Raw genomic sequence first — 113305 nt, 5'->3', positions numbered from 1 at the left:
CCAGATCAGCGGGTTGGTCAGCACGGCGAGCACGCCGTCGCCGGTGGTGCTCGGCTTGCTGGCGGCATCGGCGTCCAGGTCGGCGGCGATCAGCTGACGTTCGGCCGGGCTCAGCCAGGCGGCTTTCTGGTAGCCGTCACTGAGCAGGAACACCGCCAGTACACCCAAGGCAACGGTCGGCAGGCCCTGGATCAGGAACATCCATTGCCAGCCGGCCAGGCCGTGCTGGCCCGCGGCGAAATGTTGGAGGATCCAGCCGGAGAACGGCCCGCCGAGCAGGCCCGATACCGGGATCGCCGACATGAACAGCGCCATGATGCGGCCGCGGCGGGCCGCCGGGAACCAGCGCGAAAGGTACAGCACCACGCCCGGGAAGAAGCCGGCTTCGGCGGCGCCGGTCAACAGGCGCAAGGCATAGAACTCGGTGGGCGTGGTGACGAACAGCAGGCAGGTGGAGAGGCTGCCCCAGGCGATCATCATCAGCGCGATCCAGCGCCGCGGGCCGAAGCGGTTGAGCGCCAGGTTGCTCGGCAGGCCGCAGAGCACATAGCCGATGAAGAAGATGCCGGCACCAAGGCCGTACACCGTTTCGCTGAACTTCAGGGCGTCGAGCATCTGCAGCTTGGCAAAGCCGACGTTGACGCGGTCCAGGTAGTTGAACAGGTAGCAGATGAAAATGAACGGAATCAGCCGCAGGGTGATGCGCCGGTACAGCGCGTTGCGGGTGGTGTCCGTGCCTTGGTCAGGGGCGGGGCTGTATGCCATGATCGGGTTCTCTGTTGTTATGGTTGTCGCCGCGTCGCCTGTTCCGGCGCTCGCCCTGACGAGTCTCGGGGACTGCGGCGTGCCTGTCTTTGTGCTTTTGCACAGCACTTGCACCGGGCTGCTGTGCCCGAGCCCAAATCCCTGACACCCAAAGGACCGCTCAATGTTCGAACTCGACCATGACCTGGCGCAGGATATCGTTGACCGCGCGATGGCCATTCTGCCATGCAACGTCAATGTCATGGACAGCCAGGGGTTGATCCTCGGCAGTGGCGAACCTGAGCGTATCAACACCCGCCACGAGGGTGCGCAACTGGTGCTGGCCAACGGCCGCATCGTCGAACTGGATACGGACGCTGCCAAGTGCCTCAAGGGCGTGCAGCCTGGGGTGAACCTGCCGCTGATGCTGGATGGCCGATTGATGGGCGTACTCGGCTTGACCGGTGACCCGCAACAAGTGCGCACCTATGGCGAGCTGGTGCGCATGACCGCCGAAATGCTGCTGGCCCAGCGCCATTTGCAGGCCGACCAGCAATGGCGACGGCAGCGCTGTGACGATTTGCTGGCCCTGCTGCTGGGCGGCAGCGGCGATTCCCCCCGGTTGCTCGACGAGGCCCGGCAACTGGGCCTCAAGCCCCAGCTGCCGCGGGTACCGTGCCTGTTCGAGCTGGCCTCGGGGCCAGCCGCCGAAACCCTGGCGGCATGGTTGATGAGCCGCTACCCGGACAGTTGGTGCGTAAGCCCGGCCCGCCAGTCGTTGTTGTGGTGTCGCCCGGCAGGTGTGGCGCTGGACGAACCTCGCCTGCTGGAACGCCTGCAGCGCCATGGCTGGGACGTGGAGCGGCTGGCCCTGGGCAGTGTCGCGCAAAGCCTGGAGCAACTGCGCCGGGGTTATCGCCGGGTGCGCGATCTGTTGGCCTATGGGCGCGAGGTACTGCCCGGCGAGCGCTTGCTCAGCCTGCAGCGCTACCGGTTGCCGGCATTGTTGTGGCGGCATCGCAACGATGATGCGCTGGATGAATTGCTGGAGCCGTTGCAACGTATTCGCAGCAAGGACAGCAGCGGGCAATTGCTCACCACCCTGCGCGCCTGGTGTGCCCATGACGGCCAGAGCCAGGCCTGTGCCGATGCCCTGGGCATCCACCGCAACAGCTTGCGCTACCGCCTGGAGCGGATTGCCGAGCTGGGCGAGGTCGACCCGCTGCGCATGGAAGGGATGCTTAGCCTGTACCTGGGGTTGCAGCTGCTGCCTGCCGACTGAAGGGCCGCCTGCCCCGGCCCTATCGCCGGCAAGCCAGCTCCCACTGGATGCATGCTGCTCTCAGGCCTGTGTTGAACCTGTGGGAGCTGGCTTGCCGGCGATAGGGCCGGGGCAGGTGAAAGGCATCTGCCCAAACAACCCGCCCGGCATTTTGTGCATTTGACCGAGGCCACCTTTGCAGCCACCTGTCAGCATGCCGCTCATCAGGACAGGAGAAACCCCATGAAGATCGTCATTGCCCCCGACTCGTTCAAGGACAGCCTCGACGCCGCCGGTGTCGCTCGCGCCATCGCGGCGGGCCTGGCCGAGGCCTGGCCGGAGGCCGAGCTGGTCGAGTGCCCGATGGCCGACGGTGGCGAAGGCACCATGGATGCGATTCTTGCCGCCAGCCACGGCGAGCTGCGTCGTCAGACGGTACGCGGGCCGTTGGGGCAAAGCGTGGAGGCGGGCTGGGGCTGGCTGCCGCAAAGCCGCACGGCGATCATCGAAATGGCCCAGGCCAGTGGCCTGCAACTGGTGCCCACTGGCCGCCGCGATGCCTGCCGCAGCAGCACCTGGGGTACCGGCGAGCTGATTGCCGCCGCCCTGGCCGCGGGCGCGCAAAGGGTAGTGCTGGCTATCGGTGGCAGTGCCACCAACGACGCGGGTAGCGGCATGTTGCGGGCGCTGGGCCTGCGCCTGCTGGACGCCGACGGGCAAGCACTGGAACAGGGCGGCCTGGCCTTGGCCAAGCTGGCCCGCATCGATGCCAGCGGCCTCGACCCGCGCCTGGCCGAGGTGCAGTTCGAAGTCGCGGCAGACGTCGACAACCCGCTGTGTGGCGCCAACGGCGCATCGGCAATCTTCGGCCCGCAGAAGGGCGCCAACCCACAGCAGGTGCAGGCGCTGGACCAGGCCCTGGGGCATTTTGCCGACCATTGTGCGCAACTGCTGGGTGAGGATGTGCGGGACTACCCAGGCTGTGGCGCTGCTGGTGGCATGGGGTTCGCAGCCCGGGCCTTCATGGGCGCGCAGTTCCGCCCTGGGGTGGAAGTGGTGGCCGAACTGGCCGGCCTGGATGCCATGGTGCAAGGTGCAGACCTGGTAGTGACCGGCGAAGGGCGCTTCGACGCCCAGACCTTGCGTGGCAAGACGCCGATGGGGGTGGCTCGGGTTGCCAAGCGCCATGGGGTGCCGGTGGTGGTGCTGGCCGGCACCTTGGGTGAAGGCTACCAGCAGCTGTATGCCCATGGCGTCGACGCTGCCTTTGCCTTGGCCAGCGGGCCGATGAGCCTGGAGCAGGCTTGTGCCAATGCTGCTGAGCTGCTGCGGGCGCGGGCTTGTGATATCGGGCGGCTGTGGCGCTGCGCAACGCGAACTTGATCGACCGCTGCAGTCTGCCGAACCCCGCGCTTGGTCATTGATTTTTTTGTTGTTATCGTAGAAAGGAGAATCGAAGGTAGCCAGCAAATGCCCGTCACAGAGCCTTTCCACGATAACGTTGCGGTCTTTACCGATGCCGCACAGGGCCTGGGACTGGCCTGTTCCATGACGCTGGCGGAGGTGGGCGAGTTGCGCAACCGCCTCAAGGCATGCCGCTACGTGCCAGTCAACGTCGCCAGCACCCGCGCCGACCTGGGCGAAAGCCTGGTCTGGGATGAAGGCAGCGGCGCGTTGTACTTTGTCGATATCTCCGGCGGGCGAATCAACCGCCTGACGCCTGATGGCCAGGCCGAGTGCCTGTACGAATCCGCGGCACGCATTGGTGCGCTGGCGCTGACCGACCAGGGCAACCTGATTTTCACCGAAGACGCCAGCGTGGCCATCTTCGACGTGTCGCTGCGCAAGGTGCGCCGGCATTCGGTGTCGGTTCACCCGCGGTCGACCTACCGTTTCAACGACGGCGCCTGCGACCCGCAGGGCCGATTCGTGACCGGGCTGATGGACGATGCCCTGAGCGGCAACACCGGGGCACTGTTCCGCTTTGACGGGCAGTTGAATGATCAGGTGATCCACGACGACATGGCGTTGCCCACCGGCCTGGCCTGGTCGCGGGACGGCCATACGGTGTACTTCGTGGACTCGGCGGCGCGCTCGATCTACCGCGCCAGTTACCTGGCCGAAGGCCGGCTTGGCGCGGTCACTCTGTTTGCCGAAACCCCTGCCGAACTGGGGCGGCCGGACGGCCTTGCGCTGGACCGTGACGGCGGCCTGTGGGTGTGCCAGTACCATGGCAGTTGCCTGTTACGCTATGACCGCCATGGCCACCTCACCGACCAGGTGCTGATGCCAGTGCCGTGCCCCACCAGTTGCTGCTTCGGTGGGGAGGGGATGAATACCTTGTTCATCAGCACCGCGCGCTTGGGCATGAGTGCTGAAGACTTGCACCATTACCCCGACGCTGGTGACCTGTATGCCATCAACCCGGAAATTGGCGGCATCGCCCGTCACACCTTCAAGGAATAAGCTTTTGCGCCTGGCTGGCCGGTAGCACGGCCAGTTCGCCAAAGCGCTGCGCCGCGTCGATGTAGCGCAACGCCGACTTCGCGTCTTTCCAGCCCACATAGCTCATCAGCGCCTTCAGCTCCCAACCGTTGGCCGTGGCCCAGGTGGCAAAACCTCGGCGCAGCGAGTGCCCGGTATACAGCGCCGCCGGTACCCCGGCGCGCTCCAGCATGCGCCGCAGCAGGCCGACCAGGCTGTTGCTGTTGAGCGCGGTGTCGCCGAGGTTGCCCCAGCGGTCGAGCTTGCGGAACACCGGCCCATGGGCGATGCCGGCGACTTCCAGCCATTGCAGGTAGGCCGTGACCGGGCACAAGGCCTTGAGGGCCGGGGTGCGATGCTGTACGCCCAGGGCTTCGCGGTCGCCCTTGCTGCGTGGCAGGAACAGGGTGATACCGACGCCGGCCTCGGCCTGGATGTGCTCCACGCGCAGGCGAGCCAGTTCATCACCCCGAAAACCGCGCCAGAAGCCCAGCAATAGCAGCGCAGCGTCGCGACGCGCCCGGCGCAGGGAGGCCAGGTCATGCTGTTCGCGGGCCTGACGGGCTTCTTCTTCGAAGCATTGCACTGCGCTTTGCAGGTGCTGCAGCAACAGCGGCGCCGCCTGCCTGGGCGGTGTCGGGTGCAAGGTGCGGATGCCGCGCAGCACCTGGCGCACCAGCGGCGCCTTGGTCGGGTCGGGGAAACCTTGGGCGACGTGCCATTGGCTGAGCGCCGCCAGGCGCTGGCGCAGGGTGCTGACGGCATGTTGGTCGGCGTGGTCGGCCAGGTAGCGGGCGATGCTCTCGGCCGTGGCCGGGAGAAAACCGCCCCAGTGGGTTTCGAAATGCTCGATGGCGGCCTGGTAGCTGCGCCGGGTGTTGTCACGGGTGGCGGCGCGGAGGTAGCGCTCGATGTCGGTCATGGTGCGGGTGCAAGTGGATGATGGGCACACGATAAACCGAAATGGGTTCCTAATACATGCTCGGTCCCTGTAGGAGCGGCCTTGTGTCGCGATCGGGCCGTGAAGCGGCCCCTCTGATTTTAGTGTTTACGCGAATACTGCTGGGGCCGCTTTGCGGCCCGATCGCGACACAAGGCCGCTCCTACAGACGTGGCGCGTCAGGTATGATCGATTCATCCTGGCGGATTCGCCAGGGCCTCCATTACACGCAGGCCTTGTCCTCGACACCGTTGAAGAGCGGGTAGTCACGCAGCTGCGCCGGTGACAGCGGCCGGCTGAAGTGGTAGCCCTGGGCGATATCGCAGCCGGCAAGCTTCAGGCACACCACTTGTTCGCGGGTTTCCACGCCTTCGGCCACCACTTCCAGGCCCAGGCGTTTGGCAAGGATGATGGTGGACGATACGATCGGGCTGTCGTCGTGGCTGTTGGACAGAGGCGCAATCAGCGAGCGGTCGATCTTCAGCTTGCTCAGTGGCAGCGAATGCAGGTGGGCAAAACCGGCGTAGCCGCGGCCGAAATCGTCCAGGCTGATGCCCAGCCCGGCGTCGCGCAGGGTGTGCAGGTGCGCCACCGCCGTGCCTTCGGGGTCGAGGATGGTGGTTTCGGTGATTTCCAGCTCCAGCCGCTGCGGGGCGATGGCGTACTGCTGCAGTTCGCTCAGTAGCCGTGCAGCGAAGTCTGCCTGGCGTAGCTGCAGCGCAGATACATTGACCGCCAGCCGCGTCTTCCGGCCTTGGGCGTCCCAACCCGACAGGGCCTCGCAGGCCAGGCGCAACACCTCCCAGCCCAGCTCGACAATGAAGCCGCTGCGTTCGGCCAGGTCAATGAACCGGTCAGGGTACAGCAGGCCGAACTCGGGGTGGTCCCAACGCACCAGCGCTTCGTAGCCCAGCACCTGCTGGGTGTCGAGGCGGATCTGTGGCTGGTAGTGCAGCACGAACTGGCGCTCGGCCAGGGCGCTGCCGAAGGCCTGTTCGAGGGTGAAGGCGTGGATGTCGGCCAGGTTCAGCGACGGGTCGAAGAAACGGTACTGCGCGCGCCCGGCCTGCTTGGCCGAGTACATTGCGGCATCGGCACTGCGGATCAGGCTGTCGATGTCCTGGCCGTCGCGCGGGCAGATACTCACGCCCACGCTGGGGCTGGTGTTGACCTCCTGGCCGTCCAGCGCATAGGTGGCCGACAGCTTCTGCACCAGTACGCGGACCCAGGCATTGATCTGCTCCTCGCTGCGCTCGCCGGCCAGCAGCACCACGAACTCGTCGCCACCAAAGCGCGAAGCCTCGTCGCCGGGCTCCAGCAGGCGCTGGATACGCCCGGCAACGGCCTGCAGCAGCAGGTCGCCGATCTTGTGCCCGAGCGAGTCGTTGATCGACTTGAAGCGGTCCATGTCGATGAACAGGATCGCCATCAGCCGGCGCTTGCCGCGTTGCCGGGTCAGCACCTGGCCAGCCACCTCGACGAACTGGCGGCGGTTGTGCAGGCCGCTGAGGTGGTCGGTGGCCGCGGCATGGCTGCTGCGCCGGTGTTCGTCCTCGAGGCGGTCGATCAACTGCTGGTTGACCTGCTGTGCCTGTTCCAGCGCGCTGAAGGCCTCCTGGCGCTTGCGCAACAGGCGCAAGGTCCACAGCAGGCTGGCGAGGATCATCAGGGTCATGCTCAGGTTCAACCAGAACTGCCGGGAATAGGCAAGCGTCGAGGGCGCGAGGATTTCGTCCTGGCGCTGGCTGACCACCACGCTGAAACCCCGCTCGGGCAGGCGCCGGTACAGGCTCTGGTAGGGGGCGCCGGCCGCGTACTGGGTCAGCATGCCTGCTTCACTGCCGCTGTCCGGCAGCCCGGGCAGCAGTGCGTCACCGGCCACCACGCCGCTGCTATCGATGCGCACCCGCTCCAGGCCGTCATCCTGCAGCAGGCGCACCAGCCCGCTGCCGCCCAGGTCGATGTGCTGCAGCAGCACCGCCAGGTAGCCGATGTCCAGCTGCACCACCAGGATATTGTCGATTTCGCGACCCGGCAGGTTGGTCAGCGGTAGCAGGAAGGGCAGGTGCCGGTTGGGCACGGTGGTCGCTTGCCCGGGGGGCTGCACGCTGGGCAGGAACGGTTTGAAACCGTAGCGGGCAACGTGCCGCTGCAGCTGGCGCAGCCAGTCTTCGGGTAGCTCGGCGGCCTCGTCGGCATGGCTGGCCGACAACAGCCGGCCTTGCCGGTCGTACAGGCTCATGCGCTTGAATACCGGGTCTTCGGCAAGCATGCGCGCCAGGCTGACGCTGCCCTGGCTCAGCATCTTCATGTCGTCCTGGGCGACCCGGCCCACGGCCTGGGCGCGATCCACCAACTGGCGCAGGCTTTCGCCAACGATACTGGCCAGGTTCAGGTGCTCGGCGGCCTTGGCCGACAGCGCGTCCTGGCGGGCGGCAACCTTCTGCGAAACATGCAGTCCCCAGACAAAGGCCAGGGTGGCTGCACAGAGCATCAGGATCAGCAGCCGCAGAAGGCTGGCGGATGAAAGCGAACGGCGAATCACTGCTGATAGTTCCCGACCCTGGGTGATGGTCGAAAAATACGACAGTAAGATGACAGCCTAATGACTGGTGGCCAATTGCCTTTAAGGATTTCCCTTATCGGCCAGCGGCGTCTGCAGGCGCGCAGTTTCTTCCTCCATGTAACTCATCAGCGCGCTGACTTCGGTATCGCCCAGGCGCATGTTGGGCATGGCCACGCGGTTGTATTGTTCGTACAGCAGCATGGCCAGGGGGTCTTTCTGGGCCAGCATCTGGTCGGGCTCCTTCAGCCAGCGGGTCAGCCAGTTGGCATCACGCTGGCGGGTCACGCCGAGCAGGTCGGGGCCGATGCCGGGTTGTCCTGGCTCGGCATTGCCCAGGGTGTGGCAGGACGAGCAGCGGGTACGGAAGAGTTGCTCGCCACTGCTGGGTGCGCGCACCTCGGGAGCCTGGGCGTAGTCATTGGCCATGGCACTGGCCTGTTTCCAGTTGTGCAGGCTGTTGCCCAGGCGGTCGGCGAGAATGTACGGGTTTTCGAAGGGCGAGGCCTTCATCCAGCGGCCGGTGGCCTGGTTGCCGATGATCAGGCTCAGGTTGTGGTCCTTGGAGCGGCCGTTTTCCAGGCCATCGATGTACAGACCCAGGCTGCGGCGCAATTGTTCGATATCGGCCGGCTCGCCGGTGAGCAGCGTCCAGCCGGGGCCGATACCAAACTTTTCGGCGTAGCGCTTGAGTGTGGCGGGGGTGTCGTTGTAGGGGTCGATGCTGATGGAGTAGAGGAAGATGTCCTTGCCGACCCGGTCACTGAGGATTTTCTGCACCTGGCGCAGGCGCGCGGTTTCCACCGGACAGGAGTCGGAGCAGCCGGTGAAGATGAAGTTGATGGCGACCACCTTGTCCTTGATCAGGTCGTCGAAGAAATGCACTTTCTCACCGTCCTGGGTGAGCAGCGGGATGTTGGGGAAGTAATCGGCGCCCCAGGGAGTTTCAGCTTCCTCGGCCACGGGTTGCTGTGGTTGCAACGGCCAGAACGGGATACTGGCGGCGAACAGCGAGAGCACCAGCAGGAAACGCCATGAACCGGACATGATGCGGTCCTCGTCGATAACGGTATTGGGGCTGCCCTGCAGCCCTATCGCCGGCAAGCCAGCTCCCACAGGTACTGCACAAGGCTTGGAGCCGACGCGGTCGAGGTGGGAGCTGGCTTGCCAGCGATGGGCCGCACAGCGGCCCCCGCTTTTCGATTACCTGATGCTGACTGGCGCCGTCACGCTCTGCCCCAGCGCCGATTTCACGGTCACGGTCGCCGGTGTGGCCGGGCCGCTGCCGGTGGTTGTGGTTGACAAGCGCCAACGGGCGCCGCTGGTAGTGGTACTCAGCGTGGCCGTACCCAGCAGCAGCGGGCCACTGGTGGTTGCCGCAGTCACGGTGATGCTGTTGCCGGTGGCCACCGTGGTGGTGCCCGAAATATCCCAGGTAAAGCGGTTGCCGCTGCGCACCTGCACCGTGGCACTGGTGACCTGGATCTGGTCGACCGCCGCTGCCGGGCTCACCGCAATGCTGACCGTGGCCGGGGCCACCGATTCGGCGCCCTTGGCGTCACGAGCCGTGTAGTTGAAGCTGGCGGTGAACGCTGTGGTTACCGTGGCCGGTGGGACGTAGGTGACCGTGCTGCCGTCGGTACTGGTAGTGCCCTGGCCGGAGTCCGGCTGGCTGAGGCCGACTACGGTCAACGGCAGGTTGTTTTCCGGGTCGGTGTCGTTGGCCAGCACGTTCAAGGTGATCTGCTTGCCGGCCGTGGTAGCCGCGCTGTCGTTGGCCGCAACCGGCGGTTTGTTGGTCGGGTCGTCGTTATCATGGTCTTCGGTGCGGAAGGTCGGCAGCCCAACCGAAGCCACGTACTCCACGCCATCCCAACCCGGTAGTGGGGTCGGCATCACCTGGAACTGGCCTGGGTGTTCCAGGTCCCAGCGCAGCAGCATCGACGAGTCTTCATGCTGGGTGTTGTGGCAATGTTCCATGTAGGTACCGGCGAATTCGCGGAAGCGGATGGCCATTTCCACCTCTTTGGACGAGTCGGTATCCGGCCCTATGCGATACACGTCCTTGCGCGCCCATTTTTCCCATTCTGGCGGGGCCTTGCCGTCGCGACTGAGGATCACGCCTTCCTCGAAGTGCACATGCACCGGGTGGCTCCAGCCATTGCCGCCATTGATGATCTTCCACACTTCCAATGTGCCGTCGCCGCTGAAACCGCCGTCGGTAGACTGCTGGGCCAACTGTGGCGCCGCGTTGATGCGACGTGGGTCCATGGAGTAGCCAAAGCTGCCATCTGTCTTGATGGTCCAGGGCTGGGTGTCGGTACCGTCCGAGCGGCCGAAGATAAACTCGCGATGGCGGGCATCCTTGAGCTTGGCCTGGTCGGTGGCCGAATTACGGTCTATCGGCAGCGGCAGCATTTTCAGGCCTTCGGCCTTGCCCGGTTTGGCCGGCTCATAGGCAACCGGGTCCATGCTCAGGTCCTGGCCGCTGTAGGGCTGAACCACGAACTGCATGAACTTGCCGATCGCCGGGTCGCCGTTGTCCCACTCAGGCCCATTGCTGGTCTGCTTGATTACCGCCTTGTATTTTTCCGACAGCACATCGGCCAGGGCAATGGTACCCTCCGGGCCCTTGCCGCTCTGATGTTCCTCCAGGTTGACCAGGTACAGCTTGTCGCCGACCTTGATGCCGTGTTTGGCGAAGTTGATGATGATGTCGTAGCGTTCGGCGATACCCTGCAGCGGCAGGACGCCGTTGTTGTCCTGCAGGTTGCCGTCACCGTTGAGGTCCATGGTGCCGTCGAACGGCACGGTGTGTTCCATGATGTTGCCGTCGTTGGCGATCATGTGGAACGGTACCCGCGCGTATGAAAGGTTGGAGCCGGTAGGGCCTTTGAACTCGCCGCTGTTGCCGGCGATCTCCCGCACGACGGCAAGCTTCAGGTAGCGCGACACCGAGCCATTGAGGATACGGAAGCGGTAGCTGCGCGCGCGTACCTTGAGCGTTGGCCGGTACTGCCAGTTGACCAGGATCTGGTCGCCGAGGAAGCCATCGGTGTTGAACGGGTTGAACCACAGCTGGCCGTTGGCATCCCAGGCCTTGTCGGCGATCACCAGGTTGACGTCGTAGTCGCGGTTACCCCACGGCATGCCCGAGCCACTGGGGAAACGCAGGTTGACGCCATCCTGCAGGGCCTCGTTGCCGCGGTCCAGGGCGCTGTAGTAGTTCATCATCACGGCGTTGCCCTTGTAGACGTTCTGCGCCGTGAAATCCATCATGTGGTCGTGGAACCAGTGGGTGCTCATGGTTTCGCGCCAGTCACCACGAATCTTGATGCTGCCGTTCTGGCAGGTTTTCAGGCCGGGGTTGGCATCGTTGACGAACAAGGTTTCGCCCGCCGAGCAAGGGAACGCAGCGCGTGGGTCTTCGGCACGGGTGTTGATGGTGTCATACCCAGCCAGTTGCAGCGGCCAGCGGTAATCGTAGTACTGCCCCGGGAAGAAGTAGGCGTTTGCATAGCCATCGCTCTCGGCCGGGGAGTGGCCGTTGTGCTCATGGGTCGAAAGGGTGTGCAGGCCAAACCCGGCGTTGGCCGAGGGGTCGATCGGCAACGCGTTGTAATGGCGCATCAGGATCGGTTGGCCATAGCGCACCATCAGCAGCTTGGGCGGAAAGGTGCCGTCGAAGGTCCATAGCGACTTGTGGTTTTGCAGCGGCATCTTCGGGTGGAAGCGGGTGTCGATGCCCTTGGTGGTGCCCAGTGTGTTCGGGATATCGGAAGTCTGGTAGTACAGGCCGCCCGGGGCGAACTCGCCAACTGCATAGTTGTGCAGCTGCTTGCGGTCACGCAGGCCGAGGTTGATGCGCGCACCGGCCTGGGCGGTCTTGAACCCCGCCTGCGGGTAGAACTCGTTCCAGCGCTGGTGCGACCAGCCTTTTCCTGGTGGCCGGCCTTCCGCAGGCGAACCGACCGGTTGGCGGTTGAGGAACATCTCGATCTGCGCCTTCCATGGGTTGCGGTCGAGCACGTTGGAATACTGGGTCGGGAAGGGGTACAGGCCCGGCTGTTTGAGGAAGGCTTCCAGGGCTGTACCGCTGGGGCCGCTGCGGGCCACCACGTTGGGGTCCTGCGCTGGTGCCGCGCCCAGGGTCGGCACCGGGAAGGTCAGAGTGGGCGGCGGCAGCGTGGGGTCGAGCCTTTCCGTGCCGAATTCCTCGAACAGCAGTAACTGCTGGGTAAACGGCAACGCGCCGAACAGCGGGCTTGGCTTGCCATTGGTGGGGTATTTTTCCCCGGTTTGCAGGGCCGGTGGCAACACGTTGTTTGCGCTTACCGTGTTGCGGTCACCGTAAACGCCATCGGTCAGTTCGAGTGAGCCTTGATTCGCCTCTGGCATGCTATAGAGGTCCAGCAAGGGCTGGGTCGGGTCAGTCGGCTGGTCAGTGTAGGCCGACGGGTCGGTCGGCGGGGGCATGCTGTTGTCGTCCATGGGCGCCGCTGTCGCCGTGACCAGCCCAAAGCCGAGCATCAGCGTAGCGACGGTGGACAGCTGGAATGCATGCCTTGCAGGGTGGATAACGGCAGGTGTTTTCATAGCCTTGCGCCTCGTTTGCGCCGTCATGGCTTTTTGCCCGTTTCTGGGGCTGGAGCAATGGGTGTGCCAACCCAAATACGAGGAATATGTTTCTAAACAAATCCTTGTGGCGCCTGATGCGCGCTAAATGCCACGGCGTCAAAAATGGGTGAGAGCCCCATTAGTGGGTCACCCATTGCCCACAGATTGGGTGGTGACAGCCGCGGCGCCCTGGGGTATACCTGAGCGCCACCAAGGGGAGCCCGGCAACGGGCTGAGAAACCGCTGGATGCTGTAGCGCGGTGACCCTTCGAACCTGATCCGGATCATGCCGGCGAAGGGATGGGACTTTGAAACCTGCCTTTTTGCCGGCCTCACTGCGAGGCCCGTCCATGCCAATCACCGCGGTCTCGCTGTCACCCCCATCAAGGACAGCAACATGACCGAACGCTTCAGCCAGTCCCTGCGCCGCCGCAGCGAGCCGACCTGGTCGGCGGCCGTTGGCCACCGCTTCGTCACCCAATTGTGCGACGGCAGCCTGCCGGACCCGATCATGGTCGACTACCTGGTGCAGGACCACCGCTTCCTTGACAGCTTCCTGACCCTGCTGGGCGCGGCCATCGCCACCGCCGACACCTTCGAGGCGCGCCTGCGCTTCGGGCGCTTTGCCGGGATGATCTCCAGTGACGAGAACACTTACTTCCTGCGCGCCTTCGAGGCCTTGGGGGTAAGCGCCGCACAACGCAGCGAACCAGCCGACACCGTCCCGACCGCAGGCTTCAAGGCGATCATGCGCGAAGCGGCGGCCACCCGGTCCTATGCGGCCGCGCTGGCGGTGCTCAACGTCGCCGAAGGCCTGTACCTGGACTGGGCGTTGAAGGCGCCAAAGCCGATGCCGGACAACTTCGTCCACGCTGAATGGATCACCCTGCACGACAACCCGGCATTCCAGGACTTCGTTGCCTTCCTGCAAGCCGAACTCGACCGCGTCGGCCCGCAGGACGCCGTGCTGGCGGGTGACTTCTACCAGCGCACCGTGGCGCTGGAGCTGGCCTTCTTCGATGCTGTCTACCCGGAGGATAAATGAGCATGGATATCTTCGACCGCCTCAAGGCTGCCGCCACGCCGCAGTGGAACAGCTACGTCGACCACGAATTCGTGCGCCAGATGGGCGAGGGTACGTTGAGCGAAGCCGCCTTCCGCACCTACCTGGTACAGGATTACCTGTTCCTCATCCAGTTCGCCCGCGCCTGGGCACTGGCTGCCTACAAGAGCCGTCGACCGGCCGACATCCGCGCCGCGCAGGCCGGGCTGGCGGCGATTCTGGATGAAACCGAGCTGCACTTGCGCCTGTGCGCGCGCTGGGGCCTGACCCAGGCTGATATCGAGGCCGCGCCCGAACACCAGGCCACGGTTGCCTATACCCGCTATGTGCTGGACTGCGGTGCCGCGGGTGACCTGCTGGAGTTGCATGTGGCGCTGGCGCCTTGCGTGATCGGTTATGCCGAGATTGGCCGGGCGTTGTCCGAGCGGATTGGCGATCTGAGCAATCACCCGTACCGCGAGTGGATCGCCGAGTATGCCGGCGAGGGCTACCAGGGTGTCGCCACAGCGGCGCGCAAGCATCTGGACGAGCTGGCAGCGCGGAGCATGACCGAGCAACGGTTTGCCGAGCTGGCGGGAATTTTCGGCCAGGCGTCCAGCCTGGAGGCGGACTTCTGGCAGATGGGGTTGGACGGAGCCTGATTTGCTGCCTGCGCCGGCCCTATCGCCGGCAAGCCAGCTCCCACAGGTACTGCACAGACTTCAGGGCTGTGGTTTACCTGTGGGAGCTGGCTTGCCGGCGATTGGGCCAGTAGCAAATACCACAAGGCTTGGGCCACTATGCTGGTAGGGCCACCCGCAAAGCCCAGGGAGAAGCATCATGAACATCATCAACGCACGCCTGCGCGGCAAGCCTGGCCTGTTCCGCATCGAACTCAGCGGCGAACGCATCGCCGCCATCGTGCCCCAGGCCGAAGGGGTGGCGGCGCGCGCTGCCGATGACCTGGATGCCGGGCAGAACCTGGTGGTGGCGCCCTTTATCGAACCGCACATCCACCTGGACGCCACGCTGACCGCCGGCGAGCCGCAGTGGAACATGAGCGGGACCCTGTTCGAAGGCATCGAGCGCTGGGCCGAGCGCAAGGCAATCACCACCCACGACGACATCAAGAACCGCGCAAAGAAGACCATCGGCATGCTGGTGGATCATGGCATCCAGCATGTGCGTACCCATGTCGATGTCACCGACCCCACCCTGACTGCGCTAAAGGCCATGGTCGAAGTGCGTGACGAAGTGCGCCACCTGCTCGACCTGCAGATCGTCGCCTTCCCCCAGGAGGGTATCGAGTCGTACGCCAACGGCCGGGCGCTGATGACCGAAGCGGTGGCCATCGGTGCCGACGTGGTCGGCGGCATTCCACACTTCGAGAACACCCGCGACCAGGGCGTGTCTTCGGTCAAGTTCCTGATGGACCTGGCCGAACGTACCGGCTGCCTGGTGGATGTGCATTGCGACGAGACCGACGACCCGCAGTCGCGCTTTCTCGAAGTGCTGGCCGAGGAGGCGCGGGTGCGCGACATGGGCGCCCGGGTGACAGCCAGCCATACCGTGGCCATGGGCTCGTACGACAATGCCTACTGCTACAAGCTGTTCCGCCTGCTCAAGCAGTCGGGTATCAATTTCGTATCTTGCCCGACCGAGAGCATTCACCTGCAAGGGCGTTTCGACAACTACCCGAAACGCCGCGGCGTCACCCGCGTGGCCGAACTCGACCGGGCCGGGATGAACGTGTGCTTTGGCCAGGATTCCATCGTCGACCCTTGGTACCCGCTGGGCAATGGCAACATCCTGCGTATTCTCGAGGCCGGCCTGCACATCTGCCACATGCTTGGCTACGAAGACCTGCAGCGCTGCCTGGACCTGATCACCGACAACAGCGCCCGCACCCTGAACCTGGGCGAGCGTTACGGCATCGAAGTGGGGCGGCCGGCCAACCTGTTGCTGCTGTCTGCGCCGGACGATTACGAAATGGTGCGCAGCCAGGGGCATGCGCTGGTGTCGGTACGCAACGGCAAGGTGCTCATGCGTAGAACACCTGCCAGGGTTGAACACTACAGCTGACGCTCCCTGCTTCAGCATTCTGCAGCGCCCCGCCGGCTTGAAGCCGAGCGGGGCGCTTTGCTGTCTGGCGTACTGGTTTATCCCCGCGCACAGCTCCCAGGAACCATTAACATGCGATAAGCCGTGATTATTCCACCATAGGAAATGTTTGCACGGGCAACTGCTTGTATTCATAATCGGTATGTAATTACATGGTACATAACACGGTACAAAATCGTAGGAGCAAGCATGGCCCGGGGCGGTATAAACAAGGTTGTAGTGCAGCAGGCACGTCAGGCGCTGATTGCCCGGGGCGAGAACCCCAGCATCGATGCGATACGTATCGAGCTGGGCAACACCGGCTCCAAGACCACGATTCACCGCTACCTGAAAGAGTTGAACGGCCAGCAACCCGTGGCTTCCGAGGGCGGCATTGCGCTGAGTGACGTGCTGAGCCGAATGGTCGGGCAACTGGCAACCCAGCTGCAGGACGAGGCCGACCTGAAGATCGAGCAGGCCGAAAGCGCCTTCACTCGACAGCGCGAACAGCTGGAGGCACAACTGGCCATTGCCCAACAGGCACTGGCTGCGGCGCACCAACAGCAACAGATCGATGTGGCCGCACTGGCCGCCGAATCGGAAAAACTGCTTTCCACCCAAAGCACCCTGCAGGCCGAACAGCTGCGCAGTGCCAGCCTCAACCAGTCGCTGGGCGAGCTGCAGGTGCGCCTGGCCGACAAGGAGGAGCAGGTAAAATCACTGGAAGACAAGCACCGTCATGCACGCGATGCGCTGGAACACTATCGCAACGCCAGCCGCGAACAGCGTGAACAGGAGCAGCGCCGCCACGAAGCGCAGCTGCAACAGTTGCAGGTGGAGTTGCGACAACTGCAGCAAGGCATGATCGTCAAGCAGGACGAGCTGACCCGCCTGCACCGCGACAACGAGCGCTTGCTGGGTGAGCATCGCCAGGCCGCCAGCGCCTGCAGGGCGCAGGACGAATTGCTGGAGCAGCGTGATGCGCAGATCCAGGGCTTGCGCACGATCCTGGCCCAGGCGCAGGGTGCAAGCGAGGAAATGCGTCGGCAGCTGGATGTGCAGGCACAGAACCTGGAGGCCAGGCGCGACTTGTGCACGGAACAGGCTCGCCAGTTGCGGCAGCTTGAAGAGCAACTCAAGGCACGAGACGAAGCGCTGCACCAGTGTCAGTCGCAGTTGTCTGCCGCCAACGCGGCGCAGTAACTGCGAAAAGGCCCTGTGGGAGCGGGCGTTTCGAGGCGTCGAACCGCCGCGAACACCGGCGGAGCCGGTGCCTACAACGCGTTGGGCCCTTCGCGGGCACGCCCGCTCCCACAGGGAATGTGACACGCTTTCGAACCTTGTTCCCTGTGCGACAAGGTTGGGCGGGAGGGCGCGCTCAGCCTTCGGCTTGTCTGGCTGCCTCCACACCTGCCGCCGATAGCTTGATGGGGTAGTTCACGCTGATCTGGTGGTCGCTGCTCACCGCCACGCTGCCATCCTGGATCAAACCGGCCTCCTGCAGCGTCTTGAGCATGCCGGCCACGGCTTTCTCGCCCCGGTAGTTGTCCAGCACTTCCTTGCCCAGCCCTTGGGGGTGAGCGTGCAACAGGCGAGTCAGCACTTCGGCTTTCAATGCATCGTTACTCATGGCGGGCCTCACTTGCCGTGTTTGGCCTGAAGCGCCTTGGCATGCTCCAGATGCTGTTCGAGCTTGGGCAGGGTTTCGCTGGCAAAGGCCTTCAATTCAGCCTTGTCGGAAGATGCGGCTTCCTTCTTGAACAACTCCACCGCCTTTTCGTGAGCGTCGACCTGGTTGTTGACGTAAGACTTGTCAAACGACTCCTCTCGCCATTCCAGGATCATTTTCTTGACCTTGTCGGTTATTGCCGCCTCATCGGGTACGGAGATGTCGAGCTTGCGAGCGATGTCGCCGAGTTTCTGATTGGCCTTGGTGTGGTCGCTGACCATCTGCTGGGCAAAGGTCTTGATTTCGGCATTCTGAGTTTTTTCCAGAGCCAGCTTGCCGGTGACCACTTCGGCAATACCGGCCTCGGTGGCCGCTTCGACGAAGTCATCGGAACTCGCCGCCATTGCCTGCACCGATGCCAAGCCCAACACCATGGAAAAACCGACACGCTTGATGAAGAGACTGCTCATGCTTCACTCCTTAAACCGTGGCGCGACCTCAGTGTCGCGTACGGTTGAGGGTGAATGGGGAGCAAAGGTTTAATCTTTTTCCTGGTTGGCTGCGCCCAGGTGATGCTGAACTATAGTGAAACGCGGCGAACGCGGTAAGGCTAGGGATTTCAATGTGCGCAGCCAGGAAACAGGATGAGGACGGGCTCTTCGCGATAACCGGCGAGGGCCGGGCCGTGGCGCTGTTCCGCCTGGTACTCGCGTTCATGCTGGTGGTGATGCTCGCCTTCGTCGTGGTGGAAGGTTGGCGCATCTGGCGCGACTACCGGCACGCCTTCACCAATGCCGAGAACATGGTCTCCAACCTGGCCCGGGCCACGGCGCAGCATGCCGAAGATGCCATCCGCCAGGTCGACGCAATTACCGCGGCGCTGGCCGAGCGCCTGGAAGGCGACGGCTTCGAGCACATCGACCGGCCGCGCCTGCATACCTTGCTGGTCCAGCAGAAAAGCATCATGCCGCAGTTGCACGGGTTGTTCGTGTATGGCCCGGATGGCAGCTGGATCGTTACCGACCAGGCGGTAGTCCCGCCCAATGCCAACAATGCCGACCGCGACTACTTCATCTACCACCGCGAGCATCCCGACCGCGGGGTTCACATTGGCTCGGTGGTGCGCAGCCGTTCTACTGGCGACCTGATCATCCCCATTTCACGGCGCCTGCAATACGCCGATGGCAGCTTCGCCGGGGTGTTGCTGGGCACCATCAAGGTGGACTGGTTCGTACGCTACTACGGCGACTTCAAGATCGACGAACGCGGTGCGCTGGTACTGGCCAAGCGCGACGGCACTATCCTGGTACGGCGGCCGTTCGTCGAACAGGTGATTGGCCGCAGCCTTAGCAGCAGCGAGATCTTCCGCAAGCACCTGCCGCATGCAAGCGAAGGGGTGGCCGAGGCGGTCGCCGTGGTGGACGGTACGCCACGGCTGTATGGCTATCGCGCGTTGGCCAGCTACCCGTTGGTGGTGGAGGCCGGCTTGTCGCGGGAATCGATCGTCGCGCCCTGGCGGCACGATGCGATCAAGTCGGTGGCAGTGTTGCTGCTGTTGCTGGTGGGGCTGGCAGCGTTTGGTGGTGTGGTGTTGCGCCAGTTACGCGAGCGCATTGTCATCGAGCGGGCGCTGCACCAGGCACACCAGACCCTCAAGGCCCTGGCACTGACCGACAGCCTGACCGGCCTGGGTAACCGCAGGCGGCTGGACGCAGTGTTCGAGCCGGAGCTGCGTCGGGCACGACGCCAGGGCTACTCGCTGGCGCTGGTGATGCTCGACCTGGATTACTTCAAGGCCTACAACGACCGTTACGGGCACCCAACAGGCGACCAGTGCCTGCGGCGCTTTGCCGAGGTGCTGCAGCAGGCACTGAAGCGGCCGGCCGACCTGGCTGTGCGCTATGGGGGCGAGGAGTTCACACTGCTGCTCCCCGATACCGATGCCCGCGGGGCGGAGCTGCTGGTGCAGGAAGTGCAACAGCTGTTGCGGCGTCAGATGCTGGAGCATGCAGGTAGCCCACTGGGCCGGGTGTCGTGCAGTGCGGGGATTGCCGTGGGTGACCTGGCGCGGGAGGGGTGTACGGCCGAGCGCCTGATGGCGGCAGCGGATGCGGCGCTGTACCAGGCCAAGCGCCGGGGGCGGGACGGGTATTGCCTGGCAGAACGTGCAGTGGTGGGCGTAGATGAATAAACGCCCTTGGTTGCCTGTACCGGCCTCATCGCCGGCAAGCCAGCTCCCACGGGAACAGCGTTGATCTCTAGGCTGTCGCTGTACCTGTGGGAGCTGGCTTGCCGGCGATGGGCTGCAAAGCAGCCCCGGGGTCTAGTTATCCACGCCAAGGCGCATCGCACAGCGGCCCTCAAGCCCATGGGCAAGCTCATCGGCCAGAATCTGCTGCAAGCGTGCATCCAGCAGCCCCTCACCGATCACCTCGAACCCCAACTGCGCATAGAACGGCGCATTCCATGGCACATCGGCAAAGGTGGTCAAGGTCAGCTCCCGCGCGCCCGCATGGCGCGCCGCAACGACCACCTGCTGCAGCAGCTTGCGCCCGACACCTTGCCCCTGGGCCTCCCGGCGCACCGAAATTTCATGAAGATGCAGCGCCTGATCCTCGAGCCGGGCACAGGCAAACCCCAGAATGCGCCCATCCGGCCCCTCGGCCACCCAGCTCCCGCCAGCTTTGACAAATGCCTGATGGGCGCCGCAGTCCATCACATCTCCTTGCGCCAGCCATGCCAGCGCCGGCCGGGCGGCAAAAGCCTGGGCCGCCGAGCGCTCGACGTCCGGGAGCCATTGAATATCGCGCTCAAGGGTAGGGCGGATGCGCATCAATCAGTCCTTTTCAAGTTGTACGTCCTGGTCTGCCGCCAGCACCTGCGGCTGCAATGGCAGCGCACCGAGCTTACACCTTTCGTCAACCGGTCACGCCTGCATGGAAAAAAACGCGGCCAATCGGTACCCTTGCGCCTTCCCTTGCCATCCCCCGGACCGTTCCATGCTGTTCAATCTCGCCGTACTGTTCGGCACCCTGGTGGCCATGGAGGGCGTTGGCACGCTGGCTCACAAGTACATCATGCATGGCTGGGGCTGGTGGCTGCACCGCTCGCACCATGAGCCGCAACTGGGCATGCTCGAAACCAATGACCTGTACCTGGTGGCCCTGGGGCTGATCGCCACGCTGCTGGTGGCCCTGGGCAAGGGTGGTTTTGCGCCCTTGCAGTGGGTGGGTGGCGGCGTGGCGGGGTACGGCGTGCTGTATGTCGTGGCCCACGACGGGTTCTTTCATCGGCATTGGCCACGCAAGCCACGGCCGGTCAACCGCTACCTCAAGCGCCTGCACCGCGCACACCGGTTGCATCATGCGGTGAAGGGGAGAACGGGGAGTGTGTCGTTCGGGTTCTTCTATGCACCGCCGTTGAAGGTGTTGAAGCAGCAGTTGCGGCACAAGCGCAGCCAGTTGTGACAGGGACTGGCGCCCGCTCCCACAGGGAACTTGCCTCAGTTCACTGTTTCACCCTTGGGCTGCGCCGCCACATGCCCGCGGCTCACCCACCAGCCAAACGCCGCCGCGGTGAAGAACATGATCAGGCTGTACAGCGCCGCCGGCACTGCCATGGTGGCGTTGTTCAGCAGCGAAGGGCTCAATGCCAGGGCAATCGCCAAGGTGCCGTTATGGATGCCGATCTCCATGCCGATCGCAATCGCCTGGCGCTTGGGAATGTTCAGCAGGCGCGGTACCCAGTAGCCCACGCCCAGGCTCAGCAGGTTGAACAGCAGCGCGGCCAGGCCCACCACCGGTGCGTAGGCAACCACGGTCTGCCAGTCCTTGGCCAGCGCCAGGACGATGGTGAACGCCAGGAACAACGCAGCCACCAGCTTCATCGGCTTCTCCATGCGCGCGGCGAAGGCGGGTGCAAAGCGGCGAACCAGCATGCCCAGCGCCACCGGCAGCAGGACGATGGCAAACACCTGCATCACCTTGGCAAACTGCAGCGGTATGGCCTGGTCCGATGCCATGAACCAGCTCAGCGACAGGTTCACCAGCAGTGGCATGGTCAGGATCGCGATCAGCGAGTTGACTGCCGTCAGGGTGATATTCAATGCCACATCGCCATGGGCCAGGTGGCTGAACAGGTTGGCCGTGGTGCCGCCCGGCGAGGCGGCCAGCAGCATCAGCCCCACCGCCAGCGCCGACTCCAGGCCAAACCCGCTGGCGATCAGGAAGCACACCAGCGGCAGCAGCAGGATCTGGCAAACCAGGCCTACCACCACCGGCTTGGGGTACTTCACTACGCGGGCAAAGTCGGCCAGCGTCAGCGATAACCCGAGACCGAGCATGATGATGCCCAGGGCCAGCGGTAGAAAAGCGGTGAGCAAAGGTGAGGCGGTCATGGGCGGTCTCTCGGGCGAAGGACCCGGTGGAGTGTAGGTCGGCCCTGATTGATAGCTAATCGCAAAACGCCAGCCCTTGGTAACCGTTTGTTGCCGAGCGCAGCGCCCAGCGAGGCTGTATGCCGCGTTGCAGCAGGCCTGCAGGCGCAGTAGCATTCCTGTTTTTACCGAGGATTAGCCTGTCATGCCGTTCCAGCAAGGTCTGCTTGCCACCCCGGTGCCGGCCCACGCCCGTCACCTGTTCTTCTCCCTGCAGTCGCCCGAGGCCCTGCCTGCCGCCCTGGATGCCTTGCTGCCGCAGGTCGATGGCGAACAGTTGATCCTGGGTGTCGGCGCCCCGCTGGCCAAGGCCCTGGGCCGTGACGTACCTGGCTTGCGCGCCTTCCCTCAGCTGGATGCTGCCGTGGAGAACCCCAGCACCCAACACGCCCTGTGGCTGTGGCTGCGTGGCGACGAGCGCGGTGACCTGCTGCTGCGGGCCCAGGCCCTTGAGCTGGCATTGGCTCCGGCCCTGCGCCTGGCCGACAGCGTCGATGGCTTCCTGCACCGTGGCGGCCATGACCTGACCGGCTATGAGGACGGCACCGAAAACCCGGTGGACGAAGAGGCCGTGCAGGCGGCAATTGGCGCCGATGGCTCCAGCTTTGCCGCGTTCCAGCTGTGGAAGCACGACCTGGAATACTTCAAGTCGCTGCCCCAGGCTGACCAGGACAACATCATCGGCCGGCGCCTTAGCGACAACGAAGAGCTCGACGACGCCCCCGAGTCCGCCCACGTCAAGCGCACGGCCCAGGAAAGTTTCGAACCAGAAGCGTTCATGGTCCGTCGTTCGGTGGCCTGGGCAGACCAACGGGGCGCTGGCCTGGCCTTCGTGGCCCTGGGCCACAGCTTCGATGCGTTCGAGGTGCAGCTGCGGCGCATGAGCGGCCTGGAGGACGGCATCATCGACGGCCTGTACCGCTTCAGCCGGCCACTGACCGGTGGATACTACTGGTGCCCGCCCATGAGCGAGACCGGTGTCGACCTGAGCCTGTTGCTGCAAGCCTGATCGCTAAACATCCAGATACAGAAACACCGGACACAGCCGGGGGCAGCGGCTAGCCTTGAAAGTTTCCGCTTCATGACGGGAGCTTTTCCATGTACGCACGTCGTGATGTCCTACGTGCGGGTGCTACCTTGGGCTTGCTGGCCGCCAGCCCCTGGTTGTACGCCGCTGCCCCGGCGGGCTTGCTGACCCGCAACGTGCCGAGCACCGGTGAAGCGCTGCCGGTGATCGGCGCCGGTACCTCCGGCAGTTTCGAAGTGCAAGCCGGTTCCGCCCAGTACCAGCAGCTGAAAGTTGTACTGCAGGCGTTCTTCGAAGGCGGTGGCCGGGTTATCGACACCTCGCCAAACTACGGCGGCGCCGACAGCATTCTCGGCCAGCTGCTGGAAGAGGGCGGCTGGCACCGGCAATGCTTCATTGCCACCAAGATCGCCGCCGACAGCCGGGCAGACGCCGAAGCGCAATGGGCCGGCAGCCTCGAGAGCCTGCGCACCGACAAGGTCGACTTGCTGCAGATCCACAACCTGCGCGACTGGCAGACCCAGCTGCCTTATGCCCGCGAATTGAAGCAGCAGGGCAAGACCCGCTATGTCGGCATCACCCATTACCTGAACAGTGGCCAGGACGAGGTCGCCCGCATCGTGCGCAGCGAGCCGCTGGATTTCATCCAGATCAACTACTCGGTCAATGCCCCCGACGCCGCCCGCGAACTGCTGCCGCTGTGCCAGGACAAGGGCGTCGCCGTGCTGGTCAACCGGGCGTTCGACGATGGCCGCCTGTTCGCCCGGGTGAAGGACCAGGCCTTGCCCGGCTGGGCCGCAGAGGCGGGTGTCGGCAGCTGGGCGCAGCTGTTTCTCAAGTTCGCCATCAGTCACCCGGCGGTGACCACGGTCATCCCCGCGACGAGCCGGCCCGAGCGCCAACTTGACCAGCTCAAGGCCGGGCACGGGCCGTTGCTGACCCAGGCGCAGCAACAGGCGCTGATCAAGCAGTTTGCCTGACACCATGACAGCCTGGCGGCGGCGCCTGGACCAGGGGCTGAACATCCAGCCCGGCGAAGGGCCAGCGGTGATCGCCGGTTTGCTGCTGTTCTACCTGTTGTTCACTGGCTATTTCATGTCGCGCCCGGTGCGCGAAACCATGGGCGTCGCCGGTGGCGTGGACAACCTGCAATGGCTGTTCACCGGCACTTTCATCGCCACCCTGGCGTGCCTGCCGCTGTTTGGCTGGCTGGCCTCCCAGGTGCAGCGCCGACACATCCTGCCCTGGACCTACGGCTTTTTCGCCAGCAACCTGCTGCTGTTCGCCGTGCTGTTCGCCCGCAATCCGGAAGCTTCATGGGCGGCGCGGGCCTTTTACATCTGGCTGTCGGTGTTCAACCTGCTGAGCATATCGCTGGCCTGGAGCGTGCTCGCCGACCTGTTTTCCACCGCACAAGGCAAGCGCCTGTTCGGCCTGCTGGCGGCCGGGGCCAGCCTGGGTGGGCTCAGCGGCCCCATCCTGGGCACGCTGCTGGTAGCGCCGCTGGGCCATGCCGGCTTGCTGGTGTTGGCCGCAGCGCTTCTTCTGGGCAGCATTGGCGCTACGTTGTACCTGCAACGCTGGCGAAAGCTCAACCCTCTACCGGCGCAAGCCGAGCGGGCGGATTCCCGGCCACTGGGCGGCAACCCGTTTGCCGGTGCCACTGCCGTACTGCGCTCGCCCTACCTGTTGGGCATTGCCCTGTTCGTGGTGTTGCTCGCCAGTGTCAGCACCTTCCTGTATTTCGAGCAGGCACGCATCGTCAGCCAAACCTTCACCGACCGTACCCGGCAAACCCAGGTGTTCGGCGTGATCGACAGCGTGGTACAGGCCCTGGCCATCCTCACCCAAGTGTTCCTCACCGGTCGCCTGGCCCGCCGGCTGGGGGTGGGCGTGCTGCTGGTGGCGGTGCCGCTGGTGATGGCTGCGGGCTTCCTGTGGCTGGCACTGGCCCCGGTGTTCGCCGTGTTCGTGGTGGTGATGGTGGTGCGTCGGGCCGGTGAGTACGCGCTGGTGCGACCGGGGCGGGAGATGCTGTTTACCGTGCTGCCCGTCGAGGACAAGTACAAGGCCAAGAACTTCATCGACACCGTGGTTTACCGCGGCGGTGATGCGTTGAGTGGTTGGCTCAAACGCGCGCTGGACGTGATGGGCGAGTATCCGCAACTGGCGATGTTGATCGGTACGTTGATTGCCTTGGGTTGGGCGCTGACCGGCGGGGTGCTGGGAAGGCGACAGGCACGCCTGGAAAGCGCATCGCGCGACTGACAAGCGCGCCAAATATGCGGGTGCCGCTTATTTAATGCCGCTGGTCAGAACGCTTCGCATTAAACCGAATCCACCGAAATGACCGAACTCCCAACAGGTGTACGGCGGGTAATGCCGTGCATTCCGAAGTCATACGAGGTTTAAGACCATGGCCAACAAAGAGAACAGCCGCACCGGCAACCAGCAAGGCAGCCAGGGTGGCAACAAGAACCCGGGCAACTTTGCCAATGACCGCGAAAAAGCCTCCGAAGCTGGGCGCAAGGGCGGCCAGCAATCCGGTGGTGGCCGTACCAGCGAATCGGGCCGCAAGGGCGGCCGTTCGTAAGTGAGCCTACGCAGTGCCCGGGTGATCGGGCACTGCATGAGGAGAACCCCATGCGATTGATCCCTCTGATAGCACTTGTGGGCACGCTTGGCTTGCTGGGTGGCTGTTTCGACCGGGACAACGACCACCCGGCAAAGGATGCCGACCAAAGCAAACCTTCGCTGCAGATGCAGCAATCCGGCGACAAACCCGCTACCCAACCGGCGCCGGACCCTGAACCGATGCCCGGGCAGAAACCCAGCCAATAAAACGCGGACAAGGACTACGGCATGACGGTAATGACCCGCAAGACCGGCGCGGTGATACCGGCTTCGGCAACTGGGCCAAGCCTGAAGGAGCGTTACCACAAGCTGCTCGTGAGCCAAGACACCACGAGCAAAGCCTGGCTGAGCGACCAATTGGCACGCGCGCAGCGTTTGCCGGATGACCTGCCTGCCGATCCTGCCCAGCTGGAAGCCTGGAGCGCTGGCCATGCAAGCCAGGTGGCCGAAGCCTATGCCAGTTACCTCGAACAACGCCGCCAAGGCGCACCTCGGCGCTACTTTGCCAACCGCGCCCAGGCGTTGTGGTTCCTGCAACAAGTGGCGCCAACCAAGGCAGTGGACGGGGCATGGCTGCACAGCACCTTGCGCCACTGGGGCGATCCGCGCTATCACGGCCTGATTCGCACCTACCTGGAAGAACTGGGTGGCGGTGATCCGCGCTGCAACCATGTGCTGATCTACCAACGGCTGTTGAGCCGGCTGGGTTGCCTGGGCCTGACTGAACTGGACGACCAGCGTTACCTGCAAGGTGCCTTGCAGTTGGCATTGGGGCGCCATGGCGATGATTTTCTTCCCGAGCTGATCGGCTACAACCTGGGCTATGAACAACCACCGTTGCATTTGCTGATTACCACTTACGAACTGGCGGAAGTGGGCATCGATGGCCATTATTTCCAGCTTCATGTGACCATCGACAACGCGGCCAGCGGGCATGCGCATCTGTCCATCCAGGCGCTACGCCAATTCTGCCCGGTCGACGACGCTGGCCAGTTTTACCAGCGGGTGCGCAGCGGGTACCGCTTGAATGACCTGGGGCTTGATACACCCAGCCTGATCAGCAGCTTCTTTCTTGAATCCGAGCTGCTTTCGGCACTGGAGCGCAAGCGCAATTTTGGCCAGTTCATGCATTCCGACCATTGCCGCTTGCAAAAACGCACCGTCAACCAATGGCTGGCCGAGCCCGGTGCCATGCCCGCGTTTCTGCAAGCCTTGCAGGCACAGGGCTGGATCCGCCGTGGTGAAGCACCCGCCAACAGCCGCTGGTGGGGACTCATCGATGGCCCCTCGGCACCGATGTATGGCGTGTTCACGGCGTATGAAAAACAGCTATGGCACGACTGGATCGCTGCAGGCTTGCAAGCCCGCGGGCGTCGCGTGCTGCCCGGCAGCTGGGAGGTGCAGGTGGAATCGGATGATACGCTCGCGACTCCTGCCCCGGACGCCGATATCCAGACGTTGATCGACACGATGTCCGGTAACCGTCATGCGACACCGGAAGGGTTGCTGGCCACCCGGCGCTACTTGCGTGCTACCGGCCTGAATCAGGAGGTAACCCGCTGATGCTGCTCGATCCACAACAAATCCAGGCTGACCAGGCAATGCTGCAATTGGGCAGGCGCCTGCGCGCCGACGGCTACCGCTTCACCTGCGTCACCCCGGCAACCCATGCTCGCGTGAATGCGCGCCCGGAGGCTGGGCAAGCCAGGACAGTGCGCGATGTGTTCGGCTGGAGCCGCCCATTCCGTTCATCATTGGTTTCTGCCGATGAACTGGACCAGATGCGTCGGGCTCAGGTGCTCAAGCAGCACGGAGAACTGCTGATCAGCACCGTGCGCTGGTCCACGATCGACGACCTGCTGCTGCTGCACTCTGCTTACCCCACCGAGGAAACCGACGCAGTGTTTCTCGGCCCCGACAGCTACCGTTTCGCCCAAGTGATTCACGATCACCTGCAACGCACCCCCAAGCGTGTCGAGCATGCCGTGGATATCGGGTGCGGCACGGGTGTCGGCGCCTTGCTGATCGCCCGCGCGGCGCCCCATGCCCATGTCAGCGCCGTGGATATCAACCCGCTCGCGCTGCGTTACACCGCGATCAACGCGGCATTGGCGGGCTTGAGCAATGTTTCCGTGGAACCCAGTGACGTGCTCGACGGCATTACCGGGCTGTTCGACCTTATCGTTGCCAACCCGCCGTACATGCTGGATGCCTGCCAACGTACCTATCGGCATGGCGGTGGTTCGCTCGGCGCGCAGCTTTCGCTGCGTATCGTCGAGCAAGCTTGCGAGCGGCTCGGCTCAGGGGGCTCGCTACTGTTGTATACCGGAGTGGCGATAAGCGAAGGCCGTGATGCCTTGCTCGAAGCCATTCGCCTGCGCCTGGCGGGCCCGGAATGGTCCTGGGTATATCGGGAAATCGACCCGGACGTGTTTGGCGAGCAACTGAACGAACCCGGTTACGAGCAGGTCGAGCGCATCGCTGCGGTGGTGCTCACAGTCACCCGCAACAGCTGAGGCAGCATGGCCCGACCCTGCACGTTCGGCATCGAGGAAGAATACCTGCTGGTGAACCTGGACACGGGGCAGGTGCCAGCCACACCTTCGCCAGCCGTGCTCGGGCGTTGTCGCAAGGCGCTGGGCCAGCATTTTGCCCAGGAAATGTTCCGCAGCCAGATCGAGGTGGCCTCGCCGGTGTTCGCCAACCTGTTAGAGGCACGCGAGTTCTTCCAGCACAGCCGCCAGCGGCTGAACACAGCGCTGGCCGAAGAGGGCATGGGCCTGTACGGCGCGGCAAGCCACCCCAATGCCGCCTGGCTGCGTCAGAAACCTGCAACCCCTGCGCATTACCAGCAACTGTTCGCTGACTACCGGCATGTGGCGCGGCGCAGCCTGCTCAACGGCCTGCATGTTCACGTGGGCGTACCGCCAGGTTGCGACCGCATCCAATTGATCAACCGTGTACTGGGCTGGCTGCCTCTGTTGCTGGTGCTGAGCACGTCATCCCCGCTGTGGGCAGGCCAGTGCACCGGCTACATGAGCTACCGGCGGGTAATTTGCGGGGAGTGGCCGCACATGGGTTTGCCCGAGCCGTTGCCGGACTGGGCTGCCTACGAGCGCTACCGTGCATTGCTGCAACGCACAGGGTCGCTGGCCGCGGATGGCGACTTCTGGTGGGCGATCCGGCCTTCACGGCGCTTCCCGACGGTCGAACTGCGCATCTGCGATGGCTGCCCGCGGCTGGAGGACGCGCTGTGCATCGCCGCGCTATTTCGTCACCTGGTCGAGCACAGCATCGTGTACCGGCACGACTCGTCCGCCTGCAACCGCGAGCAGCGCTGGATCACCCAGGAAAACTACTGGCGCGCCATGCGCCATGGGCGCCAGGGCGAGTTCATTGGCCTGCATGAGCAGCAGCCGGTCACGGCCGCAGGTTGGTTGGCCCAGTTGCAGGAACAGTTGCCGATCGACACTGTAGACGCCGAACGCGCCTTCCTGCATGCACAACGCCTGCTGCGCGATGGCACCCATGCCGACCAGCAGCTGCAATGCCTGGCCCAGGCCAGCGCTGCAGGCTTGGGCAGGGCGCAGGCATTGCGAGCCGTGGTGGCCGCCGGGGCTTGCAATTAGCCGGGGTTGACCGAAAATGGCCGCGCCTTTCGCAGCCACCCGGAACCACCTGCGCCATGATGCTGATCAAGCAATTCCCCGACATTTCCCTGGACGACACGTTGTTTGTCTTCGCCCTCGAAGCCGAGGCCGGCGATGTATTCGCTGACGTCAATACCGTGTTTACCGGCATCGGCAAGGTCAATGCCGCCATCGCCCTGACCAAGGCCATTGCCGCGCGCCGGCCCAGGCTGATCGTCAACCTCGGCTCGGCCGGCAGCCAGCGCCATGGCAAGGGCGAGGTGGTGTGCTGCACCCGCTTCGTGCAGCGCGACATGGATGTGACCCCACTGGGCTTCGCCCGTTACCAGACACCTTTGTCGGACATCCCGGTGGTGCTGGAGCATGGGGCGCAAATCCCCGGCCTGGCCCTGGAAACCTGCGGCAGTGGCGACAGCTTCGAGATCAACCATGGCGATGCACCCTATGACGTGGTCGACATGGAAGCCTACGTGCTGGCGCTGATCGCACGCAGCGAAGGCATCCCGTTCGTGTGCCTGAAGTACATTTCCGATGATGCCGGCAGTGATGCGGCGCAGGACTGGGCGGTACAGGTGCACCTGGCTGCCGAGGCCTTCAGGCGGGTGCTGTTTAGCCCGGTGTGACCGCTGGTCGGTGTTTGGGCCAGTCGAAAAAAACCATCGATGAAGGCTCTCCTCGAAAACGGTAGGACGGCCTTCGCGGGCAAGCCCGCGAATGGGCCAACACCGGTACACCAGAGGAGAGGCCCCCATGCCTAACAAACCCCACGACCAGTTCAGCATGCAGAACCCGCTGACCCAGTACCCGCATCCACCATTCCCGGCCCAAGGCCAACCAGCACCGGGGCTGGATGCCAACATGCAGCCCGAGCCAGACCACGGCGAAACCACCTACAAGGGTTTTGGCCGCCTGGCAGGGCGCAAGGCGCTGATCACCGGTGCGGATTCGGGCATCGGCCGTGCAGTGGCCATCGCCTTTGCCCGTGAGGGTGCCGACATTGCCCTCAACTACATGCCCATCGAGCAACCCGATGCCCGCGAAGTCATCAAGCTGATTGAAGCCGAAGGCCGCAAGGTGGTGGCAATTGCCGGTGACCTGAAGGATGAGCAGTTCTGCAAGGAGCTGGTCGACCAGGCCCATGAGCAACTTGGCGGGCTGGACATCCTGGTCAACGTCGCCGGCAAGCAGGAAGCGCGCAAGGACATCAGCCAGATCAGCCACGAGCAGTTCGACCACACCCTGAAAACCAACGTCTACGCGCTGTTCTGGCTGTGCCAGGCGGCCGTGCCGCTGATGCCGGCGGGGGCGACCATCATCAACACCGCCTCGATCCAGTCCTACCAGCCTTCGGCCACCTTGCTCGACTATGCCACCACCAAGGCCGCGATCGTCGCCTTCACCAAGGCCTTGGCCAAGCAGGTGATCGAGCGCGGCATCAGGGTCAATGCCGTGGCCCCGGGGCCCATCTGGACCGTGTTGCAGCCCAGTGGCGGCCAACCGCCGGAGAAAATCCCCGAGTTCGGCGCACAAACGCCGATGAAGCGACCGGGGCAACCCGCCGAGTGTGCGCCGGTGTATGTGTTGCTGGCCAGCCAGGAGTCCAGCTACATCACCGGCGAGGTGTTCGGCGTGACCGGCGGCAACCCGCTGCCGTAGGGCGGGGCGGCTAAACCTTCGCCGCCGGTTGCAGTCGATTCAGGTATTGGCAGGCAACCCTGGGAGCACCTTCAATGGCTAGGGCAATCTGGAAAGGCGCCATCAGTTTCGGTCTCGTGCATATCCCCGTGGCCCTCAATACCGCGGTGCGCACCGAGCGGGTCGATTTCGACTGGCTCGACAAGCGCAGCATGGAGCCGGTCGGCTACAAGCGGGTGAACAAGGTCACTGGCAAGGAAATCGACAAGGACAACATCGTCAAGGGCGTCGAGTTCGAGAAGGGCCGCTATGTGGTGATCAGCGAGGAGGAAATCCGCAAGGCCCGGCCCGAGGCGACCCAGACGATCGATATCTTCTCCTTCGTGGAGGCTGGCGAGATCCCGCTGCAGCACTTCGACACGCCGTATTACCTTACCCCCGACCGCCGTGGCGGCAAGGTATACGCCTTGCTGCGCGAAACCCTGGCGAAGACCGGCAAGGTGGCGCTGGCCACGGTAGTGCTGCACACCCGCCAGCACCTGGCGTTGTTGCGGCCGCTGGATGATGCGCTGGTGATGATCACCTTGCGCTGGCCCGAAGAAGTGCGCGGGCTGGAAACGCTGGAGCTGGACAGCAGCGTCACCGAGGCCAAGGTGGACAAGCGCGAACTGGACATGGCCAAGCGGTTGGTCGAAGACATGAGCGGGCAGTGGAAGCCTGCGGATTACCACGATGCCTTCCGCCAGACCATCATGGACCTGGTGGAAGAAAAGGCCAGCAAGGGCAAGATCGAGACTGTGGAGAAGGGCGAGGCGACGGAAGCAGGGAAAGGCGCGGACATCCTCGACCTCACCGAACTGCTCAAGCGCAGCCTCGGTGGCAAGAAGCCGGCGAAGAAGACACGCAAGGCGTCGTGATTCCGTTGCGCTTGCACTGGGTGGGAAATTGCCCAGCCCTTTGGGGCCGCGCTGTCGCGCGGAGAACAAATATCGCTCGTTTGAAGCGTCCTTTGTAGGAGCAGCCTTGTGCTGCGAAGAGGCCGGTACAAGCAATAGACAGGCTTTGTCAGTACCGGCCTCTTCGCAGCACAAGGCTGCTCCTACAGAAACTGCTGAACCAGGAGTCAAACACAAGCCTCATCAAACCTGTGTCTGCAACCCAGCCAGATAATCACCAAACCCTTCGCGGGCGCGGCTGTCGCTCCGGCTGCTGGTGGCCACGCTGTGCCTGGCGGTCCATACGATCTGCGCACCACTGGCCTGCAGGTCGCTGACCAGTTGCACATCCTCATGCGCCGCCAGTGGCTGGAAGCCGCCCACACGATCATAGGCGTCGGCACACACACCCAGATTGGCCCCATGCACATGCCGATGCCCCTCATGTGCCTGGTAACGGCTGTGGTACAGCTTGCGCAAGGCCGCTGTCTGCCAGGGTTGCCAGTGCTCGACATGCACCGTGCCGCATACGACCTCGGCATCACAGGCCAGTTGCGAAAGCAGCCAATGTTCCGGCACACGGCTGTCGGCATCGGTGAACGCCAGCCATTTCGCGCCGCGCTCGACCATGTGTGCCGCGCCCACCCGGCGGGCCAAGCCTACATTGCCGGCATCCACCGACAGCATCTGCACACCGTAGCGCCTTGCCACAGCGGCACTGCCATCACTGCAGCGGTCCAGTACCACCAGTACCTCGACCCGTTGCCCCGACTGCCGAGCCTGAAGGGCAGCAGCCTGCATTGCGCGCAGGCACCGCCCCAGGTGTCGCGCCTCGTTGTGCGCCGGAATGACCACGCCAATCATGGGCAGGTCTCGTCCAGGTCGACCACGCTGGGCTGAGAGGACCAGTACTCCAGCAAGAAGTCCGCCTCGTCATGCTGGAACTGCAGATACAGCGGAAGGTGCCGGGCTAGCATGCGGTGCACTTCACGCCCGTCCTGCGGGCAGCCGGCGATGGGATGCTTCCAGTGGCAGGCCAGCAGCCCGCCGTCGTAGGTCAGGCTGGCCACTGACTGTTCGATCACCTGCAACCAGTCGGTCGGGTCGAGGTAGTAACCCACCTCGCTCAGCACGATCAGGTCGAAACGCCCACCTGGCCAGTCCGCCGGCAGCCGCGCCAGCTCCACCGAGACATTGCGCAGCCCAGTCAAGCGTTCACCGGCCAGCGCTACCGCAGTAGGGTCCAGGTCCTGACACACCAGGTTGGCACAACGCTCGGCCAGCAAGGCGCTGAGCTCGCCATTGGCGCAAGCGGGCTCGAACACGCGCTGGTAGCACTGGCGCGGCAGGCAGGCCATGACCAGCTCGCGCTTGCGCTTTTCGTACCAGCGGGTGCGAAAGGCCCAAGGGTCTTCACTGGTGGCGTATAGGTCGGCGAAATACTGTGGGTCGAGGCTCATGACAACTCCATTTACAGGAACACCAGTTCGAAAGGTTGCAGCAGACAATCCAGCAAGTTCGGCGGCAGTACGGGCGGGCGCTGGCCGTCCGGTTCGAGTTGGCTGACATGGGCGGCCAGGGCCTTGCGCTTGCGGGCCAGGCTGGCCTCGTCCAGCTGAATGCGGTGGGCACGCGGCCACGGCAGACGCGGGTCGTCCGGTCGTGCCCAGTGCCACGCCCACACGGGTACCTCAAGGCATTGCACCTTGCGCATCCGGGCCGCCTGCGCGGCAGCCCGGCCTATTGCTTTGTGGTCACAGTGGCCATCGCCGCTCCAGGTAGCCATCAGCAGGTCGTCAGGCCTGAGCAACTGGCTCAGGTGGTTGAGTAGAAACGCCTCGTCACGTGGCAACGCGCCGTCCTTGAGGTGGAGCCGCCGCCAGTCCAGGCGGCCGAGGTCGAGGTCAAGCTGTTGCAGGGCATGGCGGCTCTCCAGTGGCCTTTGCCGGCGCAGGCGGTGTTCGCTCCAGTGGGTAGAGCCGGGGTGACTGGCTTCACCATCGGTGGCGGAAATCAGCACCAGGTCGTCTTCCCGGCCGTGGAAGCCCGCCAGCAGCCCACCGGCCATGAGAATCTCGTCATCGGGGTGCGGTGCCAGCAGCACCAGGCGGCGGCCCGGCGGGCACAATTGCTGAGGGGTGATCCAGGTGGCCCTGGCCAGGTGCGCGGCCTGCTGCCAGTCCGCCCACGGTGTACCGCTGTTCGCCTGGATCAGGTTCTCGCTCATAGTTGCCAGACTCCCGCCGGCTGTTTTGCCAACTGCTCCCCGAGCGCCGCCAGGTCGCGCTCGGCATGGCTCTGGCGCAGGAACACCGGCAAGTCGGCACTCAGCCGGGCAAAGTGGTTGTCACGGCAGAAAGGAGTGGCGCCCAGCGCCCGGCCAACGTGGTGGATCACCTGTTCAACGGCCTGTTCCACCTGGGCGCGGGTGCGGCGCACTTCGAAGCTGGCGTCTGCGCCTGGCTGGCGGTCGATCCATGCCGCGCATTCGCGCAGTGCCGCCCTGGCGCCGTACAAGGCGGCATCGACCGCGCCCAGGTGAGCATCGGCATGTGGGTCGGGGCGGGGGTTGCGGCAGTGTTCGCGCAGGTAATCGGCCAATGCCTCGGCCGCGCCGTACCAGCAGGCTGCAATGCCAGCACCGCCATGCCAGAAGCCGGGGCGTGACAGGTATTGCCCGGGGCGGCCGATGGCGATGCCAGGGGTGTGGTTGAACTCGACTTCGACACTGGCGGTGGTGGCCATGCCGATGGCCTGCCAGCGGTCTATGGCAAGGTCCTGGCTGGGATGGGACAGTTCGATGGCCACCAGCTGGGGCTGGCCGTGCTGGTCCCAGGCCGTGACCAGCGCCCGGTCGATCTGCAGTGCGCCCGAACACCAGGCCTTGCGACCCTCCAGGCGGACCTGGTCGCCATCACGGGCGACAATGCAGGCGCGGGCATCCGGCGGTTCGGCGGCCCACACGCCCCATATACCCTCGGCAGCGTGGTGTGCAGCCGCGCATTCGGCAAGGATCGCCGCCGCGTCGGTGTGGCCCTCGTACAGCTTGGCCAAGGCCAGGTCACAGCCAGCCACCCGGGCGAGGGCTTGCCAGCGCCGTAGCGTATTGCCCTGGCCAGGCAGGGGCAGCAGGTCGAGGTGGTCGGCTTGCAGTGCCTGAATCAGCTGCGGCAACTGGGTATCGAGGTTGAGCGGTTGCTGCCGCTCGCCGAAGGCCCGCAACAGGCGATCGAGGTTGGTCAGGTCAAAATCCTGGACGATGCTCATGGGCTCGGCTCCTTGGTGAGGCATTGCGGGCGTAGCGCTGCAGGCAAGCCGTCATCAGGCCAGCCCCAGCTGCTTGCGCATGCCCACGGTGATCGATTGCCTGGTCTTGCCATAATCGGCCCAGGGGTCGTCCACATCGCTCAGTCGTTCAAGCACGTTGCCGATGTTCCACTGGTTGGCGCCCTTGAGTTGCGGCAGTTCCTCGCGCCAGATCGGCACGGATACCGGCAGGCCTTCGCGTGCGCGCAGGGTATACGCGCAGGCGGTGGTAGCCCCCTTGCCGTTGCGCAGGTAGTCGATGAAGATGCGCCCGATGCGATTTTTGGGCCCGGACACGGCACTGAGCCTGTCGGGGAACAACCTGGCCAGGTAATCGACGATGCCGTGGCTGAATGCCTTGACTTCATCCCAGCTGGCACGCCGGGTCAGCGGCACTACCAGGTGCATGCCTTTGCCGCCACTGGTCTTGAGAAAAACCTTCAGGCCCAGCTCAGCCAGCAAGGTGAGGGCCAGTTGGGTGGCTTCCAGCATGGCCTTCCACGGCAGTGCCGGGTCCGGGTCAAGGTCGAGGACGAAGCGGTCGGGCTTGTCGAAGTCCTTGTCGGTGGCGTTCCAGGTGTGCAGTTCGAGCATGTTCATCTGCACTGCGCCGATCAAGGTGTCGGCGCGATTGATGACCATCGCCGCCTGGCCGGCCTCGGCCTTGTCATAGCTGAGCACGTTGGGCAGATGCAACTGGCCGGCGTTCTTCTGGAAGAACAGCTCCCCGGCCAGCCCGTCCGGAGCACGTACCAGTGCCACCGGGCGATTCTTGAGCTGGGGCAGTATCCATTGGCTGACAGCGGCGTAGTACTCGGCGACCTCGCGCTTGGTAACGCCGCTGGTGGCGTCGACCACCCGCTCGGGGTGGGTCAGGCGCAGCTCGCCCAAAGCCTCGGGGGCCTTGGCCTGCTTGCGCTTGGGCAGGGTCTTGGCGGGCATGCTGCGCTCCAGGTCGATGGCGGTAGCCGGTTTGTCATCGCGCAGGCCGTGGAACACCGAGTGGCGCACGATGCCGTCACGGGTCATCTGGGCATAGGCGACTTCGGCCAGCAGTTGCGGTTTCAGCCAGTGCACGCCCCGGGCTTCGGCCCCGGTGGGCGGGTTGGGCAGGGCCGGCTCGGCGGTTTCCAATGGTTTGAGCCGGGCATGGATGCTGGCCAGCGTGGTTGCACTGAAGCCGGTGCCGACCTTGCCGGCATAGCGCAACTCGCCGCTGTCGTTGTCGTGCAAGGCCAGCAGCAGGGCACCAAAGCCGCTGCGGCTGCCTTTGGGGTCGGTGTAGCCGACGATCACGAACTCCTGGCGCTGCTTGCACTTGAGCTTGATCCAGTCGGGGCTGCGGCGGCCGCTGTAGGGGCTGTCGACGCGCTTGCCGATCAGGCCTTCGAGTTGCAGCCGGCAGGCGCTGTCGAGCAGGGATTCGACCGGCTGGTCAAAGTCGGCGGAGTACTTGAGCACGTCCGATTCGTTGTGTTCCAGCAAGCGCTGCAAGGTGTCGCGCCGGTCCTGCAGCGGTAACTGGCGCAGGTCCTGGCCGCCCAGGAAGGGCAGGTCGAACAGGTAATAGGTGATGTGCTCGTCATGCTCGGTGTCGAAAGCGTTCTGCAGCGCCTGGAAGTCCGCCGCGCCGTTTTCGCCAGCCACCACCACCTCGCCATCGAGCCAGGCCGAATCGAGGCCCAGCGCACGCAAGGCGGCAACCTGCCTGGGCATCTTGCCGCTCCAGTCATGGCCATTGCGGGTGAACAGGCGCACGTCATCACCGTCGATGCGGGCAAGGATGCGGTAACCGTCGAACTTGACCTCGTAGCGCCAGTCGCCACTGGGCGGGGAGTCGACCAAGGTCGCCAGTTGTGGCTGCAGCTGCGCCGGCAACGGCACCTTCCGGCCTTTGCTGGCGGCTTTGCGACGTGGCGCGGCGGCCTTTTTTGCTGTCGGCTTGCGCGGCACCAGCGTGCGGTCGCTGAGCACGCTGTCGGGCTGGGCGTCGACGATGCTGTACTCGGCTTCGCTACGCGCCTGGCCGTCGTGCGACTTGACCAGCATCCACTGCTCCTTCTTGCCGGCCAGGTGGGTGCGGAACAGGTTCCATACACCGCCGAGCTTTTCGCCTTGCAGGCGGAAACGCAGTTTGCCCTTGGCATAGGCCTCATGCGCATCACCTTCGGGCTCCCAGATGCCCCGGTCCCAGACGATCACGTCGCCCGCGCCGTAATGGCCTTCGGGGATATGGCCTTCGAAGTCGGCGTAGTCCAGCGGGTGGTCCTCCACGTGCACGGCCAGGCGGCGCACCTTGGGGTCCAGCGACGGCCCTTTGGGGATGGCCCAGCTTTTCAGCGTGCCATCGAGTTCCAGGCGGAAGTCGTAGTGCAGGTGGCTGGCATCGTGCTTCTGGATGCAGAACTGCAGCGCGTGGGCCCGCTTGCCACGGCTGCGCTTGCCGCTGGGCTCGGGCGTGGCATTGAAGTCGCGCTTGCGCGCATATTCCTGCAGGGGCTTGGCCATGGCGGGCTCCGGGCGGTTCGCAGTCTCTAATCTGGGAGGCAACGGCCCGGGCGGTAGTTCAAAAAAACTCTGAATCTTCAAACAGCAAGTGCAGTCGACCGAATGAAGCCACCTGACGGAGAACGCACATGGCCCGAACAGATAAACCGAAGCCCTATACCCCCACTGAAATCGACGACACCGAAGACCGCATGGGCAGCGTGCATGAACTGGACTTCGACGAGCGCCTGGACGAGCGCGAGGGGCGTGCGGGTGACGAGCGACCGGCCGCGGACGTGGCCCGCGAGTTCCCGCCCCGGCGCGTGGCCGAAAGCGGCATGACTGGCGGCGAGGCGTTGAGCGACAGCCTGCACGAGGACAACGTCACCTACGACGACCTGAGCCCGGACACCTTGCTGGACGAGACCGGTGCCCGTGACCCGCACGAACCCGGTGGCAGCGGTGGCCCTGCAGACAAGACCCTTAGGCGGGTAGAGGCCAATGAGATTGGCGGCGGCATAGGCCTGGACGAAGCCGAACTGGCCCGCTCCGCACCGCTTGATGGCGAACCGTGGGCCGATGATGTGATCGATGACGAGGAGAGCAAGCCATGAACGAGTTGCGTTGTGCCTGTGCAGATTGTTCCTGCACCGTGGATGCCAATGCCTTGCGGCTCGAAGGCAAGGTGTATTGCTGCGAGGCCTGTGCCAACGGGCATCGCAATGGCGAGCCGTGCCGGATGCCGGATTGCCAATGCGGGGAAAAAACCAAGGAAAGCGCCGTGGACAATGCGCTGGACGAGACTTTCCCGGCGAGTGACCCGATTTCGCCCTGAAACATCGCCGTCTCATAGGTTCTGCATAGGTCTATGGGGCGGTGATGATCCTGTAGGAGCGGCCTTGTGTCGCGAACGGGCCGCGAGGCGGCCCCAGAATTTCAGCTTCGCACGGAAAATTGCCGGGGCCGCTTTGCGGCCCTTTCGCGACACAAGGCCGCTCCTACAAAACACGCGCCAAGCCTGCAGAATCAGTGAGTCTGCCAGATGCCGTTGCTACGCTCGCAATCGGTGCGGGCCTGGCCCAGGCTGGGAGTGTCGTAGTAGTAGGTGATCACCCGCGCATCCTTGGGCAACGCCGGCTTGTCACCGCCAGTTGCCTTGGGGTTGGCCAATGCCTCCTGGGTCAATGGCGCGATGCAACTGCCAACGCTGCCATCGGCACAGCGCGCGACCTTGTGCTTTTCGCTGTTGAGCATGTCCTTGCTCTCATTGCTGCACGACCAGTTGATCGCTTCGGCGGGCAGGTTGCTGTAGCTGTAGCAGCTGTGTCGCTCCACCGGCGTTACCGCCTCGCTGGAGGAGCGAGTGAGCACGTTGCAAGCTTCGGCCAGGGCCTGGCCGCTGAGCAGGCTGGCCATCATCAGTATCAACATCGGCTTCAAGACAGCGCTACGCATTTGCCACCTCCCGAGCCAATGGCCCTTGTCAGGCCTAGGCAGGCTTGTCGCGCCGGCGCATGGCCTTGGCGCGTTTCTCGAGGATCAGGTAGACAAGCACCGCCAGCAACAGCGGCACCAGGTAGTACAGCGTGCGGTAGCCCAGCAGGGCCGCCACCAGCGTGCCCTGGGCGAGCTGCCCATGCAGCAGGGCCAGGAACACCGTTTCCAGCACACCCAGCCCGGCCGGGATATGCGCAACCACACCAGCAACGCAGCTGATCAGCAGGATGCCAAGAATCGACGGGTAGAAGGCTTCGCCAGGCAGCAACCAGAAGATCAGCAGCGCCATCAGCGCCCAGTTGCTGGCACCCAGTACAACCTGGCACAGCGCCAGGCGCAGCGACGGCAGCGTTACCTCATGGTCGCGCCAGCGCCAGGTACGCTTTTTGGCGAAGCCACAGGCCAGCAGGTAGCCAGCGGCAATCGCCAGCAACACCACGCCGATCAGTTGCAGGCCGCTGGCACCGACCGCCCAGTTGGCGGGCAGCTCGACCAGGCGCAAGGCGAACACGGTGCCAGCCAGCAGCATGTAGCCCATCCAGTTGGTCAGCAGGCCCAGGGTGAGGATACGGGTGATGGTAGCCGTGTCCAGGCCCAGGCGGCTGTAAAGCCGGTAGCGCAAGGCAACGCCACCCACCCAGGTGGTGAAGTTGAGGTTGAAGGCATAGCACACGAAGGCCACTGGCAAAACCTGGCGTGCCGGCAGGTGGTGGCCGGTGTAGGCCCGAGCCAGCAGGTCGTAGCTGGCGAACGTCAGGTAGCTGCACCCGGCCAGCGCCAGGCCTATGGCCAGGGTGCCGGGCTTGTAGGCCAGCAACGACTGGCGCACCTCGTTCCAGTCCAGGTTGCGCGCCAGCAGGTACAACAGCGCAGGGATCAGGATCAGGAATGCCAGGGTGAACAGCCGCTTGCCCCAGGTTTTCCAGTGTTTACGCGCCATCAGGTTTGGCCCTCGTGGTAGTCACCCTGTGCCTCGGCCTCCGGCTGCACCGAGCGCAGGTGCTGGCGGTGCGCCGGGAACCAGCCGGCAATCCGCGGGAAATGGCGGATCACGTGGAAGCACACGAAAATCAGTGGCGCCCGCCACCAGTAGCCGCGAACCATGCGTTCCAGGGTGACCGGCTTGCATTGTTCGCGGGCCAGCTGCTGCAGGTGCTGGTTGAGCTGCTGGTTGAAGGCGCGATCACGGATGAACAGGTTGGCTTCCAGGTTGAACGACAGGCTGAGCGGGTCCAGGTTGCTGGAGCCGACCGTGGCCCACTCATCGTCCACCAGCGCCACCTTGCCGTGCAGCGGCCGCTGGCAATACTCGTGAATGGCCACACCATCGCGCAGCAGGTAGTTGTACAACAGCCGCGACAGCGCCCGCACCCAGCGCATGTCTGGCTGGCCCTGCAGGATCAGCCGCACCTCCACGCCACGCCGGGACGCATTGCGCAGTTCACGCATCAGCCGGTAACCCGGGAAGAAATACGCGTTGGCCACCACGATGCGCTGCCGGGCGCTGCGAAACGCCTGCAGGTAGTGGGCCTCGATATCGGTGCTGCGCACCCCGTTGTCGCGCTCGACCAGCACGGCGCTGCAGGTACCGGCAGGCTCGGTCAGCGGGCGTACGGCGCTGGGCGGCTGCAGCACCGGCGACATCAGGCGCTTGCTGGCGGCATGCACCTGCGCCACCACCGGGCCGGCGACTTCCACGGCATAGTCCTGCTTGGCCATGGCACCAAAGTCGCCCAGGTGGTCGGCGCTGTAGTTGATGCCGCCAATGAAGGCCCGCTCGCCATCGACGACCACGATCTTGCGGTGCAGGCGCCGGAACAGGTTGGTGCGCATGCCCACCAGCCTCGGCTGAGGGTCGAAGGCGTGGAAACTGACCCCGGCATCGGTCATGGCCGCAATGAAGGTGTCGGGCAGGTCGGCCGTGCCATAGCCATCCACGGCCACTTCGACACGTACGCCGCGTTGGGCGGCATCGATCAGGACCTGCTGCAATTGCTGGCCAACCTTGTCATCGAAGATGATGAAGGTCTCCAGCAGGATTTCCTCCCGTGCCTGGGCCATGGCCTCGAACACGCGGGGGTAGTATTGCTCGCCATTGATCAGCAACTGCACGCTGTTGCCGTCTACCCAGGGTCGGTTCACAGTTTGATCTCCGCAGCCAGAGGGGCGTGGTCGGAAAGGTGCGACCACGGGTACTTCGACAAAACCTGGGCCGTGCCGGGCATGGCATTGCGCAGGTAGATGCGGTCCAGGCGCAACAGCGGCAGACGCGCCGGAAAACTGCGCGCCGGGGTGCCGAAGTGCTCGCCGAAGGCCTCTACCAGGTGTTCGCACAGCACGGCATCGGCCTTCAGCCGCCAATCGTTGAAATCGCCGGCGATGATTACCGGCGCCTTGGGCGGCAGGCTGTCGAGCAGGTCCAGCAGCAGCTTTACCTGGCGTTGCCGGTGGGCCTCGCGCAGGCCGAGGTGCACGCACACCGCATGCACCTGGTCATGGCCCGGCACCTCCAGCTGGCAGTGCAGCAGCCCGCGCTGCTCGTTGCCCTGCACCGAGACGTCCAGGTTGTCGAAGCGGCTGATGGGGAATTTCGACAGCAGCGCGTTGCCGTGGTCCCCATGGGGGTACACCGCATTGCGGCCGTAGGCGAACTGCGGCCACATGCTGTCGGCCAGGAACTCGTACTGTGGCGTATCCGGCCAGGCCGGGTGGCGCAGGGCATGTTGCTGGTGGCTACCGTGCACTTCCTGCAGGAACACCAGGTCGGCGCCGGTGGCGCGCACGGCTTCGCGCAACTCGGGCAGGATGAAGCGCCGGTTGAAGAAGGTGAAGCCCTTGTGCACGTTCAACGTCAGTACATTCAGCCGACGCACGGCGGTGATCTTGTCGATGATGCCGTGCGGGGCAGGCAGGGTCCTGTTCACAGGGTCACCTCCGGCACCACGCCAGGCTCGGTCATCAGTTCATGGTCCAGCGACAGCTTCTGCAACAGGCGCCGGGCGTCATAAGGCGCATGGACTTTCTGGTCGTTGTCGAAATAGCAGTAGACGTCCCGGGCAGCGCGCCGTGGTGGCGGCCCAGGCACCACCAGCTGGGCATCGTCGGCCTGGCGGCCCTGGCTCCAGTGCTGGATGCGCTGCTTCCAGCGCCGCAGCGCCTGAGCGGTATAGCCACTGCTGTACAGCTCGACATCGCCATGCAGGCGCATGTACACGAAGTCGGCGGTAAGGTCCTCGACATAGGGCCATTTACCGGCACTGTCGGCCACTACCAGCGCTACCTGGTGCTTGCGCAGCAACTTGATGAAGGCTTCGCACAAAAAGCTTTCGTTGCGGATTTCCACCGCGTGGCGCAGCCGTGCGTTGCCCTTGATATCGGTGCTGCCGTTGTCCTTCAGGCGCTGCGCACACCCCTGTGCGCATTCGCGGGCCTCCTTGCGGCTGTGCGGTAGCAGTTCGAGAAAACGGGCGAAGCGGCCTTCGTCGAACTTCATGTTCGGCGGAAACTGCCACAGGAACGGGCCCAGCTTCTTGCCGAGCAGCAGCGGCCCGGATGCGAAAAAATTGGCCATGGCTTCTTCGATGTCCTTGAGCCGCCGTACATGGGTGATGTAGCGCGGGGCTTTTACCGCGAACACGAAGCCGGGCGGCGTCTGGTCATGCCAGCCCTGGTAGCGTTCGGGTGTTTGCAGGCTGTAGAACGAGCCGTTGATTTCAATGCTGTTGACCGCCCGCGAAGCGAACGCCAGTTCGTCGTCCTGGGGTAGGCCCTTCGGGTAGAAGTCCTTGCGCCACGGGCCGTAGCGCCAACCGGAGATGCCGATGCGGATATCGCTCACGCTGCCTTCCTCATTGCCAGTCCTTGTTCGGTCACTCTGAAGGTGCGACTGGTGAACAGCGGCCAGGGTTCAGCACGGTTGACCAACGGAAAAGGCTGATGCCGCGTGGAACTTTGCGGCCCGCGGCGTTTCCACCGCATACCTGCTACGAGGAAGGGCGCCAGGATGAAATTCGACCGTTTCGCCCAATGGCTGGCCAATTGGGCCGGCCGCCCGCTGACTTTTGGCATCGCCTGCCTGCTGATCCTGATCTGGGCAGTGACCGGGCCGCTGTTCGGCTTCAACGACACCTGGCAACTGGTGATCAACACCTCGACCACCATCATCACGTTTCTCATGGTGTTCCTGATCCAGAACACCCAGAACCGCGACAACGACGAACTGCACATCAAGATCGATGAGCTGTTGCGCACAACCCAAAAGGCGCACAAGGCGCTGCTGGACCTTGAAGACATGGATCCGGCCGAGCTGCATGCCCTGCGCAAGCAATACCGGCAGATGGCCGGGCAGGGTGACGATGCGCATTCAACCAAGGAATGACCTGTCAACCCTGGAGGCAAGCATGGCCAGACATATCGTCCACTTCACCGGGCCTATCAATTCATCCACCTGCGGCAACCTGATCAACACCTGTTCGCGGGCGTTGCAGCAGGGCGCCGACGCCCTGCAACTGAACATCGCTACCATGGGCGGCGAGTGCAGCTACGGGTTTACCTTGTACAACTTTCTGCGGGCGTTACCGGTCGAGGTGCATACCCACAACCTGGGCACGGTGGAATCCATGGGCAACATCATCTTCCTGGCCGGGGAACGGCGCACGGCATGCAGTTACAGCAAGTTCCTGTTTCATCCTTTCCACTGGACCTTGCATGGCTCGGTCGACCACTCACGCATGGCTGAATACGCGATGAGCCTGGATTATGACCTGCGGCTGTACGCGCAAATCGTCGCCGAGCGGACCGAAGGGGCGGACGAGGTGCTGGATGTACCGCGGTATCTGATGGCCTACCCGCGGATACTCGGGCCCCGGGAGGCATTGGCGAACGGGATGATCCATGCCATAGACGAGATGCCGATCGAGGTGGAGGCTTGTCAGTGGAGTGTGCATGCCTAGCTGATACCTGTGCCGGCCTCGTCGCGGGCATGCCCGCTCCCACAGGTTCAGCACATGCTTCAGAAGCGGTGAAGTACTTGTGGGAGCGGGCAAGCCCGCGAAGGGCCGGCACAGGAGAAAAAGGTCTACCTCACTGACGCTGCCATTGCCCGGTCACACGCCAGCAACGAGCGGATCAGCAGCTTGATCTCGTCCTTGAGCATGGGCACCTGGTCCGGGTGGGCGAACCGGCAATCAGCAATTTCACGCAGCGCCTTGGGATGTGGGGCGTCGGCGAACTCCGCTTCGAACACATAATGCATGCGCTCTGCCGCTTCGTGGCGCATCAGCAGGGTCAGCGATTCTGCCTGCAACCCGGTTTCCTCAAGCAATTCACGCTCCGCTGCCTGTACTGGCGTCTCGCCGGGCTCGATCCTGCCGCCGGGCAGGGTCCAGGCGGCGTTGGGCTTTCTCACCCACAGCCATTTATGGGTTTGTTTGCCATGCCGGCAGATGATCGTTGCGCGATGCTTGACTGGTTTCATTCAGGCTCCCGGGCGAATCCCTCATTCCATGTAGATTCGGCCCCCGGCGGCACTGAACGTTGCGTTGAAAGCGACCAACGGTCAGTAAGGCACCGAACCGCTGAGGGCCTCGATCGCCTCGACCAGCTCGTCATAGCCCACCGGTTTGTTCAGGTGCCGGTCAAAGCCGGACTGGCGTGACTTGTACTGGTCGGCGCTGGCGCCATAGCCGGTCAGGGCGATGGCCGGGGTATGGCGAAGGTGCACGTAGCCACGCAGGGCCTTGATCAGCGCATGGCCGTCCATCACCGGCATGCCGATATCGGACAGGATGATGTCGTATTCCTCACCCGCAGCGGCGTCCAGGGCCTCACGTGGCTTGCTGAAGGCATTGACAGTGGCGCTCTCCATTTCCAGCAGCTCCTGCATTACCGCCAGCACTTCTACGGAATCGTCCACCAGCAACACGCGAATTCCATTAAGGCGGCCCTCGCTCAGTGGCTCCGAGCCTTGCTCACGCTGCGGGAGTTGCGTATCGCAAAGTGGCAGGGTGACCTCAAAGGTGCAGCCCAGGCCCAGCCCCGGTGACTTGGCGCGTACGCTACCGCCATGGGCCTCGACCAGTTGCCGTACCAGCGACAGGCCGATGCCCAGGCCCTCGCGGCTGTGGCTGGCCTGTTGCGGCGTAGCCTGGCTGAACAGGTCGAAGATGTGCTCGAGGCTGTCGTGGCTCAGGCCTACGCCATGGTCGATCACCTGCAACCGCGCGTGGTTTTCGTCGTGGCTCAGCACCAAGCGTATCTCATTGCCCGCCGGGCTGAACTTCAGCGCGTTGTTGAGCAGGTTCCAGATGATCTGCTCCAGGCGGGTAACGTCACCTTCGATCATCACCGGCAGGGTGTCGGCGGGCAGCTCCAGGCGAACCGGGCAGGGGTGTTGCTCGCTCACCACCACATCATGGATGCCCTGCAGGAGGGCGAGCAGATCCACAGGTTGGGTCTTGAGCTTAAGCTTGCCGGTCCGAATGCGCGCCACATCCAGCAGGTCGTCGATGATCCGCGCCTGGCTGGTTACCGCGTCGCAAATGGTACCCACGGCCTTGCTCGCTGCACTGATGTTGCGCAGCGACGGCAGGCGGCGCAGGATTTCGGCATTGAGCTGGATCAGGTTCAGCGGGTGCTTGAGCTCATGGGACATGACGGCGAAGAACTCGTCCTTCATGTGGTTGGTGCTCTGCGTCTCGGCCAACTGCTTGCTCAGGCGCTCTTCGCCCAGGCGCACGCGCTCTTCGGCGGCATGGCTGCTGCTGATGTCGATGAAGGTCAGCACCGTGCCGTCGATTTTCTGCTCGCTGGAGCGGTAGGGCAGCAGGCGCGCCAGGTACCAGTGATCGCTTTGGCCGCCGATTTCACGCTCGATGACGGCCTCGCCCTGGGCCACGGCGCGGGCATCGTCGGCCAGCGCCGGGTAATCCAGGCAGTGGGTGATGTCGAGCAGGGAACGGCCGGTATCGACTGGCAGGATATTGAAGAGGTCGGTGGCGCGGGGCGTGAACCAGCGAATATGCAGGTTGCGGTCGACGAACACCGTGGCGATCTCGGTGCAGGCGATCAGGTTGCTGAGGTAGTCGTTGACCTTGTCGGTTTCCTCGACCTTGTTCTTCAGCTCGTAGTTGACCGTGAGCAGTTCCTCGTTGATCGACTGCAGCTCTTCCTTGCTGGTTTCCAGTTCTTCGCTGGCCGACCGCAACTCCTCGTTGATGGCCTGCATCTCTTCGTTGGAAGCCGTCAGCTCCTCGCTGGAGACCTCTGACTGCTCGATGGTTTCCTGCAGTTGCAGGCGAGTGCGCTGCAGTTCGCGTTCGAGGTTGTGCAGCACCATGCTGTCGGTCTGGCGGATGACGCCGGGTAACGGCAGGGACGGGTCGGGCGCGCGTTCCTCGAACACCACCAGCAGGCAATCGCTGGCGCTGAGGTCGTCCTTGTACGGCTGCACGGTGATTTCCACCTGCAGTTTGCCCATGGTTTCCGCCAGGTCGACAGGGCGCGAGGTGACCGCCTCGGTCCCCTGGCGCGCCTGGAACAAGGTGCTGCGCAGGGCCAGGCGCAGGGGCGGCAGCACCAGGTTGAGCAAGCTGCGGCTCGGTTCGCCACCGGCCACTTGCAGGAAACGCCCCACGCCTTCGCTCATGTGCAGGATATTGCCATCGATATCGACGATCAGGCTGGGCGGCATGCGACGCGCCAGGGCGCGGTAGTGCAGGTCGGCGAACGATGGCTTGCGCCCCGGCTTGGCCTTGGCCAGCGCTTCCGGGGGCCTGCCGGCGGCAGAAGTGCCGGGCAGCTGACGGCCGGAACGGCGGCCGGTATTGCTGGCATCGAGTGCGCGGAAAATGCGATTGCGCTTGTCCACCGGGGCGAACAGTTCATTGGCCACGTCGGCCGACTCCGACGAACCGAGGAACAGGTAGCCACCCGGGCGCAGGGCAAAGTGGAACATCTGCAGGATGTCACGCTGCACCTCGCGGTCCAGGTAGATCAGCAGGTTACGGCAGACAATCAGGTCGATCTGCGAGAACGGTGGGTCCGACAGCAGGTTGTGCCGGGCGAACAGCACCTTTTCGCGAACCTCTTTGCGCACCCGGTAATGCTGGTCTTCCTTGACGAAGAACTGGCGCAGCCGGCTGGGCGGCACGTCGGTGACGATCGCCTCGGGGTATGAGCCACTGCGGGCGATGCCGATGGCGCGTTCGTCCAGGTCGGTGGCGAACACCTGTACCTTGTGCGAGCGCTGCTCCAGTGCCAGCTGCTCGCAAACCAGCATGGCGAGGCTGTACGCCTCTTCGCCGGTGGAGCAGCCGGCCGACCACACGCGTATCTCGTCTGCGCCCTCGGCCGGGTCGCGTTCGCAGACCAGCTGCGGCAGCACATGGCGCTCCAGGGCTTCGAAGGCTTCGCGGTCGCGGAAGAAATTGGTCACGCCAATCAGCATGTCGGCCAGCAATGCCCGGGATTCCGCTGGGTGCTGTTCCAGGTAATGCAGGTAGGCCGCAAGGTCTGCCTGGCCGGTCACATGCAGGCGGCGCTCGATGCGTCGCAGTACCGTGGCGCGCTTGTAGTGCTGGAAGTCGTGGCCGGTATTGCTGCGCAACTGCAGCAGGATCTCTTCGAGCATCGGCTCGCTGGCCTGGGCATCGCCGACACGGGTGCCCAAGGCCGGAGGCAGGGTATCGTCTTCGATTTCCGGGAGCCGGACCTGGCGGGCATTGCGCCACAGCTCCAGCAGCTTCTGCGGCATTTCTGCCGCCGGCAGCACCAGGTCGACCATGCCGGTCTCGATGGCGGCGCGGGGCATGCTGTCGTACTGGGCGTCGTCCGGTGTCTGCGCCAGGGTCACACCGCCTTGCTCCTTGATCCGCGACAGGCCCACGGCGCCATCGGCACCGGTACCGGACAACACCACGCAGAAGGCGTGGTCCTTGTGCACATCAGCCAGGTCACGGAAGAACAGGTCGATGGCCACGTGGTCGCCACGGCGCCGGTTGGCCGGGGTCACCCGCAGGTAGCCGTCGTTGGTGGACAGGCGATTGGCCGGTGAAATCACGTAGATATGGTTGCGCTCGATGGGCACCGGCTCGGTCACCTGGCGCACCGGCATTTGCGTGGTCTCCTGGATGATGCGGTCGGCGACGCTCTGGTGGTCGGGGGACAGGTGCAGGACCACGACGAAGGCCATGCCGCAATCGCTGGGCATTTGCCGGAACAGCGTACAGATCGCTTCCAGGCCGCCTGCCGATGCACCGATGCCAACCACCGGGAAATCCAGGTGGCTGGGGCTGAGTGCCGGGTTCTGGGGCGAGGCAGGTTGCTTAGGGGACGACTTCATGGACGGAGCCTTGTGCAGACCGGAACGTTCAGCCCTCAGCAGCATCATCGGGCGTGTGTGTGGCGGGATTATAGGCCGTCGCCATGTTATTGAGACCTCTGCTTGCGAAGGAAAGTGCGACCCGCCTGTTTCAGTCACGCAAACCTTTTGCCGACCCATGTTTGGTGCCACTGGTCAGTTGCCGGCAAAACCATTGAGCAGACTGTGTGATCGGCGGCTCGGAACCAAGGCATGGCAAACATCCATGCGAGCAGTCAATCCATCGCAAGGAGATACCACATGGCGCAGGATCAAGAGCGAACCAGCCAGCGCGGCGGCACCAAGGAAACCAACCCTGGCAATTTTGCCAATGACCGGGAACGGGCCTCCCGCGCGGGGCACAAGGGTGGGCAGGCTTCTGGCGGCAACTTCGCCAACGACCGCCAACGGGCATCGGAGGCCGGTCGCAAGGGCGGCCAGAACAGCCACGGCGGGGGCCGCCAACAGTGAGTTGAGTGCTCCTGGGCACCCGGTACCCGCAGTGCCGGGTGCCGGCTACCTCCTGTGTACCGGGACTGCAATGGCCTTTGGTACCTGTTGCTCGACATTTTTTTGAATCTTCTGGCCGTACCCCGATCAATCAGGGTGTCATCCATGGAGAAGAGGAGGCCCCTGCGATGCCTGGCCCACAGCTATACATCATCGATTACCAACTGCATGGCAAGCCGCGCAGTTTCATCATCCGTCTGGAGACGCTGGACAACGCCGAGGCCTGGCATTGGGCAAGTTGTGATGCGGGCATCGGCATCATTCCGAAGTTCGGGCGCGAAAAAATCAGAAAAGTCAGCAGGCCGATGGCCGAGCGCTACGGGATTACCGCCGTGCAATGGCGCATATCCGGCAGCAAGCCGAACCAGTCGGTGGGGGGGCCAGCGGCGACAATGTGACCGCTGGCCCAAAGCACTGTGTCGCCTGCTTCGCGGGCATGCCCGCTCTGATAGAACAACACATGACTCATTGGTTCGGCGAGGTCCTGTAGGAGCAGCCTTGTGCTGCGAAGAGGCCGGGGCTGACGAAGCCTGTCTATTGGCTGTACCGGCCTCTTCGCAGCACAAGGCTGCTCCTACAAAGGACGCGTCAGACGAGCAATATTGGTTCTCTGCGCGACAGCGCAGCCCAAAGGGCTGGGCAATCTCCCACAGGGACATCACCAGTTCAAGGAGTGCGCCATACCTGTGGGAGCGGGCGCGCCCGCGAACACCGGCGCAGCCGGTGCCATTCACCGCGTTGGATTCTTTGCGGCTAAAGCCGCTCCTACAGGTACGCGCAGGCCGTCTAGGCACCGGATTCTGGGTCGCTGGCCGGTACGCCCGGGCGGTTTTCTTCGTCATCAGTCACATTGGGGTCGGCATCCGGGTCATCTGCCCGGTCATTGCGCCGGTCCGGCTCGAGCTCCGGCCAGTCATCCTGTGCGCTGCCGCCACCCATCGCAGTAAACTCTTTCATCTCGCAACCCTCGCTCTCGATGAAAAAAAGGCCCGCGATCAGGCGGGCCCAATACAGGAGTGAGAGGCGAAGCCATTGACCACCCCTCATTGAATGAGAGCGGCAATAGCCAGGGGCGGTCGGTTGGATGTCCACCACCCCTGACCAACGGTACTGTCAGGGCTTCTTCAGCACGAGGGTGAGAATGTCGTAGCTGGCGACCAGCTCGCCCAGCTGGTTGGTCACCTCCACATCCCACGCCACCACGCCCTGGGGCTGGCCCAACGGGCTGGTCTTGCCCTGGTCGATCTTGCGCTTGCAGGTCAGGCGCGCCTGGATGGTGTCGCCGATGCCGACCGGGTTGATGAAACGCAGGGTATCCAGGCCGTAGTTGGCCAGTACCGGGCCTGCACCCGGGGAGACGAACAGCCCGGCCGCTGCCGACAACACGAAATAGCCGTGGGCGATGCGCTTGCCGAACTGCGATTCCTTGGCGGCGATCTCGTCGAAGTGCATGTAGAAATGGTCACCCGACAGGCAACCGAAGTTGACCAGGTCGGCTTCGGTCACGGTGCGCCGATGGGTGAGCAGCGACTCGCCGATGCGCAACTGCTCGAAATAGCGGCGGAACGGGTGTACTTCGGTTTCGATCACTTCGCCACCGCGCACGTATTCGCCGGTTACCGCCGTGAGCATGCTCGGCGAACCCTGTACAGCGGCACGCTGCAGGTAGTGCTTGACGGCACGCAGGCCACCCAGCTCTTCACCACCACCAGCGCGGCCCGGGCCACCGTGCTTGAGTTGCGGCAATGGCGAGCCATGCCCGGTGGATTCCTTGGCCGCCTCGCTGTCGAGTACCAGCAGGCGGCCGTGCCAGGCGGCAGCCACTGGAATGGCCTTGGCTGCCACGCTGCGGTCGGCGGTGACCAGGGTCGCCACCAGGCTGCCTTTGCCCCGTGCGGCCAGCGCCAGGGCTTCATCGAGGTCGTCATAGGCCATCAGCGTGCTGACCGGGCCGAACGCTTCGATATCGTGGGCACCGCCTTCGGCATGCGGGTCGCGGGCCTGCAGCAAGGTCGGAGCAAAGAACGCGCCCTCGGCCACGCCCTCGCCACGCGGCGCAAAGCCATCGCTGGCGCCGAACAGCTGGTCGCAGCTCTGCAGCAGGCTGCGCACGCGCTCGGCCACATCGTGATGCTGGTCGTGGGAGGCCAGGGCGCCCATGCGCACACCTTCCAGCGACGGGTCACCGACAACCACCTTGGCCAACCGCTCGCGCAGGCGCGTGGCAACGGCGTCGATGTGCCTGGCCGGTACGATGGCGCGGCGGATGGCGGTGCATTTCTGGCCGGCCTTGGTGGTCATTTCGCGGACCACCTCCTTGATATACAGGTCGAACTCTTCGCTGTCCGGGGCCACGTCCGGGCCGAGGATGGCGCAGTTGAGCGAATCGGCTTCGGCGGTGAACGGCACCGAGTTGCGCACCAGGTTCGGCGTGACGCGCAACTTGGCGGCGGTGTCAGCGGAGCCGGTGAAGGTCACCACGTCCTGGCCTTGCAGGCGGTCGAGCAGGTCGCCGGTGCTGCCGATCACCAGTTGCAGGCTGCCTTCGGGCAACAGCCCGGATGCATTCATCAGCCGCACCACGGCCTCGGTCAGGTAGCTGGTCGAGGTCGCCGGCTTGACGATGCACGGCATACCGGCCAGGAAGGTCGGGGCGAACTTCTCCAGCATGCCCCAGATGGGGAAGTTGAAGGCGTTGATGTGCACCGCCACGCCGGCGCGCGGCACCAGGATGTGGCTGCCGGCGAAATGGCCTTGCTTGCCCAGCGGGATGGCCGGGCCTTCGTGCACCAGATTGCCCGACGGCAGTTCACGGCTGCCGATGCCCGCATAGGAGAACAGCGTGGCGTTGCCGCCTTCGATGTCGATCCAGCTGTCGGCACGGGTAGCACCGCTGTGGTGGGATAGGGCGTAAAGCTGCTCCTTGCGCTCGGCCAGGTACAGGGCCAGTGCCTTCAGGCGGGCAGCGCGTTGCTGGAAGTCCATGGCCATCAGCGTGGCCAGGCCACGGGCGCGGGCAAAGTCCACGGCCTCGGCGAAATCCGGGCGCTCTTCGTGGCTGTAGGCCAAAACGTGGCCATCCAGGGCGCTACGCAGGGCCTGGGCGCCGTGCTGGCCAAGCCAGCGGCCGGCGATGAAGCTTTGCAGGGTAGGGGCGGCAGACATGCTGTTCTCCAATGTAGAGGGGGCGCTGTTACCACAGCGCCACGGTGTAGCCGATGATCAGGCGGTTTTCGTCCACGGCGTTGGTCAGGCCATTGCCGGAACGGAAGGTGACGTTGCGCCAGCGCAGGCTGACGTCCTTGAACGGGCCGCTCTGGATGACATAGGTGATGTCGGTGTCGCGCTCACGCTCACGGCCGTTGCTGACAGTGGCGGTTTCGGCGTGGCGGCCATCGGTGTAGCGGGTCATGAAGCTCAGGCCGGGGATACCCATGGCGACGAAGTCGTAGTCGTAGCGCACCTGCCACGAGTCCAGCCCGGCGCGGGTGAAGGTGTTGTAGGTGACCAGGTTGACGGTGAACGGGTCGCCACCGTTCACGAACGGGAAGGCACTGTCGCCGGACATCTGCTGCCAGGCGGCGGTGAACTTGTGGGCCCGTACGCCGAGGGTGAACATGGCGTTGAAGTTGCGGTTGTCGATGTTGCCGGCACGCTCGGCGCCGTCGTTGCGGCTGTCGAAGTAGCGCAGGTCGGTGCGCAGGCTCAGGCCTTCGCCCAGCGGGCGGGTATCGATCAGGCCGACGAACTGCTGGCGGTAGATGTCCTCGAGCTTGGCGTAGTAGTAGCTGACGCTGGTTTGCGGGGTGATGGCGTAGCTGCCGCCGCCGAAGTCCAGGTGGTCGCTGCTGGCGGCGCCGTAGCCGATGTCGTCGCGGCCCGAGGAATCACGCAGGTTGGCCTTGGTCAGGCGGCCGGCGTTGAAGGTCAGGCCGGCCAGGTCCTGGCTGGTGAGCAGGCCACCCTGGAAGGTGGAGGCCAGCAGGCGGGTGTCGTTGTACACCACCACCGGCAGGATCGGTTGCAAGGTCCCCAGGCGCAGGGTGCTCTTGGCCACCCGCACCTTGCCGGTCAGGCCCAGTTCGCTGTAGTCGTCGACCGGTTCATGGCTGTTCGGGCCGAAAGGCAGCAGGCCGGTATTGCGCCGGTCGCGGCTGGAGTCGAGCTTGATGCCCAGTTGGCCCATGGCGTCGACACCAAAGCCGACCGGGCCTTCGGTGAAGCCCGACTCCAGCTTGGCGGTAAAGCCCTGGCCCCATTCCTCGGCCTTGGCCTGCGGTGCGTTGCTTTGGCGGAAGTCGCGGTTGAGGTAGTGGTTGCGCAGCTCCAGCCGGGCGTGGCTGTCGCCGAGGAAGTCTGCCATCGCCGGCATCGGCAGGGCGAGGGTCGCCAGCCAGGCGGCCGAAATGAAGTGCGTGCGGTTCATTGTTGTTGTTTTACCCGACATGGTTGTTCTTCCCTGAGAGTCAGTGCTTGCTGGCGCCGGCGGCGCCGATTCCGGTCATGGAACGGATGAACTGGGCCAGGTAGCGGCCACGTTCCTGGTTGGCGCGTTCGGAGCTGTCAGTGACCGAGAACACCCAGGCGCCGAGGAAGGCCAGGCTCATGGAGAACAGCGCCGGGTTGCTGTAGGGGAACAGCGCCTTTTCGTGATGCAGCACGTTGACCCACACCGCCGGGCCCAGCACCACCAGCAGCACCGCCGAAACCAGGCCGGCCATGCTGCCGCACACCGCGCCGCGGGTGGTCAGGCCTTTCCAGAACATCGAAAGCAGCAGCACCGGGAAGTTGACCGAGGCGGCCACGGCCAGCACCAGGCCAGAGAGGAAGGCGATGTTCTGCGACTCGAACATCAGGCCGAGGATGACCGCCAGCAGGCCGATCAGCAGCGTGGCGATACGCGACACGCGCATTTCCTCCTGTTCACTGGCCTTGCCCTGGCGCACCACGCAGGCATACAGGTCGTGGGAAACGGCCGATGCACCGGACAGCGCCAGGCCGGCGACCACCGCCAGGATGGTGGCGAAGGCCACGGCGGAGATGAAACCGAGGAACAGATTGCCACCCACGGCCTGGGCCAGGTGCACGGCGACCATGTTGCCGCCGCCGATAATGGCGCCGGTGGCATCACGGTAGGACGGTTCGGTGCCGACCATGACGATTGCACCAAAGCCGATGACGATCAGCAGCAGGTAGAAGTAACCGATGAACCCGGTGGCATAGAACACGCTCTTGCGCGCTTCCTTGGCATCGCTGACGGTGAAGAAGCGCATCAGGATATGCGGCAGGCCGGCAGTACCGAACATCATGCCCAGGCCCAGGGAAATGGCATCCACCGGGTTGGACAGCAGGCCGCCCGGGGCCATGATCGCCTGGCCCTTGGCATGCACGGCCACGGCGCTGGCGAACATCGCTTCGGTGCTGAAGCCGAAATGCTTGAGCACCATGAAGGCCATGAAGCTGGTACCTGAAAGCAGCATCACTGCCTTGATGATCTGCACCCAGGTGGTGGCGAGCATGCCGCCGAAGGTGACGTAGGCGACCATCAGCACACCGACCAGCATCACCGCGTACAGGTAGCTGATGCCGAACAGCAGTTCGATCAGCTTGCCGGCACCGACCATCTGCGCCACCAGGTACATCAGCGCCACCACCAGGGTGCCGAAGGCCGAGGTCAGGCGCACCGGGGTTTGCGCCAGGCGGTAGCTGACCACGTCGGCGAAGGTGTACTTGCCCAGGTTGCGCAGGCGCTCGGCGATCAGGAACAGGATGATCGGCCAGCCGGCCAGTACGCCCAGGGCATACAGCAGGCCGTCATAGCCGTTCATGAACATCATTGCCGAAATGCCCAGGAACGACGCGGCGCTGATCATGTCGCCGGCGATCGCCAGGCCATTCTGCATGCCGGTCAGGCCCCCGCCGGCGGTGTAGAAATCGCTGGCCGAGCGGGTGCGCATGGCAGCCCAGCGGGTGACCAGCAGGGTGAAGCAGACGAACACCATGAACATCGAGATGGCGGTCCAGTTCATTGTGCGCACTCCTGCTTGACCTTGTCGTTGAGCGGGTCGAGCACGTTGTTGGCGCGGTGCACGTAGATGCCGGTCAAGGCGAAGGACAGCAGTACCATCAGCACGCCCACCAGCATGCCAACGGTAGTCACGCCACCGCTGAGGGACTGGCCGAGGGTGCTGGGGGAAAACGCCACCAGCAGGACGAAGCCGTAGTAGATCACCAGCATGGCCAGGGTCAAGCTGCCGTTGAGGCGGCGTTTGCGCTGCACCAGGTGCTGGAAGTCGGGGTGGTTGGCGATGCTTTCGATGCGTTCGGGTGTCATGGGTTGCGATCTCTGGGTGTTGTAATTGTTTTGTTGAGGTCACGCGGGTGTTGCATTGCAATGCTGTTGGTGCGGCCTTTGTAGGAGCGGCCTTGTGTCGCGAAAGGGCTGCGCAGCAGCCCCGGCAATCCATGATCAGGGCCAGGATCCTGGGGCCGCGTTGCGACCCTTTCGCGACACAAGGCCGCTCCTACAGAGACCGCGTCAGTCCGAGAGGGGCTTGGGCCTACAGCTGGTCGAAATCGAGCACCACCTTGTCGCTCACCGGGTAGGTCTGGCACGACAGCACATACCCGGCCGCCACTTCGTAATCCTCCAGGGCATGGTTGCTGTCCATCTCCACTTCGCCCTCGATTACCCGGCACTTGCAGGTCGAGCACACGCCGGCCTTGCACGAGTACGGCAGCTCGGCGCCGATGGCGTTGCCGGCGTCCAGCACGTTCTGGGTGTTGCGTGGCAGGTCGAAGGTAAGGGCGCGGCCGTCGCTGATCACGGTGATGTGGCTGAGCGCCGAGTCCACTTGGCGCGCCGCCTCGCGGGCTTCACGACGGGCTTCGCTGCCGGCGGCTGCGAACAGCTCGAAATGGATACGGTCCTTGGCCAGGCCATTGGCCTGCAGGCTGTCGCGCACCGTCTCGGTCATCGCCTGTGGGCCGCAGATGAACGCAGCGTCCAGATTGGCAACGTCCATCCAGCGCGAGAACAACTGGCCGCACTTGTCGGCATCGATGCGGCCGTTGTACAGGTCGACATCCTGCTGCTCGCGGCTGAACACGAAAATCAGGTTCAGGCGGTCGAGGTAACGGTTCTTCAGGTCTTCCAGCTTGTCGCGGAACAGTGCGCCAGAGCTGGAGCGGTTGCCGTACAGCAGGGTGAAGCGGCTGTGCGGCTCGCTGGCCAGGGTAGTGGCGATGATCGACAGGATCGGCGTGATGCCGCTGCCGGCAGCCACGCCCAGGTAGTTGCCCTGGCGGGCCGGTTCCAGTGGCACGAAGAAGCTGCCCGACGGCGGCATCACTTCCAGTTGCTGGCCTGCCTTGAGCACGTCGTTGGCAAATGCCGAGAAGCGCCCGCCTGGCACGCGCTTCACCGCCACACGCAGTTCGCCATCCTGCACGGCGCTGCAGATGGAATAGGAACGGCGGACTTCTTCGTTATCCAGATGGGTGCGCATGACCAGATACTGGCCCTGGGTGAAACGGAACTGCGCCTGCAGGTGCTCGGGCACGTCGAAGGCAATCGACACCGCATCGCGGGTCTCGTTGCGCACTTGTTTGATGGTCAGGCTGTGAAACTGGCTCATGGCGTTCTCCACGGCTCAAATGCATTTGAAATAGTCGAACGGCTCCAGGCACTCGCGGCAGCGGTAAAGCGCCTTGCAAGCCGTGGAACCGAACTGGCTGAGCAATTCGGTATGGGCGCTTCCGCACTGCGGGCAGCACACCTGCGGCGCCTCGCCGAGCAGGCTGCGTTTGCTGGTGCTGCCCTGTGGCGGGGCGATGCCGTAGGCGCGCAGGCGCTCGCGGCCCAGTTCGCTGATCCAGTCGGTGCTCCAGGCCGGGGTCAGCCGGCGCTCGAGCAGCGGCGCGGGGAAGCCGGCCTGCTCCAGCGCCTGGCGGATATCCCCTTCGATCACCTCGGTGGCAGGGCAGCCGGAGTAGGTCGGCGTGACGACCAGGTGCAGGTGCCCGGCGCGCCAGCCGAGGTCGCGCACGATGCCCAGGTCGACCACGCTGACCACGGGCACTTCCGGGTCCATGACCTGGGCCAGTACCGCCCAGGCCCGGGCCAGGTCATCGCCGCGTGGCGCGCGGGCGCCACGGTCGCCGGCAATCAGCTCACCAGGTTGCATCGGGGTACGCCCTTGGCAGGAACTGCATCTCGGCCAGCAGCAGGCCCAGGTGCTCGGTGTGCAGGCCTTTGCGGCCGCACAGGTAGAAGTGGCTGGCGGCCTTGGGCAACGGCAGTTCGACCGAAGCGAAGGTCTCGCCAACCTGCTTGAGCCAGGCCGCGCCGACGGCAGCGGGGTCGGCGGCGATACCCGCTTGCGCCAGGTGCACTTCATTGTCGCTACCGGCGGCCAGTTCGACGGTGAAGCGCCACAGTGCCGGGATGGCCGCGAGCATGCGTTGGCGGCTTTCTTCGGTGCCACCACCCAGGCGTTGCACCCACTCGCTGGAGCGGCGCAGGTGGTAGGTGACTTCCTTCAGGGCCTTGGCGGCGATACCGGCGATACGCTCGTCGTTCGAGCCGACCAGACCCTCAAGCACGGCGAAATGCCAGGCGTCATAGAAGAACTGCTTGGTCATGGTCACGGCGAAATCGCCGTTGGGCTGCTCGACCAGCAACAGGTTGCGATAGGCGCGCTCGTCACGGCGGAAGGCCAGGGCGTCGGCGTCACGGCCATCATCGAGCAGCTCGGCGGCGTATTCCAGCCAGTTGCGCGCCTGGCCTACCAGGTCGAGGCCGACGTTCATCAGGGCCAGTTCTTCTTCGATGGCCGGGGCGCGGCCACACCATTCGCAGAGGCGCTGGCCCTGCACCAGGGCACTGTCGCCGAGCAGCAGCAGGTAAGGGACAAGGGTTTCGTTGTGCATGGCCAACCTCACATGTGTCCGACTTCGTCGGGCAGTTCGTAGAAGCTGGCATGGCGGTAGACCTTGTCGTCCGCAGGGGCGAACAGCGGGTCTTTCTCGTCCGGGGAAGAGGCGGTGATCAGTGCCGAGGGCACCACCCACAGGCTGACGCCTTCGCTGCGGCGGGTGTACAGCTCGCGGGCGTTTTCGATGGCCATGGCGGCATCGGCGGCGTGCACGCTGCCGACATGCTTGTGGTTAAGGCCGTGCTTGCTGCGCACGAACACTTCGTAGAGGGTCCAGACAGACATTTTCGATCTCCGCATCATCGCCGCTCAGGCGGCGTTCTTGTTCTGTTGCTTGCGCGCGTAGGCCACGGCGGCCTCGCGCACCCAGGCGCCGTCCTCGATGGCCTTGCGCCGGGTGGCGACACGTTCCTGGTTGCACGGGCCATTGCCCTTGATCACTTCGTAGAACTCGTCCCACTGGATTTCGCCGAAGTCGTAGTGACCGCGCTCGGCATTCCACTTCAGCTCGGGGTCGGGGGCGGTGCAGCCGAGCAGCTCGAGCTGCGGCACGGTCTGGTCGATGAAGCGCTGGCGCAGTTCATCGTTGGTCTGGCGCTTGATCTTCCAGGCCATGGACTGGGCGCTGTTGGGGGAATGCTCGTCGCTGGGGCCGAACATCATCAGTGCCGGCCACCACAGGCGGTTGATCGCGTCCTGGACCATGTCGCGCTGGGCCTGGGTACCGTGACGCATCATGGTCAGAAGGATTTCGTAGCCTTGGCGCTGGTGGAAGCTCTCTTCCTTGCAGATGCGGATCATCGCGCGCGAATACGGGCCGTAGGAGGTGCGCTGCAGCACCACCTGGTTGACGATGGCGGCGCCGTCCACCAGCCAGCCCACTGCGCCCATATCGGCCCAGCTGAGGGTGGGGTAGTTGAAGATGCTCGAGTACTTGGCCTTGCCGCTGTGCAGCTTGGCGATTTCTTCGTCACGGTCGGCGCCCAGGGTTTCCATGGCGCTGTACAGGTACAGGCCGTGGCCGGCTTCGTCCTGGATCTTGGCCATCAGCTGCAGCTTGCGCTTGAGGCTGGGGGCACGGGTGACCCAGTTGCCTTCGGGCAGCATGCCGACGATTTCCGAGTGGGCGTGCTGGGAGATCTGCCGGATCAGGGTCTGGCGGTAGGCCTCGGGCATCCAGTTCTTGGCTTCGATCTTGATTTCGGCGTCGATCTTTTCCTGGAAGTTGCGCTCCTCGGGCGACATCTCTTCCAGCGACTTGACGCGCTTGACTCCGGTTTCCACTAGCTGTGCGTACATGTGTTCCGACTCCTGCTAAGGCATGAGTCATTTGTAAGCGATACAAAACATAACGTCAAACAGTTTTATGTGTATCGAATAATATTTGTGTATCACTTTGCGGGCCAAGAGGGCTGCTGTGCAGCCCTTTCGCCGGCAAGCCAGCTCCCACAGGAGAGCGGTTGCTCTGGAGATGGACGCTGCCCCTGTGGGAGCTGGCTTGCCGGCGAAAGGGGCGCAAAGCGCCCCCAGCAATCTCCCAGGCAAAAAAAAGCCCCGGACGATGCCGGGGCCGAAAAGGCAGCCGAATGAATCAGCTGGCCAACCGTTTGTCGAACACGTGGCAGGCCTTGCCCTCGGAACGCTTGAGCGTGCCGCAGGGCTGCAGGCGCACCTGGGTGCTGATGCCGATATAGGTCTTGATCTGCTTGGTCAGCTCCCCGGTCAACAGCTTGCGCTGGCCTTCATCAAGGTGCTGGCACTCCGCACGCAGTTCCACATGCACCTCGACACTGTCGAGGTTGCCATTGCGATACAGATGAATCTCATAAAGCTCTGAAAGCTGTTTTATTTTTAGCACCTGCTCCTCGATCTGGGTCGGGAACACGTTGACCCCGCGAATGATCAGCATGTCATCGCTGCGGCCGGTGATCTTGCCAATCCGCCGCATTGGCCTGGCGGTACCGGGCAGCAGGCGAGTGAGGTCGCGGGTGCGGTAGCGCACCATGGGCAACGCTTCCTTGCTCAGCGAGGTGAACACCAGTTCGCCCAGTTGGCCGTCCGGTAGCACCGCACCGGTGACCGGGTCGATGATCTCGGGGTAGAAATGGTCCTCCCAGATGGTCGGGCCATCCTTGGTTTCGAGGCACTCCATCGCCACACCAGGCCCCATGATTTCCGACAGGCCATAAATGTCGAGGGCATCGATGCCCAGCCGTTGCTCGATCGAGCGGCGCAGCTCGTCGGTCCACGGCTCGGCGCCGAATATGCCCAGGCGCAGCTTGAGGTCTTGCGGGTCGATGCCCTGGCGCTCGATCTCGTCGGCCAGGTTGAGCATGTAGGAGGGGGTGACCATGATGATGTCGGGCTGGAAGTCGCGAATCAGCTGCACCTGCTTCTCGGTCTGGCCACCGGACATGGGGATCACCGTGCAGCCCAGGCGCTCGGCACCGTAATGCGCGCCAAGCCCGCCGGTGAACAGGCCGTAGCCGTAGGAGACATGCACCTTGTCCCCCTTGCGCCCACCCGCGGCACGGATCGAGCGGGCGACCACATTGGCCCAGGTGTCGATGTCGTTCTGGGTGTAGCCCACCACCGTCGGCTTGCCGGTGGTGCCACTGGAGGCGTGCAGGCGCACCACCTCTTGCTGGGGCACGGCGAACATGCCGTAGGGGTAGTTGTCGCGCAGGTCGTTCTTGCCAGTGAAGGGGAACTTCGCCAGGTCTTTCAGGCACTTGAGGTCGTCGGGGTGGGCACCGCACTCGGCAAAGCGCTGGCGGTACAGCGGTACGTTGTCGTAGGCGTGCTTCAGGCTCCAGCGCAGGCGCTCCAGCTGGTGCTGGCGCAGGGCGTCGACACTGGCGGTTTCCATCGGGTCCAGCAGGGCACGATCGGCATCATGGTACATGTTCATGGCTTCACTCGAATTGTTCTTGTACGCCGCGCGGTACCGGTTGCAGGCCGCGTGGTGAGTGTCATGGAAGCAGCATATACGGCTGCGTTCGGTTCGGTAACAAGCCGATGGTCTGAACCGCTCAGAGGCGTTCGATGACCATCGCGATGCCTTGGCCAACGCCGATGCACATGGTGCACAGGGCGTAGCGTCCGGCGGTTTCTTCCAGCTCGTGCAACGCGGTGGTGACCAGGCGTGCACCGCTCATGCCCAACGGGTGGCCAAGGGCGATGGCACCGCCGTTGCGGTTGACCCGCGCGTCGTCGTCGGCCAGGCCGAGCTCGCGCAGTACCGCGAGGCCCTGGGCGGCAAAGGCCTCGTTGAGTTCGATGACGTCCATGTCGGCTAGCGACAGCCCGACAAGCTCCAGCACCTTGCGGGTAGCCGGTACCGGGCCGATGCCCATCAGCCGTGGTTCGACCCCGGCCACCGCCATGCCGACGATGCGGCCGCGAGCCTTCAGGCCATGGCGGCGGGCGGCGGCGCTACTGGCGAGCAGCAGGGCGCAAGCGCCATCATTGACCCCGGAAGCATTGCCAGCGGTGACGCTACCTCCCTCACGGAACGGGGTACCCAGCCTGGCCAGTTGCTCGAGGGTGGTGTCGCCGCGGGGATGTTCGTCGTGCTCGACCACTTTGGCCGGCCCTTTGCGCTGCGGGATCTCGACCGGCACGATTTCCCGTGCCAGGCGCCCGCGTGCCTGTGCAGCGGCGGCCTTGTGCTGGCTGCGTAGGGCGAAGGCGTCCTGATCGGCGCGAGAAATACCGAACTGCTGCGCAACGTTCTCGGCCGTTTCCGGCATCGAATCGGTGCCGAAGGCCGCCTTCATCAGTGGGTTGACGAAACGCCAGCCGATGGTGGTGTCGAACAGTTCGGCCGCACGGCCGAACGCCTGCTCCGACTTGCCCATGACGAACGGCGCGCGTGACATCGACTCCACGCCGCCGGCCAGCATCAGCCCGGCTTCGCCGCAGCGCAGGGCGCGGGCTGCATTGCCGATGGCATCCAGGCCGGAGCCACACAGGCGGTTGATGGTGGTGCCCGGCACTTCGATCGGCAACCCGGCCAGCAAGCTGGCCATGTGCGCGACGTTGCGGTTGTCCTCGCCAGCCTGGTTGGCGCAACCGAGGATGACGTCGTCGATGGCTTTCCAGTCCAGTTCGGGGTGGCGCTGGATCAGGGCCTTGAGCGGGATAGCGGCCAGGTCATCGGCGCGCACGCCGCTCAAGGCGCCGGCATAACGGCCGATGGGGGTGCGCACGGCGTCGATGATCAAGGCATCGGCTTGAGTGTGTTCAGTCATCTTGCGTCTCCTGCGCCAGCACGGTGCCGCGCACTTTGTAGGATTTGCCATGGAACATCGCCACCAGCTCACCGCGCTGGTTCTCGATGCGGACGTGGTACAGGCCGGTGCGGCCCTTGCGGCTGACCTCGCTGGCGCGAGCGGTAAGCACGTCATCGCGCAGCGCCGGGGCCAGATAGTCGATGCTGCAGCCCAGGGCGACGGTGGCCTGGTCGTGACTGTTGCAGGCGAAGGCAAATGCCGAGTCGGCCAGGGCGAACAGGAAGCCGCCATGGCAGGTGCCATGCCCCTGAATCATGTCGGCGCGTACCGGCATGCGCAGGCACGCCTGGCCCGGGCCGGCTTCCAGCAGGCGGATGCCCAGGCCCTGGGTGGCCTGGTCGCGTGCGTACATGGCCTCGGCACAGGCTTGTGCCAGTTCGACTTCAGTCATGCAGGGTGCCTCCTTTGGCTTCGCAGCGGCGTAACAGCAGGGAAGGGCGGTAGCGGCTCTCGCCGTAGCTGCGCTGCAGGTTGTCGAGCACGCGCAGGGTGTGGGGGATGCCGAGGTTCGAGGCCCAGGCCAGCGGGCCGCAGGGGTAGTTGACGCCGGCGCGCATGGCCAGGTCGATGTCGGCGGCGCTGCCGACACCTTGCAGTACGGCATCGGCGGCCTCGTTGGCGAGCATCGCCACGGTACGCAGCACCACCAGGCCGGGCAGGTCGGCGACCGCGGTTACCTTCAGGCCGGCACGCCGCAGCAAGGCCACCGCCTGGTCGCGAGCGTTGTCGCTGGTGTCGGCCGACCAGCTGATGGCGAGGCGGGTGGCGGTGCCGTAGTCCAGGGCCAGGTCGAGCAGCACCAGATTGCGCAGGCCGTCTTCTCGGGCGCGCTGGCTGGCCAGGCGGCCATCGGACAACGCCAGGGTGGCATCGCCCACCTGGATCAGGCCGCTGCCGGCGCGCTGGGTCACGGCGACGCCGCTTTGGCGCAGGCGTTCGGCCAGAGGCTGCATCACCCCCAGGTCGCCTTCGACGACACAGGCATCGACTATGGCGGGGCTATGCAGTTCGGCTGGCTGCGGGCGTTCGGCGCCTTCGGCATAGCTATAGAAGCCTTGGCCGGTCTTGCGCCCGAGGCGGCCCGCGTCCACCAGTTCTTTTTGCACCAGCGAAGGCTGGAAGCGGAAGTCGCCATAGAACGCATCGAAGACCGAACAGGTAACGGCGTAATTGACATCGTGGCCGATCAGGTCGGTGAGTTCGAATGCGCCCATGCGGAAACCACCGGCATCACGCAGCAGCGCATCGAGGCTGGCGCAATCGGCTGCGCCTTCCTGCAGCAGGCGCAGGCTTTCGGCGTAGAACGGCCGCGCCACGCGGTTGACGATGAAGCCCGGCGTGGAGCGCGTGTGCACCGGCTGCTTGCCCCAGGCCTGGGCGGTGGCATGAATGCACGCGGCAACGGCCGGGGCGGTGGCCAGGCCCGAGACCACTTCGACCAGGGCCATCAGCGGCGCCGGGTTGAAGAAGTGCATGCCAACCACCTGGTGCGGGCGTTGCAGCCCGGCGGCGAGGCTGGTGATGGACAGCGACGAAGTGTTGCTGGCGAGGATGCAGTCGGTGGCGCACAAGGCTTCCAGCTGGCTGAACAGCGCCTGCTTGACCTGCAGGTTCTCGACGATGGCCTCGATCACCAGGCGAGCATCGGCCAGGGCTTCGAGGGCGTCTACCGGGCACAACCGGGCGCTTATGGCTTCCCGTTCGGCAGCCTGCATCTTGCCTTTTTCGACCAGGCGGGCAAGTTGCCGGTCTATGCCGGCCACCGCCTGGGCGGCAGCGCCCGGGCGGTTGTCGTAGAGCTTTACCGGGTGGCCGGCCTGGGCCGCAACCTGGGCGATGCCTGCGCCCATGGCGCCTGCACCGATCACCGCCACTTGGGCATTGCTTGCGAGTGCGCTCATGATCAACGCCCCTTGAATGCCGGCGTGCGCTTGTTCATGAAGGCACTCACGCCTTCGCGATAGTCCTCGCTGCGCCCGGCCAGGCGCTGCAGGTCGCGCTCCAGCTCCAGCTGTTCATCGAAACCGTTGTCGAAACTGGCGTTCAGGCTGCGCTTGATCAGGGCCAGGCCGTAAGTGGGCTGGGTGGCGAGCTGGCGGGCGAGGGTGAGGGCTTCGTCGCGCAGCGCGGCATCGTCCACCACGCGGTGGATCAGCCCCCATTGCTGGGCCTGTTCGGCGCCCAGGCGCTCGCCCAGCATGGCCAGAGCCTTGGCCCGTGCCATGCCGACCAGGCGCGGCAGCAGCCAGGTGCCGCCGGAATCGGGTACCAGGCCGATCTTGCAGAAGGCCTGGATGAAGCTGGCCGAGCGTGCCGCCAGCACCAGGTCGCAGGCCAGCGGGATGTTGGCACCGGCGCCGGCTGCCACGCCGTTCACCGCACAGATCACCGGCAGCGGCAGGTCGCGCAGGGTGCGCACCAGCGGGTTGTAGAACTTGTCGATCGATTCGCCCAGGTCCGGCATCTCGGCACCCGGGGCGACGTTGCGATCGGACAGGTCCTGGCCGGCGCAGAAACCCCGGCCTTCGGCAGTCAGCAACAACACCCGGGCTTCGCTGCTCTGGCGTACTTGCTTGAGCGCCTCGCGCACTTCCAGGTGCATGGCGGTATTGAAGCTGTTCAGCTGCTCGGGGCGATTCAACGAGAGGAGGGCGACGCCGTCCTCGATGGAAAACAGGATGTGCTGGAAAGTCATGACAGACTCGCTCCGTCAGTCGAGGGAAAGATGATCAGCGGCCCTGGAAGCGGGCCTGGCGTTTTTCCTGGAAGGCACGGATACCTTCGTCGCGGTCGGCGGTGCCGGCCAGCAAGGTGAAGGCATGGCGTTCGAAACGCAGGCCGCTGGCCAGGTCGGTATCGCCGGCCTTGAGCAACGCTTCCTTGGCCAGGCGCACTGCCAGCGGGGCCTTGGCGGCGATGCTGCGGGCGATGTGCAGGGCGCGTTCTACGGTGAGTTCCGGCTGGGTGATTTCGCTGATCAGCCCGGCCTGCAATGCATGAGGGGCGGTGATGGCTTCACCGGTCAGCACCATTTGCATGGCCAGCGGCTTGCCTACTGCCCGCAGCAGGCGTTGGGTGCCACCGGCACCGGGGATGATGCCGAGGTTGATTTCCGGCTGGCCGAAACGGGCGTCGCTGCCGGCGATGACGATGTCGGCACACATCACCAGTTCGCAGCCGCCACCCAGGGCGTAGCCGTTGACGGCGGCGATCAGTGGCTTGGCGAAGGCGGCGATGCTTTGCCAGTGGGCCACCCGGGGGTCGTTGAGGATGCCGACCAGGTCGCGCTCGGCCATCTCGCGGATATCGGCGCCTGCGGCGAATGCCTTGCGGCTGCCGGTGATGACCACCGCGCGGGTCTGTTCGTCTTTCCCGGCCGCTTCCAGCGCAGCGGCCAGCTCTGCCAGTAGCTCGGTGCACAGGGCGTTGAGCGCCTCGGGCCGTTGCAGGGTAATGAGCTGGACGCCGTGTTCAGGCGCCTGCACATCGAGATATCGCGGCATGTCGGGTTCCTCTGGCTGCACGCACGGCACATCGTGGGGCCGGCATTTCTTGGAATTGTTTGCAGGGGCGTGATGCGGGGATCACGTCCAGGTGGAACCAGTATATGCATTATGCGATACAACAATGCAACATCAAAAATTGTTTCATGTATCTCTTTTTGTGGGAGTGACACCTGCCTCAGCAAAGGGTTTTATGATGTTGAATCGCTTCATCACCTTATAATTAACGATTAAAGCTGAATTTAATGGAGCTCAATGACCCCAGCAAAAGTGATACACGACCATGGCGATTGACGCACTACAAGATTGTGATACAAGATCAAGGCGCATTTGAAATCATTTCAGGAGCTTTGCCATGCCTTGCTATCGACTGGACGGCCTGACGCCCGTGGTTCATCCGACAGCCTACGTGCACCCCAGCGCCGTGCTGATTGGTGATGTCATCGTCGGCCCTCGTTGCTACGTCGGCCCACTGGCGTCACTAAGGGGGGATTTCGGCCGTATCGTGCTGGAGGAGGGTGCCAACCTGCAGGACACCTGCGTGATGCATGGTTTCCCGGGTGGCGATACGGTGGTCGAACGCAACGGGCATGTCGGGCATGGCGCCGTGCTGCACGGCTGCCGCGTGGGCGAAGACGCCTTGATCGGCATGAACGCGGTGGTGATGGATGGCGCCCATGTGGCACCGCGCTGCATCGTCGCGGCCACGGCATTCGTCAAGGCGGGTTTCGAATGTGCGGCACAAAGCCTGGTGATGGGCTCGCCAGCTCAGGTCAAGCGCCCACTGACCGAACAGGAACTGGCCTGGAAGCAACGCGGCACGGCGGAGTACCAGCACCTGGCGCAACGCTGCATGAACAGCATGGTCGAATGCTCGCCACTGACCGAGGTCGAGCCCGAGCGCCCACGCATGGAAGACACCGGCGTCAGGCCCAAAGGCCAGGCATCGGCATGAGCCTGGCAGCGTCACGCAATGGTCAGGCGGCCTGCCGCGCAGGTATAGTCGGTGCTTTAACCGCGCACAGTTCGCCCATGAGCAATCTCGCCCCACTGAACAACCTGATCACCCGCTTCCAGGAGCAGACGCCGATCCGCGCCAGTTCCCTGATCATCACTTTGTACGGCGACGCCATCGAGCCCCACGGCGGAACCGTCTGGCTGGGTAGCCTGATCAACCTGCTGGAGCCGATCGGCATCAACGAGCGCCTGATCCGCACATCGATCTTCCGCCTTACCAAGGAAGGCTGGCTCACTGCCGAAAAGGTTGGCCGCCGCAGCTACTACAGCCTGACAGGTACCGGCCGCCGGCGTTTCGAGAAGGCCTTCAAGCGGGTCTACAGCCCCAGCCAGCCAGCCTGGGACGGTGCCTGGACACTGGTTTTGCTCTCGCAACTGGAGGCCGGCAAGCGCAAGGCTTTGCGTGAAGAGTTGGAGTGGCAGGGCTTCGGGACCATGGCGCCGAACCTGCTGGGCTGCCCACGGGCAGACCGCGCCGACCTGGCCGCCACCTTGCGTGACCTGGAGGCGAGCGACGACAGCATCGTCTTCGAAACCCACACCCAGGAAGTGCTGGCATCCAAGGCAATGCGTGCCCAGGTGCGGGAAAGCTGGCGCATCGACGAACTGGGGCAGCAGTACAGCGAGTTCATCCAGCTGTTCAGGCCGCTCTGGCAAGGTTTGAAAGAGCAGCAACAGCTCGATGCGCAGGATTGTTTCCTGGCACGTACGCTGCTGATTCACGAATACCGCCGGCTGCTGCTGCGCGACCCGCAACTGCCGGACGAGCTGCTGCCTGGGGATTGGGAGGGAAGGGCCGCGCGACAGTTGTGCCGTAACCTCTATCGGCTGGTGTTTGCCAAGGCGGAAGAATGGCTGAATGCAGCGCTGGAGACGGCTGATGGGCCGTTGCCGGATGTGAATGAAGGCTTTTACAGGCGTTTTGGCGGGCTTGTTTGAGGATTGGGTGCAGAGACGGGTTCTATATAACTACGCTAAATGAGTATTTAGTGTAGTTATATCCTATTTGCATATACAGCATGGCAAATGGGGGGGTATGCCTGGCCCTCAGGTATCGCGCGGTCCTCATGTATTTTTTGTCGCTTGTACTGGTCACATCGCTTGCAGGCCAGCACCCACAGGGATGGTTCGTGGCTGAGGTCTGCGTGAGATGTAAACAACTGTCTTCCCAATCCTGCTGGCCCTTGCAGGAGCGGCCTTGCGTCGCGATGGGCTGTGCAGCAGCCCCAAAGTTTCAGAGCAACGGCATGAATTGCTGGGGCTGCGTTGCAGCCCATCGCGACACAAGGCCGCTCCTACAATTGACCGCGTTAACCGATCGACCGGGAGTTGGGTTGCCGGCGATGGGCAGCGTGGCAAACTCAATGGCGCTGGCTGACAGGCGCTAGTCGTCAGTGTGGTCATGCATGCGCCGGATTTGTCTTGGTAAACAAGGTCGAGGGTGACCGTACCAGGTTTCTTTCAAGCACTCAGGGTACAGGTGCAAATGGCTGGCCTGATGTCCAAGTCGCGGTAGCCAACAGTCAAAAGGCAAGGCTAACGCATCCAGCACCAAAGTCGGCGAAGTGGGCGATGGATCAGGACAGATTATCTAGACCAGGGAGCTTTCCCTGGTCCCAAAGTGCCTCACTCGTGGTTCGGTGACCAAATATAGACTAGCGCATAATGAGTATTATGTTAAATGACGTATTTGGAAGTGCCCGTTCATGGAGCCCGTCAGCCTTCACTAGCGCCACGGAGCACATTTGTACTCAATCCTCTTGCTGTCGCTGCAACCACCAACTTCCCCGACCCTGCGTGCTTTCCTGAGCACCTTTGACACACATGGGATTATCGAAGGCTGGTCACTGAGAGGCTCAGGTAGCGTATGACTGAACATAGCCGGCACGACATACCATCAGGCGCGTTAACGGCCCGGGACGTCAGCCAGGTGCGGCTGCCGCTCCAACCAGCCTCAGTCGGCTAAGCTGAATTGTATCGACGATGAAAGATGGAAAATTGCTCGCCAGGCTCCAGCCGGCCTCTTCTAAAAGGACAGATATCATTTCGAGGGTGCAAAGGATATGCGCAAGAAAGGTCAATCATGGTTTCTGCCGCTGCTAGTTCTCTTCGTGGTGATCTGGGCCATTGGCAAGAAGGATTCGCCTAAAACTGAGCCACCAGCTATCCAGGCGTCGGTTAACACTTTGGCTTCAAATTCATCACCAGCACCACAACCTACACAAGCCTCGGCGCCTGAGCATTTCGTCAACGCGGACAAGCTGAATCTGCGCGCTGAACCGGGAGGGAAAGTGATCTCTAGCCTCAAGCGCGGTGAGAAGGTTCAGGTCTATGAGCAAAAAGCGGAATGGGCGCGCATCAGCCTCGACGGCCAACCACAACGGTGGATCTCCTACAAAAATCTCTGCAGCGGCCCGAACTGCTTTGTCGCCCCGCGGCCCAAACGGGAGCGCCCTACTCCGCAGCCAGTTCGAAGCTCAACACCCGAATATGGATCATCGTGCCCCTGCTCCTCTGGTCGTGTATGCATAGGCCCAAGAGGCGGCCGCTACTGCATCACGTCTGGGGGAAACAAACGCTATGGCGTATAGCATCGCTAAAGCCTTTAGCTACACGACGACATCTGGATGCTCAGCGCCGAACGCCAAAAAGTTTTGGTAGAGGAGCCATTGAAGGGCTAGAACCTCTCGTAAAGCCATGGTTCCAAAACTATACGTGTTTTCTCAAATTCCCGAATAGCACCCACCTTTAGTAACGTCATCCCCACTTCGTCCAAACCATTAAGCAAGCAATGCTTTCGGAACGGGTCGACATCAAACGGAACGCGGTTGCCATGGCCGTCTACAATCTCTTGTTTTTCAAGGTCTATGCTTATTTGATAACCTGGCAGCTGCTCAACTGCGACGAATAAATTTTCGAGAGCAACCTCGTCCAGCACGATTGGTAGAATCCCGTTCTTGAAGCAGTTGCTATAAAAAATTTCAGCAAAGCTCGGTGCAATAATCGCCCTAATTCCCCATTCATGCAAAGCCCAAGGCGCATGTTCACGGCTAGAACCACAACCAAAGTTACCACGAGCCAACATAATTCCAGCGCCTTCATATCGTGGCTGGTTGAGTGGAAAGCTCAAGTTTAGAGGCCTTTTTGAGCAGTCCTGATAGGGTTCTCCATGGTACTGCGTTCGATAATCATCAGGAATTGCTTTGGTAGAATAGCGTCAGTGTCCACATTGGCGCGATCCAACTGCAAGATAGTGCCATTTGCCCTGTGCCCAGACGTAAGTGATGTCTCCACACCAGACCTGATTTGGAGCTTCGACATCAAACTCCCAACTGGCCATCAGCGATGGCCAGATTCCTGAACACGACAAATTTGCTTAGAAATTATGTAGACCTCGAGCCGAGAGATGGTGGAGGAGTCAGTCCTTACTTGCGTAAACCCGATCAGCAAACCTGGAAATCGCATCAGCCATCTCCTTCGGCCGTTCAGGTGCAAGGGCATGGCCTGCTCCGGCAATTACTTGGTGTTCCACTCGATCACCCAGCATCGACTTGAGTATATTGGGAATTACAACTGCATCCTTTTCAGCTTGAAGGTCCAGAATGGGCACTGTGTTACCAGCAGACCAGTAGCTCTCAACCGGTGTGCTATCTCGGGCGTGATCTTGAGCCACATGTGTTTTGTCATACCACCCGGTTAACCACGCTCGCGCATCATTGCCAGGGGCGAAGAATGCTAGCTCAAGGTATTTGATTCGCTGAGCTTCAGGTAACGCATAGTTGCCCGCTCCCTTGATCGCTTCAACCATCCTTCCATAGGGCTTCTCCGACGATCCTGGAGGCAACTTGCCAATGGATGCAGCAGCCAACACCACACCTTTCACAAGATCCGGACGATCAACCGCAAGCACGCGTGCGGGCTGGCTTCCCCAGGCATGACCAACGACAATTGCAGCCCCGGTGTGGGCCTTGTCCATCACTAACGCAACATCGGCAGCAAAATCATGCAACGTTGGCGTGTCCATGGGGGCCCGGCTTCCATTGACACCCCGAGGCTCTGGTCGAATCACGCGGTAACCATCATCAGCCAGGTAGCTGGCTACCTGATCGTAATCGTGAGCACCCCGGCCCTTAGACGGCAGGATGACGATGGTTTTTCCAGATCCCTGAACCAATGCCTCAATGTGGACATCCCCCTTGCTCGCAGTCAGGATGGAGACATCATTCTTGGCGTGAGCAAATTGGCTAGCCAAGCAAAAACTGAGCAGAGTTAGTGAAGTCGCAAAGTAGGTAGAACGCATGGTCTATGCCTCTTATTTTTATCTGGTATGCGAAGGCTGATACCTGCCCCGCTGACAGCAGACTATGCATTTAAAAAAAACTGACAAATACCGTGTATTGATAGCAGTTCATGACAATTGAGCATGGCTCTCTTCAATCCGCTCCCTCGGTGAAAGAACAGCATGCGAGGGCGATGTCTAGCACAGGACATACATGGGTTTGAGCATCGCTGTCACTGCGCCAGCCAGTGCGTTGCCTCTTTCCAAGCACCGACCGTAACGAGCTCTTCCAGGGTCTCCAGCAAGATTTTTTCATAGCTTAAGGCCAGACGAGAGCTACGTCGGTCGCGTAGCCGAGTCAATGACACGGTTGAGCGGATACCGGGCCGTTCAATTGCATGGCCGACCAGCGTGTGGCTGTTCATGTCCTCCTGAACAGCGGCATGGGCGAGAATGGAGTAGCCAAGCCCCTCAGCGACCAACCGCTTCGTCAAACTAACGCTATCGACCTCGAGCACGACATTCAGACGAACCGCGTTTTGTGCGGCAATCTGTTCCACCAGGCGACGGTTGCTATGAGGCAACCCCGGCAAGATCAAAGGGAAGTCGCCAAGCGCAGTCAGACGGACGTTACGCGATGCCTCGCCAGGTGGGCCAACCAGCACCATCCGTTCGCTGAACAATGGCCGCACATCGAATGCCTCGATCAAGGGTTGGTTATAGACAACCGCCACATCGATCCGGCCCTCCAGCAACCATTCTTGAAGCGATGTGCTGAGCCCCTCAAGCGCATGCAGCGATGCCTTTGGCCACCGTTCCTTGAAACTACGAATCAGCTGAGGGCCGACAATTGACCCAATTGCTGGGGGCAGGCCTATCGCCAAATGCCCCCGCTCCTCATCCGCAGTGTTGCGCACATGGTCTGCAGTTTCTTCCATGTAGCGCAGCATGATCTCTGCACGCTCCAACAAACGAGAGCCTGCTGCAGTCAGCTCAACACCTCTCCCATGTCGAGTGAAAAGCTCGACCTGCAGCTGCTCTTCCAACTTTGCAATCTGTCGACTGAGCGCTGGTTGAGCGATGAATAAATCCCTCGCAGCCCGACTGAATCCACCACATTGGGCGACCTTGACGAAGGAACGAAGCTCACGGATATCCATCTGAAACTCCATGCTTAACTGGCATAGCTTTTTATCAAAATAAGGTTTTTGCACCGATTACGCCAGATCTCTATGCTCAGTTCTAATAGCTATGCCGGTGGGATTGGCCATCCCAGCATGCGAATCACAAGAACAATGACGCCCATCCCGTGGGCGAGGAATTGCCATGAACCAGTTGAAGAAGCTCCACGTTCAGGTGCTGATAGCACTTGTCGCTGCCGTCATCCTCGGTTTCGCCGCGCCCACCTGGGCCACTGCCATGAAACCTCTCGGACAAGCCTTTATTGCGCTCCTGAAAATGATGCTCGCTCCAATCGTCTTCGTGACCTTGGTGCATGGCCTCACCCACGTCCAGGACATGCGCAAGCTAGGCCGGCTTGGCATGAAATCACTGCTCTATTTTGAAGTCGTCAGCACGGTCGCGATGCTCGTAGGCTTTGTGTTGGTGAACGTTGTCGAGCCAGGTGTTGGGCTGCATGCCACAGGGATGAACGAGTCTTCGGCTGCCATCAAGGCTACAGCCGCAGCAGGCGAGGTCTCGGTCATCACCTACCTGCTGAGCTTGATCCCGCACACCCTTGTGGATGCTTTCGCCAAAGGCGACATCATCCAAGTCCTGCTGATCTCAGTACTGGCCGGTATTGCTATCAACCGTACGTGCGGGCCAGAGTCCGTAGCAGTGCGCGCAATTGACGAAGCTCAAACCATCCTCTTCAAGATGCTCAGCTTCATCATGAAGCTGGCCCCCCTCGGCGCATTTGGCGCGATGGCCGCTGCGATCGGTAGCTACGGTGGCGACACCCTTCTTTACCTTCTCAAGCTCATCGCCGTCTACTACGCCGCCTCGCTCCTGTTCGTGTTCGGAGTGCTCGGCACCATCAGCTGGTCGGTTGGCCTGCCGTTCATGACCGTGCTGCGGTTGATCCGCGATGAAATTCTGCTTGTGTTCGGTACCGCTTCTGGTGAAGTCGCGTTCCCGCGGCTTATCGAGAAACTGAAACGTACTGGTTGTGATGAAGTGGTTGTTGGTTTTGTGCTGCCGGCCGGTTACAGCTTCAATCTGGACGGTACGGCGATCTATATGGCAATCGCTATCGGATTCATTGCGCAAGCCACCGACACTCCGTTCTCGCTCTGGCAACAGGCCGGCTTGCTGGCAATCCTCAGCATTACCTCCAAAGGCGGTACAACGGTTGCAGGTGGTGCTTTCATCAAGCTGGCAGCCACCCTGCAGTCTGTACAGACCCTTCCGCTGAGCGGCTTGGGCCTTCTGTTCGGCATTGATCGGATCATGGCGACAGCAACAGCCCTGACCAACATCGTTGGCAACACCATCGCCGTTTTCGCAATCGCCCGCTGGGAGGGTGCTTTTGATCCGGAAGCGTTCGAACGTGAAACGGGCCGTGCCCCTGGCCGCAGCCTGCTGCGCCCCTCGGATGTCAGCGCAGCTCAAGTAACTGCCCCCGAAGCTGTTGCGCAAGCCCAACCCCAGTCTCAATCGCAAACCCAGCACTCGTAACAGGAACGGCCATGAATCGCTTGCCTCCCATTGATCCGCAACAACTGAATGACGCCCAGCGTGTCGTTTACGACCGCATCGCCAACGGCCCACGCAAAGGCGTCCGCGGCCCGCTCGCCATCTGGCTACATCGACCAGAACTGGCTGAGTGCGCCCAGGCCCTTGGTCGCTACTGCCGCTACGACAGCTGCCTGGAACCGCGCCTCTCTGAATTGGCCATTCTGCTGATGGGGCGTCATTGGCTCGCAGAGTATGAGTGGGCTGCACATAAACCGTTTGCTCTGGAGGCCGGCCTGGCTCCCGAGATCATCGACGCCATACGCGATGGGAAAGAGCCGAGCTTTCAGAAAGCCGATGAGGCGTTGGTTTATCGCTTCGTTCGTGAACTGCACGATACCCGCGGCATTAGCGACGGCCTCTACAAAGAGTTCATTGAGCTGCTGGGTAACGACGCCGCAGTCGATCTCGTTGGCATTGCCGGCTACTACACGCTGATTTCCATGACTATCAAGGTCTTCGAAGTGCCGCCACCGGCTGGTGTCGCTCCCGAACTGCCTACCACGTTGAATTGAGGATTACCCCATGACTGAAGATATTCCAACCAGCGATCGCTTGAAAGGCAAGGTCGCCATCGTCACCGGTGCAGGTTGTGTGGGTGCCGGCTGGGGTAATGGCCGTGCCGTGGCAGTACTGTTCGCCCTTGCCGGCGCCAAGGTGTTCGCTGTCGATCGCGACCTCGGCGCCATGGAGGAAACGCTGGGCCGTATTCGTGAAGCGGGTGGTGAAGTGACGCCGTATGCCTGCGACGTCACCGACAGCTCAGCGGTAGCTGCCATGGTAGAAGCCTGCAAGCAAGCGTACGGGACTGTAGACATCCTGGTGAACAACGTCGGCGGCTCCGCCGCGGGTGGCGCAGTTGCCCTGCCAGAGGACAAGTTCGACGCCCAGATCGCTCTGAATCTGAAAAGTGTGTACCTGACCTGTAAACACGTGATCCCGGTAATGGAGGCAAAAGGCAGCGGCTCAATCATCAACACTGCTTCGACGTCTGGCATTCGGTTCACCGGCTCGGCGCAAGTCGCCTACGCCGCGAGCAAGGCCGGCGTCATCCAACTAGGCCGTGTTACTGCCGTTGAGTACGCCCCCAAAGGTATTCGCGTAAATACCGTGGTACCCGGTCAGCTGCATACGCCTATGGTCGAAGTCCGTCTCGCAGGGCAGCGCACCGGCGGCGACGTAAACAAGCTGCTCGACTCCCGCCTGGCTCGAATTCCACTGGGCTTCATGGGCGACGGTCGTGACACCGCTTACGCCGCGCTGTACCTGGCCAGTGATGAGTCGCGCTTCGTGACTGGTACCGAGATCGTCGTCGACGGCGGCATGACCGTTCGCTGCGGCTGATTTCTATAGGGGGCCGGCCATGGCCCCCGTCCACCGACAAACAATAAGAGCAGGTCACTATGGACGATCTAAATCAAGTTCAGGCCTCACGACGCCTGTTCATCAAGCACACAGCCATCGCTGCAGCAGCTATCACCCTACTCGGCGAAGCAACCAGCCAGACATTTGGAGCCTCCATGTCCAGCCCAACCAATGCGCCTGGGATGTGGGATTGCCACACCCATATTTACGGCCCCTGGGATCGTTTCCCACTCCCTGCGAACGCCGCATACACTCCCGCCCCCGCGCCATTTTCAGATCTTCTGGCGTTGCATCAGCGCCTTGGCATTGAGCACGGTGTGCTTGTTCAAGCTGCACCCTATGGAACGGATCACTCCGCCATCCTGGCCGCAATCGCTGAGAGCGGTGGACACTACCGCGGCGTTGGTCTGATCGACGAAACAACCACCGATGAACAGCTGCAGGTTCTGCACGACGGCGGGCTGCGTGGCATCCGTTTCAATCTAATGGGGCACCTGCCGGGCGCACGGGATCCTCAAAAGCTGCGACAACTGGCCGAACGTGTTGCTCCATTTGGATGGCATGTGTTGGTTCACGGAGAACTACACACTTTGTTGCCGTTCCTGGACCAGTGGAAGGACCTGAAGACGCCTCTGGTCATTGATCACATGGCGCGCCCAGATTTCACCCAACCCCTCGATAGAGAAGAGCTTGCTGCTCTGAAGAAGCATCTTGAGCATTCGGCCCGATGGATCAAGCTCTCCGGTATCGATCGCGCCATGCAGGGTCAACCTGGCCCGTGGCCGCAGGCTCTGGATTACGTTCGCGAGTTTCTGGAGTATGCCCCGGAACGCGCGATTTGGGGCTCCGATTGGCCGCATCCAAACATCAAGGGCTCCCCTCCGGATGACCGCCAACTGCTCAACTTCATTCAACAGGTATGTGACAGCCCTGCACTGAAACAAGCCGTTCTGGTCGACAACCCGGCCCGCTTGTACCGCTGAGCTCTTTTGGTTTCAACACACTGACGGAAACGAATAATGGACGATAGAGATTGGCGTCCAAGCACCCGTGTGCCTGATCCGGCCGTACGGGAGCTTGACCCACGCTTTGCACATTACCGCCTCGCCCACGCAAAAGTGGAACGCTTGGGTGGGGGAATGCGGTGGGCTGAGGGGCCGGCTTGGTTCGCAGATGGCCGGTATGTGCTGCTCACCGATCTGCCCAACGACCGCATCATGCGGTGGGATGAAGCCACCGGTGTCCTCGGCGTGTTTCGCCAACCGGCCAATCAGGCCAATGGGATGACGCGTGATCGCCAAGGCCGCCTGCTGGTGTGTGAACACGGTGGTCGACAAGTCACACGCACGGAATACGACGGCAGCATCACCGTTCTGGCGAGTCACTTTGAAGGCAAGCCACTCAACTCTCCAAACGACATCGTGGTGAAGTCGGACGACAGTATCTGGTTCACCGATCCGCCCTTTGGCTTGGTCAGTGACTACATGGGCCGTCAAGGCGAAGCAGCGCTGCCGGCTAACGTTTACTGCCTAACGCCGGACGGAAAGCTTCACTGCGTTGCCGAAAATGTCGAAGGTCCTAACGGACTCGCATTCTCACCCGACGAGAAAATCCTCTACTTGGTCGAGTCGAGAGCTCGCCCACGCCGCATCGTCGCATACAGCGTCGATGACCAGAACCAGCTCAGCGAGCGCAGGGAACTCATCGATGCAGGCCATGGCCTGCCCGATGGCATACGCGTCGACGTGGACGGAAACCTGTGGTGTGGCTGGGGCGCTCCCGAGCCTGGCCTGGATGGGGTTCGCGTCTTCGCACCTGACGGTACTCCTATTGGACACATTGATCTGCCTGAGCGATGCGCCAACCTCTGCTTCGGCGGCCCGCGACGCAATCGCCTGCTGATGGCCTCCACAACCTCATTGTATTCGCTGTTCGTTAACACTCGCGGCGCCTGAAGTGCGCCCTTCCTAAGGTAGCTATATGAAAAAAACAAGATCTGCTCCGCTACTGCTCTCGACTGGCCTCGCCGGTCTTCTGACCCTCTCTGCCGGCGTTGAAGCATCCGAGCTCAAGATAATCGCGAGCGGTGCGCTGAAGGGGGCCATGGCCCAACTACAGCCAGCGTACGAGAAAGCCAGTGGCAACACACTCAGCATTAGTTGGGGACCTTCGATGGGAGACTCTCCTGAGTCCATCCCCCAGCGAATCAAACACAAGGAGCCTATGGACTTGGCCATCATGGCCAGCGAGACCCTGGATCTACTGGGACCTACAGGTGCTTTCGACATGAGCACTCGCCGAGAAATCGCCGACTCCCGTATCGGCATAGGCGTACCAAAAGGTCATCCTCACCTGGATGTGTCCACCGTGTCCGCTCTGCGTGCCGCGCTACTCAGCTCTGACAAAATCGCATATTCCCAAGGCGCTAGTGGTGTCTACATCCGGACAGAGCTGTTTGCTCGCTTGGGCATCACCGATTCGGTCAAGCACAAAACAGTCGAGATTCAAGGCAAGGAACTGGTGGGCACTGCGCTTGCTCGCGGCGACGCGGACATCGGCATGCAGCAGATCAGCGAACTGAAGGTAACCCCTGGCGTGGATTACCTAGGCCCGCTTCCCGAGGAGGTACAGAAAGTCAGCCGGTTTTATGCGGCCGTGGCCAGTACCACTTCTAACACCAAGGTTGCACGTGAGTTCCTTGAATACCTCAACAGTGCCGAAGCTCACAAATTGCTTGAGGAAAGCGGCCTTGAACCTGCCCCATCACTTACTGCCCAAGGAAAAAAACAATGAAAAAGATTTCTCACTTCATCATGGGTGCGTCCCTGACGCTGGCTGCCTCCATCGCCATGGCTAGCAGCTCTGCCGCAACGAATGCAGTGCAACAGGAAATGGTGCGGTACGACAACGTCCAGATCGAGGTCAACTCCCAAGGTAAGGGTCCTATCATCGTGATGCTTCCCTCGCTGGGACGCTCGGGTCGTGACTATGACCAAGTGGCAAATTACCTGCAGCAAGATGGGTTCAGGGTGGTGCGCCCTGAACCCCGCGGCATAGGCCAAAGCAAAGGCCCGATGGAAAAGCTCTCAGTCCATGACTTTGCCCGCGATATCGCTGCAGTTGTCGAGCACGAGAAACAAGGGCCGGTAGTAGTGGTTGGGCACGCCTGGGGTAACTTCCCGGCTCGACAACTGGCGGCCGACAGGCCCGACCTGGTGCGCGGCGTGGTGCTCGCAGCGGCTTCTGCCGGCAAGGTTCCACCCGGATCGACTGAGAAGCCCATCAACGCCGAAATGCGTCAGGCAATCGATGGGGCCGGTGACATGTCTCTGTCCGAAGAGCAACGTCTGGTCTACCTGCGCAAAGCATTCTTCGCCCCCGGCAACGACCCCCGTGTATGGCTTGGCGGATGGCACGACGAAACGCATGAAGCACAGTCCCATGCACGCAATACCACACCGGTCGATGACTACTTCGCCGCTGGCAAGGCCCCGATCCTCGACCTGCAGGGTGAATCCGACACAGTAGCCCCACGCAGGTTCTCAGGCGTTCTGCAAAGCATGCTGGGCGATCGCGTTCAGGTGGTGGTGCTCAAAAACGCCGGACATGCGATGGCGCCTGAGCAACCGAAGGCAATGGCCGACGCTATTGCGACGTTTGCCAAAGCTCAGTACGCGCATTGATCGAAACCAGGACGGGCGCCGCGAGGCGCCTGCCCTTGGTCTGCACATCCACGTTTCACTGCCCCTGCCTGAGCGACGACATCACGGCGCATTTGCGCTTCGCAAAGCTAATCAAAGCCTGCCGCAGGTTCCGAAAACTCCTCACTTGAAAAAGTCGACACCCGGCCTGGCGCGCTCATCGACGCTCAGTGAAAACACATCGGGCCGCGAATAGTGGCCAACCACATCGAAGTCGTAGCGAGCACGCACCAACTCATCAAGATCGATTTCTGCCGTCAGTAATCCCTCTTCACCACGCAGTGGACCGGCGAGTACATCACCCAGCGGCCCGACGATGACACTGTTGCCCTGAATCAGGGGACGGTCAGGATCCCAGGCTGGTACCTCGATACCCAGTTCGAGTGGCGATTTCTGCACCTGACATGCACTAACCAAAAACATCCGCCCCTCATGAGCGATATGCCGCATGCTGGCCAGCCAGACGTCACGCTCATCGACTGTCGGCGCGCACCATACCTGCACGCCTTTGGCGTACATCGCAGTGCGTAACAACGGCATGTGGTTTTCCCAGCAGATCGCCGTGCCGAGCTTGCCGGCTGGTGAATCGACAACAGGTAATGTCGAGCCGTCACCCTGCCCCCAGATGAGACGCTCAGTACCCGTTGGCATCAACTTGCGGTGCTTGGCGATGAGTCCACCCTCTGGTGAGAAGAACAGCGCGGAACAGAACAGCGTGTTACCAGAACGCTCGATCACCCCGACGACCAGGTGAGCTCCCGTGCGTTCGGACAATGCAGCGAGCTCGTCTGTCTCCGCGCCGGGGACATCAATAGCATTCTCGAAATAGGCTTGGAATGTCTCACGCCCCTCCGGCAAGCGATATCCCAGGAAAGTGCCGAATATCTGCCCTTTTGGGTACCCGCCTAGGATCGCCTCGGGCAATACGACCAGTTTCGCCCCGCTCGACTTTATCTTGGCCTCATACTCGATGATGGATTTCAGCGTCTGGGCCTTTCCGAGTGGATGGGAGCCAACCTGTAGCGCTGCAACGGTGATACGGGACATGATGAGATCTCGCATGATGTAAGTGCAGGCAATGTTCGGCCCCGATCCGTTATTGAGCAATACTGCACCGACTCGATCTGATATCAATTACAATCATATCGTGACAGCATTGGGGGACTGCTACCTGTGTGCCTGGAAAGGTTCCACCAATCATGAAAAAGCTGGACATCGCCTCTGTGGACCTGAACCTCTTCAAGGTTTTCGAAGCCTTGTATGAGGAAGGAGGCGCGGGCCGCGCCGCCATTCGCCTGGGCATTACCCAATCAGCGGTGAGCGCTGCTCTATCCAGACTACGGGCAGTGTTCGGTGACCACTTGTTCGAACGGACAGGACGAGGCCTTAAACCCACCGCAAAAAGCGAGGAATTGCGCCCTATCGTGGCCGCCGCGCTGGACAAGTGTCGTCAGGGGCTGATGTTGGCACTCCATGACGATGCGGCGATTCACGGGCGCGCCATTGCACTGGGCATGTCGGATGACTTCGAACTGGCAATTGGCAGGCTGTTGATCGACAAAGTCCGGGAACAGGCGCCTGGTATCCGCCTAGTGTTCAAGCAAACCCACAGCTTGCTGGCAAGCGATGCTTTGATGAACCGGCAATTTGATCTTGCCTTGACATCGGGCGCCGTGGCCTCGAAGACGCTGGGGCGGCTGGCGCTTGCAACGGGTGACTACACCTGCCTTACTGCGGCCCGTGCTGACGCCACCCTGCTGACACCCGGGTCTTACCTTGAAAAGCGCCACATTCTGGTTTCATCGGGCGGCTATGTGGGCGTGGTTGATGAGGTGCTAGCTGCGCAGTCGCTGAATCGCACAGTGGAGGCTTCAACCACTCATTTCGCCGCGCTTCCCGCGCTTCTGCAGCACAGCGACTGCGTGGCCACCTTGCCGACCCATGCCGCCAAAGCCTTGGCCAGCGTCAGCAACGTCCAATGCCACCCATGCCCAATCAACCTTCCGCGCTACTCAATAGAACTGGGATGGCGAATCGACAATGCGCGTGATCCTGCCATTGGCTTGATCATTACCTTGATTCGTGAAGTCATCGCCCAATTGCCTGGTGTCGTGGTCGTCGGTTGATTCAAAGGACAGAGACGCTGCTGGCCCAGTCAGGCTGGCGGTTTATGGTCCACCAGCACAGCAATATCTTTCTCTAGGTGACAGCGTCGATACGTTCGAAGGCCAGCGCCAAGCCTTGTCCCACCCCCACGCACATCGTGGCCACACCAAAGCGTCCCCCCGTCTTCTCGAGCTGGTGCACCGCTGTCAAGACCAGTCGATTTCCGCTCATCCCCAAAGGATGACCCAGCGCTATAGCTCCACCGTTGGGGTTCACTCGCTCACTGTCATCTGGCAAACCGAGCTCGCGCATCACTGCCAATCCTTGCGCTGCGAACGCTTCATTGAGCTCAATGACGTCGAAAGCATCAATTGTCATGTTCAGCCGTTGCAGAAGTTTTCGCACAGCAGGGACTGGACCAATTCCCATTACTTCAGGCAAAACACCGGCGCTGGCCATTCCAAGGACCCGGGCACGAGGTTTTAGACCGAACTTGTCTACCGCATCAGCACTAGCGAGGATCATCGCGCTGGCGCCGTCATTCAGGCCTGAAGCGTTGCCAGCAGTTACCGTGCAATAAGGACCATTTACCGGTTTGAGTTTGGCCAGCGCTTCTGCAGTGGTTTCAGGACGGGGGTGCTCATCACACACCACAACGGTTTCGCCCTTTTTGCCGGGAATGATGACGGGAACAATCTCTTCAGCATAAAACCCGCGCTCGATCGCGCTAGCAGCTCGTATTTGACTACGCAGAGCCATGGCGTCCTGATCCTCACGAGAAATGCCGTACTGCTGGGCAACTTTGTCACCGGTCATCGGCATACTATCGACACCGTACGCGCTTTCCATTGCCGGATTGATGAAGCGCCAACCGAGCGTCGTGTCTTCAAGTTTCTGCGTACGCCCAAACGGGCCGTCAGCTTTTCCCATGACGTAGGGTGCACGAGTCATCGACTCAACACCTGCGGCAACGGCCAATTCCATTTCCCCATTAGCAATCGCCCTGAAAGCCGCACCAATAGCTTCCAGACCGGATGCGCACAGCCGATTCAACGTCACACCAGGTACCGAAGGAGAGAGCCCAGCGAGTAAAAGCGCCATGCGTGCCACGTTGCGATTGTCTTCACCTGACTGGTTGGCGCACCCCATGAAGACTTCGTCCACGGCGGCCCAATCGATACCTGGATTGCGCTCAATCAACGCTTTGAGTGGGATAGCAGCAAGGTCATCCGCCCTCACTGCAGAAAGGACACCATTCAGACGGCCAATCGGGGTGCGTACTGCATCACAGATGAAGACATCGCGACTCATCAGAGCTCTCCTTACAAGAGTGGTTAGCGCAGCCAATCGACGCGCGCCCACAGTGTCGGAGAGCACTTCGGCAGTGACAATGAGCGAGTTCCACTGACTGGAATCAGATCTCTGTGAAAAATCGCTTTCCGTCAGCCTTCAGCAACTCGACCATCAGTCGCACAGCCGGTGCCAGATAGGCCTCCGCTCGCACTGAAACCGCGACGGTCCGAGTCATCGTCGTCTCTTGAATAGGGACCTCTCTTAGAGTGGATTGCCAACGTCCAGACACTAACGTTTCCCGGGCCAGAAAGCTCAGTAATTGCGTCTTGGCTATCAGCCTCGGCAACAATGAAACGGCATTTGCTTCAATCTGCACCGTAGGAGCAGGCAACTGATGTGACCTGAATGCCTCGTCGATCCAGCGTCTGGAGGCGACTGCATCACCAGGCAGAACCCAGCGGTATTGGCATAGCGCTGCGATGCTGATAAGAGAAGAGAAGACGGGATGATCTGCGCTGGCCACGACGACAGCTTCATCTTGAAGAATCGGGAAGGTGAGCAGATGGGGATCACCAGCATTCAAAGGGCAAATAATCGCATCCAGGCGGCCGGAGCTCAGGGACTCCCTGAGAATGTCATCTTGGCCGATCGAGAGCTTCAATCGCAGCTCGGGAGCGCGCTCCAACAAGAAGGATGCCAACTGCGGAAGGAGGTGCTCGGCCATGCTCGCGGAACAGCCCAGGCGTATAGTCCCGATTTGCCCGCTCGCAAAGTCTCGTACTTCGCGCTCGGTCTCCGCAATGCTCAGTTGTAACTGCCGCCCGCGCTGGAGAAGGAGCTCGCCAACCTCAGTGAGCCTTATTCTCCTGCCTTCTCGTCTGAAAAGCTGCGCGCCTAAAGCCTCTTCGAGACGCTGAATGCTTTTGCTGAGCGCAGGCTGACTTTTGTGCAACAACTCTGCAGCTTTACCGAGATGACCCGTTCGGGCAATGGTCTCGAAGTAAGTGAGGTCCCTAAGATCCATGATTCATAACTCTCGGTAATCGGTTCATCAAAAACAGCAAATGGACCACGCCCATTAGCCCCTCGGATAATCATCTGGCCCAGCATCCGAGGATTCTCCAGTGCCAACCCCCTCTTCACTCTCGAAGCCCGCCCTGCTGCAGTGGCTATGCGTGGTACTCGCAGCCGGCGCTGCGGGGCAGTTTTTTCACTTCCTGCATATCCCTGCAGGTCTGTTCCTCGGGCCCATGCTCGCGGGCATTGCTTGTGGTCTTTTGGGCGTGACAATCCGTGTTCATCGTCATGCGTTTCGCTTCGGCCAAGGTTGCGTGGGTGTGTTGGTGGCTCACTCGATGACTTGGCCAGTCATCCAGACGCTCGCACAATCCTGGTATCAGATGTTGGGTATCACAGCCCTGACACTGGCCATGAGCGCACTGGTAAGCCTGGGAGCTATCCGATTCAGTGGCCTATCTAAAGCAACTGCAGCTTGGGGAACAGCACCCGGTGCAGCATCGGCGATGGTGGCAATGTCGGAAGATTATGGAGCTGATGCACGTGTGGTTGCGACCATGCAGTACGTCAGGGTGGTTTGCGTGATAGTTGTAGGAGCACTGGTGAGCCACGTGCTAGGTGCGCAAACGCCTTCCTCAGGAGCCGCCAATATGGGCCAGACCGGAAACCTGTTGGATCTAGTTTTGAGTCTCGGGGTCATCTTGGTCGGTGTTGCAGCAGGTACGCGTCTGCCGGCAGGCGCACTGCTGGTGCCACTACTGCTTGGAGGCGCGTTACAGCTGTCTGGCGCCATAACGATTGATCTTCCCAGTTGGATCTTCAGCCTGGGCTACGGTTTGATCGGATGCTACATCGGACTCAGATTTGACCGACGAACCGTCGCGTACGTCTGGCGGCAAATGCCTGCAATGGTTTTGAGCTCTTCTGCCCTGATTTTACTGTGTGCCGGCTCTGCCTGGTTCCTTGCAAAGCTGATGGGTATTGATTTTCTTTCGATGTACTTAGCCACAAGCCCAGGCGGCCTGGACGCCATGGCGATCCTAGCTGTCGAGACGCACGCAGACACCGGCTTCGTGCTCGCCAGCCAAACGCTGAGACTGTTTTCCGTAGTATTGGTCAGCGTGGTGATGGCGCGCCAGGTTTTGCGAAACGCGCCCTCAGATGCCGCAGAAAAAAAGGGTCAGCCGAAGTCGTGGTCATCGGCCGACCCAAAGTAAATCCGCAGCATTAACTTTGGCTAAGTGAAACACGCTCCTTTGCTCTGGATTGAAGCAAAGCGCAGACATTCAATTGCCGGTCAGGATGCTTGAGAGCCCACTGCTCTAGGGCTTCGCCGATCTGAGTCAGCCCGATCTGATCTGCATAGTAGAGAAGCCCACCGCGGTAACGTGGGAAGCCATATCCGTGGATCCAGATGAGATCAATGTCATTAGGGCTGTCGACAATGCCTTGCTCCAACATGTGAGCGGCTTCATTGATCATTACGAATAAACACCGCTGCAAGATCTCATCGTCCGAGATTACCCGCGGCTCCAGGCCTCTTGCGTGCCTGTGTTCAACAAGCATCTTCGCAACGAATGGATCAGGAGAACCCTTGCGCTGGCCCTCTTCATACCGGTAGTACCCCGCCCCAGACTTCTGGCCGAGACGGCCGGCCTCGTGTAGCTGCTCAATCAGGTTGCATCGACGCTCAGCCTGACCGAGGTGTTCCCCCCGGCCTTTCCTGTTGAACCACGCGATATCAACGCCAGCCAGATCACGCAGTTCAAAGGGGCCGATCGGGAAGCCGAAGCCACGTAGCACTCGGTCGACATCCTCTGGTGACGCGCCTTCCTCAAGCAAGAATGTCGCTTCGCGCTCGCGGACGGCCAACAACCGATTCCCTACAAACCCATAGCAGTGCCCTACCGCAACCGCGGTCTTGCCCAAGCGCCCACCCAGTTGGAGCACGGTTGCCAGCACATCGGGGTGCAGGTGAGCGGTTTTCACAACCTCGAGCAGCTTCATGACGTGAGCGGGGCTGAAAAAATGCATACCGATGACGTCTCCTGGGCGATCGGTAACACTGGCAATCGCATCGACATCGAGGTAAGAGGTATTGGTTGCCAGGATCGCCCCGGGCTTGGCAAAACGATCCAGCGTTCGGAAGACGTCTTGCTTGACGGCCAAGTCTTCAAACACTGCCTCGATGATCAAATCTGCACCTGCGATCGCCTCAAGACTTCCTTCGTACCGAATATGCCCAGCATGCTCAGCCGCCTTTTCTGAGGAGAGGCGGCCTTTCTCAAGCGCGCTGACATAGTAGCGCTCGACAGCCGCTCGTCCGCGATCAAGCGCCGCAGGCTGAGTATCGATCAGCACTGTCGCGATACCCGCGTTAGCCAAGCACAACGCGATACCGCTCCCCATCGTGCCCGCTCCGATCACCGCGACCGAATCAACGGCACGAACTGGGGCTTGTCTAGCTAATGTGCGGCGGCGAGAGGCAAGATCACGCTCGGCAAAGAAGACATGCCGTAAGGCGCGTGCCTGAGCACTTTCACGCCGGGAAATAAAAATATCTCGCTCCAGCGCCATGCCCTCGTAAAAGGGAACCTGCCAAGCTGCCTGCAGTGCTTGGAGCGCGAGAGGTGGAGCCTCCTGCCCCACAAGCTTATGAAGAATCGCCTGAGCCCTTCGCTGGAAAACTGCTGGATCAAATGCAGATACGGTCCGATTGCAGCAGCGCGGTATCGGCTGCCCAATAATCTCCTGGGCGAACTCCAAAGCAGACTCGAATACGGATGAGCGACTCAAGCGATCCAGCAACCCCATCTCCAGCGCTTGCTCAACACCTGGCTGCTCCCCGCCCATTACCACATCGACGGCCGGGAGCATCCCACACAATCGCGGCAAGCGTTGCGTTCCGCCAGCACCAGGGATCAAGCCCAGCCCGACTTCAGGCAGCCCGAATTGAGTGCCGGGCGCTGCGATACGGTAATGGCAGGCGAGCGCAAGCTCCAGGCCCCCACCCAAGACAGAACCATGCATCGCAGCGATGACTGGCTTGGGCGACTGTTCGATTGCCGTCAGTACGTCTGGCAGGTGCGGAGCCTGCAACGGCAGATCGAACTCTTTGATATCGGCACCGGCGATGAAGGTACGGCCTTCACACACGATGACTATTGCCCGAATATCAACGTCACCTACCGCCTGTTCAAGGCGCGCCAGCAACTGCTCACGAACCTCACGCGACAGGGCATTGACTGGCGGGTTGTTGATGATGATCAGGCCGACATCACCTTCGCGTTGAAGCGCTACGAGCGAGTGCATCGTTTCTCTCCTGATGAGGGACATAAATTACAGAAGCGACAGCGGATAGCTGACAATTACCCGCACATCATCGGCATCGCGAGCAAAGTCAGCGCGGTAAGTGGCGCTGCGCAGGCGCATGCTCAACCCCTTCAGGGAACCGCTCTGCAAGACGTACTGCAACTCAACGTCCAACTCACGCTCGCCGTCCGCACTCGAGTCGGCGCCGCGCACATCGGCTTGACTGCCTTTGAGATAGCGAGTCATGAAGGTCAACCCGGGGATGCCCACGGTCGCCAGGTCGAAGTCGTAGCGAGCCTGCCAGGAGCGCTCATCCTTCTCGGCGAAGTCGCCAATCTGCACAAAGTTGACCAGATAGGGGTCTGTGCCATCCACGTAGGGGAATGCGGAGTCACCGGACATTTTCTGGTAGCCGAGGCCAAAGGAGTTACCACCAAGTTTGTAGGTCCCCATCACACTGAGTGCACGGTTGTCGATAGGGCCGCCGCGGGCCTGACCTTGGTCATCACTGTCGAACAAACGCACATCGCTTGTGAACGATCCCCAGGCACCCTTTCTGCGGTCGGTCAGTCCGAAGAATCGCTGGGTGTAGACGTCTTCCAGCACCGCGTACTGAGCCAACAGGTCCGTCGCTTGGCCCGCGTGATACGTCACCCCCATCAAGTTGAAGTCGCCCCCATCAAGAGGGCCACTGAATCGACGGTTCTTGTTGTTGAGTCCCAGCCCTGCGGAGCCGGACTGATCGCGATAAACAGTGCTTTGGATCTTGGCCCCGGTAAGCTCCAGCGCTTTCCATTCCTTGATCTGTATCTGCGCGCCATCGAATGTCTGAGGCAACAAGCGCCCGTTGTTGGAAGCCAGGGTCGGCCACTTTGGAAGCAACGTGCCAACCCGCAACTCGCTGTCGGAAACCTTGACCTTAAGGGTCCCGCCGGCTTTGGAGTAGTTATCCGGGACACCACCATCATCTTGCACAGGCAGCAAACCGGTGCCAGAACGACCTCGACCTGAATCCAGCTTGACCCCAAGCATGCCGATGGCATCGAAACCAAAACCTATGACACCGGGCGTATACCCGGACTCATAGCGCAGAATGAAGCCTTGCGCCCATTCTTGGCGCTTGGATTGGGCAGACCCTTCACGGAAATCGCGGCTCATGTAGAAGTTGCGCAGCTCCAAAGAAGCCTTGCTGTCCTCGAAGAACCCCTCTGCGCCCGCAAGCGGCAGATACACGGCAAAACCAACCCCTACCGCGCAGAGCGGCATATTTTTTTTAATCATCACTGCTTACCAAAAAAGAGATCGCACGCAGCGGCTGTCCGTAGCCACCGCGCTGATCAGGCAGGAAATCGCAAGCCGCTTCAGCGCACCTGGGTCAGATAGTCTTCGGCTTTACCCGGAATTTTCTCGTTCTGGATCTCACCCAGGAACTTGATGGCGCGATTCACTTCCTCGTCGGTGAGGTAAGGCGTCTGCGGGAATGATTTGCGATTGTTTTCCCACGCTGCGGCATACACCTTGTCGCTCACACCTTCGAAACGGGTGCGGACAGACTTCATGGCTTCCTCAGGGTGTTCGCTGATCAGTTGGGTGGCGTCATTGAGCGCAGCCAGGAAGGCTTTGACGGTCTCCTGATTTTCGGTCGCCCACTGACGGCGAGCACTCAGTGCAATCGATGGGTAGCCGTCAAGCTCCGGCACCATGCCCTCGGACATGTCGAGCAATGTGTAGCCCTTATGGTCGATTACCGCGCTATCGGAAGCCGGCGACGAAAGCGCAAAGCCGTCGATCTTGTTCTGACCAAATGCGGCCAACATCGCGGCACCGTTGTTCAGGTACAGAAGCGTGAAGTCTTTCTCTGCGTCCAACTTCGCTTCTTTACCCAGGAAGCGCACCAGGAAATCTGCGCTGCCGCCAGCGCCGCTCACTGCCAGGCGTAACCCCTTGAACGCTGCCAAACGCTCCTCAACCGTAGAGTCTGCCGTCAGGCCCAGGCGATCAGCAACGTCCTTATGAATGACCACGTTGCTCGCGTACTGACCGACCAAACGGCCAAGCAGGGTAATGTCTGCACCTTTCACTTTCGCGTTGATCGCATTCTGGATGGCACACGAGCAGAACTCGACCGAGCGACTGGCCAACCCAGAAGCCGCCGCGCCGCCCCCTTTGAATTTCACCAGTTCGACATCGAGCCCATGCTTTTTGAACATGCCGCCGTCCAAGGCCACGAACAAGGGCATGTGAACAAACCCATCCGTTCCCAAGGCAACTTTAACGGTTTCGGCAGCCTGCGCATAAAAGCTGGCTGCGCTCATGGCAACGCTCAACCCCAGCGCGGATAACAGACATTTAATAGACATGGTAAGGGCCTCTTGTTGTTGTTGTGTTGGTTTTAATCAGACGGACAGTTCACGCTCTTCCTGGTCTTTTTTCCAAGGCATCAAGGACGCTTCAAGTTTGCGTACTGCGGCTTGGAGGATCAGCGCAAGCGAGATGATTGCAATGAGCGCTGCGAACACGCCTGCGGTATCCAACTGCCCGGCAGCGTCCTGCAGCAGGTAACCCAAACCTCGGTTGGCGGCCATGATCTCCCCAACGATGGCGCCGATCAGCGCGTATGGGACCGACATCTTGAGGCCGGTAAATACCCACTGAATTGCCGAAGGCAGGACAACTTTGGTAATCAGGTGATGCTCTTTGACACCCATCAACCGCAGAATTTCCAACTGCTCGCGCTCCACAGCGCGAACACCGCTGTAGGTGTTGAGGAACACCAGGAAGAAGACGATCGTGGCGGTAAGGATGATTTTCATCTCGATGCCGATACCGAACCACATGATGAAGAGTGGAGCCAAAGCGACTTTCGGCAGGCTGTAAATCGAGACAAGAATCGGGTCGAGCAATTTAGCCAGAAGCTCATTGCGACCGAGGATCAGGCCCACCGATATACCTGCACAAGCGCCGAAGAAGAAGCCTACGAGGGTTTCAACCACAGTGATCCAACCATGCGAGAACAGACGGCCACTGGCAACCAGGTCAATGAAGCGGCTCCCGATTTCCAATGGCGAACTCACGAAAAACGGGTCGATCAGCGGGCCTGAAGCGAATTGCCAGGACAGAAAGAGCACAGCAAAAATGGCGACACGGCCGAGGAAGATTTTCATGTTCGTAATTCTCCGGAAGAAGGACCTTAGGCGTCATGAGAGGGAGTGATGAACTCCCAAAGATCGCCGCACAACTCGTGGTAACGCGGGTCCTTGCGTAGCTGGAGAATGTTGCGGTCATCACCTAGAGGGATACTCACGTCGCGAACGATAGTGCCCGGACGTCCAGAGAAGATCAGGCAGCGATCGCCCAATGCCACGGCCTCATCCAGGTCGTGCGTGACGAACAGCACGGTCTTGTTGAGCTGACGGCTAAGCTTGAACAGCTCGGTCTGCATACGCATGCGCAGTTGTGCATCGAGGGCAGCGAATGGTTCGTCCATCAGCAAGGTTTCTGGATCGTAAGCCAGCAATCGAGCCAGCGCAGCGCGTTTGCGCATGCCCCCGGAAAGCTGGCTGGGATACGCTTTTTCATGCCCCTCAAGACCCACAAGGGACAAAAGCTCGCGAATCCGCTCCTGTCGCTTGGCCTTCGGGACACCTTGGATTTCAAGCGGAATGGCGATATTGCCAGTCACATCACGCCATGGCAGCAAATGGTCGCTTTGGGTCATGTAACCGGTACGGCCGTTGATACCTTGAACAGCCTGGCCCCGGTAGAGCACTTCACCTGTTGTAGGCGAGAACAGCCCAGCGACCATGTTCAAAAGAGTGGACTTGCCGCAACCCGAAGGACCGATGATGGTCACCACCTGTCCCTGTTGGATGTCGACATTGATGCTGTGGGAGGCTTGCTTGGCAACCCCCTTCACGGTGAATGACTTCGAAACCTCTCTGAACGAAATGACCGTCGGTGAGACGGCTTTTGCGCCGATAGGCTCGGGTGAAGTGGCACTTTTCAACACGGCGGTCATGACGATACTCCCGGCACGAAGGTGGCGTTCAGCTCAAAAATCTTGGCTGTCACAACTGAAGTGGTCGAAAGAGCGCTGCGCCGTGAAGCGGCGGAATAGAGACTGTTCATAGCGACCTACTTATTTTTATGAGTCAGAAATGAAGCGTTCTTTGATTATGCAATCGTGAGATACGAGGTCAAAGAGGCTGTTCCACAGAATGGAACAGCCGTTCTTTTCACGCGATGATCGTCAAGCCATCTAGAGCGATGACCCCGCTACCCGCAGGACGAACAAGGAGCGGGTTGATTTCCGCCTCGACCAATCGGTCGCCGAGCTGCATGGCCATTTGCGAAAACGCCACGATGCATTTTGCTGCGGCGTCGACATCTGCCTTTGGCATGCCGCGGAAGCCATCCAATAGCGGGTAGGTTTTCAGTTCACACAGCATTTCCCGGGCTTGCTCTTCACTCACAGGCAGAAGACGCAAGGTCGTATCCTGGAAAAGCTCCGCAGTGACGCCTCCCATTCCGAGCAGCAGCGCTGGGCCGAGCTGAGGGTCCCGATGGAAGCCGAGGATCAGTTCCTGCCCACCAGTGACCATCTCCTGGACCAGGAACGACTCCGGGGTGAAGCCGACATGCCCGCCGACTTCATCGCGCATGCGCTCCAAACGATCCCCGATGGTGTCCGAAGAAAGATGCAACGCTACTCCACCCACTTCACTTTTGTGCGGGATCAGTTCCGAGAGCACTTTCAAGGCTACATGCCCGCCAAGTTCGCTCGCAGCCTGCGCTGCCTCCTGCCCGCTTTTCACCACCAGTTCGCGAGTGACCGTGATGCCAAAGCCCGCGTACAAGCGCTTGCTACGCTCTTCATCAAGCGGACCACTTGGCAGTTCTTCCACCCTAGCTGCTGACGGGGCTATATCGGCCGCACTTGCCGAGCTCCCCTGACCGCTCATGACCAAAGCCTTGAGCGCGCTGGCGCAGCTCTCAGGGGCGTTGAACGCAACACCACCCGAGCCGTTGATACGCTGAGCTGCTGCGGGGGCGTGGGGACTGATGTAGGCCAAGACCGGCTTATCCGAACTAGCTAGGCTGTCGCGGATAGCGTCCGCCATCAAATGAGGTTGAGCGACACCCGATGAGCCAACTACGGTGACCACAGCATCATAGTCATCGCTGTCGAGCAGAATGCCGATGGCGCTGCGCATCAACTCTGGCTGCAAGCCTGCCAGGGTCAAATCGATGGGATTACGGTCGAGCACCGCTTGGTCACCGATGTCCAAGTTACGCAGCTTCTCGGCAGTTTCCGGCCCAGGCGCAGGTGTTTCGAAACCGCTCATGCCCAGGTTGTCAGCGATCAGTGTGCCAGCTCCACCGGTCGAGGTCAGGATCGCCACTCGACGGCCATTCATTGATCTTCCGCTTGCCAACGCGAAGGGGATATCGAGCAAATCCGCGAAGGTTTCGGCGCGGATCACGCCAAGCTGCTTGAAGTAAGCGGAGTACAGGTCGTCAGAGCCAGCCAGCGCGCCCGTGTGCGAATTGGCCGCATGAGCACCTGCCTCGGACCGTCCTACCTTGTAAACCACAACTGGCTTACCAGCACTGCGGGCCTTGCGAGCTGCTCGAGTGAATTTTTCGCTGTCGCGCAGTCCTTCGATGTACAGCGCAATGACCGATGTGGTTGGGTCATCAGCGAGGTAGTCGACGAAGTCTGCAACGTCGAGATCCACTTCGTTACTGGTAGAAATGAGCTTCGAGAAGCCAATTCCAGCAGCGACACCGCGAGAAAGAAGCGCGCCCAGGATACCTCCGCTCTGAGAAACCACTGCGACGCGGCCGGGGAGCAGCTGGTCCATGTCCAATGCACCACTTGCAGAGAGGGTCACGCGCTCCGTGAGGTTAACCAGCCCGATAGTATTAGGACCAAGGATTCTCATCGAGCCTCGTGCCGCCTTGAGCTCTTCTTGCCGTTGAGCCCCGGTTGTGCCGGTCTCACCATAACCACCTGCCAGTAAGATCGCTGCTGGGCAGCCGCGCGCAGCGAGATCGGCAACAGCCTGGTTGGCCCGCTCTGGACCAAGCAGAATGATCGCGACATCCGGTACTTCCGGCAAAGCATCCACGGAGGGGTAACAGCGCAATCCATCAATTTCCTCGTACCGCGGGTTCACCGGGTACAGCCGGCCCTCGAAGCCGTGCTTGCGAAGAAATGCGATGGGACGGCCGGAGGTTTTTCGAGCATCACCCGATGCGCCGATGACGGCAACGCTGGCAGGGCTGAGAAGGCGTGCAATTTGGTCCATGATTTAGCTCCGCTCTGCCTTGCCAGCAAGGAAGGCGGCAACCGACTCCTGATGCTCGCTGGAGGTGTAGCAGATGCCCTGGGCTTGGCTGCCCATGGAGAAGATCTGGCTCTGAGTCAGCTCAAAGGTGTTGTTCAGGATCGACTTGCTCAGCGCCAGAGCAGTAGCCGAGCCAGCAGAGATCTGCTGAGCCCAATGCTGAGCTGCAGGGAGAAGGTTCTCATGCGGTGCCACGCGATCGATCATCCCGATCTGCTGTGCTTCGAGTGGCGAAACGGCGCGGCCGCTGAAGATCAACTCTTTTGCTTTGCTCAGCCCTACACGGCGTGGAAGGAAGTACAAACCACCGCCATCAGGGATCAGGCCCCGCGCGATGTAACTCATAGCGAACGAAGCTTGCTCGGAGGCGATGATGAAGTCACAGCTCAGCGCCATGTCGCAGCCCAGTCCGGTTGCCGCGCCATTGACTGCAGCGATGGTGGGTTTAGGCAGGTTATGGAGCAGAGACACTGCGTGGTGGACGCGCTGCTGACGCTTCCAGCCGTTGAAAGCTACCGAACCGGCCGGTGCACTCATTCGGGCTTGCATGCCCTTGATGTCGCCGCCGGCGCAGAACCCTTTGCCAGCGCCGGTCAGGATCAGCGCTTTGATGCTGCTGTCCGCCGCGACATGCTCAAGGTGCTCGATGAGCAGCGATCGCATTTCATCGCTTATGGCGTTACGTGCCTCTGGACGGTTGAGCGTCAGGGTTGCAATACCGTCAGTGACGGTAAGGTCGATCGGAGTTGACAATTCCGTGGAAGTCGTCATGCGGTGCCTCTCTTATTATTCGGTTGATTGACCGCCCAGCAATGAGCCAAGCTTGATTCCAATCTGAGGGAGAGTGATTTTCATGACAACGCGACCGTTCCACCTATTGGAACATGGCGAGAGCGGCCTTACCTCCCCTCACATTCCCGGGCAAGGCAAGGCACCGCTCAATCGCTCGCTGGAGCGCGGGCTAGATATTCTTCGCGCCTTCAGACCTGGCAGCGAACATCTGACCAATGGGGACCTGAGCGAGATCACCGGACTATCAAAGTCCACTGTCAGCAGGCTTACACAGACCCTCGTACGGTCTGGTTTCCTGGATTTCGACAGTATTTCCAGGGGCTACAGGCTAGCGCCTTCGGTACTTGGCATGGCTCACTCCATGTACCACGGCAGCTTTCTGCTTCAAGTCGCTACGCCTCTGATGGCCCAGGTGGCGCGAGACCATCAAGTGAATGTTGGCCTAGCCGCAGCGGACGGCGACGAGATGATCTACCTCGAGTCGATACGTTTTAGTAAACGCAAATCTCCGCGAAACGTACTGACCGGCCAGCGGCTGCCCATGGAAATGACATCTTTGGGTAGAGCCTATCTCTCGATCCTGAACGACGCGCAACGACGGCCCCTGATCGAGCTGTTCAGATCAAGACGATGCGAAGCCAGAGCTGAACAGCTCATATCAGATATCGAGGCCGCGATTACCGATGTAGAAAACAACGGCTATTGCGTTGCTTCATGGCAGCCTGAAGTCATCGCTATCGCTACCCCACTGAACCACCCGGTCTACAAGACACACGCTCTGAACATCAGCCTTTCAACGGTCGAAGCTCCCGAAGGAGTCATCGATCGGTATGCTCCAATCCTCCTGTCGCTCGCAGAATCCATCCGAGCATCACTCAACCAGCCCGGGGACGAGTGAGCGGAGAGCATAACTACGCGAGCACTGCCCTTTTGCCCAATCTTCATACAACCGACCAAAAAAAACCGCCTAGCAAACCCGCACGGTAGCTAAGCGGTGTGAGAAAGCCCTGGGCATTAACCAGATGTCATCACCAAGTACTGGAAAAACCTGCCCCTTCAGCGGAACTTAGCAGTTGGCATAAGCCCGATTTGCGAATTTAGCATTGGCATCGCCCATCTCCATTGGCTGTTCCAGAGCCATGACATGCCTGACGCTCCAGAAAACCTAGCCTTTGGCGTTCAGCTCAATCCCAAGCATGAATTTCAACATGTGGGGACCACAGTCCATAGTTAGTCTTGAAGCACCCATATTTTATGTTCATGGCTTGTCAGGGCGACCCGAAGGATAAGTAACAACAAAAAAACAACAAATGCTTTGTTTTCATAAGTAACGATACCAATTAAGCATGGTCCGGGCATGCCGAAAAGTTATAGCAAGTCATGGCTAAAAGGTTTTGGCACTGATCGTTTTCTCTGCTCTATGCTGCCCGACCCTGCCCCTACAAAAATAACGGTTACCTAAATGACAACCTTGACTGCACCCATCGCGCAGGAAAGAGATCCTGCCGAAATACGCGCGTGTAAAAAAGCTGCAATACGACTTATACCGCTACTAGCGCTTGCTTACTTCTTCAACTATTTGGATCGCACAAACGTAGGATTCGCTTCACTAACGATGAACGACGATCTCGGGCTCACAGCGTCGCAGTTTGGCTTTGCTGCAGGGATCTTCTACTTAGGTTACTGTATATTTGAGGTGCCAAGTAATCTGGCACTCTATAAATACGGTGCACGTCGCTGGCTTGCGAGAATCATGATTACCTGGGGATTGTTTGCCGCCGCCACCTCCCTTGCACAAGGCCCTACCAGCTATGCCGCGATTAGGTTACTTGCTGGGATTGCCGAAGCAGGTTTCTTCCCTGGCGTGATCTTCTTCCTTTCGTTGTGGTTCCCCGCTCATTACCGCACGAAGGTCATGGCTTGGTTTCTCTTCGCGATTCCAATGTCCTCCGTGCTCGGCGGCCCCTTGTCTGCCGCCATGTTGGAAATGGATGGTATCTGGGGCTTTGCAGGGTGGCAGTGGTTGCTTGTCTTGCAGGGTCTTCCGGCATGTTTCCTGGGACTCTTGTGTTTGCGTTTGCTGGCCGACAAGCCAGCTGATGCGCACTGGCTCACTCCTGAGGAGAAGCAGGCACTTCAGGCAGTTCTTGATGCCGAGCATGAATCTAAGAGCGCACACAGCTTTAAACAGTCGCTCAAGGATCCGCGGGTTTGGTTGCTCGCAGGAATCCTCTTCAGCTACATCATTGGTATCCTAGGTATCGGTGTTTGGCTTCCACAGATCCTCAAGAGTCACAACTTGACCAATATGCAAATCGGGTGGATCTCGGCTGCCCCTTATGTGATTGCAAGCGCAGCCATGTTGATCTGGGCAAAAGTGCTCGCCAGGAAAAGACGCTACATTCTGCACCTTGCACTAACATGCGGCACGGGCGCGGCTGGCTTCATTTTCTCTGTGGTTTACAGTGACTTACTTCCAGCTCTATTCGGGCTCACAGTAGCATTGATTGGACTCTGCTCCGTGCGGACCTGTTTCTACAGCATCCCGTCGACATTTTTGAGCAAGCAAGCCGCCGCTGGGGGTATTGCTTTCATCAACGCGACTGGCAGCCTTGGTGGCTTAGTAGGACCTTACGCAGTCGGCTGGCTCAAGGATGTCACTGGATCCTTCAGCGCCGGCTTGATGGGCATGGCATTCATGCTTTGCTTGGCTACCGTGCTGACCATCGTTCTTAGCTTCATGGTCAAGGAGAGAAAATAGACGGCTGACTAGGTGATACCGCATGCAGGTGGCCCATGAATAACCTGCATGCGGGGGAGCATTGACCTTACTGGCGACATCCTTCGAGGATGACCGCTTTCGACCCAGAGCTGCCTTTCGGACCTTTCGGAGGGTAGCTTACAATTCGAAGCTGGCGGTGACTGATACCGTAAAACTAGCGACTGGCAGTTGTCCTTTCTAACCAGTCAGCACGAGCCATCTCCCATATTTCGACCTCCATAGGACCAGATACAAAATCCCCTGCCCGCACGTAAGGACGGCGGAGAAGACTAGGTCTATGAACATCAGTCGATGAACAAGCACGTTAATCTCTAGAGCGGTTAGCCAGTAATTTCAGGCTTTTGAGCTGCTTATGAACACCTGACATCGCCCACTTGTTAAATGACGTATTTGGACGCGCACGTTCATAATCTCTTTCACCCAGAGCCTAGAACTCCACCTTGCCTCGACCCGCCTTGACAGTGCTGCGCCTGGCTTTTCCTTCGAGGCGACGGGTCTTCGAGCCGAGGGTTGGCTTGGTGGGACGGCGTTTCTTCTCGGTCTTGCCGGCATTGATGATCAACTCGGCAAGGCGCGCCAGTGCATCCGCACGGTTCTGCTCCTGTGTGCGGTATTGTTGCGCCTTGATGATCAACACGCCGTCGCCGGTGATGCGATTGTCACGCAGCGCCAACAACCGCTCCTTGTAAAACTCGGGTAGCGACGAGGCAGTGATGTCGAAGCGCAGATGCACGGCGCTGGACACCTTGTTGACATTCTGCCCACCTGCGCCTTGCGCGCGGATGTATGTCAGTTCGATTTCGGCGTCTGGCAGGTGCACATTATTAGAGATGGTCAGCATGGCATGGCCCTTGTGATTCCCCTCCATTATCCAGGGTCGCCAAGCAACCATGCCAGTCATTGATGTACGCAGCACCATCACATCAGGCAATAGAACTCCGTAACCTCTGCCACAATCTCTCCCTTCGCATCATAAAGCCTCGCCTCTGGCGTCATGGCCATGGAGCGGGCCTCGAGCACGTAGCGCTGCCCAGCCTTGAAATGCTCGTAGTCGAGGGTCAGGTAGCATTGCCTTACCGTGGTGCCTCCCATCAGGCTGATGCCACCGCCACCATTTACTTCGTAGTCGAACCTGACGACCAATTCATGGCTGCCGGGGCTGACCTCAAAGAAGCGCCCGTCGCGCAGGCGTTGTTTATCCAGGCGTTCGGCCAACAGCACACGGTCATTCGGGAATGGCGTCGAGAGATCGACCCAAGCCATCTGTGGGTTGGCAGTTGGCATCGGCGCCTGGCAACCAGCAAATGCAGCGATCGCCAACAACAGTGTCAACTTGCGCATGAGTAATTCCCCAAAGACTCTCGGCTCAACAGACAGGATAACGCCGACAAGTGTTGAGTGTGCATGAAGGGACGACCGAAGCCCCCTCCTTCGCCTTCATGCTGATACTTGGTTCACGCAGCCCCTTCTCGTATGATCGTTGCAATCTGATCTGGAACGGATTTCGTGAAGTCGTCACCTGGAAATGCCCCAACTGCCCCGGCTACCCCCAAGGACGTGAAATGGAACGTGGGCGAGGCTGCCAACCAGCTCTCCTGGGACGACCTGCGGATCATCAAAACGCTCAGTGAGTGTGGCAATCGCGCTGCCACAGCCAAGAAGCTCGGCATCAACGTGTCCACCGTCTCCCGCAGGGTCTCCCAGGTTGAAAAAACACTTGGCGTAGCCTTGTTCGATCACCGCAAATCGGGCTATCTGCTCACCATCGAGGGTGCGGAATTGCGTGCCCTCGCCGAGCGCGTGGAGCTGGACATCGTCAGCGTGACGCGACGCGTTTCGCGCGCCGGCCAGGGGCCACTCGGAAAGCTTCGTATCACTACCAGCGACTCACTGCTGCTTTACTTCCTCACCCCCATCATCGCGGACTTCAAGGCCCTCAATGAAGGCATCACGATTGAGGTGCTGGTGGGCAACGAATCACTGAGCCTTGCGCGAGACGAATCGGATATAGCGGTTCGGGCGACCAGGAAACCCGCCGAAAGCCTGGTGGGCCGCAAACTGGCCACAATCGCCTGGGCTCCGTACGGCAGCAGCAACCACACATCGCCTACTCCTCTGTTCACTGAAGGCCAGGCATGGGTTTCCTATTCCGCAGCGCTACGCGGCCTCAAGGCAACGAGCTATGTCGAAAACAGGGTCGCAGCCGAGTGCATCTCGTACCGCACCGATTCGGTTGCGGCGGCAAGTGCTGCAATCGCGGCTGGCCTGGGAGTGGGTTTCTTGCCCTGCATGCTGGGTGATATCACGCCTGGACTTGAACGCGTCGGCCCGGTGGTGCCGGAGCTGCAGGATGAGCTGTGGCTGCTGACGCACCAGGACATCCGCAAATCGTGGCGAGTCAAAGCGTTCATGACGTTCTGTGCAGCTGCCGTTGCCAACCAGAAGCCGTTGATCGAGGGCCAACTGGTACTCCCGGTCACGTAGAGCGAAACCGGGAGTGCGGGTCACTCTGCGTGTGAGCCAAGTACCGCTTTGCAGGCGATTTCGATCAGCTGTGGGCGCTGGGCAAGCCTCGATACGCCGATGATGTTGCTGGCGCATTGAGGCCGTTCCGTGCCGTAGGCGGCCTTGCGCACCTTGCCGACCACGGCAAAGGCCGCGTCCATGTCCAGTACGTAGAGCGTCTCTTCCACGACATCTTCAAGCGTCGCTCCGTATAGCGCGAGCAGCTTGGCAATATTGTCGTAGGCGGCGCGCATCTGATCCCCCATCGAAGAGAAATCACAGGGCCTGCCGTCACGATCCAAGGGTGCCGGCGCGACCAGGTTCCCTTCCTCGTCATGATTGAACTGGCCCGATACGTAGATCTCGTCCCCTACCCGCCGTGCCTGCGGATACCCGTAGGAATTCTCCCACGGAACGCCCCAATAGGCGGTTTGTTTGTTGAGTGGTTGTGAAGCTGCCATCGCTTTCTCCTGGCGTAAACCGGATCAGGTAGATCCGCGTTTGCGTGCGAATACTAGCAACAGGATGAACAAACGAAGGGCGCATTAATGCGCCTTTGAGAGCGCAAAAGTGCGCCACCGCTTCGCTCTGCGATTGGCTATCTTGTTCTCGGACTCAAGCAACGGGCATCACTGAGGACGTCATCCAGTGCCTCAGCACAGCCTGCAGAAAGCAGGCGCCGTGACTTGTGCGATGACCATCATCCAGCTGACAGGGAACACAAATGAACAATCCGAAAACTGAAGTACTGACCCCATTCAACAGCCAGCTGATCTTCATCGATCAGCAGCCACAGATGGCCTTCGGCGTCCAGAGCATCGACCGCCAGACGCTGAAGAATAACACCGTGGGCCTGGCCAAGGCAGCCAGGATTTTCAATGTGCCCACCACCATCACGACGGTCGAGACTGAAAGCTTCTCTGGGCACACCTACCCCGAGCTGCTCGCCGTCTTCCCCGACGCTCCGCTGCTGGAGCGAACCTCCATGAACTCCTGGGATGACCAGAAGGTGCGTGACGCGCTGAAGAAAAACGGGCGCAACAAGATCATCGTTTCCGGCCTGTGGACGGAGGTGTGCAACACCACCTTCGCGCTGTCGGCGATGAACGATGCCGGCTATGAAATCTACATGGTTGCCGACGCCTCCGGTGGCACCACCAAGGAAGCCCACGACTACGCCATGCAGCGCATGATTCAGGCAGGCGTGGTTCCGGTGACCTGGCAACAAGTGCTGCTGGAGTGGCAGCGCGACTGGAAAAACCGCGATACCTACGATGCCGTCATGGCACTGGTGAAAGAACACTCCGGCGCCTACGGCATGGGTGTCGACTATGCCTACACCATGGTGCACAAAGCACCAGAGCGCGTTCAACACGGCCCAACCCTGGCCCCGGTTGCTGCTGCTGTCTGACCATTGCCAGCCCCTGCCTCCAGGGGCTGTTCATTGACCCGCTGATGGATACGCCGGCTGGCTGAGCCAGGCCATCGAATCGAGCGTTATCGTCTGTAGCCCGCCCGCGGCTGCAGTGGCCTGCTCTGCCCACTCGAAATGTGCGTGCCCACTTCATTGATTAATGGATTTGTATGAACAGCGATCACTGCACTGTGCTGGCGACTGTCGCACTGAAAACGACCGGGCTCCTCAAGCCCTGGCAGGTCACGACTGCCAAGAGGTTGATGCTGGAGAACCTGGACACCGGCATAACGGTTACGGAACTCGCCCAAGCCTGCTCGCTGTCGCGTAGCCATTTCACACGAATGTTCAGGGATACCCTGCATGTGCCCCCGCAGCAGTGGATGCGTGAACAACGCTTGCGCAAAAGCAAGGAACTACTGGGGGGCTCGGGAATGATGCTCGCTGAGATCGCACTGGAGTGCGGTTTCTGCGATCAGTCCCACTTCTGTCGCACATTCGTCAAGGCCGAGGGAATGTCGCCGCAGGCTTGGCAGCGACAAGCGTCCATTCAAACTGAGCCTTTGCTCAATCAAGGAGCACATCTGTACTCTTCCGACGGTACGGCAGCAATCTACCTCTGAATAAATGCTGAGTATCACGAGCGGTTCAAGGTACCGCGCTAGCTTTGTCAGGCATCGACAGCCTGCTGCAGCCCTCCTCCCAGCGGCAATTCGTACGATTTCTTTACCGTGCGCACCACCAACGTCGAGGAGTAAGTGCGAATCGGAATATCTCGGTAGGTGTCGAGAAACCGGTAGATATAGTCGGTGTACTCGGTGGCATCGCGAAACTTGGCAACCATCACGAAGTCGAACTCGCCCGTCATCAGGTAACAGTCCTGAATCTCCGGGTGGCTGGCCAGGATGTGCTGCATCTTGCGGTCAATGTCGTTGCTGTCGCGGTCCAGCTTCACCAGAAAGAAGGCAGTCACCTGAATGCCAAGCTTGCGCTCGTCCAGTATCGCGACCTTGGCCTTGATGATGCCTGCGCTCCCCAGGCGCCTGATACGCCGGTAGCAACTGGTGGAAGACAGCCCAACGCTGTCGCTCAGCAACTCCAGATTCTGGCTGCAATCCTTTTGCAGCTTTCCCAGAATCTTCAGATCCATGGCGTCTGTCATTTTTCACGTGTCTTCCCTGAAAAACTGCAATGAATCCGCCGCAAGAACGCGCCAATTTGCACGATTCCCTGCGCGTCAGCTCTTTACCATCAACTGAGCTTAGCAGCCCGGCCGAATATGGCCTGCGGGGCGCATGAGAGGGACCTTATGATCATCGCGAAACCGACATGGACCGCGGACATCCACGGCCTTTTTACCGCTCCCTACTGGATCCCCGCTGCGCAGCGCGCGGCCGTGGCAGCCTCGTGGACCGGGTGCATGAACGCCTATTTCGTCTACCTGGACGACCCGGACTCGGTCAAAACCTGGTCAGAAACCATCTACCAGCACCTGGCCTCGCGCAACATGCCGCTGACCCTCGACCAGCAACAGTTCTGGCCGATCGATGCGCTGGAAACCTTCAGGTTGTGGGTCAACCAGGGCTGGCGCCTGGACGCCGATTCTCCCTTCGACCTGGCCGAACGCATTCCGCCACCAGACCTGCCGCAATCGGTCAGGCGGGTGAGAAAGGACATCCGCGCCCTGACCCTTGAGGAACTGAACCTGTACCGCGCCCGCCTGGACGATGTAATGCAGGTGGGCGACCCCGACAGTGGTTCGCCCTGGCAACGTTACGCCTACATCCACACCAACTGGTGCCTGCATTATCAGGAGGCGTTTGCCCTCTGGCACCGGGCCTACCTGTTGTATCTGGAACAACTGATCGACTGTGCCATTCCCTATTGGGACTGGATGGCCGAAGACGCCAGCGTCGACGGCAGCCCACAGGCCGGCCTGCCCCAGGCTTTTCTCGATGAAACCTATGTGCACCCGCACACCGGCGAAACCCGGCCCAACCCCTTGCGCTACGCGGCCGCCAAGGATGGTTGTTCGAAAGTGTGCGCCAGCGGTGCGGTCAAAGGGGTGGACTGCCGGTATGTGCAACGCGACCGGTTGTTCTACACCCACGGTGACGACTCGCGTTCGGAGCGCACCCGTTTGTTCGGCATGAGCCGGATTTTCCAGCAACAGGTGGTGGATGCCCTGAAGTTCACCACCTTCAGCCAACCACAGGGTGTGCCCGGTTATCCGTGGGCCAACATCCCGGTGTTCGACCCGCCCCAGAAGGACAGCCTGTACCCCAATCGTGCCCTCAACTTCGACGGCCTTTACGAGCAACCCCACGACAACTATCACGGCTGGATCGGCGGCGACATGGCCGACAACGCCTACACCGCCTTCGACCCGGTGTTCTGCTCCTACCACGCCAACATCGACCGCATGCTCGAGGTATGGATCAGGGCCAACCCCGGGGCGCAATTCACCACGCAGTGCCTGCTCCAGCCGTTCTCCGGTCACGATGCCACGCAGCTCACATTCACCAGCGCCGACGCCTGGCGCTACACCACCATCGGCGACATGGCCCAGGACAGCCGGCACATCGGCTACGACTACGGCGTGCCGGTGGCCCCACAATTCGGCGCGCCCAAGGCGGCCACCGGCGCCTGCTGCAAGCACAGCGCAACAGCCGGGCCTGCCGCGGGCAACGCCGCAGGGCCCGGGCCGTGGGTGGTGTTCGATCATGTGCGCTGCACCCATGACACCTATCTGATCGATGTCTTTCTCGACCAGCCCGACGCTGCCACGCAGCACATCAGCGCCGACAACCCCCATTACGTGGGGCGCTTCAGCCGTATCGGCATGGGGCTGGTGGACGACAAGGGCCGATGCATCACCCACGGCGTGTCCCGCGCACTGAATGCGGCCCGCAACGCCGCTGCGCTGGGCCTTGCCCGCGGCGACGCGGTGCAGTTGTCGCTGGTGGTGACCCACCTCGACAGCGGCCGCGTGCTGACGCCTGACGAATACATGACCTTGCCCGGTTTCATCGCCCAACTGGTGTGGGACGACCCGCGCCAGACCCTCGCCGGCCCGCCCCCGGTCGCCGGCTGCTGCTCTGCTTCCACCTCACGCACATCAGGAGAACCGACATGAGCGCGCCCTTCAAGCAGTTCACCTCTCCCGCCGGCCAAGCCCCCAAGGACTACAACAAGCTGGGCCTGGAAGATCAGTTGCCGCAGTTTGAAACCGACTGGAACAACAACCTCACCGGCTGGACCGAATCGTCGATCATCGGCAACCCCTGGTCGGGCCTGAACGACGCCCCCCGCTCGGGTTACTACAACCCGCTGGTGGAAGGTTTCGGCGACGTGACCGCCCCGGCGATCACCTGGGCGCCCTTCCCCAACCGGCTCTGGACGTTCTTCTACAACAACGGTGCGGCGGTCATTCCCCAGCTGGGTGGCAAGGCCATGACCCTGGACCAGGTGATGGCGTTGACCGACCACGGCCAGATCACGCTCGACAACACCCTCTACATGCTCTACGACCCCAACAAGCAAGGTACTGTGCTGCAACTGCCGGCCAAGCGCTGCCCGAGCATCGACTGGAACGGCAAGTACACGGCGTTCTCGCCTTCCGGCCCGCGGGGCTGGCTCGACGAGTACTGCGAGTGGTCGATCGTACGCGATGCCAACGGCAACATGCGCAAGATCACCTTCACCTGCGAAAACCCCGCGTACTTCCTGACCATGTGGCGCATCGACCCGAACGCAGTGCTGGGCCTGTACCGCGACTACATCGACCCGAACGTGCAACTCGAAGACCTGTACCTGCGCTACACCGTCGACTGCCCGACCGGCAAGGCCGGCGACCCGGTCATCGACCCCACCACCGGCAAGCCGGCCTATGACACCGTCAACAAATGGAACGCCGGAACGGCCTGTGTGCCCGGCCAGTACGGCGGTGCGATGCACCTGACCTCCGGCCCCAATACCCTCAGCGCCGAGGTGTACCTGGCCGCCGCCGCCACCATCCTGCGCCCGGTGAGCAGCAGTCAGAACGCCCAGTCGTTGATCTGCTGCGCGCAGTACGGGCAAAACTATCGCAACTCTGATCCGCACATCGGTTTCATGGCCAATACCACGGCAGTGAACAACCGACTGTCGCTGACCAACCCCATTGGCCTGTACTTGCAGCAGCCCACCGATTTCAGCGCCTGGAAGGGCCCGCAAGGCCAGGACGTGAGCCAGTACTGGCGCATCACGCGCGGTACGGCGAAGTCGGCCGCCAATGGTTCCGACCAGATCCTGCAGGCGGTGTTCGAGGTGCCGGAAAGCGCCGGCTTCTCGATCAACGACATCACCATCAACAACCAGAAGGTCAACTATGTGTGGGTCATCGCCCAACAACTGCTGGTCGGCCTGAGCGTCACCGTCAAGCCGCTCAGCACTGCGCCTCAAGCGTTCCCATGCGTGCAGGACCGGGTGGCCGGCCTGCAACCCTGGCCAGTGCAACTGCTGCCGCTGGATCTGTTCTACGGGCAATCCCCCACCGACCTGCCCGCCTGGCTTGCACCGGGTAGCAGCAACCAGTTCGTGCTGGTGGTGCAAGGTGCCGACCCGACTACCACGGCGCAGAATGCAAGGGTGCAATTCTCCAACCCTGGGGTGACGGCGCAGGTCACCCAGTACCTGCCCGACGCATCGGCCATTCCTAGCCAGACCAACTCGGGCGGCACCCAGGCCTACATTCTGACCATCACGGTCAGCCCCTCCGCAGCACCCGGCCTGGTGGCAGTGCGTGCCCTCAACCCGGGTGAAGATGTGAACGTGAGCGCGACAGACCACCCTTGGGAATCTGGCCTGGCGCTGGTGCCTGGCGCCTGAGCCACGCCACTTACGCCACTTACGCCCTTCTACCGCCGCACCTTCGGGTGCGGCTTCACAGCTTGCAAGGAGCGCAATGATGTCCAGGTCACGCTTGAGTCTTCTGTCGCTGCTGTGCGGCATTCTACTGTGCCTGTCGACCCCGCAACCCGCCACGGCGGCCACGCTGTCGGACGCCGATACCTGTGTACAGAAGCAATTGGTGTTCAACCCGGCCAGCGGGGGATTCCTGCCGGTCAACAACTTCAATGCCACCAGCCAGGCGTTCATGAACTGCTTTGGCTGGCAGTTGTTCATTGCCTTGAACTGGCCGGTGAACCCCGGTTGGCCAGCCACCGCCAGCCTGGCGGGTGAACCCGACATGCAAAGCACGCTGGCGCAGTTCGGGGTCCCCTCTGCACCGGGTCAGCCCATGAGCGTGGCCCCGGTATGGGCCAGCTACAAGGACGCCAACGACATCTTCCTGCCCGGCGCACCCACGCCTACCGGCTGGGGCGTGGAAACCCTGGTGCCGTCCGGCTGCAGCACCCAGGGTAGCCTCAAGGCGCTCAAGGTGGGCGCACGCAAGTTCATGAACGCCACCTCCGAAGGCGCGATCAATGCCTTGCACGGTTTCCACCTGTCGACCGGGACACTTGCGTCCATTCCCGACCCGGTCATGGAGGCGTCCGGCGGCTGGCTGACGGACCAGGCGGGCAAACTGGTATTTTTTGAGCGCAAGGTGGGCAAGGCCGAGTTCGACTACATCGTCGACAAGGGGCTCTACGACGCTGCCAACCAGTTGAAGGTCGCGCAAAACCTCGACGGCCAGACACCGGAGGGCCTGTCGCTGCCCATCGGCGAACCGATGCGCTCACTGCCGACCTCCCCAGTGCCACAGGAGCAACTGGGCGCGATCGAGCTCAAGGCCGCCTGGCGGGTGCTGACCGGCAAACCCGAGCTGTTCGGGCGCTACCTGACTACCGTCGCCTGGCTCAAACGCCCCGACACGCTGGAGTGCACCCAGGAGGTGGTGGGGCTGGTGGGCCTGCATATCATCAACAAGACCCAGGCTTCGCCCAACTTCATCTGGACCACCTTCGAGCAGGTGGACAACGTGCCCGAACCGGCCCAGGTCCCGCCGCAACAAACCCCGCCAAACGGGTTTGCCTTCAACAACCCTGACTGTGGCGACGGCCCCGAGTGCACACCGAACCAAGCCCGTATCCAGTGCAAGCAAACGCATCCCGACAAGGACTGCACCGATCTCTTCCCACGCGACCAGCCGGTACAGACCACCCGCGTACACCCCGTGCCCGGCGACCTGCAAGCCCTCAACAGCGCGGTACAAGCCAACTTCGCGCAGCACAGCCAAGGCAAGTCGGTGTTTCAGTACTACAAGCTGATCAACGTACTCTGGACCCTCGCCCCCAATCCGCCCAGCCCGGAACCGGGCGCCAACGCGCAAGTGCCGCTGTCGTACGGGCCGTTCATCAGCCAGGGCAACGTGCCGGTGGCCAACACCACCATGGAGACCTACGTGCAGGGTGATGACTGCAATCAGTGCCATCAGTACGCGACGATTGCCGGCAGCCCGTCATTGGCCTCGGATTTCTCTTTCCTGTTCAACAGTGCCGGCTCCGCCAGCAACAAAAGCCTGATCAAAAGCGTCAAAGCCTTCGAAACCCTCAAGGACCGCCCCTGAACCGTAAAAGGGGCGATCACCGATCGCCCCGAACAGGGATTCGCAGATGGCGCTGCCCTTCAGGCACCTTCCTGTTCACACACCAAAATCTCGTACCCCTGAAATTCATGCGTTTAGTCAGCTAGCCAAATATTCCTTGCATACCGCGCGAACGGGCCTCGGTCATAACAGTACACACAGATCTTCCTGTGTCTGACCCGAGGTAAGCGATCATGGCAAACAATCAAGACAAAGGTGGCAACCAGGGCAATGCTGACACCGGCATGGGCAACAATACTGCCGGAGCTGGCCAGCAAGGCGGCCAAGGTTCGGGGGGGCGGATGCCCGGTCAGCAGCAAGGTGGCAGCCAATCCGGCCAAAAACCTGAGGACAAGATGAACAAAGACTGGGAACGTTCCCGTGATACGGGCAGCCAGGGCGGCTAGGGTACAACCGACAAGCAGAACCAGAACCTGCAAGACAAGGACCGCATGGGTGGTCAGCAAAACCAGGCAGATGATCAGCAGCAGTGGGATAAAGAGCGCTGATAATCAGCAGCAGGCATCAGGGTGATTGCTGCCCTGATGCCACCTCCATGGTACGGGAGGGGCATGATGAACAACGCCAGAGAACGACACTCGACCGTCATTTGCCTGCAAGCAGGACGCATCCTTTTCGTGCGCAAGCAAGGCGGCTGAATGGGCGTTGCCAGGCGGGAAGATTGACCCAGGCGAGCACCACCTGGATACAGCGCAGCGCGAGCTGATGGAGGAAACTTGCCTACCCTTCAATGGTGCTCGATTCCTCAACCATTACGTGCTCGCAGGTGAGGAGCACTACCTCTATCAGCTGCCTGTTGAAGCAGGAGCAAAGCCTGCTGCAGATCATGAGATAGTCGAGTGCCGCTGGTTCACTGCCCCAGAGCTTCACGAAGTTCGTGTCAAGCCATCCAACATCGAGTTGCTTGAACGAGAACACCTGCTTCCTGTGTAGTGGATCAGAGCAAGAAAGCGCACATCCACCGGGCTGCGTGCGTTGTCATTCAACCAATACGACCCGCCGGGCATCTCTTCGCACGGCTTGAGGCGGGACACCAAAACCACGAATGAACACCTCCCGCATGTGCCGACGGTCCCTGAACCCGGTTTCCTTCGCCACCACATCCAGGCTGTGGCGACTCTGCTCGATCATCAGGCGGGCAGCCTCGAGACGCAGGCTTTCCACAGCCTTGGCGGGTGACTGACCTGTCTCGGCAGTGAAAACGCGGGTAAATTGTCGGGGGCTCAAATGCACGGACTCGGCGAGCTCTTCGACACTCAATGGACGGCTCAAATGCTTGCGCGCGTAATCCAGGGCGTTTTGTATCCGATCAGACTTCGGCGAAAGCGCCAGCAACTCGGAATGCTGCGATTGCCCTCCGGAGCGGCGCTGATGCATCACCAGCTTGCGTGCCACTGACCTGGCCATCTCGGTTCCCAGGTCTTTTTCCACCATACCCAGCGCCATGTCCAGGGCGGCGGTCATCCCGGCGGACGTCCAGATCTGCCCGTCCACAATGAAGATTCGGTCTTCTTCCACTTCGATCTGCGGGTGCAGTTCCCGCAACTTTTTCGCATAGGCCCAATGTGTCGTGGCCCGCCGGTTGTCCAGCACGCCTGCCTGAGCCAACACGAAACAGCCGGTGCACAGACCGGCAGTGCGTCGAGCGCCATCGACAAAGCCTCTGACGCTGGCCAGCACTTCCTCGCCTGGCGGAGTCAGCGGCGTCAGGGTTCCCGTGATCATCCAGGTATCAGCCAGACCAGGAGCGCCCAACGGCAGCGTGTCCATGTACATGCCCAGGGAAGAACGCACCGTGCCGCCGCCGATGGAAAAATTCTGGATCTTGTAAACCGTTTCGCCCGCGACAATGTTCGCGAACTCGAACACGGCCTGCGTCGCCAGCGACATGATCTGGAAACCTTCGGTGATGAGATAGCCGACCCGGTGCATGGTTGGAGCTCCACATTGGATGTCCTGAAAACGTACCATATGTGTCGTTTAAGACAAAGGCGACCTTCTGCATCATGGGCTCCACATCCAACAACGGAGCATGACCATGAAGCAGCAATTCAAAGGCACTGCCCTCATCACTGGCGCCTCTACCGGCATCGGTTCGATCTACGCAGAACGCTTGGCGCGTCGGGGTTACGACCTGGTGCTGGTGGCCCGCAACCGGGAGCGCCTCAATACGTTGGCCAGCCGGCTGACTACGGAAACCCGGCAGAACGTGGAGGTGTTTCCGGCAGACCTGGCAAACACGGATGACCTGGCCAAGGTAGAACGCAAATTGCGCGAGGACGCCAGTATCAGCCTGCTGGTGAACAACGCAGGCATAGGCACCCACACTAGCCTGCTGGAAAGTGATGTCGAGCGCATGGCTGAAATGATCACCCTCAACGTCACCGCCCTCACCCGCCTCACCTACGCGGCCATCCCCGGATTTGTCGCCCGTGCGCAAGGCGCCGTGATCAACATCTCGTCCGTTGTCAGCCTGGCGCCGGAGCTGCTCAATGGTGTGTACGGTGGCAGCAAGGCGTATGTCACCGCCTTTACCCAGTCCCTGCACAAGGAGCTTGCGGACAAAGGCATAAGGATCCAGGCAGTGCTGCCAGGAGCCACCGCCACCGACTTCTGGCAGATCGGCGGCTTGCCGGTCGAAAACCTTGATCCGGGTATCGTGATGTCGGCCCAGGACCTGGTGGACGGTGCCCTGCAGGACTTTGACGACGAGGTACTGATCTCTATCCCCTCGATGCATGACCTGAAGTCCTTCGAACGCTACGAGGCCAGCCGGCAAGCCCTGTTCGGCCAGCTGTCCAGCAATCAGCTTGCCCCTCGCTACAACGCCAACTGAACAATGCAAGGAGACGGATCATGAAACTTAGCGCAAACACCATTTTCATTACCGGCGGTACCTCAGGCATCGGCCGCGCTCTGGCCGAGGCATTCCACCAACGTGGCAATAAAGTGATCGTTGCGGGGCGCCGTCAGGCACTGTTGGATGAAATCGCCCAGGCCAACCCGGGGATCGATACAGTGCGCCTGGACATCAATGATCCGCAGCAGATCAAGGAGGTGGCCCAGGATGTGATCCGCCGCCATCCTGCATTGAACGTGATCATCAACAATGCCGGCGTCATGCCGTTCGACAATCCGGCTTCCGGGGACCTCGACGACGAACAAGCAGTGAGCTTGCTGCAGACCAACCTGCTCGGCCCGGTGCGCGTCAGCGCAGCCTTCGTCGAGCACCTCAAGCGCCAACCGGATGCTTGCATCATCAACAACAGTTCGGTTCTGGCCTACCTGCCGCTGGCGGCCACCGCTTTGTATTCGGCGACCAAGGCCGCCATCCACTCCTACTCACTGTCGCAGCGGTTCAGCCTGCGTGACACCAGCGTCAAGGTACTGGAAATTGCGCCACCTTGGGTGGACACCGATCTGATTCACAAGAGCGGTGATGAGCGCGCCATGCCGCTGGATGATTTTATCCAGGAAACCTTGGTCAAGCTCGAATCCGCAACCACGGAAGTCCTGGTGGATCGTGTCGTCCCGCTGCGAGCCAACCAGGGCCTGAACGAACACGAACTGATTCACCAGTTCAACCTGGCGCTGGTTGAGAACCCGATCCCTGTTGCCTGAACCCAATTCCCGAATCCCGACAACGTTGCGCAGTCTGTTGGCAACGTTCCACCACAAGGCAACTAGCCGATTTTCAGCGAAATGCGGAAAGTGTTCCGGCAATTGCCCGGTTTTTCAGGGAGGGCGACACGATTAGCCTGTTACCACTGTTTACCTGAAAGGTCACATCCCAATGAAAGCAATCGTCTACGACACCCCCGGCCTTCCCATCCAGGATTCCCGATCGTTGTACGAGCACGAACTGCCCAAACCCACGCCCGGCGCCAGGGACCTGTTGGTGGAAGTCAAAGCTATCGCAGTAAACCCGGTCGATACCAAGGTCAGAGCCAGCCGCGGCGGCGCCCAGCCCCAGGTGTTGGGATGGGATGCTGTGGGCGTCGTTCGCGAGGTCGGCGCCGAGGTGTCGTTGTTCCAGCCTGGCGACGAAGTGTTCTACGCCGGCGCGATCGACCGCCCGGGCACTTACAGCGAGTTTCACCTGGTCGACGAACGCATCGTCGGGCACAAGCCTCGTACTCTGGACAATGCCAGTGCCGCAGCCTTGCCGCTGACGTCCATCACCGCCTGGGAGCTGCTGTTCGACCGCCTGGGTGTTGAGGAAAATGGCGGCGCTGGCAAGAGCCTGCTGATCATCGGTGCCGGTGGCGGGGTTGGTTCGATCCTGGTACAGCTTGCGCGCAAGCGTACCCAGCTCAAGGTGATCGGTACCGCGTCACGGCCTGAAACCCAGGCCTGGGTCAGCGAACTCGGGGCACATCACGTCATCGACCATTCGGCATCCTTTGCCCTGCAACTGGAGCAACTCCAGCTCAACCCAGTGGATTACGTGATCAGCCTGACTCACACCGATGCGTACCTCGCGCAGATCGTCGAAGTCCTGCGCCCACAGGGCAAGCTCGCGCTGATCGATGACCCTGAGCATCTTGATGTCGTGCCGTTCAAGCGCAAATCGCTGTCGGTGCACTGGGAGCTGATGTTCACCCGCTCGCTGTACCAGACCGAGGACATGATCAAGCAGCACCATCTGCTGGAAAAAGTCTCGGCGCTGGTCGACGAAGGGGTCATCAAGACCACCGTTGGCGAGCACTTCGGCAGCATCGATGCCAGCAACCTCAAACGCGCCCATGCCCTGATCGAAAGCGGCAAGGCAAAAGGCAAGATTGTCCTGGAAGGCTTCTGAGCATTCATCCAGTCAAGGTAACCAAGGCGGGGCCATGAGCCCCGTCAGCTTATCCATCAGCAGCGATGAGCTGCTCGAAACGCTCCGCCAGAAACGCTCTGAGCACCTGCACGGCAGGTGTGAGCGAGGTTCGATGAGCGCACACCAGTTGCAACGGCGCAGGTTGGCCGTAATCCCAAGGAAACAACTCGACCAGCCGCCCAGCGCGTATGTCCGCCAGAACGTCCAGCCTGGATTTGTAAACGATCCCCAATCCTTCAACGCCCCAGCGCCGAACGACATCGGCGTCATCGCTCAAGCGGTCGCCTGTAACCTGGACGGTCTTGATTCCATCGGGCAAATGGAAACTCCATCGCTCGTAAGTCTGCTCGCCCATCACATAGCGCAGGCAATTATGCCTGCCCAGGTCTTCCAGAGCGTCTGGCGCCCCATGTCGTGCCAAGTATTGAGGTGAGGCGCAGACCGTTCTGCGATTCCCTGGGGCGAGCATCAGTGAAACGAGGCTGGAGTCTGCCAGTTGCCCATACCTGATACTCGCATCCAGTTGCTGGCCGACAAGGTCGGCCACCTGATCGCTGACCCGCAGTTGCAGCGTCACCTTGGGGTTCAACCGCTGGAAATCGTCGAGCCAGGGCAGCAGCAGATTCCTGCCAATATCCGAAGGGATGGACAGGCGAAGTGTACCCGCGATCTCATCTCGCCCTTCGGTCAGCGCCACCTCACCGGCGTCCAGTGCGTCCAAGGCCTGACGGGCATGGGGCAGATATCGCTCGCCATCATCCGAGAGCCGCAAACGCCTCGTGGAGCGCACGAACAACCTGGCACCCAGGCTGCTTTCCAGTCGCTGGACAGCCCCGCTGGCCAAGGCCGGTGAAATATCCAACAACCTGGCCGCTGCCGAGAAGCTGCCGGCAAAGGCTGTTGTGACGAAGACCTGAAGATCATCAAACCGAACTGTTTTCTTCACTGTGGCGAATTCTTGACCTGGCGCGTGAGCCAAAGCGTAGCGATATTGCGCAGCCATTCCCAGCCTGAGCCTACAACCTTCGTGATGAGCCGCCAGCCCTCTGCGCAGGCAGAGGGGCCGGCGACGCACATCCCACGGGATCAGGAATTGAAGCCCAACCCTGAGGAAAGGTCGGAGTCTGCAGGCTTGCGCTCGGCCTGTGTAGACGCTTTACCACCCACCTTGTCGAACGACTCTTCGACCGACGCCTTCACCTCGCGGCCCTTGGCCTTGAGTGTGTCGGTCAAACGATCACTGCTGGCGCCCATCAGCTGGTCTTCCTTGCGGGTAGTGGGTAATGCGGCCCCCAATGCCGCACCCAGTGCTATGCCCAAAGCGGCCAATACCAGAGGTTGCTCCTGCAGCAGGTGATCGAACTGGCCCTTCAGTGCCGTGGCCTGATCTGCGGCCTTGTGTGCCGAATGGCGCAGGGTATCCGCGGAAGCCCCCACGGAGTCGCGGGCGCCGCTGCCAAAGTCGCTGGCCCGATCGCGCATGTCATGGGCTTTCATGCGCACCTTCTGGCTGGCGTCGTGCACTGCCTCCCCCGCCTGCGCGAAAGCGCCCTTCACCGTGTCCACCGCGTCGCCGAGTTTTTCGCCCAACCCA

105 protein-coding genes, 3 pseudogenes and 1 riboswitch (2 of these 109 cut by a window edge) are annotated in these 113305 nt (G+C 61.7%); of the genes and pseudogenes, 51 read left to right on the top strand and 57 right to left on the bottom strand.

Features of this window, described 5'->3' with window-relative positions; genetic code table 11:
• On the bottom strand, positions 1-765 hold the 5' portion of the coding sequence (locus tag GYA95_RS09640) for an MFS transporter (RefSeq protein ID WP_015270371.1). The gene continues 564 nt to the left of window position 1, outside the view; the window shows 765 of its 1329 coding nt (coding positions 1-765); its start codon is at positions 763-765; its stop codon lies off the left edge, out of view.
• A gap of 163 nt (positions 766-928) precedes the next feature.
• Between GYA95_RS09640 and GYA95_RS09635 the strand changes: the two genes are divergently transcribed.
• From GYA95_RS09635 to GYA95_RS09625, 3 genes are all read left to right on the top strand, one after another.
• Complete coding sequence (locus tag GYA95_RS09635; RefSeq protein ID WP_015270370.1) at positions 929-2026, top strand: sugar diacid recognition domain-containing protein; 1098 nt, start codon at positions 929-931, stop codon at positions 2024-2026.
• A 222-nt stretch (positions 2027-2248) separates the two neighbouring features.
• The gene (locus tag GYA95_RS09630; RefSeq protein ID WP_015270369.1) at positions 2249-3388 is read left to right on the top strand and encodes a glycerate kinase; all 1140 of its coding nucleotides are present in this window, start codon (positions 2249-2251) and stop codon (positions 3386-3388) included.
• Positions 3389-3553: 165 nt separating this feature from the next.
• Positions 3554-4471 (top strand): SMP-30/gluconolactonase/LRE family protein, encoded by a 918-nt coding sequence (locus GYA95_RS09625; RefSeq protein ID WP_224765931.1) that lies wholly within the window; start codon positions 3554-3556, stop codon positions 4469-4471.
• On the opposite strand, the gene GYA95_RS09620 is transcribed toward GYA95_RS09625, so the two are convergent.
• The 4 genes from GYA95_RS09620 to GYA95_RS09605 form a co-directional block, all read right to left on the bottom strand.
• Positions 4461-5411 carry a site-specific integrase gene (locus tag GYA95_RS09620; RefSeq protein WP_015270367.1) on the bottom strand — a complete coding sequence of 317 codons (951 nt, stop codon included), beginning with the start codon at positions 5409-5411 and terminating at the stop codon, positions 4461-4463. The genes GYA95_RS09625 and GYA95_RS09620 overlap by 11 nt on opposite strands.
• A 241-nt stretch (positions 5412-5652) precedes the next feature.
• Positions 5653-7974, bottom strand: a complete 2322-nt coding sequence (locus GYA95_RS09615; RefSeq protein ID WP_015270366.1) for a putative bifunctional diguanylate cyclase/phosphodiesterase — start codon at positions 7972-7974, stop codon at positions 5653-5655.
• Between the two features lie 81 nt (positions 7975-8055).
• Positions 8056-9039: an SCO family protein gene (locus GYA95_RS09610; protein ID WP_043936156.1), complete on the bottom strand. Its 984-nt coding sequence runs from the start codon at positions 9037-9039 to the stop codon at positions 8056-8058.
• Positions 9040-9195: 156 nt separating this feature from the next.
• The gene (locus GYA95_RS09605; protein ID WP_015270364.1) at positions 9196-12588 is read right to left on the bottom strand and encodes an Ig-like domain-containing protein; all 3393 of its coding nucleotides are present in this window, start codon (positions 12586-12588) and stop codon (positions 9196-9198) included.
• 224 nt (positions 12589-12812) lie between these two features.
• Positions 12813-12927: riboswitch (TPP riboswitch) on the top strand.
• Positions 12928-13006: 79 nt separating this feature from the next.
• Here GYA95_RS09605 and GYA95_RS09600 point away from each other — a divergent pair.
• The 4 genes from GYA95_RS09600 to GYA95_RS09585 all read left to right on the top strand — a co-directional run bounded on the left by GYA95_RS09600 (position 13007) and on the right by GYA95_RS09585 (position 16954).
• Complete coding sequence (locus GYA95_RS09600) at positions 13007-13654, top strand: TenA family protein (RefSeq protein WP_015270363.1); 648 nt, start codon at positions 13007-13009, stop codon at positions 13652-13654.
• A complete protein-coding gene (tenA, locus tag GYA95_RS09595; RefSeq protein ID WP_043935631.1) occupies positions 13651-14313 on the top strand; it encodes a thiaminase II in 663 nt (220 codons plus the stop codon). The genes GYA95_RS09600 and tenA overlap by 4 nt, the downstream gene beginning before the upstream one ends.
• Positions 14314-14491: 178 nt before the next feature.
• Positions 14492-15733, top strand: coding sequence for a cytosine deaminase (codA, locus tag GYA95_RS09590; protein WP_015270361.1), 1242 nt, complete (start codon positions 14492-14494; stop codon positions 15731-15733).
• Positions 15734-15961: 228 nt separating this feature from the next.
• Positions 15962-16954, top strand: coding sequence for a DNA-binding protein (locus GYA95_RS09585; protein WP_161551381.1), 993 nt, complete (start codon positions 15962-15964; stop codon positions 16952-16954).
• A gap of 175 nt (positions 16955-17129) precedes the next feature.
• On the opposite strand, the gene GYA95_RS09580 is transcribed toward GYA95_RS09585, so the two are convergent.
• Both GYA95_RS09580 and GYA95_RS09575 read right to left on the bottom strand, forming a co-directional pair.
• Positions 17130-17381: a hypothetical protein gene (locus GYA95_RS09580; protein WP_015270359.1), complete on the bottom strand. Its 252-nt coding sequence runs from the start codon at positions 17379-17381 to the stop codon at positions 17130-17132.
• Positions 17382-17389: 8 nt separating this feature from the next.
• Positions 17390-17890 (bottom strand): DUF4142 domain-containing protein, encoded by a 501-nt coding sequence (locus tag GYA95_RS09575; protein WP_013972651.1) that lies wholly within the window; start codon positions 17888-17890, stop codon positions 17390-17392.
• A 152-nt stretch (positions 17891-18042) separates the two neighbouring features.
• On the opposite strand from GYA95_RS09575, the gene GYA95_RS09570 reads away from it, so the two are divergent.
• Entirely contained in the window at positions 18043-19611 is a 1569-nt protein-coding gene (locus GYA95_RS09570; RefSeq protein WP_015270358.1) for a sensor domain-containing diguanylate cyclase, read from the top strand.
• Positions 19612-19743: 132 nt separating this feature from the next.
• On the opposite strand, the gene GYA95_RS09565 is transcribed toward GYA95_RS09570, so the two are convergent.
• Complete coding sequence (locus GYA95_RS09565; protein ID WP_015270357.1) at positions 19744-20253, bottom strand: GNAT family N-acetyltransferase; 510 nt, start codon at positions 20251-20253, stop codon at positions 19744-19746.
• A 166-nt stretch (positions 20254-20419) separates the two neighbouring features.
• Here GYA95_RS09565 and GYA95_RS09560 point away from each other — a divergent pair, with 166 nt between their 5' ends.
• Positions 20420-20887, top strand: a complete 468-nt coding sequence (locus tag GYA95_RS09560) for a sterol desaturase family protein (protein ID WP_015270356.1) — start codon at positions 20420-20422, stop codon at positions 20885-20887.
• 35 nt (positions 20888-20922) lie between these two features.
• Here the strand turns inward: GYA95_RS09560 and GYA95_RS09555 are convergent, their stop codons facing one another.
• Positions 20923-21816, bottom strand: a complete 894-nt coding sequence (locus GYA95_RS09555; RefSeq protein ID WP_015270355.1) for a bile acid:sodium symporter family protein — start codon at positions 21814-21816, stop codon at positions 20923-20925.
• 184 nt (positions 21817-22000) lie between these two features.
• Between GYA95_RS09555 and GYA95_RS09550 the strand changes: the two genes are divergently transcribed.
• The 11 genes and pseudogenes from GYA95_RS09550 (at position 22001) to ku (ending at position 31718) form a co-directional block, all read left to right on the top strand.
• On the top strand, positions 22001-22864 hold the full coding sequence (locus GYA95_RS09550) for a Dyp-type peroxidase (RefSeq protein WP_013972645.1): 864 nt from the start codon (positions 22001-22003) through the stop codon (positions 22862-22864).
• Between the two features lie 89 nt (positions 22865-22953).
• A complete protein-coding gene (locus tag GYA95_RS09545; RefSeq protein ID WP_015270354.1) occupies positions 22954-23862 on the top strand; it encodes an aldo/keto reductase in 909 nt (302 codons plus the stop codon).
• 4 nt (positions 23863-23866) lie between these two features.
• On the top strand, positions 23867-25150 hold the full coding sequence (locus tag GYA95_RS09540; protein WP_161551380.1) for an NTP/NDP exchange transporter: 1284 nt from the start codon (positions 23867-23869) through the stop codon (positions 25148-25150).
• Between the two features lie 205 nt (positions 25151-25355).
• Positions 25356-25475 (top strand): annotated as a pseudogene (locus tag GYA95_RS09535) (general stress protein); the annotation flags it as partial.
• Between the two features lie 50 nt (positions 25476-25525).
• On the top strand, positions 25526-25723 hold the full coding sequence (locus GYA95_RS09530; RefSeq protein WP_015270352.1) for a hypothetical protein: 198 nt from the start codon (positions 25526-25528) through the stop codon (positions 25721-25723).
• 21 nt (positions 25724-25744) lie between these two features.
• On the top strand, positions 25745-27079 hold the full coding sequence (locus GYA95_RS09525; RefSeq protein ID WP_043935628.1) for an iron-containing redox enzyme family protein: 1335 nt from the start codon (positions 25745-25747) through the stop codon (positions 27077-27079).
• Positions 27079-28032 carry a N5-glutamine methyltransferase family protein gene (locus tag GYA95_RS09520; RefSeq protein WP_015270350.1) on the top strand — a complete coding sequence of 318 codons (954 nt, stop codon included), beginning with the start codon at positions 27079-27081 and terminating at the stop codon, positions 28030-28032. The genes GYA95_RS09525 and GYA95_RS09520 overlap by 1 nt, the downstream gene beginning before the upstream one ends.
• Positions 28033-28038: 6 nt before the next feature.
• Entirely contained in the window at positions 28039-29145 is a 1107-nt protein-coding gene (locus tag GYA95_RS09515) for a carboxylate-amine ligase (RefSeq protein ID WP_015270349.1), read from the top strand.
• 56 nt (positions 29146-29201) lie between these two features.
• Positions 29202-29789, top strand: a complete 588-nt coding sequence (locus GYA95_RS09510; RefSeq protein ID WP_015270348.1) for a 5'-methylthioadenosine/S-adenosylhomocysteine nucleosidase family protein — start codon at positions 29202-29204, stop codon at positions 29787-29789.
• Between the two features lie 127 nt (positions 29790-29916).
• Positions 29917-30822: an SDR family oxidoreductase gene (locus GYA95_RS09505; RefSeq protein ID WP_013972638.1), complete on the top strand. Its 906-nt coding sequence runs from the start codon at positions 29917-29919 to the stop codon at positions 30820-30822.
• 74 nt (positions 30823-30896) lie between these two features.
• Positions 30897-31718 carry a non-homologous end joining protein Ku gene (gene ku / locus GYA95_RS09500; protein WP_015270347.1) on the top strand — a complete coding sequence of 274 codons (822 nt, stop codon included), beginning with the start codon at positions 30897-30899 and terminating at the stop codon, positions 31716-31718.
• A gap of 222 nt (positions 31719-31940) precedes the next feature.
• On the opposite strand, the gene GYA95_RS09495 is transcribed toward ku, so the two are convergent.
• Genes GYA95_RS09495 through ligD form a run of 5 tightly spaced genes read right to left on the bottom strand, consistent with a single transcriptional unit; the run spans position 31941 to position 37550 of the window.
• On the bottom strand, positions 31941-32600 hold the full coding sequence (locus tag GYA95_RS09495; RefSeq protein WP_015270346.1) for a glycosyltransferase family 2 protein: 660 nt from the start codon (positions 32598-32600) through the stop codon (positions 31941-31943).
• On the bottom strand, positions 32597-33196 hold the full coding sequence (locus GYA95_RS09490; protein ID WP_015270345.1) for a class I SAM-dependent methyltransferase: 600 nt from the start codon (positions 33194-33196) through the stop codon (positions 32597-32599). Before GYA95_RS09490 ends, GYA95_RS09495 begins: the two co-directional genes overlap by 4 nt.
• Positions 33197-33207: 11 nt before the next feature.
• Positions 33208-33963, bottom strand: coding sequence for a PIG-L deacetylase family protein (locus GYA95_RS09485; RefSeq protein WP_015270344.1), 756 nt, complete (start codon positions 33961-33963; stop codon positions 33208-33210).
• Positions 33960-35003, bottom strand: coding sequence for an acyl-CoA dehydrogenase family protein (locus GYA95_RS09480; RefSeq protein ID WP_161551379.1), 1044 nt, complete (start codon positions 35001-35003; stop codon positions 33960-33962). Before GYA95_RS09480 ends, GYA95_RS09485 begins: the two co-directional genes overlap by 4 nt.
• A 54-nt stretch (positions 35004-35057) precedes the next feature.
• A complete protein-coding gene (ligD, locus tag GYA95_RS09475; protein WP_161551378.1) occupies positions 35058-37550 on the bottom strand; it encodes a DNA ligase D in 2493 nt (830 codons plus the stop codon).
• Between the two features lie 128 nt (positions 37551-37678).
• On the opposite strand from ligD, the gene GYA95_RS09470 reads away from it, so the two are divergent.
• Both GYA95_RS09470 and GYA95_RS09465 read left to right on the top strand, forming a co-directional pair.
• The gene (locus GYA95_RS09470; protein ID WP_015270341.1) at positions 37679-38143 is read left to right on the top strand and encodes a hypothetical protein; all 465 of its coding nucleotides are present in this window, start codon (positions 37679-37681) and stop codon (positions 38141-38143) included.
• A complete protein-coding gene (locus tag GYA95_RS09465; RefSeq protein WP_015270340.1) occupies positions 38140-38364 on the top strand; it encodes a metallothionein in 225 nt (74 codons plus the stop codon). Before GYA95_RS09470 ends, GYA95_RS09465 begins: the two co-directional genes overlap by 4 nt.
• 191 nt (positions 38365-38555) lie before the next feature.
• On the opposite strand, the gene GYA95_RS09460 is transcribed toward GYA95_RS09465, so the two are convergent.
• From GYA95_RS09460 to GYA95_RS09440, 5 genes are read right to left on the bottom strand one after another with little or no spacing between them, the layout of a single operon-like run.
• A complete protein-coding gene (locus GYA95_RS09460) occupies positions 38556-38984 on the bottom strand; it encodes a hypothetical protein (protein ID WP_015270339.1) in 429 nt (142 codons plus the stop codon).
• Between the two features lie 34 nt (positions 38985-39018).
• A complete protein-coding gene (locus GYA95_RS09455; protein ID WP_015270338.1) occupies positions 39019-39966 on the bottom strand; it encodes a lysylphosphatidylglycerol synthase domain-containing protein in 948 nt (315 codons plus the stop codon).
• Positions 39966-41168: a cardiolipin synthase ClsB gene (gene clsB, locus GYA95_RS09450; protein WP_015270337.1), complete on the bottom strand. Its 1203-nt coding sequence runs from the start codon at positions 41166-41168 to the stop codon at positions 39966-39968. The genes GYA95_RS09455 and clsB overlap by 1 nt, the downstream gene beginning before the upstream one ends.
• Positions 41165-41950, bottom strand: a complete 786-nt coding sequence (locus tag GYA95_RS09445; protein WP_013972626.1) for an endonuclease/exonuclease/phosphatase family protein — start codon at positions 41948-41950, stop codon at positions 41165-41167. The genes clsB and GYA95_RS09445 overlap by 4 nt, the downstream gene beginning before the upstream one ends.
• A complete protein-coding gene (locus tag GYA95_RS09440) occupies positions 41947-42864 on the bottom strand; it encodes a DUF72 domain-containing protein (protein ID WP_015270336.1) in 918 nt (305 codons plus the stop codon). Before GYA95_RS09440 ends, GYA95_RS09445 begins: the two co-directional genes overlap by 4 nt.
• Positions 42865-43029: 165 nt before the next feature.
• Here GYA95_RS09440 and GYA95_RS09435 point away from each other — a divergent pair, with 165 nt between their 5' ends.
• Positions 43030-43404: a low affinity iron permease family protein gene (locus GYA95_RS09435; protein ID WP_003259456.1), complete on the top strand. Its 375-nt coding sequence runs from the start codon at positions 43030-43032 to the stop codon at positions 43402-43404.
• A 22-nt stretch (positions 43405-43426) separates the two neighbouring features.
• Entirely contained in the window at positions 43427-43978 is a 552-nt protein-coding gene (locus GYA95_RS09430) for an ATP-dependent Clp protease proteolytic subunit (RefSeq protein ID WP_015270335.1), read from the top strand.
• 125 nt (positions 43979-44103) lie between these two features.
• Here the strand turns inward: GYA95_RS09430 and GYA95_RS09425 are convergent, their stop codons facing one another.
• Together GYA95_RS09425 and GYA95_RS09420 are read right to left on the bottom strand one after the other, a co-directional pair.
• Positions 44104-44502, bottom strand: a complete 399-nt coding sequence (locus GYA95_RS09425; RefSeq protein ID WP_015270334.1) for an NUDIX hydrolase — start codon at positions 44500-44502, stop codon at positions 44104-44106.
• An 81-nt stretch (positions 44503-44583) separates the two neighbouring features.
• Positions 44584-48366, bottom strand: a complete 3783-nt coding sequence (locus tag GYA95_RS09420; protein ID WP_015270333.1) for a CheR family methyltransferase — start codon at positions 48364-48366, stop codon at positions 44584-44586.
• Positions 48367-48645: 279 nt separating this feature from the next.
• Between GYA95_RS09420 and GYA95_RS09415 the strand changes: the two genes are divergently transcribed.
• Positions 48646-48855, top strand: a complete 210-nt coding sequence (locus tag GYA95_RS09415) for a con-10 family general stress protein (RefSeq protein WP_003259459.1) — start codon at positions 48646-48648, stop codon at positions 48853-48855.
• 167 nt (positions 48856-49022) lie between these two features.
• On the top strand, positions 49023-49292 hold the full coding sequence (locus GYA95_RS09410) for a DUF6555 family protein (protein ID WP_015270332.1): 270 nt from the start codon (positions 49023-49025) through the stop codon (positions 49290-49292).
• 388 nt (positions 49293-49680) lie between these two features.
• Here GYA95_RS09410 and GYA95_RS27615 read toward each other — a convergent pair whose 3' ends face one another.
• The 16 genes and pseudogenes from GYA95_RS27615 to paaF all read right to left on the bottom strand — a co-directional run bounded on the left by GYA95_RS27615 (position 49681) and on the right by paaF (position 65628).
• The gene (locus GYA95_RS27615; RefSeq protein WP_155252250.1) at positions 49681-49851 is read right to left on the bottom strand and encodes a hypothetical protein; all 171 of its coding nucleotides are present in this window, start codon (positions 49849-49851) and stop codon (positions 49681-49683) included.
• Positions 49852-50007: 156 nt separating this feature from the next.
• Positions 50008-52059 carry a phenylacetic acid degradation bifunctional protein PaaZ gene (gene paaZ / locus GYA95_RS09405; protein WP_015270331.1) on the bottom strand — a complete coding sequence of 684 codons (2052 nt, stop codon included), beginning with the start codon at positions 52057-52059 and terminating at the stop codon, positions 50008-50010.
• A 28-nt stretch (positions 52060-52087) separates the two neighbouring features.
• The gene (locus GYA95_RS09400; RefSeq protein ID WP_015270330.1) at positions 52088-53320 is read right to left on the bottom strand and encodes an OprD family porin; all 1233 of its coding nucleotides are present in this window, start codon (positions 53318-53320) and stop codon (positions 52088-52090) included.
• Positions 53321-53360: 40 nt separating this feature from the next.
• Positions 53361-54929: pseudogene (locus GYA95_RS09395) on the bottom strand (cation acetate symporter); the annotation flags it as partial.
• Positions 54920-55228 carry a DUF485 domain-containing protein gene (locus tag GYA95_RS09390; protein ID WP_004376242.1) on the bottom strand — a complete coding sequence of 103 codons (309 nt, stop codon included), beginning with the start codon at positions 55226-55228 and terminating at the stop codon, positions 54920-54922. The gene GYA95_RS09390 and the pseudogene GYA95_RS09395, both read right to left, overlap by 10 nt.
• Before the next feature lie 226 nt (positions 55229-55454).
• Positions 55455-56531, bottom strand: a complete 1077-nt coding sequence (gene paaE, locus GYA95_RS09385; RefSeq protein ID WP_015270328.1) for a 1,2-phenylacetyl-CoA epoxidase subunit PaaE — start codon at positions 56529-56531, stop codon at positions 55455-55457.
• A gap of 15 nt (positions 56532-56546) precedes the next feature.
• The gene (paaD, locus tag GYA95_RS09380; protein ID WP_015270327.1) at positions 56547-57080 is read right to left on the bottom strand and encodes a 1,2-phenylacetyl-CoA epoxidase subunit PaaD; all 534 of its coding nucleotides are present in this window, start codon (positions 57078-57080) and stop codon (positions 56547-56549) included.
• Positions 57067-57825 (bottom strand): 1,2-phenylacetyl-CoA epoxidase subunit PaaC, encoded by a 759-nt coding sequence (gene paaC, locus GYA95_RS09375; RefSeq protein ID WP_015270326.1) that lies wholly within the window; start codon positions 57823-57825, stop codon positions 57067-57069. The genes paaD and paaC overlap by 14 nt, the downstream gene beginning before the upstream one ends.
• Positions 57826-57833: 8 nt before the next feature.
• The gene (paaB, locus tag GYA95_RS09370; protein ID WP_013972614.1) at positions 57834-58115 is read right to left on the bottom strand and encodes a 1,2-phenylacetyl-CoA epoxidase subunit PaaB; all 282 of its coding nucleotides are present in this window, start codon (positions 58113-58115) and stop codon (positions 57834-57836) included.
• Positions 58116-58139: 24 nt separating this feature from the next.
• Positions 58140-59129 (bottom strand): 1,2-phenylacetyl-CoA epoxidase subunit PaaA, encoded by a 990-nt coding sequence (paaA, locus tag GYA95_RS09365; protein WP_015270325.1) that lies wholly within the window; start codon positions 59127-59129, stop codon positions 58140-58142.
• A gap of 292 nt (positions 59130-59421) precedes the next feature.
• The gene (paaK, locus tag GYA95_RS09360) at positions 59422-60741 is read right to left on the bottom strand and encodes a phenylacetate--CoA ligase PaaK (protein ID WP_015270324.1); all 1320 of its coding nucleotides are present in this window, start codon (positions 60739-60741) and stop codon (positions 59422-59424) included.
• 121 nt (positions 60742-60862) lie between these two features.
• Positions 60863-62083 (bottom strand): 3-oxoadipyl-CoA thiolase, encoded by a 1221-nt coding sequence (gene pcaF / locus GYA95_RS09355; RefSeq protein ID WP_015270323.1) that lies wholly within the window; start codon positions 62081-62083, stop codon positions 60863-60865.
• A complete protein-coding gene (paaI, locus tag GYA95_RS09350; protein WP_013972610.1) occupies positions 62076-62516 on the bottom strand; it encodes a hydroxyphenylacetyl-CoA thioesterase PaaI in 441 nt (146 codons plus the stop codon). The genes pcaF (GYA95_RS09355) and paaI overlap by 8 nt, the downstream gene beginning before the upstream one ends.
• A complete protein-coding gene (paaH, locus tag GYA95_RS09345; protein ID WP_102059395.1) occupies positions 62509-64026 on the bottom strand; it encodes a 3-hydroxyacyl-CoA dehydrogenase PaaH in 1518 nt (505 codons plus the stop codon). The genes paaI and paaH overlap by 8 nt, the downstream gene beginning before the upstream one ends.
• A gap of 2 nt (positions 64027-64028) precedes the next feature.
• On the bottom strand, positions 64029-64820 hold the full coding sequence (gene paaG / locus GYA95_RS09340; RefSeq protein ID WP_015270321.1) for a 2-(1,2-epoxy-1,2-dihydrophenyl)acetyl-CoA isomerase PaaG: 792 nt from the start codon (positions 64818-64820) through the stop codon (positions 64029-64031).
• 34 nt (positions 64821-64854) lie between these two features.
• A complete protein-coding gene (paaF, locus tag GYA95_RS09335; protein WP_161551377.1) occupies positions 64855-65628 on the bottom strand; it encodes a 2,3-dehydroadipyl-CoA hydratase PaaF in 774 nt (257 codons plus the stop codon).
• A gap of 355 nt (positions 65629-65983) precedes the next feature.
• On the opposite strand from paaF, the gene paaY reads away from it, so the two are divergent.
• The 3 genes from paaY (at position 65984) to GYA95_RS09320 (ending at position 69236) form a co-directional block, all read left to right on the top strand.
• The gene (gene paaY / locus GYA95_RS09330; protein ID WP_015270319.1) at positions 65984-66583 is read left to right on the top strand and encodes a phenylacetic acid degradation protein PaaY; all 600 of its coding nucleotides are present in this window, start codon (positions 65984-65986) and stop codon (positions 66581-66583) included.
• Positions 66584-66660: 77 nt separating this feature from the next.
• On the top strand, positions 66661-67584 hold the full coding sequence (paaX, locus tag GYA95_RS09325) for a phenylacetic acid degradation operon negative regulatory protein PaaX (RefSeq protein WP_015270318.1): 924 nt from the start codon (positions 66661-66663) through the stop codon (positions 67582-67584).
• 1124 nt (positions 67585-68708) lie between these two features.
• On the top strand, positions 68709-69236 hold the full coding sequence (locus tag GYA95_RS09320; protein ID WP_080604872.1) for an SH3 domain-containing protein: 528 nt from the start codon (positions 68709-68711) through the stop codon (positions 69234-69236).
• Between the two features lie 86 nt (positions 69237-69322).
• Here GYA95_RS09320 and leuD read toward each other — a convergent pair.
• The 3 genes and pseudogenes from leuD to GYA95_RS09305 all read right to left on the bottom strand — a co-directional run bounded on the left by leuD (position 69323) and on the right by GYA95_RS09305 (position 72084).
• Positions 69323-69873: pseudogene (gene leuD, locus GYA95_RS09315) on the bottom strand (3-isopropylmalate dehydratase small subunit).
• A gap of 190 nt (positions 69874-70063) precedes the next feature.
• Positions 70064-70945: an alpha/beta fold hydrolase gene (locus tag GYA95_RS09310; RefSeq protein WP_015270316.1), complete on the bottom strand. Its 882-nt coding sequence runs from the start codon at positions 70943-70945 to the stop codon at positions 70064-70066.
• Positions 70946-71157: 212 nt separating this feature from the next.
• A complete protein-coding gene (locus tag GYA95_RS09305; protein ID WP_015270315.1) occupies positions 71158-72084 on the bottom strand; it encodes a LysR family transcriptional regulator in 927 nt (308 codons plus the stop codon).
• Positions 72085-72250: 166 nt separating this feature from the next.
• On the opposite strand from GYA95_RS09305, the gene GYA95_RS09300 reads away from it, so the two are divergent.
• The 7 genes from GYA95_RS09300 to GYA95_RS09270 are packed head-to-tail and all read left to right on the top strand — an operon-like array spanning position 72251 to position 78708.
• Positions 72251-73603: a C4-dicarboxylate transporter DctA gene (locus GYA95_RS09300; protein WP_015270314.1), complete on the top strand. Its 1353-nt coding sequence runs from the start codon at positions 72251-72253 to the stop codon at positions 73601-73603.
• An 11-nt stretch (positions 73604-73614) separates the two neighbouring features.
• A complete protein-coding gene (locus GYA95_RS09295) occupies positions 73615-74175 on the top strand; it encodes a carboxymuconolactone decarboxylase family protein (protein ID WP_015270313.1) in 561 nt (186 codons plus the stop codon).
• Between the two features lie 10 nt (positions 74176-74185).
• The gene (locus GYA95_RS09290; protein WP_003258699.1) at positions 74186-75004 is read left to right on the top strand and encodes an SDR family NAD(P)-dependent oxidoreductase; all 819 of its coding nucleotides are present in this window, start codon (positions 74186-74188) and stop codon (positions 75002-75004) included.
• 59 nt (positions 75005-75063) lie between these two features.
• Positions 75064-76008, top strand: coding sequence for an amidohydrolase family protein (locus tag GYA95_RS09285; protein ID WP_224765922.1), 945 nt, complete (start codon positions 75064-75066; stop codon positions 76006-76008).
• A gap of 36 nt (positions 76009-76044) precedes the next feature.
• Complete coding sequence (locus tag GYA95_RS09280; RefSeq protein ID WP_043935618.1) at positions 76045-76980, top strand: SMP-30/gluconolactonase/LRE family protein; 936 nt, start codon at positions 76045-76047, stop codon at positions 76978-76980.
• A gap of 25 nt (positions 76981-77005) precedes the next feature.
• Positions 77006-77818 carry a molybdate ABC transporter substrate-binding protein gene (locus GYA95_RS09275; protein ID WP_015270310.1) on the top strand — a complete coding sequence of 271 codons (813 nt, stop codon included), beginning with the start codon at positions 77006-77008 and terminating at the stop codon, positions 77816-77818.
• Positions 77815-78708, top strand: a complete 894-nt coding sequence (locus GYA95_RS09270; RefSeq protein ID WP_015270309.1) for an alpha/beta fold hydrolase — start codon at positions 77815-77817, stop codon at positions 78706-78708. Before GYA95_RS09275 ends, GYA95_RS09270 begins: the two co-directional genes overlap by 4 nt.
• A gap of 141 nt (positions 78709-78849) precedes the next feature.
• On the opposite strand, the gene GYA95_RS09265 is transcribed toward GYA95_RS09270, so the two are convergent.
• Positions 78850-79773: a carbon-nitrogen hydrolase family protein gene (locus GYA95_RS09265; RefSeq protein ID WP_015270308.1), complete on the bottom strand. Its 924-nt coding sequence runs from the start codon at positions 79771-79773 to the stop codon at positions 78850-78852.
• A 152-nt stretch (positions 79774-79925) separates the two neighbouring features.
• On the opposite strand from GYA95_RS09265, the gene GYA95_RS09260 reads away from it, so the two are divergent.
• Positions 79926-80852, top strand: a complete 927-nt coding sequence (locus GYA95_RS09260) for a LysR family transcriptional regulator (RefSeq protein ID WP_015270307.1) — start codon at positions 79926-79928, stop codon at positions 80850-80852.
• A gap of 73 nt (positions 80853-80925) precedes the next feature.
• Here the strand turns inward: GYA95_RS09260 and pcaF (GYA95_RS09255) are convergent, their stop codons facing one another.
• Both pcaF (GYA95_RS09255) and GYA95_RS09250 read right to left on the bottom strand, forming a co-directional pair.
• Positions 80926-82143 (bottom strand): 3-oxoadipyl-CoA thiolase, encoded by a 1218-nt coding sequence (pcaF, locus tag GYA95_RS09255; protein WP_015270306.1) that lies wholly within the window; start codon positions 82141-82143, stop codon positions 80926-80928.
• A 103-nt stretch (positions 82144-82246) separates the two neighbouring features.
• Positions 82247-83149: a LysR family transcriptional regulator gene (locus GYA95_RS09250; protein ID WP_015270305.1), complete on the bottom strand. Its 903-nt coding sequence runs from the start codon at positions 83147-83149 to the stop codon at positions 82247-82249.
• Between the two features lie 100 nt (positions 83150-83249).
• On the opposite strand from GYA95_RS09250, the gene GYA95_RS09245 reads away from it, so the two are divergent.
• Positions 83250-84359: an AbrB family transcriptional regulator gene (locus GYA95_RS09245; RefSeq protein ID WP_085720142.1), complete on the top strand. Its 1110-nt coding sequence runs from the start codon at positions 83250-83252 to the stop codon at positions 84357-84359.
• Positions 84360-84369: 10 nt separating this feature from the next.
• Here the strand turns inward: GYA95_RS09245 and GYA95_RS09240 are convergent, their stop codons facing one another.
• The 7 genes from GYA95_RS09240 to GYA95_RS09210 all read right to left on the bottom strand — a co-directional run bounded on the left by GYA95_RS09240 (position 84370) and on the right by GYA95_RS09210 (position 93575).
• Positions 84370-86454, bottom strand: coding sequence for a 3-hydroxyacyl-CoA dehydrogenase NAD-binding domain-containing protein (locus GYA95_RS09240; protein WP_015270303.1), 2085 nt, complete (start codon positions 86452-86454; stop codon positions 84370-84372).
• Between the two features lie 27 nt (positions 86455-86481).
• On the bottom strand, positions 86482-87735 hold the full coding sequence (locus GYA95_RS09235) for an OprD family porin (RefSeq protein WP_015270302.1): 1254 nt from the start codon (positions 87733-87735) through the stop codon (positions 86482-86484).
• An 80-nt stretch (positions 87736-87815) separates the two neighbouring features.
• A complete protein-coding gene (locus GYA95_RS09230; RefSeq protein ID WP_015270301.1) occupies positions 87816-88769 on the bottom strand; it encodes an ABC transporter substrate-binding protein in 954 nt (317 codons plus the stop codon).
• 81 nt (positions 88770-88850) lie between these two features.
• On the bottom strand, positions 88851-89618 hold the full coding sequence (locus GYA95_RS09225; protein WP_161551376.1) for an ABC transporter permease: 768 nt from the start codon (positions 89616-89618) through the stop codon (positions 88851-88853).
• 26 nt (positions 89619-89644) lie between these two features.
• A complete protein-coding gene (locus tag GYA95_RS09220) occupies positions 89645-90472 on the bottom strand; it encodes an ABC transporter ATP-binding protein (RefSeq protein ID WP_015270300.1) in 828 nt (275 codons plus the stop codon).
• 217 nt (positions 90473-90689) lie between these two features.
• Positions 90690-92765 carry an acetate--CoA ligase family protein gene (locus tag GYA95_RS09215; RefSeq protein ID WP_043935614.1) on the bottom strand — a complete coding sequence of 692 codons (2076 nt, stop codon included), beginning with the start codon at positions 92763-92765 and terminating at the stop codon, positions 90690-90692.
• A 3-nt stretch (positions 92766-92768) separates the two neighbouring features.
• Positions 92769-93575, bottom strand: coding sequence for an enoyl-CoA hydratase/isomerase family protein (locus GYA95_RS09210; RefSeq protein WP_102059397.1), 807 nt, complete (start codon positions 93573-93575; stop codon positions 92769-92771).
• 82 nt (positions 93576-93657) lie between these two features.
• On the opposite strand from GYA95_RS09210, the gene GYA95_RS09205 reads away from it, so the two are divergent.
• Positions 93658-94494: an IclR family transcriptional regulator gene (locus tag GYA95_RS09205; protein ID WP_015270297.1), complete on the top strand. Its 837-nt coding sequence runs from the start codon at positions 93658-93660 to the stop codon at positions 94492-94494.
• 612 nt (positions 94495-95106) lie between these two features.
• On the top strand, positions 95107-96357 hold the full coding sequence (locus tag GYA95_RS09200; protein WP_226989615.1) for an MFS transporter: 1251 nt from the start codon (positions 95107-95109) through the stop codon (positions 96355-96357).
• A gap of 448 nt (positions 96358-96805) precedes the next feature.
• On the opposite strand, the gene arfB is transcribed toward GYA95_RS09200, so the two are convergent.
• Positions 96806-97219 carry an alternative ribosome rescue aminoacyl-tRNA hydrolase ArfB gene (gene arfB / locus GYA95_RS09195; protein ID WP_015270295.1) on the bottom strand — a complete coding sequence of 138 codons (414 nt, stop codon included), beginning with the start codon at positions 97217-97219 and terminating at the stop codon, positions 96806-96808.
• A 77-nt stretch (positions 97220-97296) separates the two neighbouring features.
• Positions 97297-97719: a PA0061/PA0062 family lipoprotein gene (locus GYA95_RS09190; protein WP_015270294.1), complete on the bottom strand. Its 423-nt coding sequence runs from the start codon at positions 97717-97719 to the stop codon at positions 97297-97299.
• A 165-nt stretch (positions 97720-97884) separates the two neighbouring features.
• Here GYA95_RS09190 and GYA95_RS09185 point away from each other — a divergent pair, with 165 nt between their 5' ends.
• Positions 97885-98862, top strand: a complete 978-nt coding sequence (locus GYA95_RS09185; RefSeq protein ID WP_224765923.1) for a LysR family transcriptional regulator — start codon at positions 97885-97887, stop codon at positions 98860-98862.
• A gap of 20 nt (positions 98863-98882) precedes the next feature.
• Here the strand turns inward: GYA95_RS09185 and GYA95_RS09180 are convergent, their stop codons facing one another.
• On the bottom strand, positions 98883-99344 hold the full coding sequence (locus tag GYA95_RS09180; RefSeq protein WP_015270292.1) for a Rid family hydrolase: 462 nt from the start codon (positions 99342-99344) through the stop codon (positions 98883-98885).
• 263 nt (positions 99345-99607) lie between these two features.
• Here GYA95_RS09180 and GYA95_RS09175 point away from each other — a divergent pair, with 263 nt between their 5' ends.
• A complete protein-coding gene (locus GYA95_RS09175) occupies positions 99608-100294 on the top strand; it encodes a hydrolase (protein ID WP_013972601.1) in 687 nt (228 codons plus the stop codon).
• A gap of 173 nt (positions 100295-100467) precedes the next feature.
• Complete coding sequence (locus tag GYA95_RS09170; protein ID WP_015270291.1) at positions 100468-100920, top strand: helix-turn-helix domain-containing protein; 453 nt, start codon at positions 100468-100470, stop codon at positions 100918-100920.
• Between the two features lie 47 nt (positions 100921-100967).
• On the opposite strand, the gene GYA95_RS09165 is transcribed toward GYA95_RS09170, so the two are convergent.
• The gene (locus tag GYA95_RS09165; protein ID WP_015270290.1) at positions 100968-101447 is read right to left on the bottom strand and encodes an Lrp/AsnC family transcriptional regulator; all 480 of its coding nucleotides are present in this window, start codon (positions 101445-101447) and stop codon (positions 100968-100970) included.
• 159 nt (positions 101448-101606) lie between these two features.
• On the opposite strand from GYA95_RS09165, the gene GYA95_RS09160 reads away from it, so the two are divergent.
• From GYA95_RS09160 to GYA95_RS09140, 5 genes are all read left to right on the top strand, one after another.
• The gene (locus GYA95_RS09160; protein ID WP_174824248.1) at positions 101607-103433 is read left to right on the top strand and encodes a tyrosinase family protein; all 1827 of its coding nucleotides are present in this window, start codon (positions 101607-101609) and stop codon (positions 103431-103433) included.
• Complete coding sequence (locus GYA95_RS09155; protein ID WP_161551375.1) at positions 103430-105166, top strand: hypothetical protein; 1737 nt, start codon at positions 103430-103432, stop codon at positions 105164-105166. The genes GYA95_RS09160 and GYA95_RS09155 overlap by 4 nt, the downstream gene beginning before the upstream one ends.
• Positions 105167-105245: 79 nt before the next feature.
• The gene (locus GYA95_RS09150; protein WP_015270287.1) at positions 105246-106850 is read left to right on the top strand and encodes a hypothetical protein; all 1605 of its coding nucleotides are present in this window, start codon (positions 105246-105248) and stop codon (positions 106848-106850) included.
• Positions 106851-107062: 212 nt separating this feature from the next.
• Positions 107063-107275 carry a hypothetical protein gene (locus GYA95_RS09145; RefSeq protein ID WP_015270286.1) on the top strand — a complete coding sequence of 71 codons (213 nt, stop codon included), beginning with the start codon at positions 107063-107065 and terminating at the stop codon, positions 107273-107275.
• A 259-nt stretch (positions 107276-107534) separates the two neighbouring features.
• Positions 107535-107822 carry an NUDIX domain-containing protein gene (locus GYA95_RS09140; protein ID WP_015270285.1) on the top strand — a complete coding sequence of 96 codons (288 nt, stop codon included), beginning with the start codon at positions 107535-107537 and terminating at the stop codon, positions 107820-107822.
• 45 nt (positions 107823-107867) lie between these two features.
• Here the strand turns inward: GYA95_RS09140 and GYA95_RS09135 are convergent, their stop codons facing one another.
• Entirely contained in the window at positions 107868-108821 is a 954-nt protein-coding gene (locus GYA95_RS09135) for a GlxA family transcriptional regulator (RefSeq protein ID WP_015270284.1), read from the bottom strand.
• Between the two features lie 106 nt (positions 108822-108927).
• Here GYA95_RS09135 and GYA95_RS09130 point away from each other — a divergent pair, with 106 nt between their 5' ends.
• The 3 genes from GYA95_RS09130 to GYA95_RS09120 all read left to right on the top strand — a co-directional run bounded on the left by GYA95_RS09130 (position 108928) and on the right by GYA95_RS09120 (position 111690).
• Positions 108928-109725: an SDR family NAD(P)-dependent oxidoreductase gene (locus tag GYA95_RS09130; RefSeq protein WP_015270283.1), complete on the top strand. Its 798-nt coding sequence runs from the start codon at positions 108928-108930 to the stop codon at positions 109723-109725.
• 20 nt (positions 109726-109745) lie between these two features.
• Positions 109746-110510, top strand: coding sequence for an SDR family oxidoreductase (locus tag GYA95_RS09125; RefSeq protein ID WP_015270282.1), 765 nt, complete (start codon positions 109746-109748; stop codon positions 110508-110510).
• 172 nt (positions 110511-110682) lie between these two features.
• Positions 110683-111690, top strand: a complete 1008-nt coding sequence (locus GYA95_RS09120) for a zinc-binding alcohol dehydrogenase family protein (RefSeq protein WP_015270281.1) — start codon at positions 110683-110685, stop codon at positions 111688-111690.
• A 49-nt stretch (positions 111691-111739) separates the two neighbouring features.
• On the opposite strand, the gene GYA95_RS09115 is transcribed toward GYA95_RS09120, so the two are convergent.
• Both GYA95_RS09115 and GYA95_RS09110 read right to left on the bottom strand, forming a co-directional pair.
• Complete coding sequence (locus tag GYA95_RS09115; protein WP_015270280.1) at positions 111740-112714, bottom strand: LysR family transcriptional regulator; 975 nt, start codon at positions 112712-112714, stop codon at positions 111740-111742.
• A gap of 83 nt (positions 112715-112797) precedes the next feature.
• Positions 112798-113305, bottom strand: the 3' portion of a protein-coding gene (locus tag GYA95_RS09110) for a DUF3618 domain-containing protein (RefSeq protein ID WP_015270279.1). The gene runs 299 nt beyond the window's last position; only the last 508 of its 807 coding nucleotides appear in the window; its start codon lies off the right edge, out of view; its stop codon occupies positions 112798-112800.

It is taken from the genome of Pseudomonas asiatica (assembly GCF_009932335.1).
In the GTDB taxonomy this organism is placed as follows: domain Bacteria; phylum Pseudomonadota; class Gammaproteobacteria; order Pseudomonadales; family Pseudomonadaceae; genus Aquipseudomonas; species Aquipseudomonas asiatica.
Note: the sequence above shows the minus strand (reverse complement) of the source record. Positions and strands in the feature narration are given on the sequence as shown.

Excerpts from the sequence above, each read along its gene's own strand:
- GYA95_RS09160 (WP_174824248.1), top strand. The coding sequence starts at position 101,607 with ATGATCATCGCGAAACCGACATGGACCGCGGACATCCACGGCCTTTTT.
- GYA95_RS09465 (WP_015270340.1), top strand. The coding sequence starts at position 38,140 with ATGAACGAGTTGCGTTGTGCCTGTGCAGATTGTTCCTGCACCGTGGAT.
- GYA95_RS09610 (WP_043936156.1), bottom strand. The coding sequence starts at position 9,039 with ATGTCCGGTTCATGGCGTTTCCTGCTGGTGCTCTCGCTGTTCGCCGCC.
- GYA95_RS09490 (WP_015270345.1), bottom strand. The coding sequence starts at position 33,196 with ATGAGCCTCGACCCACAGTATTTCGCCGACCTATACGCCACCAGTGAA.
- GYA95_RS09600 (WP_015270363.1), top strand. The coding sequence starts at position 13,007 with ATGACCGAACGCTTCAGCCAGTCCCTGCGCCGCCGCAGCGAGCCGACC.
- GYA95_RS09630 (WP_015270369.1), top strand. The coding sequence starts at position 2,249 with ATGAAGATCGTCATTGCCCCCGACTCGTTCAAGGACAGCCTCGACGCC.
- paaX (WP_015270318.1), top strand. The coding sequence starts at position 66,661 with ATGAGCAATCTCGCCCCACTGAACAACCTGATCACCCGCTTCCAGGAG.
- GYA95_RS09565 (WP_015270357.1), bottom strand. The coding sequence starts at position 20,253 with ATGCGCATCCGCCCTACCCTTGAGCGCGATATTCAATGGCTCCCGGAC.
- GYA95_RS09505 (WP_013972638.1), top strand. The coding sequence starts at position 29,917 with ATGCCTAACAAACCCCACGACCAGTTCAGCATGCAGAACCCGCTGACC.
- GYA95_RS09190 (WP_015270294.1), bottom strand. The coding sequence starts at position 97,719 with ATGCGCAAGTTGACACTGTTGTTGGCGATCGCTGCATTTGCTGGTTGC.
- GYA95_RS09425 (WP_015270334.1), bottom strand. The coding sequence starts at position 44,502 with ATGAAACCAGTCAAGCATCGCGCAACGATCATCTGCCGGCATGGCAAA.
- GYA95_RS09510 (WP_015270348.1), top strand. The coding sequence starts at position 29,202 with ATGATGCTGATCAAGCAATTCCCCGACATTTCCCTGGACGACACGTTG.
- tenA (WP_043935631.1), top strand. The coding sequence starts at position 13,651 with ATGAGCATGGATATCTTCGACCGCCTCAAGGCTGCCGCCACGCCGCAG.
- GYA95_RS09495 (WP_015270346.1), bottom strand. The coding sequence starts at position 32,600 with ATGATTGGCGTGGTCATTCCGGCGCACAACGAGGCGCGACACCTGGGG.
- ku (WP_015270347.1), top strand. The coding sequence starts at position 30,897 with ATGGCTAGGGCAATCTGGAAAGGCGCCATCAGTTTCGGTCTCGTGCAT.
- GYA95_RS09540 (WP_161551380.1), top strand. The coding sequence starts at position 23,867 with ATGACAGCCTGGCGGCGGCGCCTGGACCAGGGGCTGAACATCCAGCCC.
- paaD (WP_015270327.1), bottom strand. The coding sequence starts at position 57,080 with ATGCAACCTGGTGAGCTGATTGCCGGCGACCGTGGCGCCCGCGCGCCA.
- GYA95_RS09605 (WP_015270364.1), bottom strand. The coding sequence starts at position 12,588 with ATGAAAACACCTGCCGTTATCCACCCTGCAAGGCATGCATTCCAGCTG.
- GYA95_RS09635 (WP_015270370.1), top strand. The coding sequence starts at position 929 with ATGTTCGAACTCGACCATGACCTGGCGCAGGATATCGTTGACCGCGCG.
- GYA95_RS09545 (WP_015270354.1), top strand. The coding sequence starts at position 22,954 with ATGTACGCACGTCGTGATGTCCTACGTGCGGGTGCTACCTTGGGCTTG.
- GYA95_RS09620 (WP_015270367.1), bottom strand. The coding sequence starts at position 5,411 with ATGACCGACATCGAGCGCTACCTCCGCGCCGCCACCCGTGACAACACC.
- paaH (WP_102059395.1), bottom strand. The coding sequence starts at position 64,026 with ATGAGCGCACTCGCAAGCAATGCCCAAGTGGCGGTGATCGGTGCAGGC.
- GYA95_RS09130 (WP_015270283.1), top strand. The coding sequence starts at position 108,928 with ATGAAGCAGCAATTCAAAGGCACTGCCCTCATCACTGGCGCCTCTACC.
- paaY (WP_015270319.1), top strand. The coding sequence starts at position 65,984 with ATGCCTTGCTATCGACTGGACGGCCTGACGCCCGTGGTTCATCCGACA.
- pcaF (WP_015270306.1), bottom strand. The coding sequence starts at position 82,143 with ATGAGTCGCGATGTCTTCATCTGTGATGCAGTACGCACCCCGATTGGC.
- GYA95_RS09230 (WP_015270301.1), bottom strand. The coding sequence starts at position 88,769 with ATGAGCGCAGCCAGCTTTTATGCGCAGGCTGCCGAAACCGTTAAAGTT.
- arfB (WP_015270295.1), bottom strand. The coding sequence starts at position 97,219 with ATGCTGACCATCTCTAATAATGTGCACCTGCCAGACGCCGAAATCGAA.
- GYA95_RS09410 (WP_015270332.1), top strand. The coding sequence starts at position 49,023 with ATGCCTGGCCCACAGCTATACATCATCGATTACCAACTGCATGGCAAG.
- GYA95_RS09170 (WP_015270291.1), top strand. The coding sequence starts at position 100,468 with ATGAACAGCGATCACTGCACTGTGCTGGCGACTGTCGCACTGAAAACG.
- GYA95_RS09280 (WP_043935618.1), top strand. The coding sequence starts at position 76,045 with ATGGACGATAGAGATTGGCGTCCAAGCACCCGTGTGCCTGATCCGGCC.
- paaC (WP_015270326.1), bottom strand. The coding sequence starts at position 57,825 with ATGCACAACGAAACCCTTGTCCCTTACCTGCTGCTGCTCGGCGACAGT.
- GYA95_RS09585 (WP_161551381.1), top strand. The coding sequence starts at position 15,962 with ATGGCCCGGGGCGGTATAAACAAGGTTGTAGTGCAGCAGGCACGTCAG.
- GYA95_RS09165 (WP_015270290.1), bottom strand. The coding sequence starts at position 101,447 with ATGGATCTGAAGATTCTGGGAAAGCTGCAAAAGGATTGCAGCCAGAAT.
- ligD (WP_161551378.1), bottom strand. The coding sequence starts at position 37,550 with ATGGCCAAGCCCCTGCAGGAATATGCGCGCAAGCGCGACTTCAATGCC.
- GYA95_RS09305 (WP_015270315.1), bottom strand. The coding sequence starts at position 72,084 with ATGGATATCCGTGAGCTTCGTTCCTTCGTCAAGGTCGCCCAATGTGGT.
- GYA95_RS09290 (WP_003258699.1), top strand. The coding sequence starts at position 74,186 with ATGACTGAAGATATTCCAACCAGCGATCGCTTGAAAGGCAAGGTCGCC.
- paaA (WP_015270325.1), bottom strand. The coding sequence starts at position 59,129 with ATGTACGCACAGCTAGTGGAAACCGGAGTCAAGCGCGTCAAGTCGCTG.
- paaI (WP_013972610.1), bottom strand. The coding sequence starts at position 62,516 with ATGACTGAAGTCGAACTGGCACAAGCCTGTGCCGAGGCCATGTACGCA.
- GYA95_RS09310 (WP_015270316.1), bottom strand. The coding sequence starts at position 70,945 with ATGCGTTCTACCTACTTTGCGACTTCACTAACTCTGCTCAGTTTTTGC.
- GYA95_RS09120 (WP_015270281.1), top strand. The coding sequence starts at position 110,683 with ATGAAAGCAATCGTCTACGACACCCCCGGCCTTCCCATCCAGGATTCC.
- GYA95_RS09435 (WP_003259456.1), top strand. The coding sequence starts at position 43,030 with ATGAAATTCGACCGTTTCGCCCAATGGCTGGCCAATTGGGCCGGCCGC.
- GYA95_RS09575 (WP_013972651.1), bottom strand. The coding sequence starts at position 17,890 with ATGAGCAGTCTCTTCATCAAGCGTGTCGGTTTTTCCATGGTGTTGGGC.
- GYA95_RS09390 (WP_004376242.1), bottom strand. The coding sequence starts at position 55,228 with ATGACACCCGAACGCATCGAAAGCATCGCCAACCACCCCGACTTCCAG.
- GYA95_RS09550 (WP_013972645.1), top strand. The coding sequence starts at position 22,001 with ATGCCGTTCCAGCAAGGTCTGCTTGCCACCCCGGTGCCGGCCCACGCC.
- codA (WP_015270361.1), top strand. The coding sequence starts at position 14,492 with ATGAACATCATCAACGCACGCCTGCGCGGCAAGCCTGGCCTGTTCCGC.
- GYA95_RS09300 (WP_015270314.1), top strand. The coding sequence starts at position 72,251 with ATGAACCAGTTGAAGAAGCTCCACGTTCAGGTGCTGATAGCACTTGTC.
- GYA95_RS09400 (WP_015270330.1), bottom strand. The coding sequence starts at position 53,320 with ATGAACCGCACGCACTTCATTTCGGCCGCCTGGCTGGCGACCCTCGCC.
- GYA95_RS09415 (WP_003259459.1), top strand. The coding sequence starts at position 48,646 with ATGGCGCAGGATCAAGAGCGAACCAGCCAGCGCGGCGGCACCAAGGAA.
- GYA95_RS09265 (WP_015270308.1), bottom strand. The coding sequence starts at position 79,773 with ATGTCCCGTATCACCGTTGCAGCGCTACAGGTTGGCTCCCATCCACTC.
- GYA95_RS09275 (WP_015270310.1), top strand. The coding sequence starts at position 77,006 with ATGAAAAAAACAAGATCTGCTCCGCTACTGCTCTCGACTGGCCTCGCC.
- GYA95_RS09150 (WP_015270287.1), top strand. The coding sequence starts at position 105,246 with ATGTCCAGGTCACGCTTGAGTCTTCTGTCGCTGCTGTGCGGCATTCTA.
- GYA95_RS09555 (WP_015270355.1), bottom strand. The coding sequence starts at position 21,816 with ATGACCGCCTCACCTTTGCTCACCGCTTTTCTACCGCTGGCCCTGGGC.
- GYA95_RS09175 (WP_013972601.1), top strand. The coding sequence starts at position 99,608 with ATGAACAATCCGAAAACTGAAGTACTGACCCCATTCAACAGCCAGCTG.
- paaG (WP_015270321.1), bottom strand. The coding sequence starts at position 64,820 with ATGACTTTCCAGCACATCCTGTTTTCCATCGAGGACGGCGTCGCCCTC.
- GYA95_RS09525 (WP_043935628.1), top strand. The coding sequence starts at position 25,745 with ATGACGGTAATGACCCGCAAGACCGGCGCGGTGATACCGGCTTCGGCA.
- GYA95_RS09295 (WP_015270313.1), top strand. The coding sequence starts at position 73,615 with ATGAATCGCTTGCCTCCCATTGATCCGCAACAACTGAATGACGCCCAG.
- GYA95_RS09455 (WP_015270338.1), bottom strand. The coding sequence starts at position 39,966 with ATGGCGCGTAAACACTGGAAAACCTGGGGCAAGCGGCTGTTCACCCTG.
- GYA95_RS09520 (WP_015270350.1), top strand. The coding sequence starts at position 27,079 with ATGCTGCTCGATCCACAACAAATCCAGGCTGACCAGGCAATGCTGCAA.
- paaB (WP_013972614.1), bottom strand. The coding sequence starts at position 58,115 with ATGTCTGTCTGGACCCTCTACGAAGTGTTCGTGCGCAGCAAGCACGGC.
- GYA95_RS09220 (WP_015270300.1), bottom strand. The coding sequence starts at position 90,472 with ATGACCGCCGTGTTGAAAAGTGCCACTTCACCCGAGCCTATCGGCGCA.
- paaF (WP_161551377.1), bottom strand. The coding sequence starts at position 65,628 with ATGCCGCGATATCTCGATGTGCAGGCGCCTGAACACGGCGTCCAGCTC.
- GYA95_RS09285 (WP_224765922.1), top strand. The coding sequence starts at position 75,064 with ATGGACGATCTAAATCAAGTTCAGGCCTCACGACGCCTGTTCATCAAG.
- GYA95_RS09180 (WP_015270292.1), bottom strand. The coding sequence starts at position 99,344 with ATGGCAGCTTCACAACCACTCAACAAACAAACCGCCTATTGGGGCGTT.
- GYA95_RS09515 (WP_015270349.1), top strand. The coding sequence starts at position 28,039 with ATGGCCCGACCCTGCACGTTCGGCATCGAGGAAGAATACCTGCTGGTG.
- GYA95_RS09580 (WP_015270359.1), bottom strand. The coding sequence starts at position 17,381 with ATGAGTAACGATGCATTGAAAGCCGAAGTGCTGACTCGCCTGTTGCAC.
- paaE (WP_015270328.1), bottom strand. The coding sequence starts at position 56,531 with ATGAGCCAGTTTCACAGCCTGACCATCAAACAAGTGCGCAACGAGACC.
- GYA95_RS27615 (WP_155252250.1), bottom strand. The coding sequence starts at position 49,851 with ATGAAAGAGTTTACTGCGATGGGTGGCGGCAGCGCACAGGATGACTGG.
- GYA95_RS09235 (WP_015270302.1), bottom strand. The coding sequence starts at position 87,735 with ATGATTAAAAAAAATATGCCGCTCTGCGCGGTAGGGGTTGGTTTTGCC.
- GYA95_RS09460 (WP_015270339.1), bottom strand. The coding sequence starts at position 38,984 with ATGCGTAGCGCTGTCTTGAAGCCGATGTTGATACTGATGATGGCCAGC.
- GYA95_RS09430 (WP_015270335.1), top strand. The coding sequence starts at position 43,427 with ATGGCCAGACATATCGTCCACTTCACCGGGCCTATCAATTCATCCACC.
- GYA95_RS09210 (WP_102059397.1), bottom strand. The coding sequence starts at position 93,575 with ATGACGACTTCCACGGAATTGTCAACTCCGATCGACCTTACCGTCACT.
- GYA95_RS09260 (WP_015270307.1), top strand. The coding sequence starts at position 79,926 with ATGAAAAAGCTGGACATCGCCTCTGTGGACCTGAACCTCTTCAAGGTT.
- pcaF (WP_015270323.1), bottom strand. The coding sequence starts at position 62,083 with ATGACTGAACACACTCAAGCCGATGCCTTGATCATCGACGCCGTGCGC.
- paaZ (WP_015270331.1), bottom strand. The coding sequence starts at position 52,059 with ATGTCTGCCGCCCCTACCCTGCAAAGCTTCATCGCCGGCCGCTGGCTT.
- GYA95_RS09155 (WP_161551375.1), top strand. The coding sequence starts at position 103,430 with ATGAGCGCGCCCTTCAAGCAGTTCACCTCTCCCGCCGGCCAAGCCCCC.
- GYA95_RS09205 (WP_015270297.1), top strand. The coding sequence starts at position 93,658 with ATGACAACGCGACCGTTCCACCTATTGGAACATGGCGAGAGCGGCCTT.
- GYA95_RS09485 (WP_015270344.1), bottom strand. The coding sequence starts at position 33,963 with ATGAGCGAGAACCTGATCCAGGCGAACAGCGGTACACCGTGGGCGGAC.
- paaK (WP_015270324.1), bottom strand. The coding sequence starts at position 60,741 with ATGAACATGTACCATGATGCCGATCGTGCCCTGCTGGACCCGATGGAA.
- GYA95_RS09470 (WP_015270341.1), top strand. The coding sequence starts at position 37,679 with ATGGCCCGAACAGATAAACCGAAGCCCTATACCCCCACTGAAATCGAC.
- GYA95_RS09225 (WP_161551376.1), bottom strand. The coding sequence starts at position 89,618 with ATGAAAATCTTCCTCGGCCGTGTCGCCATTTTTGCTGTGCTCTTTCTG.
- GYA95_RS09560 (WP_015270356.1), top strand. The coding sequence starts at position 20,420 with ATGCTGTTCAATCTCGCCGTACTGTTCGGCACCCTGGTGGCCATGGAG.
- GYA95_RS09115 (WP_015270280.1), bottom strand. The coding sequence starts at position 112,714 with ATGGCTGCGCAATATCGCTACGCTTTGGCTCACGCGCCAGGTCAAGAA.
- GYA95_RS09250 (WP_015270305.1), bottom strand. The coding sequence starts at position 83,149 with ATGGATCTTAGGGACCTCACTTACTTCGAGACCATTGCCCGAACGGGT.
- GYA95_RS09125 (WP_015270282.1), top strand. The coding sequence starts at position 109,746 with ATGAAACTTAGCGCAAACACCATTTTCATTACCGGCGGTACCTCAGGC.
- GYA95_RS09135 (WP_015270284.1), bottom strand. The coding sequence starts at position 108,821 with ATGCACCGGGTCGGCTATCTCATCACCGAAGGTTTCCAGATCATGTCG.
- GYA95_RS09570 (WP_015270358.1), top strand. The coding sequence starts at position 18,043 with ATGTGCGCAGCCAGGAAACAGGATGAGGACGGGCTCTTCGCGATAACC.
- GYA95_RS09480 (WP_161551379.1), bottom strand. The coding sequence starts at position 35,003 with ATGAGCATCGTCCAGGATTTTGACCTGACCAACCTCGATCGCCTGTTG.
- GYA95_RS09270 (WP_015270309.1), top strand. The coding sequence starts at position 77,815 with ATGAAAAAGATTTCTCACTTCATCATGGGTGCGTCCCTGACGCTGGCT.
- GYA95_RS09215 (WP_043935614.1), bottom strand. The coding sequence starts at position 92,765 with ATGGACCAAATTGCACGCCTTCTCAGCCCTGCCAGCGTTGCCGTCATC.
- GYA95_RS09530 (WP_015270352.1), top strand. The coding sequence starts at position 25,526 with ATGCGATTGATCCCTCTGATAGCACTTGTGGGCACGCTTGGCTTGCTG.
- GYA95_RS09420 (WP_015270333.1), bottom strand. The coding sequence starts at position 48,366 with ATGAAGTCGTCCCCTAAGCAACCTGCCTCGCCCCAGAACCCGGCACTC.
- GYA95_RS09240 (WP_015270303.1), bottom strand. The coding sequence starts at position 86,454 with ATGCACTCGCTCGTAGCGCTTCAACGCGAAGGTGATGTCGGCCTGATC.
- GYA95_RS09625 (WP_224765931.1), top strand. The coding sequence starts at position 3,554 with ATGACGCTGGCGGAGGTGGGCGAGTTGCGCAACCGCCTCAAGGCATGC.
- GYA95_RS09145 (WP_015270286.1), top strand. The coding sequence starts at position 107,063 with ATGGCAAACAATCAAGACAAAGGTGGCAACCAGGGCAATGCTGACACC.
- GYA95_RS09320 (WP_080604872.1), top strand. The coding sequence starts at position 68,709 with ATGCGCAAGAAAGGTCAATCATGGTTTCTGCCGCTGCTAGTTCTCTTC.